The organism is Pseudomonas sp. MONT-RG-20F-20-E-7-02, assembly GCF_022662395.1.
GTDB lineage: Bacteria > Pseudomonadota > Gammaproteobacteria > Pseudomonadales > Pseudomonadaceae > Aquipseudomonas.
The window spans coordinates 1-112,297 of record NZ_JAKNQN010000004.1 but is presented as its reverse complement, the minus strand read 5'-3'; the positions used below and the strand labels follow the sequence as shown (position 1 = coordinate 112,297).

General features: G+C 60.7%; 111 protein-coding genes (1 of these 111 cut by a window edge). 55 read left to right on the top strand and 56 right to left on the bottom strand.

Annotation, left to right across the window (positions count from 1 at the left end; translation table 11 throughout):
- Together L8I05_RS13495 and L8I05_RS13490 are read left to right on the top strand one after the other, a co-directional pair.
- Positions 1-73 carry the final stretch of a FecR domain-containing protein gene (locus tag L8I05_RS13495; RefSeq protein ID WP_242169506.1) on the top strand. It extends 839 nt beyond the left edge of the window, so the window shows 73 of its 912 coding nt (coding positions 840-912); its start codon lies beyond the left edge, outside the window; its stop codon occupies positions 71-73.
- 3 nt (positions 74-76) lie between these two features.
- Positions 77-2,359, top strand: a complete 2,283-nt coding sequence (locus L8I05_RS13490; RefSeq protein ID WP_242169505.1) for a CHASE2 and HATPase_c domain-containing protein — start codon at positions 77-79, stop codon at positions 2,357-2,359.
- Between the two features lie 180 nt (positions 2,360-2,539).
- On the opposite strand, the gene L8I05_RS13485 is transcribed toward L8I05_RS13490, so the two are convergent.
- The 4 genes from L8I05_RS13485 to glyQ all read right to left on the bottom strand — a co-directional run bounded on the left by L8I05_RS13485 (position 2,540) and on the right by glyQ (position 6,936).
- Positions 2,540-3,310, bottom strand: coding sequence for a lysophospholipid acyltransferase family protein (locus tag L8I05_RS13485; RefSeq protein ID WP_159953450.1), 771 nt, complete (start codon positions 3,308-3,310; stop codon positions 2,540-2,542).
- An 82-nt stretch (positions 3,311-3,392) separates the two neighbouring features.
- Positions 3,393-3,932 carry a D-glycero-beta-D-manno-heptose 1,7-bisphosphate 7-phosphatase gene (gene gmhB, locus L8I05_RS13480; RefSeq protein WP_174245652.1) on the bottom strand — a complete coding sequence of 180 codons (540 nt, stop codon included), beginning with the start codon at positions 3,930-3,932 and terminating at the stop codon, positions 3,393-3,395.
- Entirely contained in the window at positions 3,932-5,986 is a 2,055-nt protein-coding gene (gene glyS, locus L8I05_RS13475; protein WP_242169503.1) for a glycine--tRNA ligase subunit beta, read from the bottom strand. Before glyS ends, gmhB begins: the two co-directional genes overlap by 1 nt.
- Positions 5,983-6,936: a glycine--tRNA ligase subunit alpha gene (gene glyQ, locus L8I05_RS13470; protein WP_003187265.1), complete on the bottom strand. Its 954-nt coding sequence runs from the start codon at positions 6,934-6,936 to the stop codon at positions 5,983-5,985. Before glyQ ends, glyS begins: the two co-directional genes overlap by 4 nt.
- Positions 6,937-7,017: 81 nt before the next feature.
- On the opposite strand from glyQ, the gene tag reads away from it, so the two are divergent.
- Together tag and L8I05_RS13460 are read left to right on the top strand one after the other, a co-directional pair.
- Positions 7,018-7,575, top strand: coding sequence for a DNA-3-methyladenine glycosylase I (tag, locus tag L8I05_RS13465; RefSeq protein WP_242169501.1), 558 nt, complete (start codon positions 7,018-7,020; stop codon positions 7,573-7,575).
- Positions 7,576-7,615: 40 nt separating this feature from the next.
- The gene (locus tag L8I05_RS13460; protein WP_242169499.1) at positions 7,616-8,503 is read left to right on the top strand and encodes a lysophospholipid acyltransferase; all 888 of its coding nucleotides are present in this window, start codon (positions 7,616-7,618) and stop codon (positions 8,501-8,503) included.
- Positions 8,504-8,652: 149 nt separating this feature from the next.
- Here L8I05_RS13460 and L8I05_RS13455 read toward each other — a convergent pair whose 3' ends face one another.
- The 5 genes from L8I05_RS13455 to def form a co-directional block, all read right to left on the bottom strand.
- Positions 8,653-8,964, bottom strand: coding sequence for a hypothetical protein (locus tag L8I05_RS13455; RefSeq protein ID WP_242169497.1), 312 nt, complete (start codon positions 8,962-8,964; stop codon positions 8,653-8,655).
- A gap of 105 nt (positions 8,965-9,069) precedes the next feature.
- A complete protein-coding gene (trkA, locus tag L8I05_RS13450; RefSeq protein WP_177016782.1) occupies positions 9,070-10,443 on the bottom strand; it encodes a Trk system potassium transporter TrkA in 1,374 nt (457 codons plus the stop codon).
- 22 nt (positions 10,444-10,465) lie between these two features.
- The gene (gene rsmB / locus L8I05_RS13445) at positions 10,466-11,776 is read right to left on the bottom strand and encodes a 16S rRNA (cytosine(967)-C(5))-methyltransferase RsmB (protein ID WP_242169495.1); all 1,311 of its coding nucleotides are present in this window, start codon (positions 11,774-11,776) and stop codon (positions 10,466-10,468) included.
- A complete protein-coding gene (gene fmt / locus L8I05_RS13440) occupies positions 11,773-12,726 on the bottom strand; it encodes a methionyl-tRNA formyltransferase (RefSeq protein WP_242169493.1) in 954 nt (317 codons plus the stop codon). Before fmt ends, rsmB begins: the two co-directional genes overlap by 4 nt.
- Before the next feature lie 69 nt (positions 12,727-12,795).
- Entirely contained in the window at positions 12,796-13,302 is a 507-nt protein-coding gene (gene def / locus L8I05_RS13435) for a peptide deformylase (RefSeq protein WP_034101640.1), read from the bottom strand.
- Positions 13,303-13,437: 135 nt separating this feature from the next.
- Between def and L8I05_RS13430 the strand changes: the two genes are divergently transcribed.
- The 3 genes from L8I05_RS13430 (at position 13,438) to L8I05_RS13420 (ending at position 15,975) form a co-directional block, all read left to right on the top strand.
- The gene (locus L8I05_RS13430) at positions 13,438-14,205 is read left to right on the top strand and encodes a peptidoglycan-binding protein (protein ID WP_242169492.1); all 768 of its coding nucleotides are present in this window, start codon (positions 13,438-13,440) and stop codon (positions 14,203-14,205) included.
- Positions 14,206-14,268: 63 nt separating this feature from the next.
- Complete coding sequence (dprA, locus tag L8I05_RS13425; protein ID WP_242169489.1) at positions 14,269-15,363, top strand: DNA-processing protein DprA; 1,095 nt, start codon at positions 14,269-14,271, stop codon at positions 15,361-15,363.
- 54 nt (positions 15,364-15,417) lie between these two features.
- Positions 15,418-15,975, top strand: a complete 558-nt coding sequence (locus tag L8I05_RS13420; RefSeq protein WP_242169487.1) for a Sua5/YciO/YrdC/YwlC family protein — start codon at positions 15,418-15,420, stop codon at positions 15,973-15,975.
- Between the two features lie 114 nt (positions 15,976-16,089).
- Here the strand turns inward: L8I05_RS13420 and L8I05_RS13415 are convergent, their stop codons facing one another.
- Entirely contained in the window at positions 16,090-17,067 is a 978-nt protein-coding gene (locus tag L8I05_RS13415) for an NADPH:quinone reductase (protein ID WP_242169484.1), read from the bottom strand.
- A gap of 160 nt (positions 17,068-17,227) precedes the next feature.
- Here L8I05_RS13415 and hemF point away from each other — a divergent pair, with 160 nt between their 5' ends.
- Together hemF and aroE are read left to right on the top strand one after the other, a co-directional pair.
- Entirely contained in the window at positions 17,228-18,160 is a 933-nt protein-coding gene (gene hemF, locus L8I05_RS13410) for an oxygen-dependent coproporphyrinogen oxidase (protein WP_177016788.1), read from the top strand.
- Positions 18,160-18,978, top strand: a complete 819-nt coding sequence (gene aroE, locus L8I05_RS13405) for a shikimate dehydrogenase (protein ID WP_242169483.1) — start codon at positions 18,160-18,162, stop codon at positions 18,976-18,978. Before hemF ends, aroE begins: the two co-directional genes overlap by 1 nt.
- 128 nt (positions 18,979-19,106) lie before the next feature.
- Here the strand turns inward: aroE and L8I05_RS13400 are convergent, their stop codons facing one another.
- The 3 genes from L8I05_RS13400 to betC form a co-directional block, all read right to left on the bottom strand.
- Positions 19,107-20,675, bottom strand: a complete 1,569-nt coding sequence (locus tag L8I05_RS13400; RefSeq protein ID WP_242169481.1) for a SulP family inorganic anion transporter — start codon at positions 20,673-20,675, stop codon at positions 19,107-19,109.
- Between the two features lie 172 nt (positions 20,676-20,847).
- Positions 20,848-21,777 (bottom strand): choline ABC transporter substrate-binding protein, encoded by a 930-nt coding sequence (choX, locus tag L8I05_RS13395; protein ID WP_242169478.1) that lies wholly within the window; start codon positions 21,775-21,777, stop codon positions 20,848-20,850.
- 18 nt (positions 21,778-21,795) lie between these two features.
- Positions 21,796-23,310 (bottom strand): choline-sulfatase, encoded by a 1,515-nt coding sequence (gene betC / locus L8I05_RS13390; RefSeq protein WP_242169477.1) that lies wholly within the window; start codon positions 23,308-23,310, stop codon positions 21,796-21,798.
- 103 nt (positions 23,311-23,413) lie between these two features.
- On the opposite strand from betC, the gene L8I05_RS13385 reads away from it, so the two are divergent.
- The 6 genes from L8I05_RS13385 (at position 23,414) to L8I05_RS13360 (ending at position 29,148) form a co-directional block, all read left to right on the top strand.
- Entirely contained in the window at positions 23,414-24,364 is a 951-nt protein-coding gene (locus tag L8I05_RS13385) for a LysR family transcriptional regulator (RefSeq protein WP_197626270.1), read from the top strand.
- A 30-nt stretch (positions 24,365-24,394) separates the two neighbouring features.
- Positions 24,395-24,721 (top strand): DOPA 4,5-dioxygenase family protein, encoded by a 327-nt coding sequence (locus tag L8I05_RS13380; RefSeq protein ID WP_106575995.1) that lies wholly within the window; start codon positions 24,395-24,397, stop codon positions 24,719-24,721.
- A gap of 161 nt (positions 24,722-24,882) precedes the next feature.
- The gene (locus tag L8I05_RS13375) at positions 24,883-25,842 is read left to right on the top strand and encodes a 2-dehydro-3-deoxygalactonokinase (protein WP_159953469.1); all 960 of its coding nucleotides are present in this window, start codon (positions 24,883-24,885) and stop codon (positions 25,840-25,842) included.
- A 1-nt stretch (position 25,843) separates the two neighbouring features.
- A complete protein-coding gene (locus L8I05_RS13370) occupies positions 25,844-26,464 on the top strand; it encodes a 2-dehydro-3-deoxy-6-phosphogalactonate aldolase (protein WP_197626267.1) in 621 nt (206 codons plus the stop codon).
- A 61-nt stretch (positions 26,465-26,525) separates the two neighbouring features.
- Positions 26,526-27,674 carry a galactonate dehydratase gene (dgoD, locus tag L8I05_RS13365; protein ID WP_017137927.1) on the top strand — a complete coding sequence of 383 codons (1,149 nt, stop codon included), beginning with the start codon at positions 26,526-26,528 and terminating at the stop codon, positions 27,672-27,674.
- 163 nt (positions 27,675-27,837) lie between these two features.
- Positions 27,838-29,148: an MFS transporter gene (locus L8I05_RS13360; RefSeq protein WP_242169475.1), complete on the top strand. Its 1,311-nt coding sequence runs from the start codon at positions 27,838-27,840 to the stop codon at positions 29,146-29,148.
- 255 nt (positions 29,149-29,403) lie between these two features.
- On the opposite strand, the gene L8I05_RS13355 is transcribed toward L8I05_RS13360, so the two are convergent.
- The 3 genes from L8I05_RS13355 to trpB all read right to left on the bottom strand — a co-directional run bounded on the left by L8I05_RS13355 (position 29,404) and on the right by trpB (position 32,028).
- Complete coding sequence (locus L8I05_RS13355) at positions 29,404-29,853, bottom strand: anti-virulence regulator CigR family protein (RefSeq protein ID WP_159953472.1); 450 nt, start codon at positions 29,851-29,853, stop codon at positions 29,404-29,406.
- Between the two features lie 139 nt (positions 29,854-29,992).
- Positions 29,993-30,802, bottom strand: a complete 810-nt coding sequence (trpA, locus tag L8I05_RS13350; protein WP_242169473.1) for a tryptophan synthase subunit alpha — start codon at positions 30,800-30,802, stop codon at positions 29,993-29,995.
- Positions 30,802-32,028: a tryptophan synthase subunit beta gene (trpB, locus tag L8I05_RS13345; protein ID WP_159953474.1), complete on the bottom strand. Its 1,227-nt coding sequence runs from the start codon at positions 32,026-32,028 to the stop codon at positions 30,802-30,804. Before trpB ends, trpA begins: the two co-directional genes overlap by 1 nt.
- A gap of 108 nt (positions 32,029-32,136) precedes the next feature.
- On the opposite strand from trpB, the gene L8I05_RS13340 reads away from it, so the two are divergent.
- The gene (locus tag L8I05_RS13340) at positions 32,137-33,033 is read left to right on the top strand and encodes a LysR family transcriptional regulator (RefSeq protein ID WP_242169471.1); all 897 of its coding nucleotides are present in this window, start codon (positions 32,137-32,139) and stop codon (positions 33,031-33,033) included.
- Positions 33,034-33,041: 8 nt separating this feature from the next.
- Here the strand turns inward: L8I05_RS13340 and L8I05_RS13335 are convergent, their stop codons facing one another.
- A complete protein-coding gene (locus L8I05_RS13335) occupies positions 33,042-33,368 on the bottom strand; it encodes a DUF883 family protein (protein WP_003170746.1) in 327 nt (108 codons plus the stop codon).
- Positions 33,369-33,523: 155 nt separating this feature from the next.
- On the opposite strand from L8I05_RS13335, the gene L8I05_RS13330 reads away from it, so the two are divergent.
- Both L8I05_RS13330 and L8I05_RS13325 read left to right on the top strand, forming a co-directional pair.
- Positions 33,524-33,739 carry a dodecin gene (locus L8I05_RS13330; RefSeq protein WP_016969657.1) on the top strand — a complete coding sequence of 72 codons (216 nt, stop codon included), beginning with the start codon at positions 33,524-33,526 and terminating at the stop codon, positions 33,737-33,739.
- A gap of 116 nt (positions 33,740-33,855) precedes the next feature.
- Positions 33,856-34,083, top strand: coding sequence for a DUF1161 domain-containing protein (locus tag L8I05_RS13325; RefSeq protein ID WP_242169469.1), 228 nt, complete (start codon positions 33,856-33,858; stop codon positions 34,081-34,083).
- Positions 34,084-34,145: 62 nt separating this feature from the next.
- On the opposite strand, the gene L8I05_RS13320 is transcribed toward L8I05_RS13325, so the two are convergent.
- A complete protein-coding gene (locus L8I05_RS13320) occupies positions 34,146-35,147 on the bottom strand; it encodes an LLM class flavin-dependent oxidoreductase (RefSeq protein WP_110623920.1) in 1,002 nt (333 codons plus the stop codon).
- Positions 35,148-35,364: 217 nt separating this feature from the next.
- Between L8I05_RS13320 and L8I05_RS13315 the strand changes: the two genes are divergently transcribed.
- The gene (locus L8I05_RS13315; protein WP_027608131.1) at positions 35,365-35,796 is read left to right on the top strand and encodes an OsmC family protein; all 432 of its coding nucleotides are present in this window, start codon (positions 35,365-35,367) and stop codon (positions 35,794-35,796) included.
- Between the two features lie 255 nt (positions 35,797-36,051).
- Complete coding sequence (locus L8I05_RS13310) at positions 36,052-36,291, top strand: DUF1161 domain-containing protein (RefSeq protein ID WP_064450020.1); 240 nt, start codon at positions 36,052-36,054, stop codon at positions 36,289-36,291.
- On the opposite strand, the gene L8I05_RS13305 is transcribed toward L8I05_RS13310, so the two are convergent.
- The gene (locus L8I05_RS13305) at positions 36,292-36,714 is read right to left on the bottom strand and encodes a hypothetical protein (protein WP_242169467.1); all 423 of its coding nucleotides are present in this window, start codon (positions 36,712-36,714) and stop codon (positions 36,292-36,294) included.
- Between the two features lie 141 nt (positions 36,715-36,855).
- Between L8I05_RS13305 and L8I05_RS13300 the strand changes: the two genes are divergently transcribed.
- Positions 36,856-37,899 (top strand): aminopeptidase, encoded by a 1,044-nt coding sequence (locus L8I05_RS13300; protein ID WP_242169465.1) that lies wholly within the window; start codon positions 36,856-36,858, stop codon positions 37,897-37,899.
- Positions 37,900-37,994: 95 nt separating this feature from the next.
- On the opposite strand, the gene L8I05_RS13295 is transcribed toward L8I05_RS13300, so the two are convergent.
- A complete protein-coding gene (locus L8I05_RS13295; RefSeq protein WP_242169463.1) occupies positions 37,995-38,654 on the bottom strand; it encodes an HAD family hydrolase in 660 nt (219 codons plus the stop codon).
- On the bottom strand, positions 38,651-39,193 hold the full coding sequence (locus L8I05_RS13290) for a gamma carbonic anhydrase family protein (protein ID WP_159953480.1): 543 nt from the start codon (positions 39,191-39,193) through the stop codon (positions 38,651-38,653). The genes L8I05_RS13295 and L8I05_RS13290 overlap by 4 nt, the downstream gene beginning before the upstream one ends.
- 102 nt (positions 39,194-39,295) lie before the next feature.
- Here L8I05_RS13290 and prlC point away from each other — a divergent pair, with 102 nt between their 5' ends.
- Together prlC and L8I05_RS13280 are read left to right on the top strand one after the other, a co-directional pair.
- Positions 39,296-41,347 carry an oligopeptidase A gene (gene prlC, locus L8I05_RS13285; RefSeq protein ID WP_242169462.1) on the top strand — a complete coding sequence of 684 codons (2,052 nt, stop codon included), beginning with the start codon at positions 39,296-39,298 and terminating at the stop codon, positions 41,345-41,347.
- Complete coding sequence (locus L8I05_RS13280) at positions 41,344-41,619, top strand: YheV family putative zinc ribbon protein (protein WP_017528719.1); 276 nt, start codon at positions 41,344-41,346, stop codon at positions 41,617-41,619. The genes prlC and L8I05_RS13280 overlap by 4 nt, the downstream gene beginning before the upstream one ends.
- A gap of 312 nt (positions 41,620-41,931) precedes the next feature.
- Here L8I05_RS13280 and L8I05_RS13275 read toward each other — a convergent pair whose 3' ends face one another.
- Positions 41,932-42,588 carry a dual specificity protein phosphatase family protein gene (locus L8I05_RS13275; RefSeq protein WP_242169459.1) on the bottom strand — a complete coding sequence of 219 codons (657 nt, stop codon included), beginning with the start codon at positions 42,586-42,588 and terminating at the stop codon, positions 41,932-41,934.
- 274 nt (positions 42,589-42,862) lie between these two features.
- Here L8I05_RS13275 and L8I05_RS13270 point away from each other — a divergent pair, with 274 nt between their 5' ends.
- From L8I05_RS13270 to L8I05_RS13245, 6 genes are all read left to right on the top strand, one after another.
- The gene (locus tag L8I05_RS13270) at positions 42,863-43,615 is read left to right on the top strand and encodes a gluconate 2-dehydrogenase subunit 3 family protein (protein WP_242169457.1); all 753 of its coding nucleotides are present in this window, start codon (positions 42,863-42,865) and stop codon (positions 43,613-43,615) included.
- 2 nt (positions 43,616-43,617) lie between these two features.
- Entirely contained in the window at positions 43,618-45,402 is a 1,785-nt protein-coding gene (locus L8I05_RS13265) for a GMC family oxidoreductase (RefSeq protein WP_242169455.1), read from the top strand.
- 12 nt (positions 45,403-45,414) lie between these two features.
- On the top strand, positions 45,415-46,713 hold the full coding sequence (locus L8I05_RS13260; RefSeq protein WP_242169453.1) for a cytochrome c: 1,299 nt from the start codon (positions 45,415-45,417) through the stop codon (positions 46,711-46,713).
- A gap of 81 nt (positions 46,714-46,794) precedes the next feature.
- Positions 46,795-47,853, top strand: a complete 1,059-nt coding sequence (locus L8I05_RS13255) for a PA0069 family radical SAM protein (protein WP_242169451.1) — start codon at positions 46,795-46,797, stop codon at positions 47,851-47,853.
- Between the two features lie 229 nt (positions 47,854-48,082).
- Complete coding sequence (locus L8I05_RS13250; protein WP_159953493.1) at positions 48,083-48,814, top strand: carbonic anhydrase; 732 nt, start codon at positions 48,083-48,085, stop codon at positions 48,812-48,814.
- Positions 48,815-48,900: 86 nt separating this feature from the next.
- Positions 48,901-50,442, top strand: a complete 1,542-nt coding sequence (locus L8I05_RS13245; protein WP_242169449.1) for a SulP family inorganic anion transporter — start codon at positions 48,901-48,903, stop codon at positions 50,440-50,442.
- Between the two features lie 128 nt (positions 50,443-50,570).
- On the opposite strand, the gene L8I05_RS13240 is transcribed toward L8I05_RS13245, so the two are convergent.
- Positions 50,571-51,218, bottom strand: coding sequence for a hypothetical protein (locus tag L8I05_RS13240; RefSeq protein ID WP_106576017.1), 648 nt, complete (start codon positions 51,216-51,218; stop codon positions 50,571-50,573).
- 369 nt (positions 51,219-51,587) lie between these two features.
- On the opposite strand from L8I05_RS13240, the gene coxB reads away from it, so the two are divergent.
- The 4 genes from coxB (at position 51,588) to L8I05_RS13220 (ending at position 55,976) form a co-directional block, all read left to right on the top strand.
- The gene (gene coxB / locus L8I05_RS13235) at positions 51,588-52,715 is read left to right on the top strand and encodes a cytochrome c oxidase subunit II (protein ID WP_177016810.1); all 1,128 of its coding nucleotides are present in this window, start codon (positions 51,588-51,590) and stop codon (positions 52,713-52,715) included.
- A 58-nt stretch (positions 52,716-52,773) separates the two neighbouring features.
- Positions 52,774-54,357 (top strand): cytochrome c oxidase subunit I, encoded by a 1,584-nt coding sequence (gene ctaD / locus L8I05_RS13230; RefSeq protein WP_017137901.1) that lies wholly within the window; start codon positions 52,774-52,776, stop codon positions 54,355-54,357.
- 144 nt (positions 54,358-54,501) lie between these two features.
- Positions 54,502-55,053 carry a cytochrome c oxidase assembly protein gene (locus L8I05_RS13225; RefSeq protein ID WP_242169447.1) on the top strand — a complete coding sequence of 184 codons (552 nt, stop codon included), beginning with the start codon at positions 54,502-54,504 and terminating at the stop codon, positions 55,051-55,053.
- Between the two features lie 35 nt (positions 55,054-55,088).
- Positions 55,089-55,976: a cytochrome c oxidase subunit 3 gene (locus tag L8I05_RS13220; protein WP_159953498.1), complete on the top strand. Its 888-nt coding sequence runs from the start codon at positions 55,089-55,091 to the stop codon at positions 55,974-55,976.
- A gap of 6 nt (positions 55,977-55,982) precedes the next feature.
- On the opposite strand, the gene L8I05_RS13215 is transcribed toward L8I05_RS13220, so the two are convergent.
- Complete coding sequence (locus tag L8I05_RS13215; RefSeq protein ID WP_242169445.1) at positions 55,983-56,186, bottom strand: twin transmembrane helix small protein; 204 nt, start codon at positions 56,184-56,186, stop codon at positions 55,983-55,985.
- 43 nt (positions 56,187-56,229) lie between these two features.
- Between L8I05_RS13215 and L8I05_RS13210 the strand changes: the two genes are divergently transcribed.
- The 6 genes from L8I05_RS13210 (at position 56,230) to L8I05_RS13185 (ending at position 60,936) form a co-directional block, all read left to right on the top strand.
- Positions 56,230-56,994 (top strand): SURF1 family protein, encoded by a 765-nt coding sequence (locus tag L8I05_RS13210; RefSeq protein WP_242169443.1) that lies wholly within the window; start codon positions 56,230-56,232, stop codon positions 56,992-56,994.
- The gene (locus tag L8I05_RS13205; RefSeq protein WP_242169441.1) at positions 56,960-57,544 is read left to right on the top strand and encodes a hypothetical protein; all 585 of its coding nucleotides are present in this window, start codon (positions 56,960-56,962) and stop codon (positions 57,542-57,544) included. Before L8I05_RS13210 ends, L8I05_RS13205 begins: the two co-directional genes overlap by 35 nt.
- Positions 57,545-57,554: 10 nt before the next feature.
- Entirely contained in the window at positions 57,555-58,634 is a 1,080-nt protein-coding gene (locus L8I05_RS13200) for a COX15/CtaA family protein (protein ID WP_159953501.1), read from the top strand.
- Complete coding sequence (gene cyoE, locus L8I05_RS13195; RefSeq protein WP_177016815.1) at positions 58,622-59,521, top strand: heme o synthase; 900 nt, start codon at positions 58,622-58,624, stop codon at positions 59,519-59,521. The genes L8I05_RS13200 and cyoE overlap by 13 nt, the downstream gene beginning before the upstream one ends.
- On the top strand, positions 59,518-60,153 hold the full coding sequence (locus L8I05_RS13190; RefSeq protein ID WP_159953503.1) for an SCO family protein: 636 nt from the start codon (positions 59,518-59,520) through the stop codon (positions 60,151-60,153). The genes cyoE and L8I05_RS13190 overlap by 4 nt, the downstream gene beginning before the upstream one ends.
- A 453-nt stretch (positions 60,154-60,606) precedes the next feature.
- Positions 60,607-60,936: a Bro-N domain-containing protein gene (locus L8I05_RS13185; protein WP_242169439.1), complete on the top strand. Its 330-nt coding sequence runs from the start codon at positions 60,607-60,609 to the stop codon at positions 60,934-60,936.
- Between the two features lie 308 nt (positions 60,937-61,244).
- Here the strand turns inward: L8I05_RS13185 and L8I05_RS13180 are convergent, their stop codons facing one another.
- Genes L8I05_RS13180 through L8I05_RS13170 form a run of 3 tightly spaced genes read right to left on the bottom strand, consistent with a single transcriptional unit; the run spans position 61,245 to position 63,750 of the window.
- Positions 61,245-62,018 (bottom strand): MetQ/NlpA family ABC transporter substrate-binding protein, encoded by a 774-nt coding sequence (locus L8I05_RS13180; protein WP_242169437.1) that lies wholly within the window; start codon positions 62,016-62,018, stop codon positions 61,245-61,247.
- A 50-nt stretch (positions 62,019-62,068) separates the two neighbouring features.
- Complete coding sequence (locus tag L8I05_RS13175; protein WP_159953507.1) at positions 62,069-62,743, bottom strand: methionine ABC transporter permease; 675 nt, start codon at positions 62,741-62,743, stop codon at positions 62,069-62,071.
- Positions 62,743-63,750: a methionine ABC transporter ATP-binding protein gene (locus tag L8I05_RS13170; protein WP_159953508.1), complete on the bottom strand. Its 1,008-nt coding sequence runs from the start codon at positions 63,748-63,750 to the stop codon at positions 62,743-62,745. Before L8I05_RS13170 ends, L8I05_RS13175 begins: the two co-directional genes overlap by 1 nt.
- Positions 63,751-63,898: 148 nt before the next feature.
- On the opposite strand from L8I05_RS13170, the gene katE reads away from it, so the two are divergent.
- On the top strand, positions 63,899-66,157 hold the full coding sequence (gene katE, locus L8I05_RS13165; protein WP_347341222.1) for a catalase HPII: 2,259 nt from the start codon (positions 63,899-63,901) through the stop codon (positions 66,155-66,157).
- A gap of 100 nt (positions 66,158-66,257) precedes the next feature.
- Here katE and L8I05_RS13160 read toward each other — a convergent pair whose 3' ends face one another.
- From L8I05_RS13160 to L8I05_RS13145, 4 genes are read right to left on the bottom strand one after another with little or no spacing between them, the layout of a single operon-like run.
- Positions 66,258-66,977 carry a PA5502 family lipoprotein gene (locus tag L8I05_RS13160; protein WP_242169433.1) on the bottom strand — a complete coding sequence of 240 codons (720 nt, stop codon included), beginning with the start codon at positions 66,975-66,977 and terminating at the stop codon, positions 66,258-66,260.
- A 37-nt stretch (positions 66,978-67,014) separates the two neighbouring features.
- A complete protein-coding gene (gene znuB / locus L8I05_RS13155; protein WP_159953511.1) occupies positions 67,015-67,803 on the bottom strand; it encodes a zinc ABC transporter permease subunit ZnuB in 789 nt (262 codons plus the stop codon).
- Positions 67,796-68,581: a zinc ABC transporter ATP-binding protein ZnuC gene (znuC, locus tag L8I05_RS13150; RefSeq protein WP_242169431.1), complete on the bottom strand. Its 786-nt coding sequence runs from the start codon at positions 68,579-68,581 to the stop codon at positions 67,796-67,798. Before znuC ends, znuB begins: the two co-directional genes overlap by 8 nt.
- Complete coding sequence (locus tag L8I05_RS13145) at positions 68,581-69,075, bottom strand: Fur family transcriptional regulator (RefSeq protein WP_242170028.1); 495 nt, start codon at positions 69,073-69,075, stop codon at positions 68,581-68,583. The genes znuC and L8I05_RS13145 overlap by 1 nt, the downstream gene beginning before the upstream one ends.
- Before the next feature lie 46 nt (positions 69,076-69,121).
- On the opposite strand from L8I05_RS13145, the gene L8I05_RS13140 reads away from it, so the two are divergent.
- A complete protein-coding gene (locus tag L8I05_RS13140) occupies positions 69,122-70,051 on the top strand; it encodes a zinc ABC transporter substrate-binding protein (protein WP_242169429.1) in 930 nt (309 codons plus the stop codon).
- Positions 70,052-70,157: 106 nt separating this feature from the next.
- Here the strand turns inward: L8I05_RS13140 and L8I05_RS13135 are convergent, their stop codons facing one another.
- Both L8I05_RS13135 and L8I05_RS13130 read right to left on the bottom strand, forming a co-directional pair.
- Positions 70,158-71,111, bottom strand: coding sequence for a homoserine kinase (locus L8I05_RS13135; RefSeq protein ID WP_159953515.1), 954 nt, complete (start codon positions 71,109-71,111; stop codon positions 70,158-70,160).
- A gap of 56 nt (positions 71,112-71,167) precedes the next feature.
- Entirely contained in the window at positions 71,168-71,458 is a 291-nt protein-coding gene (locus L8I05_RS13130; protein ID WP_083355922.1) for a DUF2782 domain-containing protein, read from the bottom strand.
- A 74-nt stretch (positions 71,459-71,532) separates the two neighbouring features.
- Here L8I05_RS13130 and polA point away from each other — a divergent pair, with 74 nt between their 5' ends.
- Positions 71,533-74,313: a DNA polymerase I gene (gene polA, locus L8I05_RS13125; RefSeq protein ID WP_242169427.1), complete on the top strand. Its 2,781-nt coding sequence runs from the start codon at positions 71,533-71,535 to the stop codon at positions 74,311-74,313.
- 268 nt (positions 74,314-74,581) lie between these two features.
- Here polA and yihA read toward each other — a convergent pair whose 3' ends face one another.
- Positions 74,582-75,223 carry a ribosome biogenesis GTP-binding protein YihA/YsxC gene (gene yihA / locus L8I05_RS13120; protein WP_042943980.1) on the bottom strand — a complete coding sequence of 214 codons (642 nt, stop codon included), beginning with the start codon at positions 75,221-75,223 and terminating at the stop codon, positions 74,582-74,584.
- A gap of 192 nt (positions 75,224-75,415) precedes the next feature.
- Between yihA and L8I05_RS13115 the strand changes: the two genes are divergently transcribed.
- The 6 genes from L8I05_RS13115 (at position 75,416) to L8I05_RS13090 (ending at position 80,925) form a co-directional block, all read left to right on the top strand.
- Positions 75,416-75,637 carry a c-type cytochrome gene (locus tag L8I05_RS13115; protein ID WP_159953517.1) on the top strand — a complete coding sequence of 74 codons (222 nt, stop codon included), beginning with the start codon at positions 75,416-75,418 and terminating at the stop codon, positions 75,635-75,637.
- Between the two features lie 33 nt (positions 75,638-75,670).
- Positions 75,671-76,297, top strand: coding sequence for a cytochrome c4 (locus L8I05_RS13110; RefSeq protein ID WP_159953518.1), 627 nt, complete (start codon positions 75,671-75,673; stop codon positions 76,295-76,297).
- Between the two features lie 169 nt (positions 76,298-76,466).
- Entirely contained in the window at positions 76,467-77,105 is a 639-nt protein-coding gene (dsbA, locus tag L8I05_RS13105; RefSeq protein ID WP_197626208.1) for a thiol:disulfide interchange protein DsbA/DsbL, read from the top strand.
- A gap of 10 nt (positions 77,106-77,115) precedes the next feature.
- Positions 77,116-77,994: an endonuclease/exonuclease/phosphatase family protein gene (locus L8I05_RS13100; RefSeq protein ID WP_242169425.1), complete on the top strand. Its 879-nt coding sequence runs from the start codon at positions 77,116-77,118 to the stop codon at positions 77,992-77,994.
- Complete coding sequence (locus L8I05_RS13095) at positions 77,991-80,060, top strand: diguanylate cyclase (protein ID WP_242169422.1); 2,070 nt, start codon at positions 77,991-77,993, stop codon at positions 80,058-80,060. The genes L8I05_RS13100 and L8I05_RS13095 overlap by 4 nt, the downstream gene beginning before the upstream one ends.
- 88 nt (positions 80,061-80,148) lie before the next feature.
- Positions 80,149-80,925: an N-acetylmuramoyl-L-alanine amidase gene (locus tag L8I05_RS13090; protein ID WP_242169420.1), complete on the top strand. Its 777-nt coding sequence runs from the start codon at positions 80,149-80,151 to the stop codon at positions 80,923-80,925.
- Between the two features lie 28 nt (positions 80,926-80,953).
- Here L8I05_RS13090 and L8I05_RS13085 read toward each other — a convergent pair whose 3' ends face one another.
- Positions 80,954-82,741, bottom strand: coding sequence for an ATP-binding protein (locus L8I05_RS13085; protein ID WP_242169418.1), 1,788 nt, complete (start codon positions 82,739-82,741; stop codon positions 80,954-80,956).
- A 10-nt stretch (positions 82,742-82,751) separates the two neighbouring features.
- Positions 82,752-84,098 (bottom strand): sigma-54-dependent response regulator transcription factor AlgB, encoded by a 1,347-nt coding sequence (gene algB, locus L8I05_RS13080; protein WP_094949662.1) that lies wholly within the window; start codon positions 84,096-84,098, stop codon positions 82,752-82,754.
- Between the two features lie 390 nt (positions 84,099-84,488).
- Here algB and L8I05_RS13075 point away from each other — a divergent pair, with 390 nt between their 5' ends.
- The 5 genes from L8I05_RS13075 (at position 84,489) to L8I05_RS13055 (ending at position 88,873) form a co-directional block, all read left to right on the top strand.
- A complete protein-coding gene (locus L8I05_RS13075; RefSeq protein ID WP_242169416.1) occupies positions 84,489-84,773 on the top strand; it encodes a hypothetical protein in 285 nt (94 codons plus the stop codon).
- Positions 84,774-84,850: 77 nt separating this feature from the next.
- Positions 84,851-85,015, top strand: a complete 165-nt coding sequence (locus tag L8I05_RS13070; RefSeq protein WP_003170804.1) for a DUF1328 domain-containing protein — start codon at positions 84,851-84,853, stop codon at positions 85,013-85,015.
- A 2-nt stretch (positions 85,016-85,017) separates the two neighbouring features.
- Complete coding sequence (locus L8I05_RS13065) at positions 85,018-85,485, top strand: inhibitor of vertebrate lysozyme family protein (RefSeq protein ID WP_159953525.1); 468 nt, start codon at positions 85,018-85,020, stop codon at positions 85,483-85,485.
- Between the two features lie 728 nt (positions 85,486-86,213).
- Positions 86,214-87,545 carry a glutamate/aspartate:proton symporter GltP gene (gene gltP, locus L8I05_RS13060; RefSeq protein WP_159953526.1) on the top strand — a complete coding sequence of 444 codons (1,332 nt, stop codon included), beginning with the start codon at positions 86,214-86,216 and terminating at the stop codon, positions 87,543-87,545.
- Positions 87,546-87,643: 98 nt separating this feature from the next.
- Positions 87,644-88,873 (top strand): spore maturation protein, encoded by a 1,230-nt coding sequence (locus tag L8I05_RS13055; protein ID WP_242169415.1) that lies wholly within the window; start codon positions 87,644-87,646, stop codon positions 88,871-88,873.
- Positions 88,874-88,967: 94 nt separating this feature from the next.
- On the opposite strand, the gene L8I05_RS13050 is transcribed toward L8I05_RS13055, so the two are convergent.
- The 20 genes from L8I05_RS13050 to L8I05_RS12955 form a co-directional block, all read right to left on the bottom strand.
- Positions 88,968-89,579, bottom strand: a complete 612-nt coding sequence (locus L8I05_RS13050; RefSeq protein WP_242169413.1) for an ABC-type transport auxiliary lipoprotein family protein — start codon at positions 89,577-89,579, stop codon at positions 88,968-88,970.
- Positions 89,576-90,514 carry an MlaD family protein gene (locus tag L8I05_RS13045; protein WP_197626181.1) on the bottom strand — a complete coding sequence of 313 codons (939 nt, stop codon included), beginning with the start codon at positions 90,512-90,514 and terminating at the stop codon, positions 89,576-89,578. The genes L8I05_RS13050 and L8I05_RS13045 overlap by 4 nt, the downstream gene beginning before the upstream one ends.
- Before the next feature lies 1 nt (position 90,515).
- Positions 90,516-91,319: an ABC transporter ATP-binding protein gene (locus L8I05_RS13040; protein WP_242169411.1), complete on the bottom strand. Its 804-nt coding sequence runs from the start codon at positions 91,317-91,319 to the stop codon at positions 90,516-90,518.
- Positions 91,316-92,464: an ABC transporter permease gene (locus L8I05_RS13035; protein ID WP_242169409.1), complete on the bottom strand. Its 1,149-nt coding sequence runs from the start codon at positions 92,462-92,464 to the stop codon at positions 91,316-91,318. Before L8I05_RS13035 ends, L8I05_RS13040 begins: the two co-directional genes overlap by 4 nt.
- Positions 92,465-92,518: 54 nt before the next feature.
- The gene (locus tag L8I05_RS13030; RefSeq protein ID WP_242169407.1) at positions 92,519-93,550 is read right to left on the bottom strand and encodes a DUF5924 family protein; all 1,032 of its coding nucleotides are present in this window, start codon (positions 93,548-93,550) and stop codon (positions 92,519-92,521) included.
- 67 nt (positions 93,551-93,617) lie between these two features.
- Positions 93,618-95,003, bottom strand: coding sequence for a pitrilysin family protein (locus L8I05_RS13025; RefSeq protein ID WP_242169405.1), 1,386 nt, complete (start codon positions 95,001-95,003; stop codon positions 93,618-93,620).
- A gap of 57 nt (positions 95,004-95,060) precedes the next feature.
- Complete coding sequence (locus tag L8I05_RS13020; protein ID WP_242169403.1) at positions 95,061-96,719, bottom strand: Na/Pi cotransporter family protein; 1,659 nt, start codon at positions 96,717-96,719, stop codon at positions 95,061-95,063.
- Positions 96,720-97,026: 307 nt separating this feature from the next.
- A complete protein-coding gene (locus tag L8I05_RS13015) occupies positions 97,027-97,794 on the bottom strand; it encodes a TerC family protein (RefSeq protein WP_017139071.1) in 768 nt (255 codons plus the stop codon).
- 65 nt (positions 97,795-97,859) lie between these two features.
- Positions 97,860-99,167: a CitMHS family transporter gene (locus L8I05_RS13010; protein ID WP_159953535.1), complete on the bottom strand. Its 1,308-nt coding sequence runs from the start codon at positions 99,165-99,167 to the stop codon at positions 97,860-97,862.
- 273 nt (positions 99,168-99,440) lie between these two features.
- Positions 99,441-101,402 (bottom strand): DUF4105 domain-containing protein, encoded by a 1,962-nt coding sequence (locus tag L8I05_RS13005; RefSeq protein ID WP_242169400.1) that lies wholly within the window; start codon positions 101,400-101,402, stop codon positions 99,441-99,443.
- Positions 101,399-101,719 (bottom strand): DUF2388 domain-containing protein, encoded by a 321-nt coding sequence (locus L8I05_RS13000; protein ID WP_197626175.1) that lies wholly within the window; start codon positions 101,717-101,719, stop codon positions 101,399-101,401. Before L8I05_RS13000 ends, L8I05_RS13005 begins: the two co-directional genes overlap by 4 nt.
- 37 nt (positions 101,720-101,756) lie before the next feature.
- A complete protein-coding gene (locus L8I05_RS12995) occupies positions 101,757-102,065 on the bottom strand; it encodes a DUF2388 domain-containing protein (protein WP_242169398.1) in 309 nt (102 codons plus the stop codon).
- Positions 102,066-102,172: 107 nt separating this feature from the next.
- The gene (locus tag L8I05_RS12990) at positions 102,173-102,493 is read right to left on the bottom strand and encodes a DUF2388 domain-containing protein (protein ID WP_159953539.1); all 321 of its coding nucleotides are present in this window, start codon (positions 102,491-102,493) and stop codon (positions 102,173-102,175) included.
- Between the two features lie 158 nt (positions 102,494-102,651).
- Positions 102,652-102,837, bottom strand: a complete 186-nt coding sequence (locus L8I05_RS12985) for a DUF1127 domain-containing protein (protein ID WP_242169396.1) — start codon at positions 102,835-102,837, stop codon at positions 102,652-102,654.
- A 261-nt stretch (positions 102,838-103,098) separates the two neighbouring features.
- Positions 103,099-103,314: a DUF1127 domain-containing protein gene (locus tag L8I05_RS12980; protein WP_003214752.1), complete on the bottom strand. Its 216-nt coding sequence runs from the start codon at positions 103,312-103,314 to the stop codon at positions 103,099-103,101.
- A 318-nt stretch (positions 103,315-103,632) separates the two neighbouring features.
- A complete protein-coding gene (locus L8I05_RS12975; RefSeq protein WP_242169394.1) occupies positions 103,633-105,126 on the bottom strand; it encodes an acetyl-CoA hydrolase/transferase family protein in 1,494 nt (497 codons plus the stop codon).
- A 253-nt stretch (positions 105,127-105,379) separates the two neighbouring features.
- Positions 105,380-106,816, bottom strand: coding sequence for an NAD(P)(+) transhydrogenase (Re/Si-specific) subunit beta (locus tag L8I05_RS12970; protein WP_242169392.1), 1,437 nt, complete (start codon positions 106,814-106,816; stop codon positions 105,380-105,382).
- Positions 106,813-107,136 carry an NAD(P) transhydrogenase subunit alpha gene (locus L8I05_RS12965; protein ID WP_003170836.1) on the bottom strand — a complete coding sequence of 108 codons (324 nt, stop codon included), beginning with the start codon at positions 107,134-107,136 and terminating at the stop codon, positions 106,813-106,815. Before L8I05_RS12965 ends, L8I05_RS12970 begins: the two co-directional genes overlap by 4 nt.
- Before the next feature lie 15 nt (positions 107,137-107,151).
- Positions 107,152-108,273, bottom strand: a complete 1,122-nt coding sequence (locus L8I05_RS12960) for a Re/Si-specific NAD(P)(+) transhydrogenase subunit alpha (protein ID WP_197626167.1) — start codon at positions 108,271-108,273, stop codon at positions 107,152-107,154.
- Between the two features lie 452 nt (positions 108,274-108,725).
- Entirely contained in the window at positions 108,726-109,625 is a 900-nt protein-coding gene (locus L8I05_RS12955) for a LysR family transcriptional regulator (protein WP_159953544.1), read from the bottom strand.
- Between the two features lie 157 nt (positions 109,626-109,782).
- Between L8I05_RS12955 and L8I05_RS12950 the strand changes: the two genes are divergently transcribed.
- Together L8I05_RS12950 and L8I05_RS12945 are read left to right on the top strand one after the other, a co-directional pair.
- Entirely contained in the window at positions 109,783-110,964 is a 1,182-nt protein-coding gene (locus tag L8I05_RS12950) for an acyl-CoA dehydrogenase (protein WP_159953545.1), read from the top strand.
- 12 nt (positions 110,965-110,976) lie between these two features.
- Positions 110,977-112,197 (top strand): CaiB/BaiF CoA-transferase family protein, encoded by a 1,221-nt coding sequence (locus tag L8I05_RS12945; RefSeq protein WP_242169390.1) that lies wholly within the window; start codon positions 110,977-110,979, stop codon positions 112,195-112,197.
- Positions 112,198-112,297 lie beyond the last annotated feature (100 nt).

The following is a 112,297-nucleotide window of genomic DNA, read 5'->3' as shown; positions in this document are numbered from 1 at the left end:
GGAAGGAGAAACCGGGATCTATGACATCTTCTACTACCCGCCTGCGACCCTGGCCAAGGCTTCCGGCGGCTGACCAATGAAGCTATGGGGCAAGGCCGAGAAACGCCAACCTACCCATGCCCAACGCTTGTTCCATGGCCTGGTACGCGAGTGGTTATGGATCGGTTTATTGCTGTTGCCGATCACGGCCTACCTGTCCTTGAGCCCGGGCCTTGCGCTCAATAGCCCTTTGTATGACAGCCTGCGCCGGCTTACGCCGTTGCCCGTAGATCCGCGCATCTTGCTGGTAACCATTGATGACTCCAGCTTGAAGAAGCTCGGCCGCTGGCCCTGGCCCCGCAGTTTGCATGCGGACCTGATTGATCGACTGAGTGCCGCGCAACCAGCGGGTATCCTGTTTGACGTGATCTTCAGTGAGCCCGGCATCCCTGCCAATGACAAACGCCTGGCCGATGCCGTGTGTAACGCGGGAAATGTATTGTTGCCATTGCTGCGTGAAGGAAGCGCCGGATACAGCCAACCCGATGAGCAGATGCAACCGTTGCTCAAATGTGCCAAGGGCGTTGGTCATATCAACGTTGAAGCAGACAGCGACGGTGTGGTGCGTAGCTTGTATCTGCGTGAAGGTCCTGTTGATGCAACGGCCCCCCAGCTCGCGTGGCTGGCGTACACAATGAGTGGCGCAGCAGACGCCATGCCTGGCGAGCCTCAGGAGCCGATCAGTCAACATTGGCATCGAGAGCACGCCATACGCATCCCTTTCATTGCCGCGCATACTCAATTTCCCAGTGTGTCCTACGCCAGCGTATTGAGCGGTGAGGTGCCACCCGAACAGCTGCGCAACCGCCTGATACTGGTCGGAGCCACCGCTTCGGGAATGGGTGATCGTTTTGTAACACCACTCTCCTCCACCGTTGGCACCACTGCCGGGTTAGAGATCCAGGCCAATGTGCTCAATGGCTTGCTGCAAGGGCGCAGTATTGTGGATATTCCCGCTTGGCTTGCGGCAGTGATGGCTACCTCTCTGGTAGCGTTGCTGCTTGGCTTGCTGCTGTACCGTCCGCGGTACGCGCTGTGGATGACGCTGGGCTGTATGGCCGCTGCGCTGCTGGGTGCATGGGCCCTATTGCGGTTGGGCCACTGGTGGTCGCCTGCCGCGTGCCTGATTGGACTGCTGCTTAGTTACCTGATCTGGAACTGGCGCCGTTTGAGCGTGGTGCTCGCCTATTTCGGCTGGGAGCTGGCGCGCCTGGATAACGAACCTAAAGTGCTCCCCGAACGGCGGCGCGCACCGGCCAGCAAGGGCGATGTGTTGCAGGGGAGGATCTTTGCCCTGGAGCAGGCCGTGAGTCGCACCCGGGATACTCGGCGCTTTATGGCCGATGGTCTCGAGTGCTTGCCGGTGGCGACGCTGATCACCGATCCCAAAGGCAACATCCTGTTGGCCAACCGAATTTCTCGCGAGATATTCGGCAATGAGCTGGTCGGCCAAAACCTGCAGGAGCAGTTGGCGGACCTGGGATACCCGCCCCTGCACAATGGCGTGCGCCCTGCTCTCTCGGCGCTGGAGCTGATCGAGTTCCGCGACATCCACCAACGCAGCCTGCGTATGGAGCTTGCGCCGTTGCTCCCGGCTGAAGGCGACGTCGCCCTGGGTTGGCTACTGAGCCTCACCGACCTGAGCAAGGAGCGCGACGCCCAGCAACACCGCGAAACCATGCTGCGCTTTCTCTCCCATGACCTGCGCGCGCCGCACTCGGCAATCCTTGCCATCCTGGATGTACACAATAGTGAGTCGCCGGTATTTGCCCAGATTGAACAGCAAGTACGACGCGCCTTGAACCTGACCGAATCCTTCGTGCAACTGGCAAAGGCCGAGGCGGACGGCTACCAGTTCCAGCCAACCCTGTTTGCCATGCTGGTGATGGATGCGTTCGACCAGGTGGCGGTGGTCGCTCAGCTCAAGGGGATCCACTTGGTCCATGACTTGGACGAAGCCGATGAGGGCATGGTCTCTGCGGATCAGTCGCTGCTGACGCGTGCCTTGTTCAATGTGCTGGAAAACGCGATCAAGTATTCACCGTCCGGTACCACGGTCAGGTTGCGGCACAGCAGCAGCCAGGGCTGGTTGGAATGTCGCATCAGCGACCAGGGCCCGGGGATCGCGGCGGCGGATTTGCCTGAGCTGTTCAGCCAGTACCGGCGCTTCGATTCTGCCCAGGGCAGCGAGGGATTGGGTTTGGGGTTGACCATGGTCAAGGCGGTTGTCGAACGCCACGGCGGGCGCATTTGCTGCGAAAGCGTGGTGGGCAAAGGCACCACGTTCAGCGTGCAATTGCCGCTGCTGGATGACTGCTGAAAACGTACTTTTCTGCTGTGCATAAAAAACCGGTCACAAGGACCGGTTTTTTAATGCTGAAAAAACTTATGCACGTTTTTCCAGATTTTATGAGCTCAAGAAATATGTAGGTAAATCAGTAATTTATGAATCAAAAAAGGCGATTCGCCAACAAACCGTACACAGGTTATCCACAGATGCTCAAATCACTGGCGTATCTACCACAACCGGCTCTGGCGGCAGCGAACCCATGGCCCGTTGCTGGGCTTCATTCCATGCCTGGGCGCGGTCATTCAGTGCGGCAATCGCTCGTGGCCCTTCGCCCTCGGCATACATCGGCTCGCCGATCACCACGGTGATAGTGCCTTCGCGTTTTGCCCATCCGGTCTTTGGCCAGAACTTGCCGGCGTTGTGGGCAATCGGCAGCACAGGCAGATGAGCGTTGACCGCCAAGGCCGTACCTCCCCGCGAGAATTTGCCGACAGTGCCGAACGGTACGCGAGTGCCTTCCGGGAAGATCAACACCCACACACCGTCCTTGAGCAGCTCATCACCTTTCTTGGCCACGTGCTTGAGCGCTGCCTTCGGGTTGTCACGGTCAATGGCGATCGGCCGCAGCATGGCCATTGCCCAGCCGAAGAACGGCACGTACAACAATTCACGCTTGAGAACTTGGCTCAGGGGCGAAAAATAGGCCGAGAGGAAAAACGTTTCCCAGGTGCTCTGGTGGTTCGACAGAATCACGCAGGGCTGGTCCGGGACGTTTTCAGCGCCCTTGATCTCGAAACGAATGTTCAGGAACACCTTGGTCAGCCACAACGCGCAGCGGCACCAATAGACGTTGATAAAGCGATAGCGCGCCTTGAACGGCAGGAACGGCGCAATAAAAAAGCTCAGGGTGCACCAGAGAAACGAACTGGTGCCCAGCAGCAGGTAAAAGAAAAAGGTTCTGATGGCCTGCAAGATCGACATGGCGGCATTTACCGTTGCGGGACACGGCCCGCCTGTTAAAAGCGCACTCCCGAGCAATCCTTGTTCAGGAAGTCGAGGGCGGCTAGTTGTTAATAAGTTCTGCGGCAACCGCCGCCAGATCGTCAAAAATCAAAGTGCCTACCGGCAGGTTCTTCGCCTGGGTCTTTTCGCCTTTCCCGGTCTTCACCAAAACTGGCTGAGAATCGACGGCTTTGGCCGCCTCCAAGTCACCGAGGCTGTCCCCGACGAACCATAGCCCAGCCAAGGGCACCTTGTAATGTTCTGCAATGGTTTTCAACATCCCCGGTTTGGGTTTGCGGCAATCGCAGCCCTCATCCGGCCCGTGGGGGCAGTACACCACCAGCCCCACCTCACCGCCCTGTTCCGCCACCAACGTGCGCAAGCGCGCGTGCATGGCGTCCAGGGTAGCGATGTCGTAGTAACCGCGGGCGATGCCGGACTGGTTGGTGGCGATGGCCACCGTCCAGCCGGCTTTGCTCAACTGCGCGATGGCCTCGATCGAGCCGGGCAGTGGAATCCACTCCGCCACCGACTTGATGTAAGCGTCGGAGTCGTAATTGATCACCCCGTCCCGATCGAGAATCAGCAGTTTCAACATGATCAGCCCAGTACGGAAATGTCAGCGATGTTGATGAACAAGCCGCGCAGACGCGCCAGCATCGCGTAGCGGTTTTTCCGCACGCCGGCATCTTCGGCATTGATCATTACCGCTTCGAAGAACGCATCCACCGGCTCACGCAAGGCGGCCAGGCGCGCCAGTGCTTCGGCGTAGTTGCGTTCGGCGAGCAGCGGCTTCACTGCGTTCTCTGCCTTGGCGATGGCCGAGTTCAGCGAGAACTCCTTGGCATCGGCAAACAGGCCTGGGTCGACTTCGGCATTGCCGAGGTTGTCGGCCTTGCTCAGCAGGTTCGACACGCGCTTGTTCACGGCGGCCAGGGCATCGGCTTCCGGCAGCTTGCGGAAGGCCTGTACGGCTTGCACACGCTGATCGAAGTCCAGCGCCGAACCCGGTTGCAGGGCACGTACCGACAGGTAGACGGAAACGTCCACGCCTTCGTCTTCATAACGCGCACGCAGGCGGTCGAACACGAACTCGAGTACTTGCTCGGCCAGGCCGGATTGCTTGACCTTGGCACCGAACTGGCCGACCGCAAACACCACGGCCTGGGTCAGGTCGAGGTCAAGCTTCTTGTCGATCAGGATGCGCAGCACGCCCAGGGCGGCACGGCGCAGGGCGTACGGGTCTTTGCTGCCGGTAGGCAACATGCCGATACCGAAGATACCCACAAGGGTGTCCAGCTTGTCGGCGATGGCCACGGCCGCACCGGTCAAGGTGGTTGGCAGTTCAGCGCCGGCACCGCGCGGCATGTACTGCTCGTTCAGCGCCAGGGCGACATCGTCCGGCTCGCCGTCGTTGAGGGCGTAGTAGTAACCGGCAACACCTTGCATCTCCGGGAACTCGCCGACCATCTCGGTGGCCAGGTCGCACTTGGACAGCAGGCCCGCGCGGGCAGCCCAGGCAGCGTCACCGCCAATGCGTGGCGCAATGTAGGCGGCCAGCTTGGAAACACGCACGGCCTTGTCGTAGACGCTGCCGAGTTTTTCCTGGAACACCACGTTTTGCAGGCGCAGGTTGAAGTCTTCGAGCTTCTGCTTCTTGTCTTGCTTGAAGAAGAACTCGGCGTCAGTCAGGCGCGGGCGAACGACTTTTTCGTTACCGGCGATGATCTGCTGCGGGTCCTTGCTTTCGATGTTGGCCACGGTGATGAAGCGCGGCAGCAACTTGCCGTCCACGTCCAGCAGGCAGAAATACTTCTGGTTGTCCTGCATGGTGGTGATCAGGGCTTCTTGCGGCACATCGAGGAAACGCTCTTCGAACGAGCACACCAGCGGCACCGGCCATTCAACCAGCGCGGTCACTTCGTCGAGCAGGCTTGCCGGCACGATGGCGGTGCCTTCCTGCAGGCGGGCCAGCTCTTCGGTGCGCTTGCTGATCAACTCGCGACGCTCATTGGCATCGGCCAACACGTAAGCGGCACGCAGGTCGGCGGCATAGTTGGCCGGCGAGGTGATGCGCACAGCTTGCGGGTGATGGAAGCGGTGACCACGGGAATCACGGCCAGCCTTCTGGGCGAGGATGGTGCAATCGATGACCTGGTCACCGAGCAGCATCACCAGCCATTGGGTTGGGCGGACGAATTCTTCTTTGCGAGCGCCCCAGCGCATGCGCTTGGGGATCGGCAGGTCGTTGAGGGAGTCTTCAACGATGGTCGGCAACAGGCTCGCTGTCGGCTTGCCGGTGATGACCTGGCTGAAACGCAGTTTCGGGCCGCTCTGGTCGATTTCGCTCAGCTCGACGCCGCACTTCTTGGCAAAGCCAAGGGCAGCTTGAGTCGGGTTGCCTTCTGCATCGAAAGCCGCCTGGCGCGGTGGGCCGTCGAGGTTGATGCTGCGGTCCGGCTGCTGGGTTTCCAGCGCGGTCAGCAACACGGCCAGGCGACGTGGCGCGGCATAGACTTTCTTTGCAGCGAACTTCAGGCCGGCTGTGTGCAGGCCTTTTTCGATACCGGCCAGGAATGCCTCGGCTAGGGTGTTGAGTGCCTTGGGTGGCAGCTCTTCGGTGCCCAGTTCAACCAAAAAATCTTGAGCACTCATTGTGCAGCCTCCAGCTTAGCCAACACTTCATCACGCAAATCCGGGGTTGCCATCGGGAAGCCCAGCTTGGCGCGAGCCAGCAGGTAGGCTTGGGCGACGGAACGCGCCAGGGTGCGTACACGCAGGATGTATTGCTGGCGCGCAGTCACCGAAATGGCACGGCGGGCGTCCAGCAGGTTGAAGGTGTGGGATGCCTTCAACACCATTTCATAGCTTGGCAACGGTAGCGGCTGATCCAGTTCGATCAGGCGCTTGGCTTCGCTTTCATAGAAGTCGAACAGTTCGAACAGCTTGTCGACGTTGGCGTGTTCGAAGTTGTAAGTGGACTGCTCCACTTCGTTCTGGTGGAACACATCGCCGTAGGTCACTTTGCCGAACGGGCCGTCAGCCCACACCAGGTCGTAGACCGAATCCACGCCTTGCAGGTACATGGCCAGGCGCTCGAGGCCGTAGGTGATCTCGCCGGTCACCGGGTAGCACTCAATGCCGCCCGCTTGCTGGAAGTAAGTGAACTGCGTCACTTCCATGCCGTTGAGCCAGACTTCCCAGCCCAGGCCCCAGGCGCCCAGGGTTGGCGATTCCCAGTTGTCTTCGACGAAACGGATGTCGTGAACCAGTGGGTCCAGGCCGACATGTTTCAGCGAGCCCAGGTACAGCTCCTGGAAGTTGTCCGGGTTGGGCTTCAATACCACCTGGAACTGGTAGTAGTGCTGCAGACGGTTCGGGTTTTCGCCGTAGCGGCCGTCAGTCGGGCGACGACTGGGCTGCACATAAGCGGCGTTCCAGGTTTCCGGGCCGATGGCCCGCAGGAATGTAGCGGTGTGGAAAGTGCCGGCGCCTACTTCCATATCGTAGGGCTGAAGTACCACACAACCTTGCTCGGCCCAGTATTGCTGGAGGGCGAGGATCAAGTCTTGGAAGGTACGCACGGCTGGCGTAGGCTGGCTCACGAAATTCACCTGTTACTTGGGCTGCGATTTAAAGAGCGGGAGTATACCCGATTCGGCCCCGCCACCACTCCCTGGAGCCTTATGCCACGCTGCTTTTGGTGTTCTGAAGATCCGCTGTACATGGCTTATCACGATCAGGAGTGGGGAACGCCGCTGCGCGATGCGCAGGGTCTGTTCGAGTTGCTTTTGCTCGAAGGGTTCCAGGCGGGCCTGTCCTGGATCACCGTTTTACGCAAACGCGAGCATTATCGAAAGGTCTTGTTCGGCTTTGACGCACAGCGTCTGGCACAACTGAGCGAGGCTGAAATCGAAGCGCTGATGCAGGACCCAGGCATCGTGCGCAATCGCTTGAAGCTCAACGCCACCCGCCGCAACGCCGCGGCCTGGCTGGCGCTGGAGGATCCGGTGGGCTTGCTCTGGTCGTTTGTTGGCGGCGTGCCCAAGGTCAACCACTTCAAGGATCGCAGCGAGGTTCCGGCGATTACGCCCGAGGCCGAAGCCATGAGCAAAGCCTTGAAAAAAGCCGGTTTTACCTTCGTCGGCCCAACCATTTGCTACGCGTTCATGCAGGCCAGCGGCATGGTCATGGACCACACCCAAGACTGCGACCGTTACGCGGACTTGGCCAACGCCGGTTAGAATGCCCGCTTTGCGCACCACACACGATCAGGAGTGACCTGTGGAAAAGTTTAAAGGCGCCTTGCTGGTAGGCGCTCTTCGGTTATTTGCCCTACTGCCCTGGCGCGCTGTCCAAGCCGTCGGCACGGCGATTGGCTGGATCATGTGGAAAACCCCCAACCGCTCCCGCGAGACGGTGCGGATCAACCTCTCCAAATGCTTCCCGGACATGGACCCCGCCGCGCGCGAGCGCCTGGTCGGCCAGAGCCTGATGGACATCGGCAAGTCCCTGACCGAAAGCGCCTGCGCGTGGATCTGGCCGGCCCAGCGCTCCATCGACCTGGTGCGCGAAGTCGAAGGCCTGGAAGTGCTGCACGAAGCCTTGGCCTCGGGCAAAGGCGTGGTCGGCATCACCAGCCACTTGGGCAACTGGGAAGTGCTCAATCACTTCTACTGCAACCAATGCAAACCGATCATTTTTTACCGTCCACCCAAGCTCAAGGCGGTGGATGAGTTGCTGCAAAAACAGCGTGTGCAACTGGGCAACCGCGTGGCGGCTTCCACCAAGGAAGGCATCCTCAGCGTGATCAAGGAAGTGCGCAAAGGTGGCCAGGTAGGCATTCCCGCGGACCCGGAGCCGGCGGAATCGGCAGGCATCTTCGTGCCGTTCTTCGCCACCCAGGCGCTGACCAGCAAGTTTGTGCCGAACATGCTCGCCGGCCACAAGGCGGTCGGTGTGTTCCTGCATGCGCTGCGGCTGCCTGACGGTTCAGGCTACAAAGTGATCTTGGAAGCGGCGCCGGAAGACATGTACAGCACCGACACCGCCACGTCCTGCGCGGCGATGAGCAAGGTGGTGGAGCGCTATGTCGGCGCCTACCCGAGCCAGTACATGTGGAGCATGAAACGCTTCAAGAAACGCCCGCCGGGTGAAGAGCGCTGGTACTGACCACGTGATCGTTCCCACGCTCCGCGTGGGAACGATCATAAATGCAGATCTAATGTGGGAGCTGGCTTGCCTGCGATAGCATCACCTGGGTATCACTGATACACCGAGGTGTCTGCATCGCAGGCAAGCCAGCTCCCACAGGGATTACTTTACCCCTGGCGGTCGAGCTTTTTCAGGAACACCGTCATCTCTTTTTCGGCCTGCTTGTCGCCATGGGCCAGGGCCGCTTCTATGCCCCTCTCCCACGCATGCCGCGCCGCAGCTTGATCACCCAACCCCAGCTGCGCCTTGCCCAACAACTTCCACGCCGCCGAATACTTCGGGTCGAACTCAACGCATCTGTGCAAATGCTCCGCCGCCTTGGCGTTGTCCTTCAGGTCCAGATAACCCTTGCCCAAGCCAAAGCGCAGCAATGAATTATCCACACCCTTGGCGAGCATTTTTTCCAGGGATTCGAGCATGGCTGTGAGTCCTTTATCTGTGCAGGGTTTCCACAGTAGAAACGCGATCACCTGTGGGAGCGGGCTTGCCCGCGATGACGGCGGCAGGCTCACCTGAATTTTTTATCAGAAGAAACTCAAGCCCACGTGGAACAGCTTCTCCACATCGCGGATATGTTTTTTATCCACCAGAAACAGAATCACATGGTCGCCCGTGGCGATCACCGTGTCGTCGTGGGCGATCAGCACTTCTTCATCACGAATGATCGCGCCGATGGTGGTGCCCGGCGGCAGGCCGATATCCCGGATCGCCTTGCCGATCACCTTGCTCGACTTCGAGTCACCATGGGCAATCGCCTCGATGGCTTCGGCCGCGCCACGGCGCAGTGAGTGCACGCTGACGATATCGCCACGGCGCACATGGGCGAGCAACGTGCCGATGGTCGCCAGCTGCGGGCTGATAGCAATGTCGATATCGCCGCCCTGGATCAGGTCGACGTAGGCCGGGTTGTTGATGATGGTCATCACCTTCTTTGCCCCCAGCCGCTTGGCCAGCAGCGAGGACATGATGTTGGCCTCGTCATCGTTGGTCAGCGCCAGGAAGATATCGGCGTCGGCAATGTTCTCTTCCATCAGCAGGTCGCGGTCAGACGCGCTGCCTTGCAGTACGACGGTGCTGTCGAGGGTGTCGGACAAATGCCGGCAGCGCGCCGGGCTCATCTCGATGATCTTCACCTGATAGCGGCTTTCGATGGCCTCGGCCAAGCGTTCGCCGATCTGCCCACCACCGGCGATGACGATGCGCTTGTAGGTCTCATCCAGCCGGCGCATTTCGCTCATCACTGCGCGAATATTCGCCTTTGCCGCGATGAAAAATACTTCGTCGTCGGCTTCGATCACGGTATCGCCCTGGGGCAGGATCGGCCGGTCGCGACGGAAAATCGCCGCCACGCGGGTTTCCACATTCGGCATGTGCTCGCGCAGCTGGCGCAGTTGCTGGCCGACCAGCGGGCCGCCGTAATAGGCCTTTACTGCCACCAATTGCGCTTTGCCCTCGGCAAAGTCGATCACCTGCAAGGCGCCGGGAATCTCGATCAGGCGCTTGATGTAGTGGGTCACCACTTGCTCGGGGCTGATCAACACGTCGACTGGAATCGCATCGTTGTCGAAAAGCCCGGCACGGGTCAGGTAAGCCGCCTCACGCACGCGGGCGATTTTGGTCGGGGTGTGGAACAGGGTGTGAGCGACCTGGCAGGCGACCATATTGGTCTCGTCACTGTTGGTGACGGCGACCAGCATGTCGGCGTCGTCGGCACCGGCCTGGCGCAGCACCGTCGGGAACGACGCGCGGCCTTGCACGGTGCGGATATCCAGGCGGTCGCCGAGGTTGCGCAGGCGTTCGGCATCGGTGTCGACCACGGTGATGTCGTTGGCTTCGCTGGCCAAATGCTCGGCCAGCGTACCGCCGACCTGCCCTGCCCCAAGGATGATGATTTTCATCCGGTCACTCCCTTAAACCCGTTCAGCCGCGTGCGGCGGCAATCTTGATCAGTTTGGCGTAGTAGAAGCCATCGTGTCCGCCTTCCTGTGCCAGCAGCTGGCGGCCATGGGGCTGCTTGATGCCGGCCGCCGTGGCCAGGTCCAGCTCTCGCGCGCCGCTGGTGCGGGCGAGGAAGGCTTCGATCACCTCGGTGTTCTCAGTAGGCAAGGTCGAGCAGGTGGCGTAAAGCAGGATGCCGCCGACTTCCAGGGTTGGCCACAAGGCGTCGAGCAGCTCGCCTTGCAGCACGGCCAGGGCGGCGATGTCGTCGGGTTGGCGGGTCAGCTTGATGTCCGGGTGGCGGCGAATCACACCCGTGGCGGAGCATGGCGCGTCGAGCAGAATGCGCTGGAAGGGTTTGCCGTCCCACCAGGTGGCGGTGTCGCGACCGTCGGCGGCGATCAGCTCGGCGCTCAGGCCCAGGCGGGCGAGGTTTTCGCGCACGCGCACCAGGCGCTTGGCTTCCAGGTCGACGGCGACTACCCCCGCGAGGTCTTTTTCGACTTCCAGAATGTGACAGGTCTTACCGCCCGGCGCGCAGCAGGCGTCAAGCACGCGCTGGCCGGGCGCCAGGTCGAGCAGGTCGGCGGCCAGTTGCGCGGCTTCGTCCTGCACGCTGATCCAACCTTCGGCAAAACCCGGCAAGGCGCGCACGTCGGTGGCCGCTTCGAGCACGATGCCGTCAACGCTGAACACGCACGGCGTGGCGTTGATGCCGGCCTCGGTGAGCAATTGCAGATAGGCGTCACGGCTGTGATGGCGACGGTTAACCCGCAGAATCATCGGCGGATGCGCATTGTTGGCGGCGCAAATGGCTTCCCATTGCTCAGGCCAGAAGGCTTTCAACGACTTTTGCAGCCAGCGCGGGTGGGCGGTGCGCACCACCGGGTCATGTTCCAGTTCCGCCAGCAGCGCTTCGCTCTCGCGCTGGGCACGACGCAGCACAGCGTTGAGCAGCGCCTTGGCCCAGGGCTTTTTCAGCTTGTCGGCGCAACCCACGGTTTCGCCGATAGCAGCGTGGGCCGGCACGCGGGTGTAGAGCAGTTGATAGAGGCCGACCAGCAGCAGCGCCTCCACATCGGCATCGGCCGCCTTGAACGGCTTTTGCAGCAACTTGGCCGCCAGGGCCGACAAGCGCGGCTGCCAGCGGGCGGTGCCAAAGGCCAAATCCTGGGTGAAACCGCGATCACGGTCTTCGACCTTATCCAGCTGGGTCGGCAGTGAACTGTTCAGCGAAGCCTTGCCGTTGAGGACGGCGGCGAGAGCCTTGGCGGCGGCCAGACGCGGGTTCATTGAGCGAGCGCCCCGAGAACCGTGCCCAGGGCAAATTTCTCACGGCGGCTGTTGAACAAATCGCTGAAATTCAGCGCTTTGCCGCCGGGCAATTGCAGACGCGTCAGGCACAGCGCCTGCTCACCGCAGGCGACCAACAAGCCTTCCTTGCTGGCGCCGATGATTTCACCGGGGGCGCCTTTGCCGTCGGCCAAGGTGGCGGCCAGCACTTTCAAGGCTTCGCCGCTGAGCGTGCTGTGGCAGATCGGCCACGGGTTGAAGGCACGTACCAGGCGCTCCAGCTCTACGGCCGGGCGGCTCCAGTCGATGCGCGCTTCGTCTTTGTTCAGTTTGTGAGCGTAAGTGGCCAGGCTGTCGTCCTGCACTTCGCCGTCCAGTGTGCCGGCAGCCAGGCCGGCGATGGCTTGCACCACGGCAGGCGGGCCCAGCTCGGCGAGGCGGTCGTGCAGGCTGCCGCCGGTGTCTTCGGCGGTGATCGGGGTGGTGACTTTAAGCAGCATCGGGCCGGTGTCCAGACCCGCCTCCATGCGCATCACGGTCACACCGCTTTCGCTGTCACCGGCTTCTACGGCGCGTTGGATCGGCGCCGCACCGCGCCAGCGTGGCAGCAGCGACGCGTGGCTGTTGATGCAGCCCAAACGTGGGATATCCAGCACCGCTTGCGGCAGGATCAAGCCATAAGCCACCACCACCAGCAGGTCCGGCTTCAACGCGGCCAGTTCGGCCTGGGCCTCGGCGTTGCGCAGGGTCGGTGGTTGCAGCACCTGAATGTTGTGTTCAAGCGCCAACTGCTTGACCGGGCTTGGCATCAGTTTTTGCCCGCGACCGGCCGGGCGGTCCGGCTGGGTGTACACCGCGACGATGTCATAAGGGCTGGCAAGCAGGGCCTTGAGGTGTTCGGCGGCAAATTCAGGCGTGCCGGCAAAAACAATGCGCAGTGGCTCGGTCATGGGAGTTCTCGGTTAAAAACAGTCACAAAAGAAAAAGGCTTGCCGCAGCAAGCCTTTGGAAGAAGGGCATCAAGCTTGCTGGCGATGCTTTTTTTCCAGCTTCTTCTTGATCCGGTCGCGTTTAAGCGTGGACAGGTAATCAACAAACAGCTTGCCGTTGAGGTGGTCGCACTCGTGCTGGATGCACACGGCGAGCAGGCCATCGGCGATCAGCTCGTACGGCTTGCCATCACGGTCCAGCGCCTTGATCTTCACGCGCAGCGGGCGCTCGACGTTCTCGTAGAACTCCGGCACCGACAGGCAGCCTTCCTGGTATTCGCCCATCTCGTCGGTCAGCGGTTCGAACTCGGGGTTGATAAACACCCGGGGTTCGCTGCGATCTTCCGACAGGTCCATGACCACGACGCGTTGATGCACGTTGACCTGGGTGGCGGCAAGGCCGATGCCCGGGGCTTCATACATTGTTTCAAACATGTCATCGACCAACTGACGAACCTTGTCGTCCACTACGGCCACCGGTTTGGCGATCGTGCGCAGGCGCGAGTCGGGAAATTCGAGGATGTTCAAAATAGCCATAAGCGTAATTGCTGCACATGTGAGGTAGAGGCAAATCGGCGGTGGGATGGACCCAGGCAGCCGGTGTGAAAGGTTCGAAAGCCGCGAAGGCTATGGCATTTCACGCGAACGCACATAATAAAGGAGATTCACCCCATGAGGAAATCGCTACTCGTCTTGCTGCTGTGGGCGCCGCTCACCCTGGCCATGATTGCGCCGCCCGGCCAGCGTCTGGAACACGCGACGCAACAGGCCATCCAGCACTTTTTACTGCACAACCGCATTCTCGATTCAGCCCAGGACCTGGATAACGCGCCTTACATTGTCGCGGCCGACGCGGGCCGAGTGTTGGGCGCCAACGGCGAGCGCGTGTATGCCAGGGGCATCTTGGATCCGACCCAGCCAAGCTACGGGATCTTTCGACGCGGTAAGGCCTACACCGACCCTCAAACCCAAGAGGTGCTGGGCATAAACGCCGACGACGTTGGCACTGCACGCTTTGTGATGGCGGGCGATGTTTCCACCCTTGCGGTGCAGCGGGTCACCCAGGAAATCCGGCCAGGTGACCGCCTGTTGCGTGCCGAACCACCCGTTGAACAGGCCAGCCTGAAGCCTGGGCCCTTCATAGAAGGGCACATCATCGATGTGCCCAAAGGCGTCACCCAGATCGGCGTATTGGACGCCGTGACCCTGAACAAGGGCCGTCGTGATGGCTTGGTCGAAGGCCAATTGCTCACGGTGATCAAGGCCGGCGCCACCGTACGCGACACCCTCACGGGTGCGCACACCACGCTCCCGGATGAGCGCGCCGGCACGCTGCTGGTGTTTCGCACCTATGAAAAGCTCAGTTATGGCCTGGTGCTCAGTGCCTCACGCGCACTCGCCGTTGAGGACCGATTCGAGACTGCCCGACAAACACAATAAATAGCCTGCTAAATAAGTTACCAACAGAGTTATCCACAGCTTGTTCCGGTCAAGGATGATCAAATGTATCCGATAAACAGCAGTGAAATTTCCCCGTCAGAACTGGAAGCTCGGCTACGCTTGCACAGGCTGCCGGAACTGGGTCCCAAGCGTTTTCGTGTATTGATCGACGCGTTCGGCTCGGCCTCAAAGGCCATCAGCGCCCCCGCCAGCGCCTGGCGTTCCCTCGGGTTGCCGGCCATCAGCGCCGATGCCCGGCGCAGCCCCGAAATACGTGACGCTGCCGGTGAAACATTGGCGTGGTTGGAGCAGCCGGCCCAGCATTTGCTGATGTGGGACCAACCTGAGTACCCGGCACTGCTCGCCCAGATCGACGACGCACCACCGTTATTGTTCGTCGCTGGCGACCCGAAAATCCTGGAAAAACCGCAGTTGGCCATGGTCGGCAGCCGCCGTGCATCCCGCCCTGGCATGGACACCGCCGCGGCCTTTTCCCGCGCTTTGGCGAGTGCCGGTTTCGTCATCACCAGTGGCCTCGCGTTGGGTATCGATGGCGCGGCGCACCAGGCAGCGCTGGATGTTGGCGGCCAGACAATCGGCGTGCTCGGCACCGGGCTGGAAAACTTTTATCCACAGCGGCACCGACGGCTCGCAGCGGCGATGATTGCCCAGGGCAGCGCGGTGGTTTCCGAGTTTCCGCTGAACGCCGCACCCCAGGCGGCTAACTTCCCCCGGCGCAACCGAATCATCAGTGGCCTCTCACTGGGCGTGCTGGTGGTGGAAGCCAGCATGGCCAGCGGTTCGCTGATCACCGCGCGGCTGGCGGCCGAGCAAGGGCGCGAGGTGTATGCGATTCCGGGCTCCATTCATCACCCAGGCGCCAAGGGTTGCCATCAGTTGATCCGCGATGGCGCGACGCTGGTGGAATCCATCGAGCATATTCTGGAAGGCTTGCGCGGCTGGCAGGCCCTGTCCCGCCCGACGCCGATGCCAGTGACTCACCCACTGGTGGCGCTGCTGCACGCGGCGCCGCATACCAGCGAGGCCTTGGCGATTGCCAGCGGTCGGCCTTTGTCCCACGTGCTGGCTACACTGACCGAGCTTGAGCTGGAAGGCCAAGTGATCTGCGAAAGCGGGCGCTGGCTCGCGCGCTGCTAGGTTTTGTAAAGAAGATCGGTAAACTGCGCAGAGCTTTAGTCCGGAGAGTGAGCAATGGTCAACAGGTGGCGTGTGCTGGAAACCGCACGAGAAATTCGCGCAGGCGCGGTGATCGCCTATCCGACCGAGGCGGTCTGGGGCCTGGGCTGCGACCCGTGGAACGAAGAAGCGGTGGACCGGCTGCTGGCGATCAAGAATCGGTCAGTGGACAAGGGCCTGATCCTGGTGGCGGATAACATTCGCCAGTTCGATTTTCTCTTTGAAGACTTCCCGGACGCCTGGATCGAGCGCATGGCCAGTACCTGGCCTGGGCCGAACACCTGGCTGGTGCCGCATCAGGACTTGCTGCCTGCATGGGTCACAGGTGTGCATGACACGGTGGCGTTGCGGGTGAGCGACCATCCGCTGGTGCGGGATTTGTGTTCGTTGGTGGGGCCGCTGATTTCCACCTCGGCCAACCCGCAGGGCCGCCCGGCTGCGCGTACGCGGCTTCGCGTGGAGCAGTATTTCCGCGGCCAGGTGGATCGGGTGCTGGGTGGTGCCCTGGGTGGGCGCAAGAACCCAAGCCTGATTCGCGATTTGGCGACGGGTGAGGTGGTGCGGCCGTCCTGAGACCGAGGTGCGGCCATCGCGGGCAAGCCCGGCTCCCACAGGGAAATGCGATCAAAATGTGGGAGCCGGGCCTGCCCGCGATGAGGCCCTTACAACCTCAAGAGATCTACCGCCTTATGGCAACAAAATAGTCGACCCCGTCGTCCGCCGCCCCGACAACTCAGTCTGCGCCTTCGCCGCGTCCGCCAGCGAAAACCGCTGGTTGATATCAATGCGCACCTTGCCGCTCTTGATCATCGAGAACAGGTCATCCGCCATCGCCTGCAAGTTTTTCGGGTTGCTGGCATAGGTCGCCAAGGTCGGCCGCGTGACATACAGCGAGCCCTTCGCCGCCAGAATCCCCAGGTTTACGCCATCCACCGCGCCCGACGCATTCCCGAAACTCACCACCAGCCCACGCGGCGCAACGCTGTCCAGCGAAGTCAGCCAGGTGTCTTTGCCGACGCCGTCGTACACCACCGGCACCTTTTTACCGTCGGTCAGTTCCAGTACGCGTTGTGCGACGTTTTCCTTGCTGTAATCGATGGTTTCCCAGGCGCCGAGGGATTTGGCCAGTGCTGCCTTTTCCGGCGAACTCACGGTGCCGATCAACTTCACGCCCAAGGCCTTGGCCCATTGGCAGGCCAGCGAACCCACGCCACCGGCAGCAGCGTGGAACAGAATGGTTTCGCCGCCCTTCAATTCGTAGGTCTGGCGCAGCAGGTACTGCACGGTCAGGCCCTTGAGCATGGCGCCAGCGGCTTGTTCGAAGCTGATGTCGTCCGGCAGATGCACCAGGTTGGCGGCGGGCAATGTGTGCAACTCGCTGTAGGCACCCAGCGGGCCGCTGCCGTAGGCCACACGGTCGCCCACTTTGAATTGCGTGACTTCGCTGCCCACCGCGTCGACCACACCCGCGCCCTCTGCGCCCAGGCCCGAAGGCAGCGCTGGCGGTGCATACAGACCGCTGCGGAAATAGGTGTCGATGAAGTTCAGGCCAATGGCCTCGTTACGCACGCGAACCTGCTGCGGGCCAGGCTCTGCCGGCGTGTAGTCCACATACTCAAGCACTTCGGGGCCGCCATGGGCGCTGAACTGGATACGTTTGGCCATCTGCACTTCTCCTGAGGTCGAATTCGCGTAGCCCTCTATCCCACTCCTATGCTTGATCTTCGTCAACTGCGGCAGCATGGAGTGCGGTGGTATCCTGTGCGCCCATTTGCCGCCGACGCCCAATGGCCTCGCGTAGCTTTGCCCGATTCAAGGTGATGCCATGACTACTCGCACCGAGGCTGTTAAAGCCTACCTGCTCGACCTGCAAGACCGCATTTGCAGCGCCCTGGAAACCTTCGAGACGGACACTCGCTTTATCGAAGACGCCTGGACCCGGCCTGCCGGCGGTGGCGGTCGCACCCGTGTAATTGAAAACGGCACGGTGATCGAAAAAGGCGGCGTTAACTTTTCCCACGTGTTCGGCAGCGGCCTGCCACCGTCGGCCAGTGCGCATCGCCCTGAGCTGGCCGGTCGCGGCTTTGAGGCCTTGGGCGTATCGCTGGTGATCCACCCGCACAACCCGCATGTGCCGACGTCCCACGCCAACGTGCGCTTTTTCATCGCCGAAAAAGAAGGCGAAGAACCGGTGTGGTGGTTCGGCGGCGGCTTCGACCTCACGCCCTACTACGGCAACGAAGAAGACTGCATCCACTGGCACCGCGTGGCCGAGCAGGCCTGTGCGCCGTTCGGGCCGGACGTGTACGCGCGCTACAAGGCGTGGTGCGACACCTACTTCCATATCAAGCACCGTAACGAACCTCGCGGCATCGGCGGCCTGTTCTTCGATGACTTGAACGAGTGGGGCTTCGACACCTGCTTCGCCTTCATCCGCGCCATCGGCGACGCCTACATCGACGCCTACCTGCCAATCGTGCAGCGCCGCAAGGCCATGGCGTACACCGAGCAGCAGCGTCAATTCCAGGAGTTCCGCCGTGGGCGCTATGTCGAGTTCAACCTCGTCTATGACCGTGGCACCCTGTTTGGCCTGCAGTCGGGCGGGCGCACCGAGTCGATCCTGATGTCGCTGCCGCCGCAAGTGCGCTGGAGCTACGACTGGAAAGCCGAGGCCGGCAGCGAAGAAGCGCGCCTCACCGATTACTTCCTGCAAGACCGCGACTGGCTCGGCATTGCCGCGCCCAAGGCGGCGGTCTGATGGATCGTTATGTCGTGTTCGGCAACCCCATCGGCCACAGCAAGTCGCCGTTGATCCACCGTATGTTTGCCGAGCAGACCGGCGAGCAACTGGACTACAGCACCTTGCTGGCGCCGCTGGAGGATTTCACCGGCTGTGCCCGTGAGTTTTTTCAGCAAGGCCGTGGCGCCAATGTCACCGTACCGTTCAAGGAAGACGCCTACCGCCTGGCCAACAGCCTGACCGAACGTGCCCAGCGGGCCGGGGCGGTGAACACCCTGAGCAAGCTGGTCGACGGCACGTTGCTGGGCGATAACACCGACGGCGCCGGCCTGGTGCGTGACCTGACGGTGAATGCCGGGTTAAGCCTGCAAGGCAAACGCATCCTGCTGCTCGGTGCCGGTGGCGCGGTACGCGGGGCGTTGGAGCCCTTGCTGGCCGAGCAACCAGCGTCGCTGATCATCGCCAACCGCACCGTGGAAAAAGCCGAATTGCTCGCCGAGCTGTTCGACGACCTGGGCCCGGTGTCTGCCAGCGGTTTCGACTGGCTGCGTGAGCCGGTGGACGTGATCATCAATGCCACGTCCGCCAGCCTGTCAGGCGATGTACCGCCGATTGCCGGCAGCCTGATCGAACCGGGTAAGACGTTCTGCTACGACATGATGTACGCCAAAGAACCCACCGCGTTTTGCCGTTGGGCTTCAGAGCAGGGCGCAGCGGTGGCGATGGATGGTTTGGGCATGCTCGTGGAGCAGGCGGCGGAAGCGTTCTTCCTGTGGCGCGGTGTGCGCCCGGACTCGGCGCCGGTGTTGGCTGAGCTACGGCGGCAGTTGGCTTAATACAAAGCAAATGTGGGCACAGTCAGTGTGGGAGCTGGCTTGCCTGCGATAGCGGTGTGTCAGATACAAATTTGTTGGCTGACCCACCGCTATCGCAGGCAAGCCAGCTCCCACAGGTTTAACCGCATTCAGTCTTCAAAATGGATAGGGCATTTGTCGGCCCCTTCCAATTTCTTTAATTCTTCCACGACCTGCGGTCTGGCCCCGCGCAACGTCAGGCTACGCCCCAACCCCTTCAACCGCCGCGCCTCCTGATGCAGCATCTCCACCCCCGAATAGTCGATAAAGTTGATCTGCTGCGCCTCGATCACCACCCGCTCGCCCTGCAAGCTCTGCAGCCGCACCTGCAGGTAATGGCTGGCGCCAAAAAAGATCGAGCCGCCGACCCGCAACACATCTTCGTCACCATCGCGCCACTGCTGCACGCGCGGTTGCGAGGTGCGCTTGAGGTAGAAAAACAACGAGGCCAGCACCCCGGCATAGATTGCCGTTTGCAGCTCCAGCAGCAAGGTGGCGACGCACGTCAGGCTCATCACCACAAACTCGGCGCGGCTGACGCGGAACAGTGCGCGAATACCGCGGTAATCCACCAGGCCCCAGCAGATCAGCAGGATGCTCGCGGCCATGCTCGGGATCGGGATATGCGCGATCAACGCCGCACCAAACAGTGCGAATAAAGCCACCCACAGCGCAGAAAACACCCCGGCCAAGGGTGAGCAGGCGCCCGCCTCGTAGCTTAAGCCCGAGCGGGTAAAGGATCCGGCTGACAAGTAGCCGGAAAAAAATCCGCCAACGATATTGGATAAACCCTGCGCGCGGACTTCCTGGTTGGCATCCAGCAATTGCTGCGAGCGCGCCGACAGCGAGCGCGCAATCGACAGGCTGGTGACCAGCCCCAGCATACCCACCGCCACCGCACTCGGCAGCAAACGCAGCAGCGTATCCAGGTCCATCGGCAACGGGCTGAACGGCGGCAGCTTGCCCACAAACGAACTGACCTGCGCCACGTGCCCGAACATCGCCGGCCACAGCCAGGCCACCAGGCTGCCCAGGGCCAGGGCGATCAACAGCGTCGGCCAGCGTGGCACCCAGTATTTGAGCAACGCGCCCATCAATAAGGTGCCCAGCCCCAAAGCGAGAGAGGCGTGGTCCCACTCGCCACTGTGGTTGATCAGCGCCAGCAGGCTGTTGATCGCCGTGGCCTGGCTGGGCAGATCCAGCCCGAGCAAGTTGGGCAACTGCCCCAAGGCAATCACCACGGCAGCACCCAGGGTGAACCCGAGCACCACCGAGTGCGAGACGAAATTCACCAGCGCGCCGAAGCGCAGCATGCCCAACAGCCACTGGAAAACCCCGGCGAGAAATGTCAGCAGCAGGATCAGCGTGATGTAGTCCTGTGACCCCGGCACGGCCAAGGGGCTGACGCTGGCGTAGAGCACGATGGAAATCGCGGCTGTCGGGCCGCAGATCAGGTGCCAGGAGGAACCCCAAAGGCAGGCGATCAGCACCGGGATGATGGCAGCGTACAGGCCGTATTCCGGTGGGAGACCGGCGATCAGCGCGTAGGCAATCGACTGCGGCAGCGCGAGCACGGCGCCACTGAGGCCGACCATCGCATCCCGGCCGACGCTGGCGCGGGTTTGGCGCGGTAGCCAGGCGAGGAAAGGAAAGAGTGTGTGGCGGTTGGGCCGGGGCATCGCAAACTCGGTCGAAAAGGTTAGCTCAGGGTATCAGCACATACCGGTACCTGTGGGAGCTGGCTTGCCTGCGATAGCATCACCTAGGTCTGACTGACAGACCACGTTGTCTGCATCGCAGGCAAGCCAGCTCCCACAAAAGCCAGTTCCCAAAAAGGATCGATTTCGGGGGTTAGAGTTTGGCTTTGACAGCCGCCAACGCATCCTGGCCATCCACAGTTTTTACCCCGTCGAGCCACTTATCCAACACCGCCGGATTGGCCTTGATCCACGCCTTGGCCGCCTCGGCATTCCTGACCTTCTTATTCACCACCTCAGCCATGATGCTGTTCTCCATTTCCTGGGTGAAAGTCAGGTTGGTCAGCAGCTTCCCGACATTCGGGCAGGCCTGTGCATAACCCTTGCGGGTCAGGGTGAACACGCTGCCTTTGTCACCGAAGTACTTCTCGCCGCCCTTGAGGTAATGCATTTTCAACTGCACGTTCATCGGGTGCGGCGTCCAGCCGAGGAAGGTGACGAATTTCTGTTTCTTCACCGCCCGCGACACTTCGGCGAGCATCGCCTGTTCACTCGACTCGATCAGCTTCCACTGGCCCAGGTCGAAGTCGTTCTTCTTGATGATCTCCTGCAGCGAAATATTCGCCGGCGCGCCGGAGCCGATGCCGTAAATCTTTTTGTCGAACTTGTCGGCAAACTTGTTCAAGTCGGCAAAGTCATGCACCCCGGCGTCCCACACGTAATCCGGCACGGCCAGGGTGAACTCGGTGCCTTCGAGGTTTTTCGCCAGTTGCACCACGTCGCCATTGGCGACGAACTTGTCATAGAAGCCCTGCTGCGCCGGCATCCAGTTGCCCATGAACACATCGACCTGGCCATCCTTGAGCCCGCCAAATGTAATCGGCACCGCCAGGGTGTCGACCTTGGCCTTATAGCCAATGCCATTCAGCAAAAAACCGGTGATGGCATTGGTGGCGGCGATATCGCTCCAGCCTGGATCGGCCATCTTCACCGTGTCACAGCTGGAGTCCGCGTACACATGGGCGCTGGTCAGCGCCAACATACCCACTGCCCCTGAAATAAGCACCGCAGTCAACTTTCGCATGGCCTTCCCTCTGTCTATTTATTGGTTTTGGCAGGGTTGTGGATAACGTGCCTTGCGCTCCAGGTCGTCGAGGTCGATATGGTTGCGCATGTATTGCTGACTGGCGTCCACCAGTGGCTGGTGATCCCAGCTCTTCAGCTTGCCTTGGGTCAGCGCCTCAAACACCAGGCGGCGACGGCGTTGGCTGGCGAGCACCTGTTGGTGGATCGCCGGGATGTCCCATTTGGCCCGCGCCTCACTCAAAAACGCCTCGAACAGTGGCCGGTGTTCCGGTGACTGGCTGAGGTTTTCCCGCTCGTGCGGGTCGTTGTGCACATCGAACAGTAGACAAGGGTCGTCTTCGCTGTAGATGAATTTGTAGGCGCCCCGGCGAATCATCATCAATGGGCTGATGGTGCCTTCAGCCATGTACTCGCCAAACACTTCGTCATGCCCGCCCTGCCCTCGCAAATGCGCGAGCAGCGAGCGCCCGTCCAGCGGCAAGCGCGGGTCCAGCTCGCCGCCGGCCAGTTCCACCAGGGTTGGCAACAGGTCGGCGGTGGACACGGCTTTGCTCACGCGGCCCGCCGCAAACTGCCCCGGCGCACTGACCAGCAGCGGCACGCGGGCGGCCATTTCGAACCAGTGCATTTTGTACCAGAGGCCGCGCTCACCGAGCATGTCGCCGTGGTCGCCGGAGAAGATGATGATGGTGTCATCGGCCAGGCCGGTGTCTTCCAGGGTTTGCAGGAGTTTGCCGACGTTGCTGTCGATGTAGCTGCACGCGCCGAAATACGCACGCCGCGCGTCGCGAATCTTGTCCAACGGCAGCGGCTTGTCCCACAGGTCGTAGACCTTGAGCAGGCGCTGGGAATGCGGGTCGAGGTCGGCCTGGGCGGGCGTCGCAGGCAACGGGATGTCGCTGTCGTCGTACAGGTCCCAGAACGGCTTGGGAATCGTGTACGGGTCGTGTGGGTGAGTCATCGACACGGTCAGGCAGAACGGCTGCTCGCCGTCTTCGCGGATATGGTCGAACAGGTACTGCTGGGCCTTGAACACCACCTCTTCATCGAAATCCAGCTGGTTGGTGCGTACACACGGGCCGGCTTGCAGCACCGATGACATGTTGTGATACCAGGTGGGGCGCACGTCCGGCTCATCCCAGTTCACTGCCCAGCCATAGTCGGCGGGGTAGATGTCGCTGGTCAGGCGCTCTTCGTAACCGTGCAACTGGTCAGGCCCGCAGAAGTGCATCTTGCCCGATAGCGCGGTGCGGTAGCCGAGGCGGCGCAGGTAGTGGGCATAGGTCGGCACATCGGCGGGGAAATCTGCTGCGTTGTCGTAGGCGCCAATCTTGCTCGGCAACTGGCCGCTGACCAGGGTGAAGCGCGACGGCGCGCACAGCGGGCTGTTGCAGTAGGCGGCGTCGAACACCACGCCCTGTTCGGCGAGGCGGCTCAGGTTCGGCAGTTTGATCGGGGAAGGTCCGTAGAACGGAAGCAGCGGTGCGGCCATTTGATCGGCCATGATGAAAAGAATGTTCTTGCGCTTCATGAGTCTTCGGCATTCCATAGGCAGTGTTTATGCGAATGAGCATGCGGCCCATGGAAAATGGGGTAAAGCCCATGAAAAGCAATGTCTAGGATAAGCACAGCTTATGTATGAAGCCCTTGGCGATGTATCCCTCGACCTGCTGCGCGCGTTCGAGGCGGCGGCGCGCCACCGCAGCTTTACCGCTGCGGCCATGGAGCTGGGCACTACCCAGCCGGCCATCAGCCAGCAGATCAAGCGCCTCGAAGAACAGCTGGCGATTCGCCTGTTTGATCGCATTTACCGTGGCATTGAACTGACCGATGCCGGCGCCCTGTTGTTCGAGCATGTGCAAGGCGGTTTGCAGACCATCAATCAAGGCCTGAGCGCGATCACCCAGCAGGATCAGCACGAAGTGCTGCAAGTGGCCACCGACTTCGCCTTCGCCGCCTACTGGCTGATGCCGCGCCTGCACCGCTTTCACCAGGCTAACCCGCAGGTCGACGTCAGCCTGGTGACCAGCGAACGCAACCACGCCACCTTGCGCAGCGATATCGACGTGGCGGTGTTGTTCGGCGACGGCCGTTTCAAACAGGGCGACAGCCTGTGGCTGTTCAACGAGGAAGTATTCCCGGTGTGCAGCCCGCAATGGCTCAAGGACCAAGCCCAGCCGCTGACGGTGCAGACGTTGCAGGACTATCCCCTGCTGCACCTGCGCCAGGAAAACAACAGCCAGTGGTTCGACTGGAGCGGCGTGTTTCGCGAACTGGGCATTACCACCGCGCCCACGCCCGGCCAACTGCGCTTCGACAATTACACGTTGTTGATTCAGGCGGCGATTGCCGGCCAGGGCGTGGCCATCGGCTGGCGCCATTTGGTGGATAACCTGCTGGAACAGAACTGGCTGTGCCGGCCGATCAGCGACACAGTGATTTCACGCTTCGGCTATTACGTGGTGCAACCGCAGCGCAAACGCCGCGGGCAATTGGTCGAGCGCTTTGTCGACTGGCTGGTGGCCGAGCAAGCCAGCAGCGCGCAATCGCTGACCGGGCTGGCCCTGCCGTCGATTGCGGTCTAGGATCGGCGCATATTGGATCCGGATTTCGCCATGCAACGTATCAAGGGTTACCACGCCCATATCTACTTCGACGCCAGCACCATCGACCAGGCGCGGCAGCTTTGCGAGGACGCGGCCAAGCTGTTCCCGCTGCGCATGGGCCGTGTGCATGAACGCCCGGTGGGCCCGCATCCGGACTGGAGCTGCCAACTGGCATTCGAGCCGGAGTACATCGGCGTAGTACTGCCGTGGTTGGCGTTGCACCGTGAGGGGTTGGTGGTGTTCCTGCACCCTGATACCGGCGATGACCTGAAGGATCACACCGATTACGCGATCTGGATGGGCGCCATGCGTGAGCTGGACCTGTCTATTTTTTGACCAGCTCTGATCAAAATCCCGTCGCCGCGTAAAAGCCGACGGGATTTTTTATGGATTAACCCAATATATGGGACTGTTATTTATATATTGAGATATCGCCAGTCATAGGTTTATATTCGCCCATCTGCTTTTTTCAGCACCCACTCATTTCAGGTGAAGCGATGCAGGCGCAATTGATCGCGCTCGACTGGGGGACCAGCTCCCTTCGTGCTTATAAACTCGGCCCGGCCGGCAAGGTGCTTGAACAACGCACACTGGCGTTCGGGATCATGCACCTGCCCAGCGAACCTCGGGAGATTGCCGGCGTACGTTGCAGCGATGGCTTCGAGTTGGCGTTCGATGCGGCCTGCGGTGATTGGCTGGAGGCCGAACCGAGCCTGCCGGTGATCGCGTGCGGCATGGTCGGCAGCGCCCAGGGCTGGAGCGAAGCGGCCTATCGCAACACGCCGGTCGATGTCGCCAGCCTGGGCCAGGCGCTGCATTCCGTGCGCAGCCTGCGCGGCGTCGAGGTGCACATCGTGCCCGGCGTGATCGAACAAGTGGGCTTGCCGAATGTGATGCGCGGCGAAGAAACCCAAGTGCTGGGCGTGCTGCAAGGCCTCGGTGCGCAGGTGTTGATCGGCCTGCCCGGCAGCCATTCCAAATGGGTCGAGGTGGTGGATGGCTGCATCACCCACTTCGACACCTTCATGACCGGCGAGCTGTTTGCGGTGCTGAGCCAGCACAGCATCCTCGGCCGTACGCAAAAGGCTGCCGACCACTTCCAGGCCGAGGCGTTTGATCGCGGCGTGCATGTGGCGCTGTCTGAAGACGGCCAGCGCGGCGTGCTTTCTACACTGTTCAGTGCCCGCACCCTGGGCCTCACCGCCGAGCTGGCACCTGACCAGCAGCCGGATTACCTCTCCGGCCTGCTGATCGGCCATGAACTGGCCGGCCTGCCGGCGCACGCAAAACACCAGCCTATCGTGCTGGTCGGCACCGCACCGCTCTGCGCCCGTTACCAACGCGCCCTCGCCCTTTGCGGCTTCGCCCACGTCAGCCTGGCGCAAGCGGCCACCGAGCGCGGCCTGTGGCAATTGGCCGTGGCCGCTGGGCTCACTCAACCTGTCCTGGAGGCCTGACATGCTCAAGCAAGCACTCGCACACAACGGTTTGATCGCAATCCTGCGCGGCGTACGACCGGACGAGGCCGAGGCGATTGGCCAGGTGCTCTATCAGGCCGGCTTTCGGGTGATCGAAGTGCCGCTGAATTCGCCGGACCCTTACACCAGCATCCGCACCCTGCGCGACAGCCTGCCCGCCGATTGCCTGATCGGCGCGGGCACCGTGTTGACGCCGGAGCAGGTCGAGCAGGTCAAAGCCGCGGGTGGCCAAGTGATCGTCATGCCCCACAGCGATGCCAAGGTGTTGCGCGCGGCGAAAGCGGCGGGCTTGTACCTGTCGCCGGGTGTGGCCACGCCCACCGAAGCCTTCGCTGCACTGGCCGAAGGCGCCGACGTGTTGAAGCTGTTCCCGGCCGAGCAAATGGGCCCGGCGGTGATCAAGGCGTGGCTGGCGGTATTGCCGACGGGCACCTTGTTGCTGCCGGTGGGCGGCGTGACCCCGGACAACATGCAGGTGTATTTCGACGCGGGCGCCAAGGGCTTCGGCCTGGGTTCGGGGTTGTTCAAGCCGGGCATGTCCGTGGACCAAGTCGCGAGCAGCGCCCAGGCGTATGTCGCCGCGTGGAACGCGTTGAATTGATGCCCTGAAAAGAAAACACGTTTTGCGCCCTCGGCGCTGCATCGACAAGAGAGATAAGAAGATGAAAATCACCAAATTGACCACCTTCATCGTCCCGCCGCGCTGGTGCTTCCTCAAGGTCGAAACCGACCAGGGCGTGACCGGCTGGGGTGAGCCTGTGGTCGAAGGCCGCGCGCACACCGTGGCGGCCGCCGTCGAAGAACTGTCCGACTACCTGATCGGCAAAGACCCACGCAATATCGAAGACATCTGGACCGTGCTCTATCGCGGCGGTTTCTACCGGGGCGGCGCTGTGCACATGAGCGCCCTCGCCGGTATCGACCAGGCGCTGTGGGACATCAAGGGCAAGGCACTGGGTGTGTCGGTCAGTGACCTGCTCGGCGGCCAGGTGCGCGACAAGATCCGCGTGTATTCGTGGATCGGCGGCGACCGCCCGGCTGACACTGCGCGTGCGGCCAAAGAGGCCGTGGCCCGTGGTTTTACCGCAGTGAAAATGAACGGCACCGAAGAGCTGCAATTCGTCGACAGCTTTGAAAAAGTCGACCTGGCCCTGGCCAACGTCGCCGCCGTGCGCGATGCGGTGGGCCCGAACGTCGGCATCGGCGTCGACTTCCATGGCCGCGTGCACAAGCCGATGGCCAAGGTGCTGATGAAAGAACTCGACCCCTACAAACTGATGTTTATCGAAGAGCCGGTGCTCAGCGAAAATTACGAAGCACTCAAGGAGTTGGCGCCGCTGACCAGCACGCCGATTGCCCTGGGCGAGCGCCTGTTCTCGCGTTGGGACTTCAAGCGTGTACTCAGCGAAGGCTACGTCGACATCATCCAGCCGGACGCCTCTCACGCCGGGGGTATCACCGAAACCCGCAAGATCGCCAACATGGCCGAAGCCTACGACGTGGCCCTGGCCCTGCACTGCCCGCTGGGCCCGATTGCCTTGGCGGCCTGCCTGCAATTGGACGCGGTTTGCTACAACGCGTTTATCCAGGAGCAAAGCCTGGGCATTCACTACAACGAGAGCAACGACTTGCTCGACTACGTGCGCGACCCGGGCGTGTTCGACTATGACAAAGGCTTTGTGAAGATCCCCAACGGGCCGGGCCTGGGCATCGAGATCAACGAGGAATACGTGATCGAACGCGCGGCCATCGGCCACCGCTGGCGCAACCCGATCTGGCGGCATGCCGACGGCAGCTTTGCCGAGTGGTAATACCTCCACGCTGATCATTCCCACGCTCCGCGTGGGAATGCCTCCTGTGACGCTCTGCGTCACGCTTTTAAAAGCGGACGCGGAGCGTCCCGAGTTGCATTCCCACGCGGAGCGTGGGAACGATCAATACAGACCTCAATAAACATAACAAGAGGCAACCTCCATGCACCCTGAATCCTTCACCGGGCAGGCTTCTTTAGTCACGCCCAGCAGAAAGCGCTTCTTTATCATGGTGCTGCTGTTTATCACCGTGGTGATCAACTACCTCGACCGCAGCAACCTGTCGATTGCCGCCCCGGCGTTGACCAGCGAGCTGGGGATCGACCCGGTGCACGTCGGGCTGATCTTCTCCGCCTTCGGCTGGACCTACGCGGCCATGCAGATCCCCGGCGGCTGGCTGGTGGACCGCGTGCCGCCGCGTATTCTCTACACCGTGGCCCTGCTGCTGTGGTCGATTGCCACCGTGATGCTGGGCTTTGCCGCCAGCTTTATCGCGCTGTTTGTGCTGCGCATGGCGGTTGGCGCATTGGAAGCACCGGCCTACCCGATCAACAGCCGCGTAGTCACCACCTGGTTCCCCGAGCGCGAGCGCGCCACGGCGATTGGTGTGTATACGTCGGGGCAATTTGTCGGGCTGGCGTTTCTCACGCCGGTGCTGGCCTGGCTGCAGCATGCGTTTGGCTGGCACATGGTGTTTGTCGCCACCGGTGGCGTGGGCATTTTGTGGGCGCTGATCTGGTACGCGGTGTACCGCGAGCCGAAGGATTTCAAAGGCGCCAACGCCGCTGAAATCGAGCTGATCCGCGAAGGTGGCGGGCTGGTGGACATGCAGGCGAAAGCGGTCAAGGCGCCCTTCAGTTGGGTCGACCTGGGCATCGTGCTGAGCAAGCGCAAGCTGTGGGGCATCTACCTGGGGCAGTTCTGCCTGAACTCCACGCTGCGGTTTTTCCTGACGTGGTTTCCGACCTACCTGGTGAAATATCGCGGCATGGACTTCATCAAGTCCGGCTTGCTGGCGTCGCTGCCGTTTCTGGCCGCGTTTATCGGCGTGCTGTGTTCGGGGATTTTTTCTGACTGGCTGATTCGCCGGGGCACGTCGGTGGGCTTTGCGCGCAAGTTGCCGATTATCGGCGGGCTGCTGATTTCCACGGCGATCATTGGCGCTAACTATGTGGACTCGACCGCATGGGTGATTGCGTTTCTGGCCGTGGCGTTCTTTGGCAATGGCCTGGCGTCGATCACCTGGTCATTGGTATCGACCTTGGCGCCGGCGCGGTTGCTGGGGCTGACGGGTGGGGTGTTTAACTTCATCGGTAACTTGTCGGCGATTACCACGCCGATTGTGATTGGCTTTCTGGCCAGCGGCGACTCGTTTGCGCCGGCGATTACCTACATTGCGGTGCTGGCGTTGCTGGGGGCGCTGTCTTACGTGTTGCTGGTAGGCAAGGTCGAACGTATTGAGCTGAATGAATAACCTGTGGCGATTGGGCTCCTGTGGTGAGCGGGCTTCCAGTGGCGAGCGGGCTTGTTGTGGCGAGCGGGCTTGCCCCGCGTTGGGGTGCGTAGCGCCCCCAAAACCGGACGACGCGGTTTCCCTGAAAAAACGCGGTGGCCTTGGTGGGGCTGCTTCGCACCCCAACGCGGGGCAAGCCCGCTCGCCACAACAAGCCCGCTCGCCACAACAGCCCCGCTCGCACAACAAGCCTGCCTCACCACAAGCGCATCGGCGTTAGTTGAGCACGCCGTCCAGAATCTCGTAGACGATGCCCGTGCCCACTGCAATCAACACCACATCTGGCCCGGACCGGCGCCATTCATAGCCTTGGTAAACCGGCAAGCGCGACAGGGCGCGGTTATCCAGGCGTTCGCCATAGTAGCCACGTGGCAATGGCTGGCCGCGTACCAGGCGTACATTCGGCGGTGGCGGTGCGCCGCGTGAGAACTGGCCGTGGTTGTCGTGGATGATCTGCCGCACCGGGCCGAAGTCCTGAGGCGGGCCGCGGCGGTTGTCCTGCGGGCCGCGATGGTCGTCGCCACGTTGCTCGTGCTGGCCTTGCGGGCCGCCACGGCCAGGGCCATCGCCATCACCGCGTTGGTCAGGCGGCGCGGCCTGCACCAAGGCACTCGCGCCGAGCATCAGCACGCCGAGACCAGCGATCAAGCGTTTAGGCATTTTCATGGGGGTGATTCCTCAGTACTGCACGAACAAAAAAGGGATTTCGAACCGGGTTCGAAATCCCTTGGTCTTGTCAGTTTAGGTACTGATTCGACAGTTTGATTCCTCTGTATCAGGAACTTTACCTACTGCTACACGGCGTTTACTTACGGGCGTTACGGACACCTTCCGACAGCGCCGCGCAAAGGCCCAAAACACCCTCAATGGCTTGCTGATCATTTTTGGCACTGGCGATGTGGTCGATCAGTGCCGAACCCACCACCACACCGTCTGCCAGGCGCGCGATGGCGGCGGCCTGTTCCGGCGTGCGAATACCAAAACCGATGCTGATCGGCAGGTCGGTGTGGCGACGCAGGCGGGTCACGGCTTCTTCGACGTGCTCCAGGGTGGCGGCACCGGCACCGGTCACACCGGCCACCGAAACGTAGTACACGAAGCCGGAGCTGCCGTTCAGCACGGTCGGCAGGCGCACGTCATCGGTGGTTGGCGTGGTCAGGCGGATAAAGTCGATGCCTGCGGCCTGGGCCGGGTCGCACAGTTCGCCGTTATGCTCGGGCGGCATGTCGACCACGATCAGGCCGTCAACGCCGGCTTCTTTCGCGTCAGCAATGAACTGCGGCACGCCGTATTTGTGGATCGGGTTGAAGTAGCCCATCAACACCAGCGGCGTATCGTGGTTGTCTTTGCGGAACTCGCGGACCATCTGCAGGGTTTTCGCCAGGTTCTGCTTGGCTTCCAGCGCACGGATGTTGGCCAGTTGAATCGCCGGGCCGTCGGCCATCGGGTCGGTGAAGGGCATGCCCAGCTCGATCACGTCGGCTCCCGCGGCAGGCAAGCCCTTGAGGATCGCCAGCGAAGTGTCATAACCCGGGTCGCCAGCGGTGACGAAGGTCACCAGGGCGGCGCGGTTTTGTTCTTTCAGCTGCGCAAAGCGGGTTTGCAGGCGGCTCATCAGTGTTTCTCCTGCTTCGACTGTTCCATATGGTGCATCACGGTCTGCATGTCTTTGTCGCCACGGCCGGAGAGGTTGACCACCATCAGGTGATCCTTCGGCAGATTCGGTGCGCGTTTGAACACTTCGGCCAAGGCGTGGGCGGTTTCCAGTGCCGGAATAATCCCTTCCAGACGGCAGCATTTGTGGAATGCGATCAGCGCCTCGTCGTCAGTCACCGAGGTGTATTGAGCACGGCCGATATCATGCAACCACGCGTGTTCAGGGCCGATGCCGGGGTAGTCGAGGCCGGCGGAAATCGAGTGGGCGTCGATGATCTGGCCGTCGTCGTCCTGCAGCAGGAAGGTGCGGTTGCCGTGCAGCACGCCCGGTACGCCGCCGTTGAGGCTGGCGGCATGCTTGCCGGTTTCGATGCCGTAGCCGGCCGCTTCAACGCCGATAATCTCGACGCTGGCGTCATCCAGGAACGGGTGGAACAGGCCCATGGCGTTGGAGCCACCGCCGATGCAGGCCACCAGGCTGTCCGGCAAGCGGCCTTCCTGGGCTTGCATCTGGTCGCGGGTTTCCTTGCCGATCACGGCCTGGAAGTCGCGCACCATCGCCGGGTACGGGTGTGGGCCGGCCACGGTGCCGATCAGGTAGAAGGTGCTGTCGACGTTGGTCACCCAGTCACGCAGGGCTTCGTTCATCGCGTCCTTGAGGGTGCCGGTGCCGGCGACTACCGGGATCACTTCGGCGCCGAGCAGCTTCATGCGGAACACGTTGGCTTGCTGGCGCTCGATGTCGGTGGTGCCCATGTAGATCACGCAATCGAGGCCAAAGCGCGCGGCCACGGTGGCGGTTGCCACGCCGTGCATGCCGGCGCCGGTCTCGGCGATGATGCGTTTTTTGCCCATGCGCCGCGCCAGCAGGATCTGGCCGATGCAGTTGTTGATCTTGTGTGCGCCGGTGTGGTTCAGCTCTTCGCGCTTGAGGTAGATCTTGGCACCGCCGCAGAACTCGGTCAGGCGCTCAGCGAAATACAGCGGGCTTGGGCGTCCGACGTAGTCGCGCTGGAAGTAGGCCAGTTCCTCGTTGAACGCCGGATCGATCTTGGCCGCTTCGTATTCGCGGGCCAGGTCGAGGATCAACGGCATCAGGGTTTCGGCGACGTAACGGCCGCCGAACGCGCCAAACAGGCCGTTGGCGTCAGGGCCGTTGCGAAGATCGGTCTGGGACTGAGTCATGGAGCGCTCCGTTAAAAAGGTGAGGAGAGGCAATGACGGCCACTCTACCCCTGACGCGCTACGCTGAAAACCGATAAGATCGCCGTAACCTGTCAGGAAAACTCACAGATGAACCGAGACCTTCCGCCCCTCAACGCCTTGCGCGCGTTTGAAGCCACTGCCCGGCTCAACAGCGTCAGCCAGGCGGCTGAGCAACTCCATGTAACCCACGGCGCCGTCAGCCGACAGTTGAAGGTGCTTGAAGAGCATTTAGGTGTCAGCTTGTTCGCCAAGGACGGTCGCGGCCTTAAACTCACAGATGCCGGGGTTCGGCTGCGCGATGCCAGCGCTGAAGCCTTCGAGCGTTTAAGGGACGTTTGCGCCGAACTGACCCAGGCCAGCGCCGACGCACCTTTTGTGCTCGGGTGTTCGGGCAGTTTGCTGGCGCGCTGGTTGATCCCGCGCCTGGGTCGCTTGAACGCCGACTTGCCGGATTTGCGCCTGCACCTGTCGGCGGGTGACGGTGACCTCGACCCGCGACGCCCCGGCCTCGATGCCCTGCTGGTGTTCGCCGAACCGCCGTGGCCCGCAGATATGCAGGTGTACGAGTTGGCCAGCGAACGTATCGGCCCGGTGATGAGCCCGCGCTTCGCCGGTTACGAGCGCCTGCGTCAGGCACCGCCGCAAGCCCTGTGCGACGAAGCCCTGTTGCACACCACTTCCCGCCCGCAAGCCTGGCCGAGTTGGGCGCAGCGACACGGCATCGCGCCCGACGCGTTGAAACACGGCCAGGGGTTTGAGCATTTGTATTATTTGCTGGAGGCTGCGGTGGCAGGTTTGGGGGTGGCAATTGCGCCAGAACCGCTGGTGGCAGAGGACCTGCGAGCGGGTCGCCTGGTGGCGCCGTGGGGTTTCAGCGAAACCCCGGCGCACCTGGCGTTGTGGCTACCCAAGCGCGCCGCAGATGGGCGCGCGGGTCAGTTGGCGCAGTGGCTCAAGGCTGAGTTGCTGCGCCAGCCGTTGTAGCCGGTCAATCAGTCGCCGCGTTTGCACAGCAGGTAAGCTGCCAGCAGGCCCAGCGCGCCAACGGCAACGCCGGCGGTAGTCCATGGGTGCTCTTGTGCGTAGTCACGGGTTGCAACACCGGTTTCGCGGATTTTGACTTTGCTTTCTTCGTAGGCGTCGCTGATCAGGTGACGGGAATGCTTGAGTGCATTCTCGGCATTGCTTTTCAGGGCCTTCAGCGTTTTGCGCGACTCATCGGACGCATCATCCTTGAGGCTCTCAAGTGACTTGAGCAGGCTCGAAATCTCGGCTTCCATGCTTTCCAGCGACGCTTTGCGTAAAGAAGTGTTGGCCATGTGGACTCTCCTGAAGTGATTGAGTGGCATGTGTAGATACCGACTACGGCGTTTTCAGAAAGTGCAGTAAATCTGAACTTTCAGGTAGGAACAGTCGCCAGAAGCAGTACGAACATTGACTGCTACGCTGACTATAGACCTCAGGAGAAAACGCTATGTCTGATCATCACACGTACAAGAAAGTCGAACTGGTCGGTTCTTCGACCACCAGCATCGAAGACGCCATCAACAACGCAATCGCCGAGGCGCACAAGAGCATCAAGCACTTGGAGTGGTTTGAAGTGACCGAAACCCGTGGTCACATCAAGGACGGCAAGGCCGCGCACTTCCAGGTCACGCTGAAGGTGGGGTTCCGAATTGCCAGTAGTTGATCCGGTGAGTTGAACTTTGCTGACTGGCCGATTGCCATAACCTGCGCTACAAACAATGGGTGCCGATGCGATATGCGTCGGCACGCTCTTTTCGATCAGCGCAAGGAAAGTATCGGATGAAGAAGTTCCTGTTAGCGGTAGGTTTGTTGAGCATTGCGGGCACAGCCCTGGCGGCGGGCAAGCCTTGTGAAGAGCTTAAAAGTGAAATTGCAGCGAAAATCGACGCCAAGGGCGCTTCGGGTTATTCGCTGGAAGTGGTAGATAAAGGCGCAGCACCCAGCGACCACCAAGTCGTCGGCAGCTGCGAAGGCGGCACCAAGGAAATCGCCTACAAGCGCGGTTAATCCCGTGTTGCAGACATAAAAAACCGACGCGAGTGCGTCGGTTTTTTTTTGCCTTTGGGTTATCAGCCCTTCATCACCTGCGCCAGCAGCTCGTAGGAATGAATCCGGTCGGCATGTTCGTACAGGTCGCTGGTGAAGATCAGCTCATCGGCGCCGGTCTGTTCGATCAGCACCTCCAGTTTGGCACGGATCTTCGCCGGGCTGCCGACCATGGCCAGGCCGAGGAAACTGCCGACGGCGTCTTTTTCATGGGGCAGCCACAGGCCGTCCATGGTTTTTACCGGCGGGCGCTGCACCAGGCTCTGCCCGCGCATCAGCGCGAGGATGCGCTGGTACACCGAAGTGGCCAAGTAATCGGCTTGCTCGTCGGTGTCGGCGGCCACCAGCGGAATGCCGAGCATCACGTAGGGCTTGTCCAACACGGCGGAAGGCTTGAAGTGATTGCGATACACGCGAATCGCTTCGTGCATCAAACGCGGTGCGAAATGTGAGGCGAAGGCGTAGGGCAAACCGCGCTCACCGGCCAGCTGTGCGCTGAACAGGCTGGAACCGAGCAGCCACACCGGCACATTGGTGCCGGTGCCCGGAACGGCGATGATCCGTTGGTCGGGCGTGCGTGGGCCCAGGTAGGCCACCAGTTCGGCGACGTCATCCGGGAAGTCGTCCGCGCTGCCTGAGCGCTCACGGCGCAGGGCGCGCGCGGTCATCTGGTCGGAACCGGGGGCGCGGCCCAAACCCAGGTCGATACGGCCGGGATACAGGCTTTCCAGGGTGCCGAACTGTTCGGCAATCACCAACGGCGCGTGGTTGGGCAGCATGACGCCGCCGGAGCCGACGCGAATCGTCGAGGTGCCACCGGCCAAATAACCCAGCAATACCGAGGTAGCCGAACTGGCGATGCCGTCCATGTTGTGGTGCTCAGCCACCCAGAAACGGTTGTAGCCGAACTTTTCCACGTGTTGGGCCAAGTCCAGGGAGTTGCGCAACGATTGCGCGATGCTCCCGTTGGCGCGCACGGGCACGAGGTCGAGGGTCGAAAACTTCACGTCGGACAGCGATTTCATAAGCCTGCTTCTCCATTAGGTGCGCAGGCTTATAGACGAACCAAAACCTGCCGCTTCATGTGCATGGTCTATGCAATGAGGGCATATACCCGAGATTCAATAGCGGTCGGGTAAATTTCCTACTGAATTGCTAGGTTTCTCCGACAAGATGAACTTTGCCAGAGCTTCTATCCTCAGAACCCTTACTGAAGCAAAACCACCGTTCGAGGAGACCGCTATGAGTATCGTTAAAAAAGCATCCGCGCATTGGGAAGGTGATCTGAAGACAGGCCTGGGTTCCATTTCCACCGAAACCGGCGTGCTGCGCGAAGCGCCTTACGGCTTCAAGGCCCGTTTCGAAGGCGGCAAGGGCACAAACCCTGAAGAACTGATTGGCGCGGCGCACGCCGGCTGTTTCTCCATGGCGTTTTCCATGATTCTGGGTGATGCCGGCCTCAAGGCTGACAGCATTGATACCCAGGCTGAAGTGACCCTGGACCAGGTAGACGGTGGTTTTGCGATTACCGCTGTGCACTTGGTGCTCAAAGCCAAGATCCCGGGCGCAAGCCAGGCGCAGTTCGATGAGCTGAGCAAAAAGGCCAAGGAAGGCTGCCCAGTCTCCAAGGTGCTGAATGCAAAAATCAGCCTGGATGCCACGCTCGTCAGCTAATGCGGTCTGCGTAACACCGTAGATCCAATCAATGTGGGAGCTGGTTTGTGTGGGAGCCGGGCTTGCCCGCGATAGGGACACCTCGGTTTTTCAGTTGCACCGAGGTGAGGCCATCGCAGGCAAGCCAGCTCCCACACAAGCCCGCTCCCACATTTAGTTATGCGCTAAATCAGAACTCGTGTTTCCCCGATGTGGTCCTATACGCTATGCAGCCTAGGCGCACACCCGTGCGCATGCATTCAGGGAGCTACACACATGAAACGTTTTGCCTTGGCGATCATCTGCGGTGTTTTGGCCACTTCGGCCGTGGCCGCGCCAAAAGATTGTGAAGAGCTCAGGAAAGAAATCGAGGTCAAGATCCAGGCTAACGCCGTGCCGTCCTACACCCTTGAGGTTGTCAGCAAGGAAGAAGCCGACAAGCACGACAGCGCCATGGTCGTCGGCAGCTGTGAGAACGGCACCAAAGCCATCGTCTACCAGAAGAACAACGACTGATCAGATGCAGTTAACGCTGCGTTCTTGCGCCAGCAACTGACGCGCTGAGTTGTACAGCCGAATGTTGGGCGTAAAGGCCAGCGAGCGCCCTTCCAGCACATAGTGCTGGCCTGCCTGGAAGTTGTCGTACTGCAAGGTCATGAAGCAGGTTCGGTCGTGCGTTTGGTCCAGCCCGCCAAAGCCTGCCCCTGTGTTCACCTCGAAATCAAAGCGCACCATTAATTCGTGGCTGCCCGGTGGCACCTGGAAAAAACGCCCGTCGTTGAGGTTCTTGCCATCCAGGCGCTGAGCCATGACCAACTTGGCGCCCGGCGTGGGGGTGATGAAATCGACCCAGGCCTGGTGCGGGTCTGCGGGCGGAATCGGCGTCGAAGCGCAGGCGCTGAGAAACAGGGCGGTGATGGGAAGCAAGAGCTGGCGCATGGCAGGCACTCAACGTAAGTAGGAGTTGAGCCTGGCACCGATGGCAGCAGACTCCTCATGAGTATAAACACGCTTGGGCATGGAAAAATTCCGCGTGGGCAGGATAGTCTGGCGAGCCAATCACCCAGGAGCAGTCGGAGCATGTTGAGGCGTTTTCTTCCAGGGTTAATGGTTGTGCTGCTCAGCGGCTGTTCCAGTGTCAGTTATTACAGCCAGTTGGCCAGCGGCCAGTGGCAATTGCTGCGGGCTCGCGAGCCGGTTGCCGAGGTCATCGCGGACCCTTCTCGCCCACAGGTATTGCGTGATCACCTGGTGCAATCGCAGAAGGCACGCGCCTTTGCCAGTGAACACCTGCACCTGCCCGACAACCAGAGTTACCGGTTGTACGCCGACATTGGCCGGCCTTATGTGGTCTGGAACGTCTTTGCCACGACGGAATTTTCCCTCTCCCCCCAAACCCATTGCTTCCCGATTGCCGGATGCGTCGCCTATCGCGGTTATTACAACCAAGGCGCGGCGCGCGGCGCGGCGGCGTTGTTGCGGCAACAAGGCATGGACGTGTCGATTGGCGGCGTCGAGGCCTACTCCACCCTGGGTTGGTTCAACGACCCGATCATGAGTTCGATGATGAACTGGGGTGACGAGCGCCTGGCCACGCTGATCTTCCATGAGCTGGCGCACCAGCGGTTTTATGTAAAGGACGACACCGAGTTCAACGAGTCATATGCCAACTTCGTCGAGCAGGAAGGCACGCGCCAGTGGCGTGCGGCGCGGGGCTTGGCGCCTCTGAGCAATGCGACGTTGCAGCAGCGTGATCAGTTTATCCGGCTGGTGCTTGATACCCGCAAACGCCTGGAAGCGCTCTACGCACAGCCGTTGGCAGCCGATGTGATGCGCCAGGCCAAGGCGGCGCAGTTCGAGCGTTTGCGCAGTGAGTATCGGCACATGCGCGATAGCCAATGGGGCGGCGACAAGCGTTATGACCTGTGGATCAACCAGCCGCTGAACAACGCGCGGCTGTTGCCATTTGGGCTGTATGACCAATGGGTGCCGGCGTTTGCGGCGTTGTTTGCGCAGGAAGGTGGGGATTGGGTGAAGTTCTATGCGGCGGTGGAGAAGCTGGGTGGGTTGCCGGTGGAGCAGCGTAAGGCGGCGTTGCGGCAGTTGGAGGGTGGTGGCCGTTAGGGCCTCATCGCAGGCAAGCCAGCTCCCACATTCGACCGCATTCTCATGTTGAAACTCGGTCAAGTGTGGGAGCGGGCTTGCTCGCGAAAGCGGCCTCAAGCGCGCTGCAAAAACGCCTGATGCATCTGCTCCAGCGTCTCAAAATGCCAGGTCGGCGCCTCGGCGTTCAGCTCTTCAAAACTGCCAAACCCATACCCCACCGCCGCCGAATCCAGCCCATTGCTGCGCGCGCCGATCAGGTCATGCTTGCGATCACCAATCATCAAGGTGGTCGCCGGGTCCAGGCGCTCTTCACTCATCAAGTGCGCAATCAACTCGACTTTGTTGGTGCACGTGCCGTCCAGTTCGCTGCCGTAGATCACTTTGAAGTGCTTGGCAAAATCGAAATGCCGGGCAATCTCGCGGGCGAACACCCACGGCTTGGACGTGGCCACATACAGCTGGCGGCCCTGGCCGTTCAGCTCTTCCAGCAGCGGCATCACGCCGTCGAACACGCGGTTTTCATACAGCCCGGTGACCTTGAAACGCTCGCGGTAGAAATTCACCGCTTCCCAGGCCTTGGCCTCATCAAAGCCGTAGAACTGCATGAAGGCTTGCAGCAGCGGCGGGCCGATAAAGTGTTCCAGCCTGGTCAGGTCCGGTTCATCGATGCCGAGCTTGGCGAGGGCGTACTGGATCGAACGGGTAATGCCCTCGCGCGGGTCGGTCAGGGTGCCATCCAGGTCGAACAGGACGGTTTGGTAACGCTGGGTCATCGGTCGAATCCTTCCGCCAGGTGCAGGTCTTTGAGCTTCACGTAGTTCGCCGCGCTGTAGGTGAAAAAGGCGCGTTCCTTGTCAGTCAGCGCGCGGACTTGTTTAACCGGGCTGCCCACGTACAAAAAACCGCTCTCGAGTTTTTTGCCCGGTGGCACCAGGCTGCCGGCGCCGATGATCACGTCGTCTTCCACCACCGCGCCGTCCATTACGATGCTGCCCATGCCGATCAGGATGCGGTTGCCGACGCTGCAGCCGTGCAGCATGACTTTGTGGGCGATGGTCACGTCATCACCGATCAGCAGTGGGAAGCCGTCAGGATTGAACGGCCCGGCGTGGGTAATGTGCAGCACGCAGCCGTCCTGCACGCTGGTGCGCGCACCGATGCGGATGCGGTGCATGTCGCCGCGAATCACGGTCAGCGGCCAAACCGAGCTGTCGGCGCCGATTTCGACATCGCCGATCACCACCGCCGAAATATCGACAAAAGCCCCGGCGCCCAGGGTTGGCGTGTGGTTCTGATAGGTGCGAAGGGTCACGATAGCCTCTCTCTTGTGTGCTGATAGCTGCGGTGGGTGTTGATTGTAATTAAGATGGCCCCATCTTTGTTCTTACATGTTTCTTCAGCCAAGGTGCCAACCGTGAGCGCGAACAACCCTCTTCTGCAGTCCTACGACCTGCCGCCGTTCTCGGCGATCCGTGCCGAGCACGTACAGCCGGCCATTGAACAGATCCTCGCCGACAACCGCGTCGCCATCGAAGGCATCCTGCAAAGCCAGGGTAAAAATCCGACATGGGCCGGGCTGGTGCTGGCGATGGACGAATTGAATGACCGACTGGGCGCGGCCTGGAGCCCGGTCAGCCACCTGAATGCCGTGTGCAACAGTGCCGAGTTGCGTGAAGCCTATGAGGCTTGCCTGCCGGCATTGAGCGCTTACTCCACCGAGATGGGCCAGAACCGCGCGCTGTTCCAGGCCTTTGAAGCCCTGGCCAACAGCCCGGAAGCCGCCGGTTTCGACGTGGCGCAAAAAACCATCCTCGAGCACTCGCTGCGCGACTTCCGCTTGTCGGGTATCGATTTGCCGCCTGAGCAGCAAAAGCGTTACGCCGAAGTGCAGAGCAAGCTCTCCGAGCTGTGCAGCAAATTTTCCAACCAACTGTTGGACGCCACCCAAGCCTGGACCAAACACGTCACCGATGAAGCCACCCTCGCCGGCCTGACCGACTCGGCCAAGGCGCAAATGGCCGCCGCCGCCCAGGCCAAAGGCCTCGACGGCTGGCTGATCACCCTGGAATTCCCCAGCTACTACGCGGTGATGACCTACGCCCACGACCGCGCCCTGCGCGAAGAGGTCTACGCGGCCTACTGCACTCGTGCGTCGGACCAAGGCCCGAATGCCGGTAAGAATGATAACGGCCCGGTGATGGAACAGATCCTCGACTTGCGTCAGGAGCTGGCCAAGCTGTTGGGCTACGCCTCGTTCTCCGAGCTAAGCCTGGCCACCAAGATGGCCGAGTCCAGCGACCAGGTGCTGAGCTTTCTGCGCGACCTGGCCAAGCGCAGCAAGCCGTTTGCCGCCCAGGACCTGCAACAGCTCAAGGCTTACGCTGCCGAACAAGGCTGCGCCGACCTGCAAAGTTGGGACAGCGGTTTCTACGGCGAAAAACTCCGTGAGCAACGTTACAGCGTGTCTCAGGAAGCCCTGCGCGCCTACTTCCCGATCGACAAAGTACTGGGCGGCCTGTTCGCCATCGTCCAACGCCTTTACGGCATCGAAATCGCCGAGCAAAAAGGCTTCGACACCTGGCATCCGGACGTTCGCCTGTTTGAAATCAAGGAAAACGGCCAACATGTCGGGCGTTTCTTCTTCGACCTGTACGCCCGCGCCAACAAGCGTGGCGGTGCCTGGATGGACGGCGCGCGCGACCGTCGCCGCACCGTCGACGGCGTGCTGCAAAGCCCGGTGGCCAACCTGGTGTGCAACTTCACCCCGGCCGACAGCGGCAAGCCTGCCCTGCTGACCCACGATGAAGTGACCACCCTGTTCCACGAATTCGGCCACGGCCTGCACCACCTGCTGACCCGCGTCGAACACGCCGGCGTGTCCGGCATCAACGGCGTGGCGTGGGATGCGGTGGAATTGCCAAGCCAGTTTATGGAGAACTGGTGCTGGGAGCCGGAAGGCCTGGCGCTGATCTCCGGCCACTATGAAACCGGCGAGCCGCTGCCTCAGGACCTGCTGGAAAAAATGCTCGCGGCGAAAAACTTCCAGTCCGGCCTGATGATGGTGCGCCAGCTGGAATTCTCGCTGTTCGACTTCGAGCTGCACGCCACCCATGGCGATGGCCGCAGCGTGGCGCAAGTGCTGGAAGGCGTGCGCGATGAAGTCTCGGTGATGCGCCCACCTGCGTACAACCGCTTCCCTAACAGCTTCGCGCACATCTTCGCCGGCGGTTACGCGGCGGGTTACTACAGCTACAAGTGGGCGGAAGTGTTGTCGGCGGATGCCTTCTCCAAGTTTGAAGAAGACGGCGTGCTCAATGCCGAAACCGGACGCGCGTTCCGCGAAGCCATTCTGGCTCGTGGCGGTTCCCAAGCGCCGATGGTGCTGTTCGTCGACTTCCGCGGACGGGCGCCGTCGATTGACGCACTCTTGCGCCACAGCGGCCTGAGTGAGGACGCGGCAGCATGAGTGAAGGGCCTGTGATCACCAAGAAGCAATTTATCGCCGGGGCGGTCTGCCCGGCGTGCAGCGAGCCGGACAAGTTGAAAATGTGGACCGAGGACAGCGTGCCACACCGTGAGTGTGTGGCCTGCGGTTATACCGACACGTTGAATGACCAAGGTCTGTCGGTGCCCAAGGAATTGGGCACGCGGGTCAATACATCGGCGTTGAAAGCGCCGGCGGACCCGAAAGTGCAGGCGGTGCAGTTTTTCCCCAACCCCAAGCTGAAAAAAGACTGACGCCCGCCCCCACTGGCTGTGGGGGCGCGACTTCTGTGGGATCTGGCTTGTTGTGGCGAGCGGGCTTGCCCCGCGTTGGGATGCGAAGCGGCCCCAAAACCTGACGACCGAGTTCTATTTGGATGAACTCGGCGCCTGTAATGGGGCTGCTACGCAGCCCAACGCGGGGCAAGCCCGCTCGCCACGGAGGATTGTTGTGTAGATACCTATGCTGCGATAGCCTCAACGCGGCGCAACTGATACACCTACACCGCGTTGCCTGCATCACGGGCAAGCCCGGCTTCCACAGCCCACAGCCCACAGAAAGACGCGCTACAATTTTTTCTCGTCTTTGCCCGTTGTAGTGATCCAATCTTCCATCGAGCACAGCGCAAACGCGCTGGTGCTGCAATCGCCATTCGCCAAGGCTGTGCGTAACTTGTCGACATCGGCCTTCATCATGTAGCGAACGCTGTCCTTGAAGCCACTGCTGCTACCGAAGCCGCCCAAGGTCATCTCGTTCAGCGCATCTTCCTTGCTCCAGCCCTGGATCACCACGCGATACATGGCCGCCATCAGGCCGGTGCGGTCGGAGCCATGTTTGCAGTGCATCAGCACCGGGCCATGGGTTTCGGCATCCTGGATCGCCCTTAGCGCAGCGAGTACGTCGGAATCGTCGACGTGGTTGGTGCGATAAGTCAGCTGCACCTGTTTGATATCAGATGTCTTCAGCCACGACGCATCAGATTCCGGCAAAAAATTGATTACCGTGCCGATCTTCAGATTTTTCAAAACCGGTAGCGCATCGCTGTTTGGCAATGCGCTGCGATACAGCGTGGGCGTCATTTGGTGCAGATTGAATTGGTCGCCCACCGGCTGCGCCCATTCCGCTGAACGCAGCGAGGAAGAGCCGTCGGCCTGGGCCTGGGCGGTGGCGAACAAGGCCAGGAACGCCATGCCGAGGGCAGGCAGCAATCGAATCTCGAACATGCGCGTTGTAACCGAGTAGGGAAATGGCTGATGGGCCACAGATTCGCCTGCGGGGGGTCAACGCGGCGTGAGGTTATCGTCAAAGAATCGTGAATACCCGGCCTGATCCGGTGTTTTTCTCGCTGAATCGATTCCTCTGAATGCTTAGCCTGCTATCATTTGTAACTATTGATTGCCGGTGTGTTCTATCCCTTTGGATCCCATTTCCTGGCAAGTCTTCACGCTGCTCCCAGAAGCGGCGGATAAACCCGTGACCACATGATGAGGTGCACCCATGTCTGATCAAGATCAAGACAACCCCCGGCGTGACTTTTTACGCAAATCCTTGACCTTGATCCCGGTGGTCACGGTTGCCAGCACCGGCTTTGGTGGCTCGATGTTGATGGCCACGCCGGAGCCGGCCCAGGCCGCCGAAGCTAAACCGCCGGTCAGCGACAAAGCCTATGAGCCGAGCTACTTCAGCGCCGAAGAGTGGGCGTTTATCAACGCCGCCGTTGCGCGTTTGATTCCTGCTGACGCCCAAGGCCCTGGCGCCCTGGAAGCCGGCGCGCCGGAATACATCGACCGCCAGATGAACACGCCGTATGCCGCCGGCGCGCTGTGGTTCATGCAAGGCCCGTTCAACGCCGACGCGGCGCCGGAGATGGGCTGGCAGAGCAAACTGGTGCCCAAGGACATCTATCGCCTGGGCATTGCCGCCACGGATGCATGGTCGAAGGCGTTCAATGGGAAAGCTTTTGCTGCTCAAGACAGCGCTACCCAGGACGACATGCTGCGGCGTATGGAGGCGGGCGGCGGCGAAATGAACGCGCATTTCGAGGCAGTGCCGGCGAAGATGTTTTTCAACCTGCTGCTGCAAAACACCAAGGAAGGCTTCTTCTGCGACCCGATCCACGGTGGCAACAAAGGCATGGTCGGCTGGACCATGATCGGCTTCCCCGGCGCCCGCGCCGATTTCATGGACTGGGTTGAACGCAACGAGCAATACCCCTTCCCGGCTGTTTCCATTCGCGGCGAGAGGGCATAAACGTGGCGACCATCATGAAGAAAGTGGATGCGGTGATCGTCGGTTTCGGTTGGACCGGCGCGATCATGGCCAAGGAGCTTACGGAGGCTGGCCTCAACGTGGTAGCGCTGGAGCGCGGCCCGATGCAGGACACTTACCCGGACGGCAACTATCCCCAGGTCATCGACGAACTGACCTACAGCGTGCGTAAAAAACTCTTCCAGGACATTTCCAAGGAGACGGTGACGATTCGCCATAGCGTGAAAGACGTCGCCCTGCCCAACCGTCAGTTGGGCGCGTTCCTGCCGGGCAATGGCGTGGGCGGTGCAGGCCTGCACTGGTCGGGCGTGCATTTTCGTGTCGACCCGATCGAGTTGCGCATGCGCAGCCACTACGAAGAGCGCTACGGCAAGAACTTCATTCCCAAGGATATGACCATCCAGGACTTCGGCGTGAGCTACGAAGAGCTGGAGCCGTTTTTCGACTACGCGGAAAAAGTCTTCGGCACCTCCGGCCAGGCCTGGACGGTGAAAGGCCAGTTGGTGGGCGAAGGCCGAGGCGGCAACCCGTATGCGCCGGATCGCTCCAACCCGTTCCCGTTGGAAGCGCAGAAAAACACCGTCTCCGCACAGCTGTTTCAGAAAGCGGCTGCCGAGGTCGGTTACAAACCCTACAACTTGCCGTCAGCCAACACCTCGGGGCCGTACACTAACCCTTACGGCGCGCAGATGGGCCCGTGCAACTTCTGCGGTTTCTGCAGCGGCTACGTGTGCTACATGTACTCCAAGGCTTCGCCGAACGTGAACATCCTGCCGGCGCTGCGTCAGGTGCCGAACTTTGAGCTGCGGGCCAATTCCCACGTGCTCAAGGTCAACCTCGACAGCACCAAGAGCAAGGCCACTGGCGTGACCTATATCGACGCCCAGGGGCGCGAATGCGAGCAGCCGGCAGACCTGGTGATCATCGGTTCTTTCCAGTTCAACAACGTGCGGCTGATGCTGCTGTCGGGCATCGGCAAGCCTTACGACCCGATTACCAATGAGGGCGTGGTCGGCAGGAACTTCGCCTACCAGAACATGGGCACCATCAAGGCCTTCTTCGACAAGGACACCCACACCAACAACTTCATCGGTGCGGGCGGCAATGGCGTGGCCATTGATGATTTCAACGCGGATAACTTCGACCACGGGCCGCACGGCTTTGTCGGCGGTTCGCCGATGTGGGTCAACCAGGCCGGTAGCCGGCCGATTGCCGGTACGTCCAACCCACCCGGCACCCCGGCCTGGGGCAGTGCCTGGAAGCGCGCGACCGCCGATTACTACACCCACCAGGTGTCGATGGACTCCCACGGTGCGCATCAATCCTACCGGGGCAACTATCTGGATCTGGACCCGGTGTATCGCGATGCCTACGGCCTGCCCTTGCTGCGGATGACGTTCGACTGGCAGGAAAACGACATCAAGATGAACCGCTTCATGATGGAGAAAATGGGCAAGGTCGCAGCTGCGATGAACCCGAAGGCCATCGCCGTGCTCGGCAAAAAAGTCGGTGAGCACTTCAACACCGCGTCCTACCAGACCACCCACCTCAACGGTGGCGCAATCATGGGCACCGACCCGAAAACCAGTGCGTTGAACCGCTACCTGCAATCCTGGGACGTACACAACGTGTTTGTCCCCGGCGCGTCGGCTTTCCCACAAGGCTTGGGCTACAACCCTACTGGGCTGGTGGCGGCGTTGACCTACTGGTCGGCGCGGGCGATCCGCGAGCAGTACCTGAAAAACCCCGGCCCACTGGTTCAGGCATAAGGAGCGATGACCATGAAAGCACTTGTTATCGCGAGTTTCGCCCTGTTCAGCAGCTGCTCGGTGAGCGCCGCCGAAACCGACTTGATCAAGCAAGGCGAATACCTGGCCCGCGCCGGTGACTGCGTGGCCTGCCACACCGCCAAGGGCGGCAAACCCTTTGCGGGCGGCCTGCCGATGGAAACCCCGATCGGCGTGATTTACTCCACCAACATCACCCCGGACAAGACTGGGCTGGGCGACTACAGCTTCGAGGACTTCGACAAGGCCGTGCGCCATGGCGTCGCCAAGAACGGCAGTACGCTTTACCCGGCGATGCCGTATCCGTCCTACGCGCGTGTCAGCGACAGCGACATGCAGGCGTTGTATGCGTACTTCATGAAGGGTGTTGAGCCGGTCGCCCAAGAAAACAAGGACAGCGATATTCCGTGGCCCTTGAGCATGCGCTGGCCATTGGCGGCCTGGCGCTGGATGTTTGCGCCGACGGTCGAGGAGCATCCGCCACAAGCGGCTGCCGACCCTGTAGTCAGCCGGGGCGCCTATCTGGTTGAAGGCCTCGGCCACTGTGGCGCCTGCCATACACCGCGTGCCCTGACCATGCAGGAAAAAGCCCTCAGTGCTACTGACGGCAACGCGTTCCTGTCCGGCAGCGCGCCGTTGGAGGGCTGGATTGCGAAAAGCCTGCGTGGCGATCACAAGGACGGCCTCGGCAGTTGGAGCGAGGAGCAACTGGTGCAATTCCTCAAGACCGGTCGCAGTGATCGCAGCGCAGTGTTTGGCGGCATGAGCGACGTTGTGGTCCACAGCATGCAATACATGTCCCAGGACGACCTGACCGCCATCGCCCGTTACCTCAAGAGCCTGCCGGCGGTCGATCCCAAGGACCAGCCGCACCAGTACGACAAACAGGTCGCCGAGGCGCTGTGGAAAGGTGACGACAGCAAGCCGGGCGCGTCGGTGTACATCGACAACTGCGCGGCCTGCCACCGTACCGACGGCCATGGCTATACGCGGGTGTTCCCGGCGCTGGCGGGTAACCCGGTGTTGCAGACGGCGGATGCCACGTCATTGATCAACATCGTGTTGAACGGCGGCACCCTGCCGGCTACGCACACGGCGCCTTCGACCTTTACCATGCCGGCGTTTGCCTGGCGGTTGTCGGACCAGGAAGTGGCGGATGTGGTCAGTTTCGTCCGTGGCAGCTGGGGCAATAAAGGCGCGCCGGTAAAAGCCAGCGATGTGGCGGACCTGCGCAAGAGTGATATGCGCACCACCTCGGGCGATGACCTGGGGCAGGTGACCCAAAAGCACTGAGCCCGTGCTGGCCGCTAAACGGCACTGGTCATAACGACGACGCTCCTATACTGTATATAAAAACAGTATAGGGGCGTTTTCATGTCTGCACCTCTGCCGCCCCGTGGCCGGGGCACGGCGACCAACCTGCACAACCGTTTTGCGCCGACTGTCAGTGTGGCCGAGGATGACGGCTGGTTTCAGGAAGTGCCGCCAACCCAGGGCACTGAAGTGCGTATCGAAACGGCCAAGAGCATCATCACCCGCAACAACTCGCCGGACCTGCCGTTCGATCGCTCGATCAACCCCTATCGCGGCTGTGAACATGGCTGCATCTACTGCTATGCGCGGCCCAGCCATGCTTATTGGGATATGTCGCCGGGGCTGGATTTCGAAACCAGGCTGATCGCCAAGACCAATGCCGCCGATGTGCTGGAACAACAGCTGTCCAAGCCGGGCTATGTGTGTGCGCCGATCAACCTGGGTTCCAATACCGACCCGTACCAGCCCATCGAGCGCGAATACAAGATCACGCGGCAAACCCTCGAAGTGCTGCTGCGCTACCGGCACCCGGTGACCATCATCACCAAGGGTTCGTTGATACTGCGCGATCTCGACCTGCTGAGCGAGCTGGCCCGGCAGCGGCTGGTGGCGGTGATGATCAGCCTCACCAGCCTGGACGACGAGCTCAAGCGCATCCTGGAGCCACGCACGGCGGCGCCCAAGGCGCGCTTGCGGGCGATACGGGTGATGCGTGACGCCGGCATCCCGGTGGGCGTGCTGTGCTCGCCGATGATTCCGATGATCAACGACAGCGAGCTCGAAAGCCTGCTGGCCGAAGCCCACGCGGCCGGCGCGCAAAGTGCGGCCTATATGATGCTGCGCCTGCCATTGGAGGTGGCGCCGCTGTTCGAGGAGTGGCTGGCGGCGCATTACCCGCAGCGTGCGGCCCATGTGATGAGCCTGGTTCGCCAGGTGCGCGGCGGTGAGGTATACGACAGCCGTTTCGGTGTGCGCATGCGTGGCGAGGGGCCGTTTGCCGATCTGCTGGCACAGCGTTTCAGCAAGGCGATCAAGCGCCTGGGGCTGAATCGTCGCGAAGGCTTCAACCTGGATTGCACGGCGTTCTGTCCACCGGGCAGACAGATGGCTTTGTTGTAAACTGAAGGGGATCAACCCAACGCTTGCGTAGGAATGGTCGCGTTTTGATATCACTGAAACCCGCGAGCTAGAGCGTTTCATTCAGTTTGAGTTAAGTTTCGGTGGTTACCTTGTTCAGCGAGTGACTGATCAGTCGGCGCGTTGGGTGTGTGGTGTTTACAACTATTGCACAGGCCAGGCGTCAGAACTGAGTTGAGCCACTCCCCTGCCTTAATCAAGAGGATGAATTATGAGTGACAAGGATAAACAGCCGTTGGCTGCGTCGGCTTCAGCCCCTCACGAGGCCGAGTCCGCCGATGCAGCGCTAAAGCACATCGTTGACGGCTTTTTGCATTTCCATCACGACGTCTTCCCGCAGCAGGAAGAACTCTTCAAGAAACTCGCCACGGCCCAGAGCCCACGGGCGATGTTCATTACCTGCGCCGATTCGCGCATCGTGCCTGAGCTGATCACCCAGAGCTCCCCCGGCGACCTGTTCGTGACGCGTAACGTCGGCAACGTGGTGCCGCCTTATGGCCAGATGAACGGCGGTGTTTCCACGGCCATCGAGTACGCGGTACTCGCCCTGGGCGTGCAGCACATCATCGTTTGCGGGCATTCCGACTGCGGCGCCATGCGCGCGGTACTCAACCCCCAGAGCCTGGAAAAGATGCCAACGGTGCGTGCCTGGTTGCGCCACGCCGAAGTCGCCAAGTCGATGGTTGAGGACAACTGCGACTGCGCCAATGAGCACGAAAGCATGAAGGTGCTGACGGAAGAAAACGTTATCGCCCAGTTGCAGCACCTGCGCACCCACCCTTCCGTGGCTTCGCGCATGGCCAATGGTCAGTTGTTTATCCATGGCTGGATCTACAACATCGAGACCAGTGAAATCCGTGCTTACGACGCGGATCAAGCGGCGTTCCGATCGCTGAGCGGCGACGGGCCGATCCCTTGCGCGACGCCTAAAGCGCGCTTCTAAAAACACTTCCCTGCCGGGTAAAGCGGTGGCTGCCATGGACGCAGCCAGGCTTTGCCGCGCCCGGCGAATGCCTCGGGAGAGTCATCATGCGTGCTGCTCAATTGAAAGCTGTATTGCCACGGGAGCTGCTCGCGTCTGTGGTTGTGTTTCTGGTCGCCCTGCCCTTGTGCATGGGCATCGCGATTGCGTCCGGCATGCCGCCGGCCAAAGGGCTGATCACCGGGATTATCGGTGGCCTGGTGGTGGGCTGGCTGGCGGGATCGCCGCTGCAAGTCAGCGGGCCTGCCGCAGGGTTGGCGGTGTTGGTGTTCGAGCTGGTCCGCCAGCACGGCATGATGATGCTGGGGCCGATCCTGTTGTTGGCGGGGTTCCTGCAACTGGTGGCCGGGCGTTTGCGCCTGGGCTGCTGGTTTCGTGTCACCGCGCCGGCCGTGGTGTACGGCATGCTGGCCGGTATCGGCGTGTTGATTGTGCTGTCGCAGGTGCATGTGATGCTCGACGGTGCGCCCAAGCCTTCGGGGCTGGATAACCTGGCGGGCTTCCCGGCCGCCTTGGTTGAGGCGATTCCGACCCTCGGTGGTGGCCTGGGTTGGCAGGCCGGTTTGCTCGGCTTATCGACAATGCTGGTGATGTACCTGTGGGATAAATTCCGCCCGCAAACACTGCGCTTCGTGCCGGGCGCCTTGCTGGGCGTGGGCTTGGCAACCGTCACCAGCCTGGTGCTGGCGTTGCAGGTCAAGCGCGTGGAAGTCCCGGAAAACCTGGCCGACGCCATCGACTGGCTACGCCCCAGCGACTTGCTGAACCTGGCCGATCCACAGTTGTTGATCGCCGCATTTGCCGTGGCCTTTATCGCCAGCGCCGAGACCCTGCTGTCTGCCGCAGCGGTTGACCGCATGCACAGTGGCCAGCGTTCCGACTTCGATAAGGAATTGTCTGCACAAGGCATGGGCAACATGCTGTGCGGGCTGGTCGGTGCCCTGCCGATGACCGGCGTGATCGTGCGCAGCTCGGCCAACGTGCAGGCGGGCGCCACCACGCGCTTGTCGGCGATGTTCCACGGTGTGTGGCTGCTGGGGTTCGTGTTGTTGCTGTCGAGCGTGCTGCAAAGCATTCCGGTCGCGAGCCTGGCGGGCGTGCTGGTGTACACCGGGATCAAGCTGGTGGACGTCAAGGCGTTCAAGGCATTGGGACGCTACGGGCGGATGCCGATGTTCACCTATGCCGCGACGGCGCTGGCGATCATCTTCACTGATCTGCTGACTGGCGTGTTGGTGGGCTTCGGGCTGACGCTATTGAAACTGGCGTTCAAGGCTTCGCGGCTGAAGGTCAGCCTGATCGACCTGCCTCAGGCCGGTGAGATGGAACTGCGTTTGACCGGCGCGGCGACATTCCTGAAAGTACCGGCGCTGACCCAAGTGCTGTCGACGGTGCCCGCAGGGACCACGTTGCATGTGCCGCTGAGCAACCTGAGCTACATCGACCACGCCTGCCTGGAGTTGCTGGAGGAATGGGGTCGGGCCAATGCGGCCAAGGGCTCTACGCTGGTGATCGAGGCGCGTGGGTTGAAGCGCCGGCTGGAAGGCCGGGTGCGCACGACGGTGGGGATAGGTTCGGCACCTGTCTGAACACCACAAAACACTGTGGGAGCGGGCTTGCCCGCGATGAGGGAGTGTCAGTCAACACATTGGCTGACTGACACACCGCCATCGCGGGCAAGCCCGCTCCCACATGTGATCTTTATCAGGTCGCAAGTTTAAGCAGGCTGATCCAACGCCAACTCAACCCCCAACTGCCGCGACAGGCACGGCCAGCGCTTCCACGCCGCTTCGGTGTTCGGGCTCTTGAGCGTCTCGCGGTACGCCTCGACCGATTCCAGCGCAAAGCTGTCTTCGTTGAGCATTTCATCCACCGCCAAGTGCACGGCTTCATCCAGTTGATTGGCAAACGCCTCGCCGATCAACTGATGAGCGATCAAATTGGCGACGGTGGTATCCGCCGGAATCAACGGCTGACCGAAATGCTTGATGTACAGGTCGTTGACCTCTTCCACCAACCGATGGGCCAGGTAGGCTTCGTCGAGCAGGCCGTCGAGGCCTTCGTGGCCGGCCAGGATCGCGGGCGGCTGCAGGAAGAAATGCTCGGCAATCTTCAGCACCGGTTTGATCTGGCTTTCGATACCGGCTTCGCGGGCCACGTCATTGGCGGCTTCGAGCAAATCCGGGACCAGCTCGATGTAGGCGGTAACAAAACGGGTCATGACAATGTTGCGATCACCGTCAGCCAGGGAGATGGCTGAATGCAGGTGCGGCAATTGTTTTTCCAGTTGCTGGGCAAGCTGGCCCGTGCTGGCTTCGTGTTGATGGGCACGGGAAATCTGCTCGCGCAATGCGGCGGTGTTCATGAATGCTCCAGTGAAACAGGCGTAGGAAAAGGGAAAGGACAAGGTAGCTCGTTTATACGAGAGCCTAAGACGCGTTTGTCATAATTATTTCATGGTTATGCGCATGCGTTATATCGAATTGCCATCGTTCGTCGGATAAACGTTTGCGGGCCCGTATCTATTAGGCCCGCCCGTCTGTTTTTGCTCATTTGCCCCTACACATTGCGGGGTTGCCGCGGCTGTCTATACTCGATTTTGTACGCAATTAGCTGATGACGCCCAACTGCATGAAGCAGGCAAGGCTTGGCGGTTGTAAGCAGTATGGAAGCCGCTCCCTTCGCCGCAGGTGCAAACCGGCGGGATAACAAGAAACATAAAGGGGAACCCGCAATGACGCGACATCCACACGTTTGGATGGGCCTACTGTTGTGGTCAGTATTCGGCCAGGCGCACGCCGCCTGGACAACGAATATGGCGCCAGGGGCGACTGAAGTCAGTCACGCCGTGTTTGACCTGCACATGACCATTTTCTGGATTTGTGTGGTGATCGGCATTGTCGTGTTTGGCGCGATGTTCTGGTCGATGATCCTGCACCGCCGGTCCACGGGCCAGGTGGCCGCCAAGTTTCACGAGAGCACGACCGTGGAAATCCTCTGGACCGTGGTGCCCTTGTTGATCCTGGTGGCAATGGCCATTCCAGCGACCAAAACCCTGATCAATATCTACGACAGCACTGAGTCGGATATCGATATCCAGGTCACCGGCTACCAATGGAAGTGGCACTACAAATACCTCGGCCAGGACGTGGAGTTCTTCAGCAACCTGGCCACGCCCGCCGAGCAAATCCATAACCAGGCCACCAAGGGCGAGCACTACTTGCTCGAAGTCGACCAGCCGCTGGTGCTGCCGGTGGGCGCCAAAGTGCGCTTCCTGGTGACCGCCGCCGACGTGATCCACTCGTGGTGGGTGCCGGCCTTTGCGGTCAAGCGCGACGCCATCCCCGGCTTCGTCAACGAGGCCTGGACCCGCGTCGAGAAGCCCGGCATCTACCGTGGCCAGTGCGCCGAGCTGTGCGGCAAGGACCACGGCTTTATGCCGATTGTGGTCGAGGTCAAATCCAAGGCCGACTACGACACCTGGCTCGGCGAGCGCAAGGCCGAAGCGGCCAAGCTCAAGGAGCTGACCTCCAAAGAGTGGACGCTGGACGAGCTGGTGGCGCGTGGCGACAAGGTCTACCACACCACCTGCGTCGCCTGTCACCAGGCCGAGGGCCAGGGCCTGCCGCCGATGTTCCCGGCGCTCAAGGGCTCACCGATTGCCACCGGGCCTAAGGAGGACCACCTGCACCGCGTGTACTTCGGCAAACCCGGCACCGCCATGGCGGCGTTCGGCAAACAGCTGTCGGAAGTGGATATCGCTGCCGTAGTGACTTACGAGCGCAACGCCTGGGGCAATAACAAAGGCGACATGGTCACGCCTAAAGACGTGCTGGCCATCAAGCAGGCGGAAAGCAAATGACAGCCCTTACTGCGTATGCCCCGAATCGTCCCGCCCACTCGCTTGCAGGAGAACGGCCATGAGCACTGTGATCGACCATGGGCATGCCGACCATGCCCACGGCCCCGCCAAAGGCCTGATGCGCTGGGTGCTGACCACCAACCACAAAGACATCGGCACGATGTACCTGTGGTTCGCCTTCACCATGTTCCTGCTCGGCGGCTCGTTCGCCATGGTGATCCGCGCCGAGCTGTTCCAGCCCGGCCTGCAGATCGTGCAGCCGGCGTTCTTCAACCAGATGACCACCATGCACGGCCTGATCATGGTGTTCGGCGCGGTGATGCCTGCCTTCGTCGGCCTGGCCAACTGGATGATTCCGCTGATGATCGGCGCGCCCGACATGGCCCTGCCGCGCATGAACAACTTCAGCTTCTGGCTGCTGCCGGCGGCGTTCCTGCTGCTGGTCTCGACCCTGTTCACCCCCGGCGGCGGGCCGAATTTCGGCTGGACCTTCTACGCCCCGCTCTCCACCACCTACGCGCCGGAAAGCGTGACGTTTTTCATCTTTGCCATTCACCTGATGGGTATCAGTTCGATCATGGGCGCGATCAACGTGGTCGCCACCATTCTCAACCTGCGCGCGCCGGGCATGACCCTGATGAAAATGCCGCTGTTCGTGTGGACCTGGCTGATCACCGCGTTCCTGCTGATCGCGGTGATGCCGGTGCTGGCCGGGTGCGTGACCATGATGCTGATGGACATCCACTTCGGCACCAGCTTCTTCAGTGCGGCCGGTGGCGGTGACCCGGTGCTGTTCCAGCACGTGTTCTGGTTCTTCGGCCACCCTGAGGTGTACATCATGATCCTGCCGGCCTTCGGCGCGGTCAGCTCGATCATCCCGACCTTCTCGCGCAAGCCGCTGTTCGGCTACACCTCGATGGTCTACGCCACGGCGAGTATCGCCTTCCTGTCGTTCATCGTGTGGGCGCACCACATGTTTGTGGTCGGCATTCCGTTGGTCGGCGAGCTGTTCTTCATGTACGCCACGCTGCTGATTGCGGTGCCGACGGGCGTGAAGGTGTTCAACTGGGTCAGCACCATGTGGCAAGGCTCGCTGACCTTCGAGACACCGATGCTGTTCGCTGTGGCCTTCGTGATCCTGTTCACCATCGGCGGCTTCTCCGGGCTGATGCTGGCGATTGCCCCGGCGGATTTCCAGTACCACGACACTTACTTCGTGGTGGCGCATTTCCATTACGTACTGGTGCCCGGCGCGATCTTCGGCATCTTCGCTTCGGCCTACTACTGGCTGCCGAAATGGACCGGCCACATGTACGACGAAACCCTGGGCAAGCTGCACTTCTGGCTGTCCTTTGTCGGCATGAACATGGCGTTCTTCCCGATGCACTTTGTGGGTCTGGCCGGCATGCCGCGTCGGGTGCCGGACTACAACCTGCAGTTCGCCGACTTCAACATGGTGTCGTCGATTGGCGCGTTCATGTTTGGCGCCACGCAGATCTTCTTCCTGTTCATCGTGATCAAGTGCATCCGTGGCGGCCCGCCAGCGCCGGCCAAGCCATGGGATGGTGCCGAAGGCCTGGAGTGGAGCATCCCTTCGCCCGCGCCGTACCACACTTTTACGACGCCGCCGGAGGTCAAGTGAATACCCTGGCGCAGGCTACCTCGGTTTCCTGTGGGAGCTGGCTTGCCTGCGATAGCGGTGTGTCAGTCGCCGAATCTATCAACTGCCAGACCCTCATCGCAGGCAAGCCAGCTCCCACAGAATGTCAAAAGCAGGGTGATCGCCATGCTTGAATCCATCCCCATCAAACGCCTCGTCACCCGCCTGCTGATCCTGGTGGTGGCGATGTTCGCCTTCGGCTTCGCCCTGGTGCCGATCTACGACGTGATGTGCAAGGCCTTCGGCATCAACGGCAAGACCGCCGGCCAGTACGAGGGCGAGCAAATCGTCGACCCTACGCGCCAGGTGCGCGTGCAGTTCCTGTCGACCAATGCCATCGACATGGTCTGGGAATTTCACTCCAAGGCTGACGAAGTGGTGGTCAACCCCGGCGCGGTCACCGAGATGCTGTTTGTGGCCTACAACCCCACCGACAAGGCCATGACCGCCCAGGCGGTGCCAAGTATTTCCCCGGCCGAGGCGGCGATGTACTTCCACAAGACCGAGTGTTTTTGCTTCACCCAGCAAGTGCTGCAGCCAGGTCAGCGCATCGAAATGCCGGTGCGTTTTATCGTCGACCGCGACATGCCCAAGGATGTGAAGCATTTGACCCTGGCGTACACGCTGTTTGATATCACTGCGCGCCAACCGCCGGTGGCCGTCCATACCGGCGGCTAGCTACTGTTTGCCCCCTCAATCAGGAGAGCGAATACATGTCGTCTCATGATACGTACTACGTACCAGCGCAAAGCAAATGGCCAATAATTGCGACCTTTGGCATGTTGATCACCGTGTACGGCCTCGCCGTGTGGTTCAACGATCTGAAGGCGGCGCGCCCGGAATCCCACGGCCCGTGGATCTTTTTCGTCGGCGGCCTGCTATTGGCCTACATGCTGTTCGGCTGGTTCGGCGCCGTAATCAAGGAAAGTCGCGCAGGTTTGTACAGCCCGCAGATGGACCGCTCGTTTCGCTGGGGCATGACCTGGTTCATTTTTTCCGAGGTGATGTTCTTCGTCGCATTCTTCGGCGCGCTGTTTTATGTGCGACACATGTCCGGCCCATGGCTGGGCGGTGAAGGGCACAAGGGCATCGCGCACATGCTGTGGCCGAACTTTCAGTTCACCTGGCCGCTGCTCAACAACCCCGACCCAAAAATGTACCCGCCGCCGGAAGGCACCATCAGCCCGTGGGGCTTGCCGCTGATCAACACGATCTTGCTGGTCAGCTCCAGCGTGACCATCACCATCGCCCACCACGCCTTGCGCAAAGGCCATCGCGGCGCGTTGAAAATCTGGCTGGCACTCACGGTGCTGCTGGGGTGGGCGTTCCTGGCCTTCCAGGCCGAGGAGTACATGCACGCTTACAAAGAGCTGGGCCTGACCCTCGGTTCGGGCGTGTACGGCGCGACGTTCTTCATGCTTACCGGTTTCCACGGCGCTCACGTGACCATCGGCACGATCATTCTGTTTGTGATGCTGATGCGCATCCTGCGCGGGCATTTCAATGCCGAGCACCAGTTCGGCTTCGAAGCCGCCAGTTGGTATTGGCACTTTGTGGATGTGGTGTGGATCGGCCTGTTTTTCTTCGTTTACGTACTGTGAGGTGCGTTACCACGGCGCATGAGACACCAGTTGGCCGCTGAAAAAGCCCCAGGCGATCAAGCCCACGGTGATTGCGGCCAGCACCACGCGCACGGTCAAGACAGTGACGAGGCGGTTGGAGTTGCCCTCGTCCTTGACCAGAAAGAACAAGCCACTGAACAGGCTCACGACAGTCGCGATCAGCATCAGGGCAATAGCAGCTTTGAGCATGGTCAGGTTCCATTCGGATGAGCGGGCAATGAAAAGGCGGGCAATGAAAACAAGTATAGCCAGCGCCATAAAAGACTTTCGCCCAGGGCTCGCACCTACGTTGGTGGTGCTGGTGCTGCTGCCGCTGATGGTCGGCCTGGGGTTCTGGCAGCTGTCGCGCGGCCATGAAAAACAGCTGCTGGTGGACAGCTACGCCGAGCGGCGGGTGGCCGAGCCCATCGACAGCGTGCAACTCAATGACATGGCCGACCCGGCGTTTCGCCGCGTGCGCCTGCGCGGCCAATTCGACGCCGAACACAGCGTGTTGCTCGACAACCGCATGCGTGACGGCAAGGCCGGTGTCGAGTTGCTGCAACCTTTCCATGACCAGGCCAGCGGCCAGTGGCTGTTGCTCAATCGCGGCTGGCTGCCGTGGCCGGACCGGCGCACGCCGCCGGTCTTCACCACACCCGATCAACCGTTGAACCTCGACGCCTGGGTGTACGTCGCCCCCGGCGAAACCTTCCAGCTGCACGCCGACCCGGCTACCACGCATTGGCCGCGCTTGCTCACCGCCCTGCACCCCGCCGCCCTCTGGACCGAATTGGGCCGCAGCGGTTCTGCCTATGAATTGCGCGCCGAGCCCGGCCCCGGCACGTACGACACCACCTGGCCGGTGGTCGCCATGGGCCCGGAAAAACACTTGGGCTACGCCGTGCAGTGGTTCGCCATGGCGTTGGCGCTACTGGCGCTTTACCTCTACCTCGGATGGCACAACAACAAGGAGAAACCCCATGGGAACGGCCATGAATCCACCCAGCACGTCTGAGGCGCCCGACCGGCGCAAAGGCCGCTGGCAGCTGATCCTGATCCTGATGATGGTGATCGGCCCGATGGCGTTGGCCACGTTCATGTACAAGCTGCAGTTCTGGGTGCCGGACAGCCGCAGCTACCACGGCGAACTGATCGGCAATGGCCAGACCCGCGCCGACATCGGCGTGCAGGCCGAGGAAGACCGCTGGCAGTTGCTGGTCACCGCGCCCACCGCCTGCGCCGCCGAGTGCCAGCAGTTGGTGTACCTGGCGCGCCAACTGCAAATCAGCCTGGGCCGCGATGCGTCCCGCGCCAGCCATGCCCTGGCCAGCGCGCAGCCGGTGAGCACTGAATACGACGCCAAGCTCAAAGCCGAATACCCGCAACTGCAACGCTACCCGCTGGACCTGTCGACCTTTACCAAAGACGCCGCCGTGCCCGGTGATGCGCAACTGTGGATCGTCGACCCGCACGGCAACCTGGTGCTGCGCTACGACGCCAAGGTCAAGGGCAAAGACTTGCTCAACGACCTGCGCCTGCTGCTGAAACTGTCGAACATCGGATAAGGGCATCGTCATGGCCAAACCTGGATTTCGCCTCGCGTTGTTTGCCACCTTGCTGGCGCTGATCGTCGTGCTGCTGGGCGCCTATACGCGCCTGACCCACGCGGGTCTGGGTTGCCCGGACTGGCCGGGCTGCTACGGATTTATCAGCGTGCCGCAAAGCGAAGCCCAGCTGGCCCACGCCGAGCTGCATTTTCCCGACACACCGGTGGAGGCTGACAAGGGTTGGGCCGAGATGACCCATCGCTATTTTGCCGGCACCTTGGGTTTGCTGATTGTGTTGCTGGCGGCGCGTTCGTGGAGCCATCGGCGGGATCCGGGCCAGCCGGTGAAACTGCCGCTGTTTGTGTTGGCGGTGGTGTTTGCCCAGGCAGCTTTCGGTATGTGGACGGTGACCTTGAAGCTGTGGCCGCAAGTGGTCACGGGCCATTTGCTCGGTGGTTTTGCCACCTTGAGCCTGCTGTTTCTGCTGACCTTGCGCCTGTCCGGCGTGCTGCCGGCGTTGATTGTGCCCAGGCGCCTGCAATATTGGGCGACGGCCGGGTTGGTGCTGGTGATCGGGCAAATTGCGTTGGGAGGCTGGGTCAGTTCCAACTATGCGGCGGTGGCCTGTGTCGACTTGCCTACTTGCCATGGCGAGTGGTGGCCGGCGGCCGACTTCGCCAACGGCTTTCACCTCACCCAGCATATCGGCCCCAATTACCTCGGCGGCCAGCTCGACAGTGAAGCGCGCACCGCCATACATCTCACCCACCGCATCGGCGCAGTATTGGTTACGCTGGTGCTGCTTGGTCTGGCCTGGCAATTGCGCGCAGTGGGCATGACCCGGCTGGCGGGGCTGTTGCTGATCGCCCTGGCGGCGCAAATCAGCCTGGGCGTGAGCAATGTGGCTTTCGGCCTGCCGCTGCCGGTGGCGGTCGGCCATAACGCAGGCGGCGCGGCGTTGTTGCTGACGCTGGTGCTGGTCAATTATCACGCGCGTACCAGCCTGGTCCGGGTGCGCAATCAGTTGCCGTTCGGCTGGCGCTTTATTCCACGCAAACACGTTTCGGGCCTCATCACCCTTAAAGGAGAGATGCCATGGCGACCTTGATCGGCGCGCGTCACGATCAAGCGATCTGGCGCGATTACCTGGAGCTGACCAAGCCGAAAGTGGTGGTGCTGATGCTCATCACATCCTTGGTGGGCATGTTCCTCGCGACTCGCGCCGGGGTGCCGTGGGCGGTGCTGATTTTCGGCAACCTGGGCATTGCGCTGTGCGCGGGTGGCGCAGCGGCGGTCAACCATGTGGTGGACCGGCGCATTGATGCGGTGATGGCGCGTACGCATAAACGGCCCATGGCAGAAGGGCGCGTATCGCCAGTGGCGGCGTTGGCCTTTGCTGTGTTTCTGGCTGTTGCGGGCTTGGCGTTGCTGCTGGCGTTCACTAACCCGTTGGCTGCGTGGCTGACATTGGCCTCGCTGCTCGGTTATGCGGTGATCTACACCGGCTTCCTCAAGCGCGCCACGCCGCAAAATATTGTCATCGGTGGCCTCGCCGGTGCCGCGCCGCCGCTGCTGGGTTGGGTCGCGGTTACCGGGCATGTCAGCGCCGAGCCGTTGCTGCTGGTGCTGATCATCTTCGCCTGGACCCCGCCACACTTTTGGGCGCTGGCCATTCATCGCAAGGAGGAATACGCCAAGGCCGACATCCCGATGCTGCCGGTCACCCATGGCGAGCACTACACCAAGGTGCATATCCTGCTCTACACCTTTGCCCTGCTGGCGGTGAGCCTGATGCCGTATGTGATCCACATGAGCGGCCTGCTGTACCTCGCCTGTGCGCTGGTATTGGGCGCACGCTTTCTGCAATGGGCCTGGGTGCTGTACCGTGGCAGCCAGCCGCACGCGGCGATCAACACGTTCAAGTATTCTATCTGGTACTTGTTGCTGCTGTTTATCGCCCTGCTCGTAGACCACTACTTACTGTTGAACCTATGACTCGAACTCAAAAAACCGTCTTTATCCTGGTGGCCATCGTCGCGTTGATCATGGGCCTGACCGTTAACAAAGTGCTCAGTGGCAAAGGCCAGGGCGACCCGACCGCGCTGATCGACGCGGGCATCATCCTGCTGCCGCAAAGCCGCCAGCTGCCGCCAGTGACCATGACTAACCAGGAAGGCCAGCCAGTGGTGGTCAACGAGTTGAAAGGCAAGTGGAGCCTGCTGTTCTTCGGCTACACCTTCTGCCCGGACATCTGCCCCACCACTCTCGCCCAGCTGCGCCAGATCAAGAGCGAACTGCCCAAAGAGGCGGTGGATAAGTTGCAGGTGATTCTGGTCAGCGTCGACCCGAACCGCGACACGCCTGCTCAACTCAAGCAATACCTAGGCTACTTCGACCCGCAATTCGAAGGCCTGACCGGCGCAAATGTGGACGATGTGCAGAAGGTCTCGAATGCGGTGAGCATTCCGTTTATTCCGGCGGATACCAGCAAGCCGAACTACACCGTCGATCACAGCGGCAACCTGGCGCTGATCGGCCCGGACGGGACGCAGCGTGGGTTTATTCGTGCGCCGTTGAATAATCAAAAGCTGGTGGCGCAGTTGCCAGGGTTGCTGCAGCGCAAGTAGACCCGTAAGCGCTGATCGTTCCCACGCTCTGCGTGGGAATGCCTCTTGTGACGCTCCGCGTCGCGACCTCAGAAGTGGGACGCAGAGCGTCCCGGGCTGCATTCCCACGCGGAGCGTGGGGACGATCAGTCGATCCGTCGTCGGACATTTCCTGCAAGTTGTCGCGCTGTGCGTGAACTTGTTGGGGGCTCTTGGGGTGGATAGGCTTTGCCCTGTCGCTGCAAATTCAGTGACAGGGCGTAGGAACCCTTTTATGTACCCTTGGCGTCATAGCGCCACCGTCTGATTGCGGCGTTTTTTTTGTGCCCGTACTATCAGTCGCGGCGGCTATGCGCGGGCACGTTTCGACGTGGCTGAGATCCCTGGGTACTCGGTTCCTACCCCGCGTATGGCTGCCACCCATGCCCGTAGGAAGGCTGTTGGCAGCTCCTGTTCATACCCGGAGTTGTCCCAATGCAATTACTTACCCCTGATCCACCGATCACACCCAAAGTCTTCACCCGCCACCATCACCAGCTGCACGCCGTGCTGGTCGACAGCCAACCCTGGTTCAGCGCCTCCGACATCGGCCACCTGATGGGCCTGCACCTAAACCCTGCGCTACTGCGCAAGCTCGATCCCGACCAACAACACACCTTGCCGCTGATCACTCATGGCCACTGTGCACCGACGTTGATGGTCAGTGAGTCTGGCGTCTACGCGCTGCTTATCTACCACTACTACCCGGAGAATCGGTGTTTGCGCCAATGGTTGACCCATGAGGTGGTGCCAGCCCTGCGCTGAGAACAAAAGCCGGTGGCACAGTTGCCGGGTTTGCTACAGCGCAAATGATCGTTCCCACGCTCTGCGTGGGAATGCCTCCTGTGACGCTCTGCGTCGCGACCTCAGAAGTGGGACGCAGAGCGTCCCGGGCTGCATTCCCGCGCGGAGCGTGGGAACGATCATGCTTCAGGCAACACAAAACAAAAGTGGGAGCGGGCTTGCCCGCGAAGGCGGAGTGTCAGTCGATTGATAAGTGACTGATCCACCGCCTTCGCGAGCAAGCCCGCTCCCACATTTTGTGATCTTCAGTGTGTGAGGATCGAGTTTGATCAAAACGCCGGCAGAATCGCGCCTTTGTACTTCTCAAGAATGAACGCTTTCACTTCAGGCGTGTGCAGGGCTGCAACCAGCTTCTTCACCGCGTCCGAGTCTTTGTTGTCTTCGCGGGTCACCAGGATGTTCACGTAAGGCGAGTCGTTGCCTTCGATCACCAGGGCGTCCTTGGACGGGTCCAGTTTGGCTTCCAGCGCATAGTTGGTGTTGATCAGCGCCAGGTCGACCTGGGTCAGCACGCGCGGCAGGGTCGCGGCTTCCAGTTCGCGGAATTTCAGGTTTTTCGGGTTGCCGGTGATGTCCTTGATGGTCGACAGGATGTTGGTCGGGTCCTTCAGGGTGATCAGGTTGTGCTTGGCCAGCAGCAGCAATGCGCGGCCGCCGTTGGTGGCGTCGTTCGGGATCACCACGTTGGCGCCATCCGACAGTTCTTCCAGCTTTTTGTACTTGCTGGAGTAGGCGCCCAGAGGTTCCAGGTGCACGGCGCCGACGCTCACCAGGTGAGTGCCTTTGGCCTTGTTGAACTCATCCAGGTACGGCTGGTGCTGGAAGAAGTTGGCGTCCAGGCGCTTTTCAGCCACCTGTACGTTTGGCTGCACGTAGTCGGTGAAGACTTTGACCTGCAGATCCACGCCTTCTTTGGCGAGCACAGGTTTCACGAATTCGAGGATTTCCGCGTGCGGCACCGGCGAGGCAGCGACGGTAATAGTCTCGGCGGCGTGGGCGGAAAACGCAGCAACGGCGGCGAAAGCAACCAGTAGTTTTTTCATCCAACAAGCTCCTTGTTCGGGCATGTGCCGGCGGGGGCCGGCAATGGCCGTTATTTTCGAGAAAAGTGCACCACCAGCTTATCGCCGACGGTTTGCAGAATTTGCACCAGAACCAGCAGCATCACCACGGTGACGACCATTACGTCGGTCTGGAAGCGCTGGTAACCGAAACGAATCGCCAGGTCACCCAAGCCACCGGCGCCGACTACACCGGCCATGGCCGTGTAGGAAACCAGTGTAATCGCCGTCACCGTAATCGCCGCGAAAATGCCGGGGCGTGCTTCTGGCAGCAGGGCGTTGACGATGATCTGACGCGTACTGGCGCCCATCGACTGGGTAGCTTCGATGATGCCGCGGTCCACTTCACGCAGAGCGGTTTCCACCAGGCGCGCGAAGAACGGCGTCGCGCCCACCACCAATGGCGGAATCGCACCGGCCACGCCCAGCGAAGTGCCGGTGATCAGCACCGTGAACGGGATCATCACGATCAGCAGGATGATGAACGGCAGCGAGCGCAGGATGTTCACGATCAGCGACAGCAGCGCGTACAAGCCTTTTTGTTCGAACAATTGGCGCGGGCTGCACAGGAACAGCAGCACGCCCAATGGCAAACCGAGCAGCACGGTAAAGAACAGCGAACCGAACAGCATGGTCATGGTGTCGCCGGTGGCCAGCCAGATCTCGGACCAGTCAATATTGGCGAAGAAACTCAACAGGACTTCCATTAGCGCAGAACCTCCATGTGGACGTCTGCCGCGGTAAAGCGGGCGAAAGCGGCTTCCATGTCCCCACCGGTGACGGCGAGGGTCAGTTGGCCGTAAGGAATATCTTTAATGCGGTCGATACGACCGGCGAGGATGCTGTAGTCCACACCCGTTTCGCGGGCGACGGTGCCCAGCAGCGGCGCGTAGGTCGCTTCGCCCTGGAACGTCAGGCGCACGATACGGCCAGGCACGTGAGCGAAGTCATCACGCTGCTCGCCTTCGTCGACCTGCTCGGCTTCCTGTACGAAGCGCTTGGTGGTCGGGTGCTTGGGGTGCAGGAACACATCGGCCACCGAGCCTTGCTCGACGATCACGCCGGCGTCCATCACGGCGACCTGGTCGCATACGCGGCGGATCACGTCCATTTCATGGGTGATCAGCACGATGGTCAGCTTCAGCTCGCGGTTGATCTCGGCCAGCAGTTGCAGAACCGAGGCGGTGGTTTGCGGGTCGAGGGCGCTGGTGGCTTCGTCGCACAGCAGGATTTTTGGCTTGGTCGCCAGGGCGCGGGCGATGCCGACGCGCTGCTTCTGGCCGCCGGACAACTGCGCCGGGTACTTCTTGGCGTGGTCCGACAGGCCGACGCGTGCCAGCAGTTCGGCCACACGCTGGTCGATGGCCTTGCGCGACAGTTCGCCGGCCAGGGTCAGCGGCAGCGCCACGTTGTCGGCAACGGTCTTGGAGGCCAGCAGGTTGAAGTGCTGGAAGATCATCCCGACTTGCTGGCGGAAACGGCGCAGGCCGTTGGCGTCCAGCGCGGTGACTTCTTCGCCGTCAACGTTGATCTGGCCACCGCTGGGTTGCTCCAGGCGGTTGATCAGACGCAGCAAGGTACTTTTTCCCGCACCGGAGTGGCCAATCAGGCCGAACACCTGGCCGTTTTCGACACGCAGGCTGGTGGGGTGCAGGGCGGGGATTTCCTTACCGGCGACGCGGTAGGTTTTATGGACGTTATGAAACTCGATCACGTAGCGAACCTTGTGGGGCGCATGGAAAAGGGATCAGCGGTTAGCCGGGCGCGCATTTTAGCCTGTCCGTATAGCGGTATTTAGCATTTATTTCTCATTCAACCAGCGATTTGGCAATAACGCGATCAAAGGTCATAAAAAAGGAACGGTGCAAAACCGTGTCAGTCACTACTTAAGCAACTCAATTTTCCAGGTGCCGTGCCTGGAGTTTTGCTCAAACGAGCCGGGGACCGCTCTGGCCACTTTGAATAAGGAGTTTTGTCTGATGAGTACCAAAAAGCCAGCTACCCCGCCGAAGAGTGAACTCGCGGGCACCGACACCCTGGACCGTGGCAACACCAACGCCAAGCTGCAGGCGCTGGAGGAGTTTCGTTCAGACGCCACCGGCCAGGCGCTGCGCACCAACCAGGGCGTGAAGATTTCCGACAACCAGAACACCCTGAAAGTCGGCGCCCGTGGCCCATCGCTGCTGGAAGACTTCATCATGCGTGAAAAAATCACGCACTTTGACCATGAGCGTATCCCGGAGCGCATCGTGCATGCCCGTGGCACTGGCGCCCATGGTTACTTCCAGACCTATCAGAACCATTCGGCGCTGAGCAAGGCCGGTTTCCTGCGTAACCCCGAGCATAAAACCCCGGTGTTCGTGCGCTTCTCCACCGTGCAAGGCCCGCGTGGGTCGGGCGATACGGTGCGTGACGTGCGTGGCTTTGCCGTGAAGTTCTTCACCGACGAAGGCAACTTCGACCTGGTGGGCAACAACATGCCGATTTTTTTCATTCAGGACGCGATCAAGTTTCCCGACTTCGTGCACGCAGTAAAACCTGAGCCGCATAACGAGATTCCTACGGGCGGCTCGGCCCATGACACGTTCTGGGATTTTGTTTCGCTGCAGCCGGAATCGGCGCACATGGTGCTGTGGGCCATGTCCGACCGTGCCATCCCCAAAAGCCTGCGCTCCATGCAGGGCTTTGGCATTCACACCTTCCGCTTGATCAATACCGAAGGTAAGTCGAGCTTCGTCAAATTCCACTGGCACCCTAAAGTCGGCACTTGCTCGCTGGTGTGGGACGAAGCGCAAAAGCTCGCCGGTAAAGATACCGATTACCACCGTCGCGACTTGTGGGAAGCGATTGAAAGCGGCGATTACCCTGAGTGGGAATTGGGCGTGCAAATCGTTGCGGAGGAAGACGAGCACAAATTCGACTTCGATCTGCTCGACCCGACCAAGATCATCCCCGAAGAATTGGTACCCATCACGCCGCTGGGCAAAATGGTGCTGAACCGCAACCCGGACAACTTCTTTGCCGAAGTCGAACAGGTCGCCTTCTGCCCAGGCCATATCGTGCCGGGTATCGATTTCACCAACGACCCACTGCTGCAAGGCCGTCTGTTTTCCTACACGGATACCCAGATCAGCCGTCTCGGTGGCCCGAACTTTCATGAGCTGCCGATCAACCGGCCGGTCACGCCGTTCCATAACGGCCAGCGCGACGCCCAGCATCGCACTGTGATCGACAAGGGGCGTGCGGCGTACGAGCCGAATTCGATTGATGGCGGTTGGCCGAAAGAAACTCCACCGGCTGCGCAGGATGGTGGTTTCGAGACTTACTACGAGCGCGTTGACGCCAACAAAGTGCGTGAGCGCAGCGAGTCGTTTGGCGATCACTTCTCCCAGGCCACGCTGTTTTTCCACAGCATGAGCCACCACGAGAAAGAGCACATCATCGCGGCCTACAGCTTCGAATTGGGCAAGGTGGAGCGTGAGTTTATTCGCGCCCGTCAGGTCAATGAGATTCTGGCCAATATCGACTTGGAGCTGGCCAAGCGCGTTGCGCAGAACCTCGGCCTGCCTGCACCGACCAAAGGTACGGTGCCGCCGCGTAAGACCTCGCTCAAAGAGTCGCCGGCATTGAGCCAGGTGAACCTGCTGTCGGGCGATATAAAAACGCGCAAAGTTGCGATTCTTGCAGCTAACGGCGTCGATGGTGCCGCGATTGCTGCGTTGAAGAAGGCGCTGGAAGCTGAGGGCGCACACGCCAAGCTGCTGGGGCCGACGTCGGCACCGGTGACCACGGCCGACGGCAAGAGCCTGAAGGTGGATGCGTCGATGGAAGGCATGCCGTCGATTGCGTTTGATGCGGTGTTCGTACCGGGCGGCGCCAAGTCGGTGCAGGCTTTGAGTGGCGACGGTGTGGCGTTGCACTTCCTGTTGGAGGCGTACAAGCACCTGAAGGCGATCACGGTTGCCAGTGATGCCAAGTCATTGTTGGATCTGCTGAAGCTTGAGGCAGATGCGGGGCTGATCGTGGGGTCGGATGCGAAGGCGTTTAAGGCGTTCTTTGCGGCGATTGCGCAGCATCGGGTTTGGGATCGGGAGCCGAAGGCTAAGGCGATTCCGGCTTAAACTTCTGGTTGACTGTTAGACCGCTATCTCGGGCAAGCCCGCTCCCACATTTGAATGTATTCACAGTTCAAAGTGTGGGAGCGGGCTTGCCCGCGATGCTTTATTGCGCCTTGCGCGGAATCAAAACAACCTGCGCCGGGATGCGTTTCACAATCTGCCGGTGAATCTTCAGGTCATACCCCGAATCAATTCGCTTCACCCGTTTGGTCAGCAATGTGGCCAGCCACGGGTAATCCTGCGTGCGCGGCGCCTGGATGGTCACATCGCACTGGTAATTCACCACATCGGTGGCGATCGCGTCCAGTTGATGACGAAGTTCTTCAATATCCGTGAGGTTCAGCGCCACTGTGGTGCTTTCGGCGGCGGGGTCGATGACCTTGGCGGCAGGCTTGGCTTCGGCGGCTTTCAAGGCGGCTTCGGCTTTGTCCAACTCGGCTTTACGCGCATGGCTGATGGCGCTGTTGACGCCGCCGGTCAGCGCGGGTGCCTTGGGCATGAGTGCGCGGGCACGGCTCAGTGCGGTGGCGGCGGCGTTGACGTCACCCTTTTGCAGCACGATCTGGCTGCGCTGCAAGTAGGCTTCGGCCAACTGGCGCTGGTAAGTTTCCAGGGCAGGGTCGTTGGGCGACTGGGCCTGCAAGGCGGCCAGTTCGTCTTCGGCGGTGGCCAGCTCACTGCTGGCCAGGTTTTGCTCCAGCTGCGCGATGGCCGCAGCGCGTGCGTCCGGGACCTCGGGGGCAGCGGGCGGTGTGCTTTGACAGGCGCCCAGCAGCAGTGAAAATGCGGCAAGGAGCAGATAACGGGCGTTGAACAGCTTCATTCCTGCGACTCTCTATTTGCGCAAAAAGCGAGCAAGTCTACACCCCTCGACGGGGCAGGACAAAACTCAGCAGAAAGAGGGCGGCCGCCGTGACTACAATCGACGGACCGGCCGGTGTGTCCTTGAACCACGACAGCGCCAGGCCCCCGCACACTGAAAGCATGCCCAACAGGCTGGCGCCGATCGCCATTTGCTCGGGTGACCGGGCGTGGCGCTGGGCGGCGGCTGCGGGAATGATCAGCAGTGACGTGATCAACAATACGCCGACAATCTTCATCGCGACAGCAATCACCACGGCGATCAACAGCATCAGGGTCATGCGCAGCGCCGGCACGGGCAGGCCTTCTACCGTGGCCAGCTCTTCGTGCACGGTGATTGCCAGCAGCGGACGCCACAGGGCCACCAGCAAGACCAGCACCGCGGCGCTGCCGCCGAGGATCCAGGCCAGGTCGGTAGGGCTGATCGCCAGCAAGTCGCCGAACAGGTAAGCCATCAGGTCGATGCGCACTTCATGCATGAAGCTCAGCACCACCAGCCCGAGGGACAAGGTGCTCGGCGCCAGAATGCCGAGTAATGTGTCGGACGCCAGCGGCTGGCGCTGTTGCAGGGTTACCAGCAGCACCGCGAGCAGCAGGCAGCCGACGGTGACGGCGATGGTCGGGCTGACATCGAGCAAAAAGCCCATGGCCACGCCCAACAGCGCAGCGTGCGACAACGTGTCGCCGAAATAGGCCATGCGCCGCCAGACCACGAACGAGCCCAACGGGCCCGCCACCAGTGCCAAAGCCAAGCCTGCCAGCAGGGCGTAGAGCAGAAAATCAGCCATGCTTGCAGCTATCTCCATGGACGTGGGCGTGAGGTGTGGTTGGATCGTCGACCACAGCGCCATGCAAATCATGGGCGTGGTCGTGATGGTGGTGATAGACCGCCAGGCTCTGGGCATTCTTGCCGAACAGCTCGACGAACGCCGGGTCGCCGCTGACCTGTTCCGGGTGGCCGGAGCAGCAGACGTGGCGGTTGAGGCACACCACTTGGTCGGTGGTGCTCATGACCAGGTGCAAGTCGTGGGAAACCATCAGCACGCCGCAGCCATGGCGGTCGCGCAGGCGGGTGATCAGGCTGTACAGCTCGGCCTGGCCGGCGACATCGACGCCTTGCACGGGCTCATCGAGTACCAGCAATTCAGGCTCGCGCAGCAAGGCGCGGGCCAGCAGCACGCGCTGCATTTCACCGCCGGAGATGCTCTGCACCGGGCTGTCGATCACCTGTTCGGCGCCGACTTCCTTGAGTGCGGCCTGGGCGCGGGCGCGGTCTACACCGGGCACCAGGCGCAAAAAACGCAGCACGGACAGTGGCAGCGTCGGGTCCACATGCAGCTTTTGCGGCATGTAGCCGACGCGCAGCCTGGGCTTGCGCCATACACTGCCGGTGTCGGGCTTGAGCAGGCCGAGCACGGCGCGCACCAAGGTGGTCTTGCCGGCGCCGTTGGGGCCGATCAGCGTGACGATCTGCCCAGGTTCCACGCTCAGTGCGATGTTATCCAGCACGTTTTGCCCGGCGAACGTGACCCCGACCTGCTCCAGGCGGATTAACGCGTTGCTCATCAAGCCCCCTGGCAACCCGAGCAGAGCCCGACCACTTCGACGGTTTGCCCTTCGACCCGGAAGCCGACCTCGGCGGAACTATTAATGATGGCGTCGCTGATGCTTTTTTGTTCAAGCTCGATGGCGGCGTGGCACTCGCGGCAGATCAGAAACTGGCCCTGGTGCGCGTGTTCCGGGTGGTTGCAGCCGACAAAGGCATTGAGTGAGGCGATGCGGTGCACCAGCCCGTTTTCCAACAGGAAATCCAGCGCGCGGTACACCGTGGGCGGCGCGGCGCGGCGGCCATCCTGCTCGCTGAGTACGCCGAGAATGTCGTAGGCGCCCAGTGGCTTGTGGCTCTGCCACACCAATTCCAGCACCCGGCGACGCAGCGCGGTCAGGCGCAGGCCTTGACGGGCGCACAGGGTGTCGGCCTCTGACAGCGCGGTATGCACGCAGTGAGAGTGGTCGTGGGGACGGCTGGCAAGCGGTGTTTTAGGCATGAGCGGCGACAGACATTTGATAGAGACGTTATTATGTTACCCGTTCCTACGCCATTGAGTGGTCATCGTGTCCCGACTTTTTCCCGTTTTTGTCGTATTTGTCACCAGTTTGTTCATCGCCGGGGCGGCTCAGGCCGAGGTCAAAGTGCTGACCAGCATCAAGCCGTTGCAGTTGATCGCCGCGGCGGTACAGGACGGCGTGGCCATTCCGGAGGTGTTGTTGCCGCCCGGCGCTTCGCCGCACAACTATGCCCTGCGCCCATCCGACGTACGGCGCGTGCAATCGGTGGACCTGCTGTATTGGATCGGCCCGGACATGGAAAGCTTCCTGCCGCGCGTGCTCAAGGGGCGTAGCCTGCCGACCGTGGCCGTACAAGACCTGCCGGGGATGAAGCTGCGTCGTTTCGCCGAAGATAGCCACTCGCACGCCGATGATGCCGACGAACATGACCACGATCATCGCCCAGGGAGCCTGGATGCGCACTTGTGGCTTTCGACGGTCAACGCGCGCGTGATCGCTGCGCGCATGGCGGCTGACCTCAGCGCTGCCGACCCGGCCAATGCGGCGCGGTATCAAAGCAACGTGAAGGCGTTCGATGAGCGCCTGGATGCGTTGGATGCCCGGTTGAAAGCGCGCCTGGCGACGGTGGGTGATAAGCCTTACTTCGTGTTCCACGAAGCCTTTGATTACTTCGAAGATGCTTACGGGCTCAAGCACACCGGCGTGTTCAGCGTCGCCGCAGAAGTGCAGCCAGGCGCCCAGCATGTGGCGGCGATGCGCACGCGGTTGCAGGAAGTAGGTAAGACCTGTGTGTTCAGCGAGCCGCCATTGCGCCCGCGTTTGGCCGAAACCCTGGTGGCCGGGTTGCCGGTGAAGCTGGCGGAGCTGGATGCGCTGGGTGGTTACACCCCGGCGACCGCGCAGGGTTATGAGCAGGTGCTGGAAAAGTTGGGGAACGACTTGGCCGGGTGCCTGGAGTCGCTCTAGCAGGAGACGCATAACTGATGTGGGAGCTGGCTTGCCTGCGATGGCGGTGTATCAGTCGACATCGCTATCGCAGGCAAGCCAGCTCCCACATTGACCGGGTCGGTCTTTAAAGTGCGAACGGCAGGTGGACAGTCACTTGCTGACGCTGCGCCAGCCGATGCTCGAACTCGGCCGGGTCATGAATCAGCACATCCTGCCCGGCAAACGATTCAGCGGCGATCAGCCGCGACAGCCAGAACCGCACGCACGCCACCCGCAACATAGTCGGCCACAGCTCGGCTTCCTTCGCCGTAAACGGTCGCAGACCCGCGTACGCACCCAGCAGTGCCCGAGCGCGTTGCCCATCGATCACGCCATCGGCGTCCGAACACCAGTCATTCAAAGCGATCGCCACGTCGTACAGCATCGGGCCCGAGCAGGCGTTGTAGAAGTCGATCAGCCCGGTCAGGTGCGTGCCTTCGAACATCGCGTTGTCGCGGAACAGGTCGGCGTGAACGTTGGCGCGCGGCAGTGCGAGGATCTCGGCTTTGTGGGCTTCGATCTCGGTCAGCGCGTCTTGCAGCAGGTGTTGCTGGGCGTCGTTGAGGTGCGAAATCAGCTGCGCACCTTCGGTGAGCATCCAGTCCAGCCCGCGATCCGTCTTGCGTTCCAGCACTTTCTCGCCTTGAGTGGCCAAGTGCAGATGGCCGAGCAGGTCGCCGACCTGGGCGCAATGCTGGGCGTTGGCGTCCTTGATGTGCTTGCCGGCCAGGCGTGGTTGCAGCAGCGCCGGTTTGCCCTTCAGCTCGCGAAGGGCTTCGCCGTCGGTGGTGCGCAAGGCGTAAGGCACCGGCAGGTCGGCGTCGTGGAGCACGTCGAGCAGCTCGATGAAGAACGGCATTTCTGCGACCGGGCCGCGCTCAACCAGGGTCAGGACGAATTCGCCCTGTTCCAGGCTGATAAAAAAATTGGTGTTTTCGCTACCGGCGGCAATCCCCTGGAAATCAAGCAGGCGGCCGAGCCCGTAAGGGGCGAGAAAGGTTTCCAGCTCGGGCCGAGCCAGCGGGGTGAACACAGACATGGTTAAAACTGCCAGTACGGGCGCCGCGATGGGCGGCGCCAATTTAAATTAAGAAATCATTTCCATTCGAAGATCTTCCATGACGGGATCAGCATATCCGGCTGGTCAGAACGGATGAAGTTCGCATCGGTTCCGTCCGCGCGCACCAGGAAATACGGTGGCGCGCCCTTTACGGTGACCTTGATTGCGTACAGGAAACCGTTTTGGCGGTACTCCTGGATGGTTCTGTCACCTTCGGTGCGGATCGTGACTTCCGGGTCTCCCGAGGGTGCGCTGTCAGCTGCCGTGGCGGCCAGCGGCAAGAACGCAATCAAGCCGGTCAACAACAGGCGATTTACTGTACGCATGATAACCTTGTCCCTTTGTCGTCATTGGTCCGGCTATTCTAGCGCCTGACCCGCCGAAAAGGTTGATCCTGCTCATGAGCCAAGCCCCCCTCGTCCTGGTGGACGGTTCTTCTTATCTGTACCGCGCCTTCCACGCGCTGCCACCGCTGACCACCTCCAAAGGCCTGCCGACCGGTGCGGTCAAGGGCGTGTTGAACATGCTCAAAAGCCTGCGCAAGCAGTATCCGAACAGCCCATTCGCCGTGGTGTTCGACGCCAAGGGTGGGACCTTTCGCGATGACATGTACGCCGAATACAAGGCCAACCGCCCGAGCATGCCCGATGACATGCGCCTGCAAATCGAGCCGCTGCACCAAAGCGTGATCGCCCTGGGCTTCCCGTTGCTGTGTGTCGAAGGCGTCGAGGCCGATGACGTAATCGGCACCCTGGCCCGCAGCAGTGCGGCGGCGGACCGCCCGGTGGTGATTTCCACGGGTGACAAGGACATGGCGCAGCTGGTCGACGGGCACATTACCTTGGTCAACACCATGACCGGTAGCGCGATGGACATCGAGGGCGTGAAGGAGAAATTCGGTGTCGCTCCCGAGCAGATCATCGATTACCTGGCACTGATGGGCGATTCGTCCGACAACATCCCAGGCGTTCCGGGCATTGGTCCGAAGACCGCTTCCGGCCTGCTGGTGGGCGTTAACGGCGGCCTCAAAGAGCTTTATGAGCAGTTGGATATCGTGCCGACCCTGCCGATCCGCGGGGCCAAGAACCTGCCGGCCAAGCTGGAAGAGCACAAGGAAATGGCGTTCCTGTCCTATCAGCTGGCGACGATCAAGATCGATGTGCCGCTGGACGTGGGGCTGGAAGATCTGCACTTGGTTGAGCCGAACCGCGAGAAGCTGCTGGAGCTGTATACGCTGCTTGAGTTCAAGAGCTGGATTGATGAAATTCAGCGCGATGCCAAGCGTGTTGAGCTCAAGGCCCCGGCCGCTGAAGCGGTCGTTGAGGTGGTTGAGGCTGCGCCTGTGGAGACGTCCTACACCACGATTCTTGACCAGGCGACATTCGATAGCTGGTTGAAGAAGCTCAACGAGGCCAAGTTGTTCGCATTCGATACCGAAACCACCGGGATCGACGCACAACAAGCGCAGTTGGTTGGGGTGTCTTTCGCCGTACAGCCTCACGAAGCGGCCTACATCCCGCTGACCCATTCCTACGTCGGCGCACCGCAGCAGTTGGATCGTGACACGGTTCTACTGGCGTTGAAGCCGCTGCTGGAAGACCCGAGCAAGCTCAAGGTCGGCCAGCACGCCAAATTCGACATGAACATCCTGGCCAATTGCGCCATCGGTGGCGACCCTGCGCACGGCATCACGGTGCGCGGTATCGCCTTCGACACGATGCTTGAATCCTACGTGTTGAATTCCACCGCGACCCGCCACGACATGGACAGCCTGGCCAAGAAGTACCTGGACTACGACACCGTCAGCTTCCAGGACATCGCCGGCAAAGGCGCCAAGCAGCTGACCTTCGACCAGATTGCACTTGAACAGGCCGGCCCGTATGCCGCCGAAGATGCCGACGTGACGCTGCGCCTGCATCAGGCCTTGCACGCACAACTGGCAGCCATACCGAGCCTGGCCAGTGTGCTGACCGATATCGAAATACCACTGGTGCCGGTGCTCGCGCGTATCGAACGCCAGGGCGCGCTGGTGGATAAGGCGCTGCTGGGCATCCAGAGCATCGAACTCGGTAACAAGATGGTTGAGCTGGAGCGCCAGGCGTTCGAGATTGCCGGTGAAGAGTTCAATCTGGGTTCGCCCAAGCAACTGGGGGCGATTCTCTACGAGAAACTCGGTTTGCCGGTGCTGAAAAAAACTGGCAAGGGCCAAGCGTCTACAGCTGAAGAAGTGTTGGCCAAGTTGGCTGAGGATGACTTCCTGCTGCCCAAGGTGCTGATGCAGTACCGCAGCATGAGCAAGCTGAAAAGCACGTATACCGACCGCCTGCCCGAACAGATCAACCCGCGTACCGGGCGTATTCACACGTCTTATCATCAGGCGGTGGCCGCGACCGGGCGCTTGTCTTCGAGCGATCCGAACCTGCAGAACATCCCGGTGCGCACTGCTGAAGGGCGGCGCATTCGCCAGGCATTTGTAGCACCCAAGGGCTACAAGCTGCTGGCGGCGGACTATTCGCAGATCGAGCTGCGGATCATGGCGCACTTGTCCAAGGACGAGGGCTTGATGAATGCGTTCCGCAACGACCTGGATGTGCATACCGCGACGGCGGCCGAGGTGTTCAAGGTTGAACTGGCTGAGGTGACGTCCAATCAGCGTCGCAGCGCGAAGGCGATTAACTTTGGCCTGATCTACGGGATGGGCGCGCAGAAGCTCGGCAAGGACATTGGCGTCGATACCAAGACCGCCAAGGCCTACATCGATGTGTACTTCGCGCGCTACCCAGGCGTTCGCGAGTACATGGAGCGCACGCGTGCTCAAGCTGCCGACCAAGGCTATGTGGAAACCTTCTTCGGGCGCCGGCTGTATTTGCCCGATATCAACTCCAACAAGCCACAGGAGCGCGCGGCCGCAGAACGCACGGCGATCAACGCGCCGATGCAGGGCACGGCGGCGGACATCATCAAGAAGGCCATGGTGCTGGTGGACAACTGGCTGACCGAGTCGGGCCTGGATGCCAAGGTCATCCTGCAAGTGCACGATGAACTGGTGCTTGAGGTGCGTGAGGACTTGGTGGCAGAGGTCAGCGAGAAGATTCGCGAGCACATGAGCGCGGCGGCCAAGCTGGATGTGCCGTTGGTGGTGGACGTGGGCGTAGGCGACAACTGGGACGAGGCGCACTGATTTCGCGGCTCTGCCATTGCTGAGGTGATGGCAGAGCGCTTTAGATCAGAAAGCGCTGCGAGTTATTTCCAATAGTTTTTTGAGCGTGCCGGAACTTAACCTGTGAACTGCTACTCAGAGTTACTGAATGGGTGGTGAAGCCCTTCAATGCTCCTATGTTGTGTTAAGTGTTGGCAGATATCTGGACCCCGCCCTAGCGGTCCGGAACTTGGACCCCGAACTTCCCCTCCCCATACGAAGTCCGGGGTTTTTTTTGCCTGCAGAAAAGTTACTCGGCGATTTCCGCGCCCTTGTCCGCCAATTCCATCCAGCCGGCCAATACAGTGTAGGCATCTTCCAGACCCATGCGCTTGGGGGCCGAGAACAGTTGGATGGTGATCGCATCGCCCCAACCCTTACGGATTTCGGACTGCACTTTGAGCAAGGTGTTCTTGGCGGCGCCGTAGGTGAGCTTGTCGGCCTTGGTCAGCAGGATGTGCATCGGCATGCCGCTGGCGACGGCCCAATCGAGCATCAGCAGGTCGAAGTCGGTCATTGGATGACGGATGTCCATCATCAGAATCAAACCCTTCAAACTCTCCCGACCACCCAGGTAAGCCTCGAGGTGACGCTGCCAGTGCAGCTTCAACGGGATAGGTACTTTTGCGTAACCGTAGCCCGGCAGGTCGACCAGACGCCGATCATCGTCTAGCTTGAAGAAATTGAGAAGTTGCGTGCGGCCCGGGGTTTTCGAGGTGCGCGCCAGGCTGGCGTGGGTCAGGGTGTTCAGCGCGCTGGATTTACCGGCGTTGGAACGGCCGGCAAAGGCAACTTCAAAGCCTTCGTCATCTGGGCATTGGTCAACTTTGGCGGCGCTGAGCATAAACGTGGACTGTTGGCACAGGCCGAGGATGGGATTCTTGAGTTGCATGAGATTTCCGATGTGGGCGGTGCCGAAAAAGGGTGCGGCAAGCGGTGTCGTTTCCGTTTCAGTAGCGCCAGTATATAATGCCGCAGATTTTGTGTGTGCTTTGTCCCAGCGAAGGATGAAGTTCACGGGAGCGAAAGACCTTCATTGCGCATTAGAACGCAAAACGCTCTCAAACCCTGAAAAGGTCGATGTATGACCCGTTGGTTGCTCGCTTTCGGTGTCCTGGTTCCGCTTTACGGCGCTCAGGCTACACAGGATCCCGAGGCGCTGTACAACCGAGTTTGCGTGGACACGCTGGTGCAACACGTGACCCAGGGTTTCAAGGCAATGCCGCCGCGTGGTTTGTGCATGGACTGCAGTACTGAGGATTACCAGGCCATCATTGAGTTGATGGTGAGTAAACCCGGTAGATAACTCTTAAACCCTTAGCCGTAGTTGGATTAGCTGATGAACAAACTGATCGTGAGTCTGCTGTTGACCTTGGGCATCACCGGTGTTGCCCATGCTGCAGGCGACGCTACAGCGGGTCAGGCGAAAGCCGCCGTGTGTGGTGCTTGCCATGGACCGGATGGCAATAGCCCGGCGCCGAACTTCCCCAAACTCGCAGGCCAAGGTGAGCGTTACCTGACCAAGCAGATGCACGACATCAAGGACGGCAAGCGCACGGTGCTGGAAATGACCGGCTTGCTGACCAACCTCAGCGATCAAGACCTGGCGGACATCGCGGCATATTTTGCCAGCCAGAAGGGCAGTGTGGGAGCTGCTGATCCGAAACTGGTCGAGAAAGGCCAGGCATTGTTCCGGGGCGGCAAGCTCGCTGATGAGCAGCCTATCGGCGGTATGCCGGCATGCAAGGCTTGCCATATTCCGGACGGTGGTGGTGTCGCAGCAGCAGGCTTCCCTCACTTGAGTGGGCAGCACGCTCAGTACACGGCCAAGCAATTGAAGGATTTCCGCGAGAAGGTTCGTTATATCGATGGCGATGCCGGTAACAAAATGATGACCGACATTGCGGCCAAACTCTCGGATAAGGACATTGAAGCGCTGTCCAGCTATATCCAGGGCCTGCATTGATCCAGGCAGTACGTTAACGCTCGATTAATCCATCGATGCAAGCATAAAAAGGGTGGCTTAGGCCGCCCTTTTTTGTGGCCGGTGCCGTTACACTAACGAACTCATGCCCGCGTAGACCTGTCACACCTAAAGGTCGCGTGAGGCGACTTTATTTGTCCAGGAGTAAAGCATGCGTAATCTGATCCTCAGCGCCGCTCTCGTCACTGCCAGCCTCTTCGGCATGACCGCACAAGCTGCCGATAATGTGCCGCTTGAAGCCGGTAAAACCTACGTTGAATTGGCCAACCCGGTCCCGGTTTCGGAGCCAGGCAAGATCGAAGTGGTGGAGCTGTTCTGGTATGGCTGCCCGCATTGCTACGCCTTTGAGCCGACCATCAATCCTTGGGTCGAAAAACTCCCGTCCGACGTGAATTTCAAACGCATCCCGGCCATGTTCGGCGGCCCATGGGATGCCCACGGCCAGCTGTTCCTGACCCTGGAAGCCATGGGTGTGGAGCACAAGGTCCACAACGCTGTATTTGAAGCCATCCAGAAACAAGGCAAGCGCCTGACCAAGCCAGAAGACATGGCTGACTTTGTCGCCACCCAAGGCGTCGATAAGGACAAGTTCCTGGCCACCTTCAACTCCTTCGCGATCCAGGGCCAGATCAAACAGGCCAAGGAACTCGCGCAGAAATACGGCGTGCAGGGCGTACCGACCATGATCGTCAACGGCAAATACCGTTTCGACCTGGGCACTACCGGTGGTCCTGAGCAAACCCTCAATGTTGCCGACCAACTGATCGCCAAAGAGCGCGCAGCCAAGTAAGGGGCCTACCATGCGCCGCTGGGGTACTGAACGTGTGGTTGGCCTGCATGATCCGCAGGTCAACGAGCACCACCTGGAGTCCACAGGCCTGCCGGCAGACAGCCGCCTGCGCCTGCTCAGCTTCAATATTCAGGTGGGTATCAGTACTGAAAAGTACCGGCACTACCTCACCCGTGGCTGGCAGCATTTGCTGCCGCACAACGGACGGGCCGGTAACCTGCAAAAGATCGGCAACCTGCTGAATGACTTCGACCTGGTCGCCCTGCAGGAAGCCGACGGCGGCAGCATACGCTCCGGCTACATCAACCAAGTGGAACACCTGGCTCAGCTTGGAGCGTTCCCGTATTGGTATCAACAACTCAACCGCAACCTCGGGCGCCTGGCGCAGCACAGCAATGGTGTGCTCAGCCGCTTGAAGCCGACCGCTATCGAAGATCATCCGTTGCCGGGTCCGAAGGGGCGCGGGGCGATCCTCGTGCGTTTCGGCGAAGGCCCGGAAGCCTTGGTGGTGGTGATGATGCACCTGGCGCTCGGGGGGCGTACGCGCAACCTGCAGCTTGCCTACATTCGTGAATTGATCGGCAACTATAAACATCAGGTGTTGATGGGTGACATGAACACCCATGCCAATGACCTGCTGCAGAATTCCCCGTTACGGGACCTCGGGTTACTGGCCCCGCAAGTCGAAGCCACGTTTCCCAGTTGGCGCCCGCAACGCTGTCTTGACCATATCCTGCTCAGCCCGACCCTCACGCTCGAAAGTGTGCAGGTACTGGCGCAGCCCATCTCCGATCACCTGCCGGTCGCGGTAGAGATTCGTCTGCCGGGTTCGCTCACGGCTGATGCATACCCCGCATTGAGCCCAGGCACCAGCGGACCCCTTGCATGAGCGACGACGCCCAGCGTTGGAAAGAGAAATACCTTAAAAGCATCGAGCAGCAAGACAAGCTCGAACGCCGCTGGGCTGCCCGCCTCGATCTGCTGCGTCGTGGGCTGGTGCGCAGCACCCTGGCGGCTGAAGGGACCGACCGTGCGGTGGACCAATGCATGAAGGAGATGCGCGACGTCGTGCGCACCGACGACATGGACGCCGCCCTCGCCGCCTTGCTGCCGCGCCTGGAAAAAGCCGTACTGGATTCTGAGCAACGCCGCGAAACCCGGGTCGACCAGATCAGCACCGCGCTCACCGCCCTGGTCGCCCAGTTGCAAAAGCTACCGCTGCCGCGCGAGGTGGCCCGCCCGCTGAAAACCTTCGCCAAGCAGCTGGATGGCCGAGTCGGGCAGGCGCGGGAGATCCCGCTGTTGCTCAGTGAATTGAGCAGCCTGCAGGGGCAGGCACTGAATAACCTGGAGCCGGAGGGTGAAACCCCGCGCGCCGGGCCGGGCCTGCTGCAACGCCTGTTTGGCACCAAAGAGGTTTCAAATGACGCGCCGGTAGTCGACGCCGCGCCACTGGCTGCCCCGGAGCCCGTTGCGCCAAAGCCCGCTGCACCCAAACTCGCCCCTGAGCCGCAGGAGCCGGTGCAATCGGAAGAGCTGACCCAAGCCTTGCGAGCTTTCGCGCCGCTGGCGCAAGCACAGGCGCCCGCGCCTGCTGAGCCGGCTGAACCCGTCAAAGTGGCAGAGTTGGCCGGCGAAACATTTGTGTTCGAGGCGCCCGCGCCGGTCGAGGCAACCGCCTTGTCTATCGAGGTACCTGCGCCCGAAGTGCAGGAGCCGCTGGTCGAGGAAGCCGCACCCGAAAGCGCCCTCGCCGCGTTTATTGAGGCACCGCAAGCTCAGGTCGATACGCCGGATGAAACGACCATTGGCAGTTTGTCCCTTCCGCCCGTGCTGGAAAGCCCCGAGCCCGACCCGGATGCGCTGCAAGCGGACGGCACCTACGCCCTGCCCGACTCGCCCGAGCCGTCCTATAGCTCGGTCGCCAAGCATATCGAAGACACCTTGCTCGGCCTGCTGGAGGACTTGTCGCTGCCCGAGCGCCACCGCCCCCAGGCCGAAGCCATGCGCGAGCGACTGGCCCACGGCTTGAACTGGTACGAACTGCTGCCGATCCTCGATGACCTGGCCGTGCTCATGCTGGCGATCACCGACAGCGGCCAGCATGAGTTCGAGGCTTATCTCAAGCAGCTCAATGAGCGCCTCGAAGCGTTCCAGGGTCATCTGCAAGTGGCCAGTGACGGTCACGCCGACAGCCGCTCCGCGGCGCGGGAGCTGGACACGCAGATTCGTGAACAAGTCGATGGCCTGCAAAGCAGTGTGCAGGACGCGGCCGACCTGGACAGCCTCAAGCATGTGCTCGAAAGCCACCTTGAAGGCCTGCTCGGCACCATGGACCAGCACCAGCAGCAACGTGACCAGCGCGAGCAGGAAGTGGCCGCACGCCTTAAAGGCCTGGCTGAGCGTGTGGCGAACATGGAGCAGGAAGCCCAAGGCTATCGCGAGCATCTGGAGGTACAACGCCAGAAGGCTTTGATCGATCCACTTACCGGTCTGCCCAATCGTGCGGCCTGGAGTGAACGCCTGGACCATGAAGTGAATGCCTGGCACCAGCGCGGTAACAGTCTGTCGCTGGCTATGCTGGACCTGGATCACTTCAAGCGTATCAACGACGGCTACGGCCACTTGGCCGGCGACAAGGTGCTGAAGATCATCGCCAATGTGCTGCGTAAGCGCCTGCGCCCCAGCGACTTTATTGCGCGGTTTGGCGGTGAAGAGTTTGTGTTGCTGATGCCCGACTCAGCCTTGGCGGATGCCCTGGACGTGGGTGAAGTGCTGCGCGCCGCGATCGAGGCGTGCCCGTTCCACTTCAAGGGCGAGCCGGTGACGATCACGGTGTCGATGGGCGTGGCGCAGTTGCAGCCGGGTGAGCGCAGCGAATTAGCGCTCAAGCGTGCCGACGAAGCGCTTTATCGGGCCAAGGCGGCGGGGCGTAACCAGGTGCAGGCGGCCTAAAAGATGTTCCATTTTGTAATTTGACCGCCCAGCAACAATCGGTACGTTACACTGTTGCATTATCGTCTTCAGCGTAACGTCTTCCGCCATGAAATCCATTTACTTCGCCTTCGTCTTTCTCCTGCTTGCCGGCTGCGCCAGCGGCCCACGGCTGGACACCAACCATCCTTCGGTCAACCACGACAACCGCGTGCAGTTCGTCGTTGTCCATTACACCTCAACCAACCTTGAACGCTCCCTGGCGCTGCTGACGCACGGCCAGGTCAGCAGCCATTACCTGATCGGCGACGACGCCTCCGGCACCATCTACAAGCTGGTGGATGAGAGCCAGCGCGCCTGGCACGCCGGCGAAAGCGAGTGGATGGGCCGCACCTGGCTCAACTCCAGCTCTATTGGCATCGAGATCGTCAACCCGGGTTATCGCGACACACCCACAGGCCGCGTCTGGTATCCGTATTCCGAGGCGCAGGTGCAGTCGCTGGTGGTGTTGCTCAAGGACATCAGCAAGCGCAATGGCATTGACCCCAAGAACATCATTGGCCATAGCGATATTGCACCGTTGCGCAAGCTCGACCCGGGCCCGTTGTTCCCGTGGAAGCGCCTGGCCGCCGAGGGCTTGGGGGCCTGGCCAGATGCTCAGGCCGTGGCGCGGTTCCAGATGCAGTACGCGGCGGACCTGCCGAGCGTTACCTGGTTCCAGGAAGAATTGGCGCGTTTGGGCTACCAGACGCCACAGACCGGTGAGCTGGATGTCGCCACGCGGCATGTGATCGCGGCGTTCCAGATGCACTTCCGGCCGTCGCTGTTTGATGGCACGCCGGATGCTGAAAGTGCCGCCATCCTGCGCGCGTTGAACCGTAGTTAAGCGTGTAACCCGATTCAAAGTTGCCAGATTACAGCGGCAACGCCATGTAGAACTGCGTCCCCTGCCCCGGCCGCGAATACACGCCCATGCGGCCGCCGTGCAGCTGCACAATCTCTTTGCACAGCGCCAGCCCGAGGCCGGCGCCGCCTTTCTTGCGGCCCACCTGCACGAAGGGTTCGAAGATCCGACCCTGCTGGCCATAGGCGATGCCTTCGCCGTTATCCTCGACGCTGATAATCACCCGCTCGCCATGGCGGCGCGCCTGCAGGCGAATCTGCCCGCCATCAGCGGTATGGCGTAACGCGTTGCCTAACAGGTTGTCGAGCACGCGCTCCAGCTGCGCTTGGTCGGCGTACAACCTGGGCAAGTCAGCCTGGGCTTCCACCAGTAATTCGATATTTTGCGCATTTGCCGGCTCTGCGAAGCGTGCGCGTGCGTGTTCCAGCAAATCGGTGACGTCGCACGGCCCCAACGTGAGTTTTTGCAGACCATTCTGGTAGCGCGAAAAGTTGAGCAAGTCGTTGATCAACTGCATCAAGCGCTGCATTTCTTCATTGACGGTGTCCAGCAGGTCCGCTTCGCGGGAGTCGGCGGGAAACTTCGCTCGCTCGCGAAACAGGCCGAAGGCCATGTGCATGCCGGTCACCGGCGTGCGCAGTTCGTGAGAGGCGCGCAATACGAATTCACTGCGCACCCGTTCGAAGGCGCGCTGCTCAGTGACGTCATGCAGCACCATCACGGCGCCGAGAATGTGCCCCTGTGTATGGCTGACTGGTGTCAGGCTATAAGTCAGCAGGCGCAGTTCGCCCTCGACTTCCACTTCCAGGTCTTCCGGTGCCCGTTCCAGGTTGCCGCCGCGCAGTACCAGTTGCAGCTGTTCATCCATTTCGGGGCGGCCCAGTGCCTCGCCCAAGCCCTGGCCCAAACGATCTTCGTCCCAGCCGAGCTGACGCTGCGCCACAGGGTTAAGGTGTTCCAGGCGCCCTTGGCGGTCGATCATCAACAAGCCATCGTCGATGCTGTCGAGCACCGCTTGCAAGCGCTGCTGGCCGGCCAGTAATTCATCGACATTGGTTGCCTGATGCTGGCGCAAGGCCTCGGCCATGATGCCGAAGCGTCGGGTCAGCTGGTTCATTTCCGCTGCCGACGAGATCGGCAGCGTCACCTCGAAATCGCCCTGCCCGATCTTGTCGGCGGCTTTGGCCAAGGCTTCGATCGGCCCACCGAAACGGCGGGCAATGCCGTGGGCGGTGACGAAGCCGATGATCAAAACCGCCAGCCCGACCAGCCCCAGAAGACCGGCAATCAATAGCGCCCGGTTGCGGGACTTGTGTTCGCTGGCGTTGATGTTTTCTAGGGCGTGCTTGTGCTCTGCGATCAAGCCGCTGCGCAATGCATTGAAGGTTTCGGTGAGTTTCTGGTTTTTATTGTTCGCCAGGGAGCTTTGCTGGGCCTCGTCAAACGCCTGGAGGAAGCTTAGATAATCCAGGCGTGCCTGGCTGAACCCACTGGTTTTGCCGTCTTGTTGTTCGTGGGCGATACCCTGATCCAGCAGCGCGAAATACTGCTGTTTTGAGGTCTGCAGCGCCACGGGGTCCGGTTGTTCCTCAAGCATCAGGATCAACTGGTCCCCCAGGGTCTGGCGCAGCTTGAGACCCAGGTCCAAGGTGATGAAGTTGCTGCGGATCAGCGACTCCTGGCTCTTGGCCATTTGCATAACACTGACCAGTCCCAGGACCAGTCCCAGCAGGGCGACGGTGATCAGCGCTGAGATACTCAGGAACAAACGAGTGCGCAGTTTCATCGCTAGCTTCATAGGGTACAGCTCACAGGTTGTACTGTTTACGTTTGCGGTACAGGGTCGACGCGTCAATGCCGAGAGTGCGGGCCGCCTGGTCCAAGGTATCGCTGGTGGCGAGCACCGCGCCGATATGGGCTTTTTCCAGCTCATCCAGGCTCAATGCCGCGCCGATACGCGGCGCATTGTTGGTCGGCTGCTCGGCCATCCCGAGGTGGCTGATTTCAACCTTTTCCTGCGGGCAAATGATGCTGGCTCTCTCAACAACGTTTCGCAGCTCACGGATATTCCCTGGCCAGCGGTAGTTGAGCAGCGCCTCACGCGCGTCGTCGCTGAACCCGCGAGCCGGCCGGGCATATTCCTTCACGAAGCGCGCGAGGAAGCGGTCGGCCAGTGTCAGGATGTCCTCACTGCGTTCACGCAATGGCGGAAGGTGCAACGTGATTACGTTGAGGCGATAGAGCAAATCCTCGCGGAAACGGCCATCGCGCACCATGTCCTCCAGGTTCAGGTTGGTCGCGGCCAGGATGCGCACATCGGCACGGCGGGTGACTGGGTCGCCCACGCGCTCATATTCCTTGTCCTGGATGAAACGCAGCAATTTTGGTTGCAGCGTGAGGGGAAAATCGCCGATCTCGTCGAGAAACAGCGTGCCGCCGTCCGCCTGATTGACGCGGCCCAACGTGCTTTCGCTGGCACCGGTAAAGGCGCCGCGACTGTGGCCGAACAATTCACTTTCCATCAACTCCGCCGTCAGCGACGGGCAGTTGATGGTCACGCAGGATTTCTTCGAGCGCTTGCTCCAGCCGTGAATGGCACGAGCCAGTTCGCCTTTACCCGTACCCGACTCGCCCAGGATCAAGATGTTGGCGTCGGTGCCCGCAACTTGGCGCGCGGTTTCCAGCACCACCATCATGGCCGGGCTGTGGGAGTCGAGGCCGTCTTTGGGTTGGCGGACTTCGCCTTCCAGCGCTTCCAGGCGCGCCGAGAGTTGGCGTACTTCCAACTGCTTGGCGGTGGCCAAACGCAATTGGTCAGGGCTGCAAGGCTTGACCAGGTAGTCGGCGGCGCCGGCCTGGATCGCGTCCACGGCGGTGTCCACGGCGGAATGCGCGGTAACGATCACCACACGCATCCAGGGCGCCTGGATACGCATCTGAGCCAGCACGTCCAAGCCATTGTCTTCACCCAGACGCAGGTCCAGGAAGCACAGGTCGAATACCTGGCGTTGCATCAGGGCATCCGCTTGGGCGGCGCTGTTGGCGGTGGCTACGGTGTAGCCTTCATCTTCCAGGCAGTAACGGAAGGTGCGAAGGATCGCGGATTCGTCATCCACTAAAAGAATGCGGCCTTGAAGTTCCTTGGCTGATTCCATCTGTCCCACGCTCCTTAACTATGAATGATGGTGATTAGTCCCGGAATAATCGGGCAAGTTGCATGGTTTATTCTGATTGATAAACGGCATCTTCGCGCAGGTATCTGCACATCTCCCTACAAACGCGCCGATTGATGGCGTTTTCATGCCTTCTTGCCTTTTCGGCAACGCGTTATTCGGTTTCGATCCCTTGATCCGACCATTGACCATCGTGCATTTCGCACGGCCTGGATAGGGGCATCGTGCAGGATGCTGGGCTCTATGCTTGAGCATCATTCATAAACTGCTGATTTTATTGAGTTTTATTTTGTAAAAAACCTGGCATGCACTCTGCAATAACCCTCTCAACAGCGTCATGACCGAATAATCAAAATGCGGGAGAAATGCAGCATGACTCGCCAAAGCCTCAGCCAATTGCGTGTATCGCCACTGCGCTTGCAGCAAGGTCTGTTCGCCAGCCTGGCCTTGATGGTCACGTTGATTGCCGGCCAGCAGATGCAGCATTGGCAGCAGAGTCAGCAGCAAGCCCCGCAATTCGAACGTCCAGTGATGACCCAATCCCATTTCCGTTCCGTTGGCAGTGCGACTTCCGACGTAACCGCCCCGCAACTGAGAGTGGCTGACCAGGATTCGACCCTGGGCGAATTGCCTGCTCAAGAACGCTGGGTGTTCTAGGCAACAAAAGGTCGCTTGTTTGAGCGGCTGCACGGCACTACCGCTGTTACCCCTAAAGAAGCATAAGGAGAATCACCATGTTGAGTTGGGCAATCACATTTCTGATCATCGCCATTGTGGCTGCAGTCCTGGGCTTCGGTGGTATCGCGGGCACCGCCACGGGTATCGCAAAAATTCTGTTTGTGGTCTTCCTGGTGATGTTCATCGCTTCGTTCTTCTTTGGTCGTCGCGGCCGAGGCTGAATATGACCAGTTTGTCTCTCAAAGCCATTGCTGCCGCCCTGCTCTTGGGCGGTAGCGGCCTGGTGATGGCCGCCAACGACGGTCAATCACGGGCCAACGAATTGCTCAGTGCGGACAAGCAGTACCGCGAAACCTGGCAAAGCGTGGTGAAGAAAGAAGAGCGCCTGCCGGAATGGGTGATGAACCTGTCCGGTACGGCCGAGCAAATGAATGCCGTAGAAGAAGATGGCGACAAGTATTTGGTCGGTCCGCTGTGCGAAACGGCTGATACGTGCCTGAACAAGCGCCTGATCGTTGCCTTCAGCTACGACAAGGAAGATGCCTACGCCATGTTGGTGGAAGTCCCGGCCGGTTTACCGGCAGACAAATCCCCGACGCGGCACGCCGATTACCGCTTTATCGGTAAGCCGGACGAAGGCATGAAAAAGCTGCTGATGGAGCAGCTTAAGAAAGATCCGAATTGGTACTAGGTTCCGTCTGACGCTTCTATCGTCAACGGAGCCGGCGTCCATAGAAAGAAGCCCTCGCTTCTTTCTGTCTGCACCGCTCGCCAAGGGCGGTGCATGACCAGGGGGCCGGGTTGCTCTGATCAATCAAGATCGGCGTGACCTACGGGTACAGGGAGTGCCTGCGCAAGGGCCGGGTCAGGTGAAAAGCTGCGACGCAAGTTCACAAGTCCTCAAGCTTGCTGAACTTGCGACGAGCTTATCGCTCTCATCACGGGTCTCGTATGTCGCCCATAGTCGCTATTTTCTTTTCCGCCTCCTGCTAACCATTACTGGGTATGTCGGAGCGACCTTCTATCTAGAAAATTTTGCGCGCGCCATAGGACTTTTCCGACGCTAAACTCATCAAATCCCAGGCATTTTTGGCAGTGACCCACAGTCGTCCAATATCTCTGAGCGAGCCGGTATTGGCCGGTTCACGGCATATTCACCTGCCTAAATGGCATATTTGAACTGACCGTTCGGACAGTTATTTTCAAAAAAAGCCATGCCGATTCGGCATAGGGTAGGCGTTTACGGCATTAGACGTCGCACTCTTGCATGGGAATAGTTGCGCCTTTTTTCGCCTGCCAGTAAGCCATTTCGGCCACGCTGCGGTGACCTTCTACGGAGGCAGATGCACACACTTTTTCGCTTCCGAGCGTTCCAGATGGCGCATTTGCCTTAAGTCCACTTGAAGTAAGGGTAATGACATGAAGAAGGCAAAGCTAAGCCTCGCCTGGCAGATCCTCATCGGTTTGGTGCTGGGGATCGCAATCGGTGCAGTGCTCAACCATTTCAGTGCTGAAAAGGCCTGGTGGATCGGCAATGTGTTGCAGCCAGCGGGCGATATCTTTATCCGCCTGATCAAGATGATCGTGATCCCGATTGTGATTTCCTCGCTGATCGTCGGCATCGCCGGTGTAGGTGACGCGAAGAAGCTCGGTCGAATCGGCGTCAAAACCATCCTTTACTTCGAAGTGGTCACCACCATCGCCATCGTGGTCGGCCTCTTGCTCGCCAACCTGTTCCACCCGGGCGCCGGCATCGACATGAGTACCCTGGGTACTGTCGACATCTCCAAGTACACCGCCACTGCCGCCGAAGTGCAGCATGAGCATGCGTTCATCGAAACCATCCTCAACCTGATCCCGTCGAACATCTTCGCTGCCGTCGCCCGTGGCGAAATGCTGCCGATCATCTTCTTCTCGGTGCTGTTCGGCCTGGGCTTGTCGAGCCTCAAGCCTGAACTGCGCGAGCCGCTGGTAACCATGTTCCAGGGCGTGTCCGAGAGCATGTTCAAAGTCACTCACATGATCATGAAGTACGCCCCCATCGGCGTATTTGCCCTGATCGCGGTGACCGTCGCCAACTTCGGCTTCGCCTCCTTGCTGCCGCTGGCCAAGCTGGTGATCCTGGTTTACGTGGCGATTCTGTTCTTCGCCTTTGCGGTATTGGGCTTGATCGCGCGCCTGTTTGGCTTCTCGATCCTCAAGCTGATGCGCATCTTCAAGGACGAACTGGTACTGGCCTACTCCACCGCCAGTTCCGAAACCGTGCTGCCACGTGTGATCGAGAAGATGGAAGCCTACGGCGCGCCGAAGGCCATCTGCAGCTTCGTGGTGCCGACCGGTTATTCGTTCAACCTCGATGGTTCGACCCTGTACCAGAGCATCGCGGCGATCTTTATTGCGCAGCTGTACGGCATCGACTTGTCGATTGGCCAGCAATTGATGCTGGTGCTGACCCTGATGGTCACTTCCAAAGGCATCGCCGGCGTACCTGGCGTGTCCTTCGTGGTGCTGCTGGCCACCTTGGGCAGCGTGGGCATCCCGCTGGAAGGCCTGGCGTTCATCGCCGGTGTCGACCGCATCATGGATATGGCGCGTACCGCCTTGAACGTAATCGGCAACGCCCTGGCAGTACTCGTCATCTCCCGTTGGGAAGGCATGTACGACGACGCCAAGGGCGAGCGTTACTGGAACTCCCTGCCGCACTGGCGCAGCAAGCAAGCGCTGCCGACCGGCGAAACCAGCCGCGGCTGATCGTTGCTGAGTGCCTACACAAACCCCGGAAAAATCCGGGGTTTGTCGTTTCTGCCAGCCCCGCTATCATTCGCCCCATCTTTCGGGGGATTCAACTGATGCTCAATGGCCTGTGGCTTGGCTTCTTTGTCGTGGCAATGGTGTCAGCACTGGCGCAATGGCTGGTTGGCGGTAATGCCGGGATTTTTGCGGCGATGGTGGAAAGCATTTTCGCCATGGCCAAACTGTCGGTGGAAGTGATGGTGCTGCTGTTCGGCACCCTGACCTTATGGCTGGGCTTTTTGCGCATCGCCGAAAAAGCCGGGATCGTCGACTGGTTGGCCAAGGCCCTCGGCCCACTGTTTCGCCGCCTGATGCCCGAAGTGCCGGCCGGCCACCCGGCCATCGGCTTGATCACCCTTAACTTCGCCGCCAACGGCCTGGGCCTGGACAACGCCGCCACGCCCATCGGCCTGAAAGCCATGAAGGCGCTGCAGGAACTCAACCCGATCCCCAACACCGCAAGTAACGCGCAGATTCTGTTCCTGGTGCTCAACGCGTCGTCGCTGACGCTGCTGCCGGTGACGATCTTCATGTACCGCGCCCAGCAAGGCGCCGCCGACCCGACGCTGGTATTCCTGCCGATCCTGTTGGCCACCAGCGCCTCGACCCTGGTGGGTTTGCTTTCGGTCGCGGTGATGCAGCGCCTGCGCCTGTGGGACCCGGTGGTACTGGCCTACTTGATTCCCGGCGCGCTGGTGCTGGGTGGTTTCATGGCCTTGTTGGCCACCTTGTCCGCCACGGCGTTGGCTGGCCTGTCTTCGATTCTCGGCAACCTGACGCTGTTCGGCTTGATCATGCTGTTCCTGGTGATCGGCACGCTGCGCAAGGTCAAGGTCTACGAGGCCTTTGTCGAAGGCGCCAAAGAGGGCTTTGACGTTGCCAGGAACCTGCTGCCGTATCTGGTGGCGATGCTCTGCGCGGTGGGTGTGTTGCGTGCTTCCGGGGCGCTGGACTTCGGCCTCGAAGGCATTCGCCACGTGGTGGCCTGGACCGGCATGGACACCCGGTTTGTCGACGCGCTGCCGACGGCGATGGTCAAGCCGTTCTCCGGCAGTGCCGCGCGGGCGCTGCTGATCGAGACCATGCAAACCAAGGGCGTGGACAGCTTCCCGGCGATGGTGGCGGCGACGATTCAGGGCAGTACGGAAACCACCTTTTATGTGTTGGCGGTGTACTTCGGGTCGGTGGGCATCCAGCGGGCCAGGCATGCAGTGGGGTGTGCGTTGCTGGCGGAGTTTGCCGGTGTCGTGGCGGCAATTGCTGTTTGCTACTGGTTCTTTGGTTAAGGCTGAAAAGGCTATCGCAGGCAAGCCAGCTCCCACACCTTGATGTGTCAATACATTCAAAAATGTGGGAGCTGGCTTGCCTGCGAAGAGGCCTTCAGTGTTTCGCAGCAGCATTGCCCTGCTGCACCACCCAATCCACCACCTGCCTGTTCAACTGATCCCCCGCCTGCCCAAACGCCGCCACCACCGACGGCACCTTGGTGCCACCGACGTGCTGCCGGACCTCAAACCGCCGGCTGGCGATGATCCGCTGATCACTCCCACGCACCAGTCGCGCATCCAATCGGACCACGACTTCAACGGCACTGCCGTGGTACTCGCTCTGAAACGCCTGCAACTGCCCGCCCAGCTCATAGTCGGCCTGCAAGTTGGTCTCGTCGGTGCTCAGCAACGTCACTCGCCCGTCGCGTTGGAAGCCGTCCATAAACCGATTGCGCAGCAACACCGGCGTCGGGTCGCTCCAGCGCGAGTTCGCATAGCTGCTGATCAGGTCGCCATTGGGCACCACGGCAATGCGTGGGCTGTCGAGAAATTCGCTGCTCTGAGGCTTGCTTACGCGCAACGACCAGCTTACCGGTGTGCCTTGGGTGGTCGTTTGCGCCGAAGCCAGGCGGTACACGTCCGACGGGTCGGGTTTGGGCAGGATCGAGCACGCGCTGATCAGCGCCAGCGCCACAGGGGCAATCAGTTGGTAAGCACGCTTCATGGCGTGAACTCCTTGTTCTTGTCGCTGCCCAGCAGGTAACCGCTGGGGTTGGCTTCCAGGCGGCGGGAGATGGCGCGCAGCGAACCCAGGGTTTCGCGCAGTTCGCGCACGGCCGGCGCCAGTTCGTTGAGGCCTTGCATGCCGCTGTTCACCGAGTCCTTGTTGTTGGTCAGCAAGGTGTTGATGGTCGCGGTGCTTTGCTCCAGTGATTTCATCGCCTGCTCAGCACTGCCGAAGGCCTGCTTGCCTTGGTCATTGAGCAAGCCATTGGCGTTGCGCATCAGTACGGTGGTTTGCTCCAGCGCCGCACTGGCCTGTTTGCTCACTTGCATCAACTGTTGCATCACCACTTTGATATCGCCGCGTTGGTCGGCGATGGCGCCGGTGGTTTGTTGCAGGTTGTCCAGGGTATTGCTCAGGCGTTCGACGTTCTCGCGGGAGAACATATGGTTGGCGTTGTGCAGCAGCAGGTTAATGCTGGTCATCAAGTCGTTGCTGTTATTCAGCAAGCGCGCGATGGGCGACGGCGAGGCAATGATTTCCGGCAGGTTGCCGTCCTTGCCCTTGAGCTCGGGGCTTTGCGGTGTGCCGCCGCTGAGCTGGATGATCGAGGTGCCGGTGATGCCGGTCAGTGCCAGCTTGGCCTGGGTGTCTTCCTTGATCGGCGTTTGCCCCGCCAGCCGGATGCGCGCGAGTACCCGGCGCGGGTCATTGGGGTCCAGGCGCAGGCTGATCACGTCGCCCACCTTGATCCCGCTGTACTGCACCGAGCTGCCTTGGGACAGGCCGCTGACCGCCTCGTTGAACACCACCTCGTAATCCTGGAAGGCGCTGTCGATGCTGGATTTGGCCAGCCACAGCCCAAACAGCATCGCGCCGACCACCACGATTACGCTGAACAGACCGATCATCACATGATGGGCTCGGGTTTCCATGTCATACCTCGTTGAGCGATTGAGCGGCATCCAATGCCGCGCGGCCGCGGGGGCCGTGGAAATATTCGTGAATCCAGGCGTCGTCCGTTTCCGAGACGACATCGATGGCATCGGCCACCAGCACTTTCTTCTGCGCCAGCACCGCCACGCGGTCGGTGATGGTGTAGAGCGTGTCGAGGTCGTGGGTGACCAGGAACACGCTCAGGCCCAGCGCATCGCGCAAGGTCAGGATCAGTTGGTCAAATTGCGCCGCGCCAATCGGGTCGAGGCCGGCGGTGGGTTCGTCGAGAAACAGGATGTCCGGGTCCAGCGCCAATGCCCGCGCCAGGGCGGCGCGCTTGATCATGCCGCCGGACAGCGACGCCGGGTATTTATCCGCCGCCGACAGGGGCAGCCCGGCCAGCGCCAGTTTGACTGCCGCCAGGTGCTCGGCATCGCGGCGGCTAAGGCCGGCGTGTTCGATCAATGGCAGGGCAACGTTTTCGGTGACGGTCAGCGAGGAAAACAGCGCGCCCTTCTGGAACAGCACACCAAAGCGGCGTTCCACCAGCGAGCGTTCATGTTCCGAGAGGTTCGGCAGGTTTTTGCCGAACACCCGCACTTCGCCTTCGCTGGGCCGGCGCAGGCCGACGATGCTGCGCAGCAGCACCGATTTGCCGCTGCCGGAGCCGCCGACCACCGCCAGGATCTCGCCTTTATACAAATCCAGGTCGAGGTTCTCGTGCACGCTCTGGTTGCCAAAGCGGTTGCACAGCCCGCGCACTTCGATCACCGCCTCAGTGGGCGCACGGTGTAGACGGCTCACCAGCCCATCTCCATAAAGAACAACGCCGCGACCGCATCCAGCACGATCACCACAAAGATCGATTGCACCACGCTGGAGGTGGTGTGGGCGCCGACCGACTCGGCGCTGCCGCTGACCTTGAAGCCTTCAAGGCAGCCAATCGCGGCAATCAGGAAGGCGAAGATCGGTGCTTTCACCATGCCCACCAGAAAATGTTGCACGCCGATGTCCGATTGCAGCAGCGAGAGAAACATCGCCGGCGAAATATCCAGCGCCACGGCGCACACCACGCCGCCGCCGACAATGCCCGAGAGCATCGCCAGGAAGGTCAGCATCGGCAGTGACACCAGCAGCGCCATCACGCGTGGCAGCACCAGCAGCTCCATCGGGTCCAGGCCCAGGGTGCGGATGGCGTCGATTTCTTCGTTGGCCTTCATTGAGCCGATTTGCGCGGTAAAGGCACTGGCGGTGCGGCCGGCGATCAAGATCGCGGTGAGCAATACACCAAATTCACGCAGGAAAGAGAACGCCACCAGGTCCACGGTGAAAATGGTCGCGCCGAAACTCTTGAGCACCGTGGCGCCGAGAAACGCTACCACGGCGCCGACCAGGAAGGTCAGCAGTGCCACGATGGGCGCAGCGTCGAGGCCGGTTTGTTCGATATGCGCGACCATCGGCGTGAGGCGCCAGCGCTTGGGGCGGAAAATGCCACGGGCGAAGGTTTCGAGGATCAGGCCAATAAAACCGAGCAGCTTCTTGCTGTCCTGCCAAACCGTGTCCACCGCGCGGCCGATACGCGCGAGCACCTGAATGCCCGCGGCTTCTTCCGGCGCTTTGTCCGGCACACAAAAGTCATTCAGGGAGCGGTAGACGGTCTTGAGCAGCGCGCGGTCGGCGGCGGACAGGCTGCAATCGGTCTGCTCGGCGGATTGCTCGATGCGCTCCGGGCCCAGCAGCTCAACCAGCAGCGAAGCACCGGCCGTGTCCAGGGCGCCGAGGCCGTTGAGGTCGATGCGGGCGCCGGCGTCGTACTGGCCGTCGAGCGTGTCCGACAGCTTTTTCAGGTTTGCGTAGTGGGCAAGCGTCCAGTCTCCCGTAATCCTCAGCAATGGGGGAACGGAAGCGGTATCGAGGTGGGCAGCGCCGGCCGTAGTACGGGTGGTCATAAGCTCCGAGCTTGTTTGGCTATCCAGAATTCCTACGTAATAGCACGATACGGCCTACTTTGGCGTGTCCGTTTGTGCTGTGTCAGTGACTTTGAAGCGCAGCACACCGATGACCTGGCCGTCCTCCGTCAGCACCTGCACTTGCCAGCGGCCGACCGCATCGGCCGGGAAGTTCTGCTTGTGGGTCCAGGCGCGGTAGCCTTCCTTGCGCCCGCCGTGGATATCCAGGGCGATGCGGTCGACTTCTTTGCCGTTGAATTTCCACACGTGGTAAATCCGCTCATCCAGCCCGCGCGGCGCGTTGATCGCGGTGTAGGCGTACAGCCCGCCGCTGCGCAGTTGGGCGGCAGTGACTTCCTTGAGGTCGTCGCCCGGCGTGCGGTCTTGCAACTGGGTACTGATCGCCACTTCGGTCATCCACAGCGTGGCGGGCGGCACCCAACTGCGCAGGAACCAGCCGGCGCAGCCAATCGCGGCGGTCACCCCCAGCAACATCGCCCAGCCCTTGATGCTGCGCAGCGGCAGGCTCACCGCCAGGCTCGGGATCGACAGCGCCATGGCCACGCCGAGGGCCAGTTTGTAACTCTCGGCGGTGGTCAGGTGCAGGATGATCGGCAGCGCAGTGAGCAGCGCGGCGAACAAGGTCAGGGTGTGCAGCGCCAGGAACAGCGAGCGTTTCGGCGCCAGCCACTTGTAGTACAGCGGGTCGGTGATCGACACCAGCGCCGCCGCGCCGAGTAAACCGGTGAACACCGATTGGCCGCTGTTCCAGGCAGTGGTGACAAAAAAGAACGGCAACACAAAGAACAGACTTTCCTGGTGGATCATCTGGGTGGCGTAGCGCAGCAGCGGCTCTGGGATTTCGCGGTTGAAGACTTTGGTGAATAGCCGGGTAAAGCTGTTTTCCAGCATCAGCCACAGCCAGCTCACCAGCATGATCACCGCGATCCAGCTGGCCATGCCTTGCTGGCGATCCACCAGGATGAAGCTGCACACACCCGAAATAAAACCGCCGAGCGCGATCACCCCAGGGTAGCGCTTGATCAGTACTAGAATGCGCTGGATGAGAGGCGGCAGGTTTGTCATGGGCGGTTCACAGTGTGTGTAGGAAAAAGCCGAGACAGAATAACGTCTTAGCCCTGTGTTCGGTGCGTCATTGCGTGATCCGTTTGCGATAAAGCTGCAGGCCGCCCAACACAATGGCAATCAGCCCGAGTAGGCCGGCACCGAGCCAGGTCAGGCTGTCGTAGCTCAGCAGCGGTTTTTCAATGCGCCAATAGCCCGGCTGGTCGAACACCTGGCGCATGGCCTGGTTGGCCTGTTTCAGGCTAACGGCCTTGATGCGTTTGACCGGGTCGCTGAAATGGCCATCGGCGTAATCGCCGGCGGCACTCCAGTAATAATCCGCCAGCGCGCTGTTACCTTGCACGGCCCAGGCTTGGCGGGCGATGGCGGCTTGTTGCAGGCGGGCGAAGGTGGCTGCGTCGAGGCCGTCCTTGAGCAGTTGCGCCTTGAGGTCCTGCAATACCTGTTCGGCTTCGGGCAGGTTGTCTCGCTCAAGGTCGGCATTCAGGCTCAGGAAACCGACGCCGCCGAGCACTTCGCGTTCGCTCCACGGGCCGTAGGACAAACCGTGCTTGAGGCGCAGTTGGCGATAGAGCGCCCAGTCGAGGTAGTCCTTGAGCAGGTCGTAGGTTTCATCATGCTGGTCGTCCAGCACCGGCTCGGGGAACAGCCAGTGCAGCTTGGCGCTGTCACCGACCCAGCCGTGAATCAGGTCGCGATGGCTGGCGGCGGCGTGCTGGATTTCCGGCAGCGGCAGATGCTCGCTCGGCTCGACCGGGTCGAGTTGGCCATAGGTGCGTTCCAGGTAAGCCGGCAGCAGCTTGTAGAGGTCGCCGACGATAATCAGGGTCATGTTGTTGGGCGCGTACCAGTTTTTGCGCAGCGTCTCCAACTGCTCGCGGGTCAGGTGGTCGGCCTCGGCGCGTTCGGCGCACTTGAGCCCCAGTTCTACGGCCAATTGGTTGCTGGCCGTGTGGCCCAAGTCTTGGCGGTCGAGCAGGCGTTGCAGGTGCGAGTAATGGCCGCCGTCTTCGCGTTCGACCACCTGTTTGGCGGCTTGGATGTTGGCGTCGGTCAGCTCGGTGCGGGTGATGATGGCCAGCAGCAGGTCGAGTACCTTGCGCTGGTTTTGCGCGGGCGCTTCGATCACAAAGGTGGTGTCGGCGTTGCTGGTGTAGGCGTTCCACTCGCCGCCCAGGGCTTGCATGCGGTCTTCGAGGTCGCCTTCACCGCCGCCGTCGATGCCACTGAACAGCAAGTGTTCGAGCAAGTGCGGCAGTTCTTTCTCTTCGCAAGGGAAGTCGTCCAGGCCGACGCCTACCACCAGGCGGATGGCCACATGCCCGCGCTCGGTGCCGGGTTTGAGCAGCAATTGCAGGCCGTTGGGCAGGGTGTAGCCCTCGACTTGCAGGCGGTCAAAGGCAAAGGCGTGTGCAGAGCCCATAAGCAGGCAGGCGAATAACAGGCGACGCATAACAGCTTCCTGGCGAGTGAGGTCCATTGTTAACTGACTTCACTCGCCGTCGTACGTTCAGGGTGAGTGGGTGATGTCGGCAATATCTTCGGCCGAGAGTGCGCCGGTGTCGGAGGTTTCCAACACCACATAGGCGCTGCTGCAGAACAGCGAGTTGAGGCGTTTCATGTCGGCAATCAGCTCCAGGTGCAGGGAGCTGGTTTCCAGGCTCTGCACGATCTTGCGCTGCAGACGGCTGACGTGGGCGTGGGCCAAGCGGCGCTCCTGGGCGCGGAAGCGACGCTTCTCGCGCAGCAGCTGGCGGGCGCTTTCCGGGTCGGCACTGAGGAACACCGACAGGCCCAGGCGCAGGTTGGCAATCAGCTGGGTATGCAGGCCGGCCAACTCTTCCAGGCCGACTTCGGAGAACTGGCGGCGCTGCGAGGTTTTCTGCTGCTGGACCTTGCGCAGCATGCGTTCGATCAAATCACCGGCCAGTTTCAAGTTGATCGACAACTCGATGATCTCGGCCCAGCGGCGGCTGTCCTGTTCACTGAGGTCTTCGCGCGGCATTTGCGCCAGGTAAAGTTTGATCGCGCTGTACAGGGCTTCGACGTCATCACTGAGGCTGCGCATTTCCTGGGTGATAGCGGTTTGCTTGCCGCACAGCACTTCGAGCATGGCGGTGAGCATGTTGTCGATCAGGTCACCCAGGCGCAGGGTTTCGCGCGCGGCGTTGGCCAAGGCCAGGCTTGGCGTGTCGAGGGCGGCGAGGTCGAGGTGGCGGGGTTTGGCTTTGCCGTTGGTCTCGGCCTGTTCCGGCAGCAACCAGGCGCACAGGCGTGCCATCGGGCCGATGGTTGGCAGCAGGATCAGGCAGCGGCTGACGTTGTAGAGCAGGTGGAAGGTAATCACCATGCCTTGGGCACTGTAGTCCAGGCCGTCCATCCAGCCGACCAGAGGGTCGAGCACCGGAATGATCAGCAGCAAGCCAATCAGCTTGTACAGCAAGCTGCCCAGCGCCACTTGCCGACCGGCGGCGTTCTGCATGCTGGTGCTGAGGAAGGCCAGCACGCCACTGCCGATGTTGGCGCCGATCACCAGGCCGATAGCCACGTGCAGGCCAATCACTCCGGCGCCGGCCAGGGTTGCGGTGAGCAGCACGGCGGCCAGGCTGGAATAGGAAATCATGGCGAAGAGTGCGCCGACCAAGGCATCCAGCAAGATGTCGCCGGTCAGCGAGGCGAACAGCACTTTGACGCCTTGGGCATGGGTAATCGGCCCGGCGGCTTCGACGATCAGTTGCAATGCCAGAATGATCAGGCCCAGGCCGATCCCGACGCGGCCCATCTGCCCTGCCCGCGTCTGTTTGCGCGACAGGAAGAAGATGACGCCGAGGAAGATCAGCAGTGGCGACAGCCAGGACAAGTCAAATGTCAGCACCCGCGCCATCAACGCCGTACCGACGTCGGCACCGAGCATGGTCGCCAGGGCGGGCATCAGCCCCATCAGGCCCTGGCCGACAAACGATGTAACCAGCATCGCCGTGGCGTTACTGCTCTGCACCATGGCCGTCACCAGGATACCGGCGACAAATGCCAGCCAGCGCTTGGACATGTTCTGCCCGATGACTTGGCGCAAGTTGGAACCGTAGACCCGCAAGATGCCGGTACGGACGATGTGCGTGCCCCAGATAAGCAGGGTCACGGCGGAAAGCAGATTGAGCAAGGTCAGCATGCTCGGCCCCCCGTGTGGGTTAGCTCAAAGAAGAGCAAATAAGAATTGCCGCGTGCCGCTCTACGTCTTGTACTTAAGCTGTAGTTGGCGATCGGGCTGCACGCCAGCATCGCATAGCTAAAGTCGGGTTTGAAATAAAACTGTCATGAAATCATGAAGATCGTTCCCACGCTCTGCGTGGAAATGAACCCCGTGACGCTCTGCGTTGCATTGAGGGCGGACGCTGAGCGTCCGTAGTCGACATTCCCACGCGAAGCGTAGGAACGATCAAGGGGCTCGCAAGCCCCTTGTCAGCAGCGGGTCAAGGTTATTGACCCGGAATGTCCTTGCGCAGTTTCACAGGATCCTGCTGTTTCTTCTTTTTCGCGATGGCGGTGCGCATCTTGATGTTGACCGCTTCCACTGCCAGCGAGAACGCCATGGCGAAGTAGACGTAGCCTTTTGGCACGTGCACATCGAAGGATTCGGCGATCAGCACCGTACCCACCACCAGCAGGAACGACAGCGCGAGCATTTTCAGCGACGGGTGCTTGTCGATGAATTCGCTGATGGTGCCGGCAGCCAGCATCATCACCAGTACCGCAACCACAATCGCCGCGACCATGACCGGTACGTGGGAGACCATACCGACCGCGGTGATCACCGAGTCCAGGGAGAACACGATGTCGATGATCGCGATCTGGATGATGGTGTAGATGAATTTGCCACCCTTGCCGCCGGGCTCGTCGTGGGTTTCGTCTTCACCTTCCAGCGCGTGGTACATCTCCTGGGAGCTTTTCCACAGCAGGAACAGGCCACCGAAGAACAGGATCAGGTCGCGACCGGAAATGCCTTGGCCGAAGACCACAAACAGGTCGGCGGTCAGTTGCATGACCCACGTGATCGACAGCAGCAACAGGATTCGCGTGACCATGGCCAGGGCCAGGCCGAAGATCCGGGTGCGCGCCTGCATATGCTTGGGCATGCGGCTGACCAGGATCGAAATCATGATGATGTTATCGATGCCCAGGACGATCTCGAGGGCCGTCAGGGTGAAGAAGGCAATCCAGATTTCCGGATTGGTCAGCCATTCCATGTGTATTCCTTTGAGCAAATGTTAAACCGCGCAAGCTGCAGCGCCGCGCGGTTGGGTGGATACGATTATAGAGTGCTGAACAGCGGAAAAATCCCCATCAGCAAAGCGGCAAACATTATGCACAGGCACACCAGCACTGCCCACTTGAGGGTAAAACGTTGGTGATCACCAAATTCGATACCGGCCAGGGCGACCAGCAGGTAGGTGGAGGGCACCAGCGGGCTGAGCAAGTGTACGGGCTGGCCGACGATGGACGCACGCGCCATTTCCACGGCGGTGATGCCGTAGTGGCTGGCCGCCTCGGCAAGTACGGGCAGTACGCCGTAGTAGAACGCATCGTTGGACATGAAGAAGGTAAACGGCATGCTCACCAGCGCGGTGATCACAGCCAGGTAAGGGCCGAGCGCATCCGGGATAACCGCCAGCAGGCTCTTGGACATGGCATCGACCATGCCGGTGCCCGAGAGGATGCCGGTGAAAATGCCCGCAGCGAAAATCAGGCCAGTCACCGCCAGTACGCTGCCGGCGTGGGCGGCGACGCGGTCTTTCTGCATTTGCAGGCATGGGTAGTTGACGATCATCGCGATACTGAACGCCACCATGAACAGCACCGGCAGCGGCAACAGGCCGGCGATCAGAGTGCACATCAGGGCGAAAGTCAGCGCGCCGTTGAACCAGATCAGCTTTGGACGGCGGGCGTCCGGGAATTGCGACACGCTGATCTCGCTGTGGTCGATTTCATCACCTTGCAGGTGCAGTTCACCGAGGCGCGCACGTTCACGTTTGCCGTACATGTAGGCGATCACCAGGATCGCCACCACGCCGACGGCCATGGCCGGGATCATCGGTACGAAAATGTCCGAGGGGTCCACATGCAATGCACTGGCGGCGCGGGCGGTCGGGCCGCCCCACGGGGTCATGTTCATCACACCACCGGCGAGGATGATCAGGCCGGCCATGATCCGTGGGCTCATACCAATGCGCTTGTACAGCGGCAGCATGGCGGCGACGCAGATCATGTAGGTGGTGGCTCCGTCACCGTCGAGGGACACAACCAGGGCCAGTACCGCGGTGCCCACCGACACTTTCAGCGGGTCGCCCTTGACCATCTTGAGGATCTTGCGCACGGCCGGGTCAAACAGGCCGGAGTCGATCATCAAGGCAAAATAGAGGATAGCGAACATCAGCATCACGCCGGTCGGCGCGAGCTTGGTGATGCCCTCGAGCATCATCGGGCCGATCTTCGGTGCGAAACCGCCGAACAACGCGAACAGGATAGGCACGATGATCAGGGCGATCAGCGCAGACAGGCGCTTGGTCATGATCAGGAACATGAACGTGATGACCATGGCAAAGCCAAGGAAAGTCAGCATAGGAATACTCCAGGCGTGGCGCGGCTAGGGAATGGCGAACCGGGTTGGGGTCAGCGCAGTACGAAAGGCACGTAGCGTACGGGTGGAGTTGGGGCGAAGAGGCAAGGACGAGCGGACATCAGGAATCACCATTGTTGTTGTTAACAGCCGGTCTGTTGCCGGCAGTGGGGCGATCCTAGACGGGGAAGCTTTCAGCCAGCTTTCGCTGTGTAAGCTGATGATGAGAGGTTTTTCCTCTTTTTTTGTAGGATTGGTCAGCGTGCGTGTGTCGAATCAGGGAATTTCCAAGCCGCCCGCGGCTTTATGCAGCGCTCTTAGATGCTCGCCGACCTGCTTGAGGTTGGCTTCGCAGGCGGCAATCTCGGCGGCGCGGGAAGGCTCCAGCAGTACCCTCACCTCTTTATCCAGATCGCCGGTCAAGGATTGCAACTGCTTCTGGCGTTCGGCGCTTTCCGATTCCAGGCGTTTGGACTCCGAGGGTTGCGGCAGGCCGTAGCCGCCACTGCCAAGCAGTTCCGCCGGGCGGCTGAGGAAGCCGCTGTTGGCGAGGATCTGTTGCAGCGTTTTATTGGCTTTTTCCATGCCGCCGTTTTTCAGCTCGCGGGCACCGAGGTAGCGTTGCTTGACTTCGTCCTGTGCCAGCATCAGCTGTCTGCGATAGCTCGCCTGTTCCAGCAGCAGCAGTGCGGCGCTGGTGCGCAGGTCGGCCTGGCTGAACCATTGGCGGCGTTCTTCTGCGCTGAGGGACAGCCAGTCTTCGACTTGGGTCTGTTTGATCGGCAAGTGTTTGCGCAGCACGTCGAACATCGCCTGGTAACGCTCGCGGAACGAGTCGAAGTGATAACCCAGGCGCAATGCCTCACGCTTGTCGTTGAGTACGCTGGTGTCGGCCAGGCCGCGGGCGCTGAGCACTTCCAGCAAGCCGTTGGGGGTGATGTTGTCCAGGCCGGTCAGTTGCGGGTTGGCGCTGCCACTGCGCAATAGCTTCAGGCTCTCGACCGCGCAGTTGTTGGAAATGAAGAAGTAGTTGCCGTCGTAGCTCCAGTGCATTTCGGCGGCATGCTCGACGGTGTCTTCGATTTCCTGGCGCGTCAGCTTCAGCGGAACGGATGCCAGCCCGCGCAGTTCGGTCTTGGTGTATTCGTCGATCACCTGGGCCAGTGGTAATACAAACAGCCGCGACGGGTATTTGCCGACCAGGCCATCCCAGCTCGACAACTGCACGTCACTGACGAAGGCGCGGTAGGACAGCACCAGGTGTTGGTCCAAATCCAACCGGCAATCCGGCCCGCGCGGGCGGCCGGGTGCACAGATCACCAGGCGCAACATGCTGTGGCCCCAGCGGCTGACCAGATTCTGGTTGGCTTCGGCCAGCAAGTAGTCGATTTCATAAACCCGCTCAGGGTCGACCTGGCCCAGCGGCGTCTTGGCGAAATCATTGCCGGCGTTCAGGAAGGCGTAGGTTTTGGCGCAGGTGTCTTGCTCGGGCGGCGCCCAGCCGAAGTGCTCCTTGTAATAGCGAAACAGCGCGGGGCGGCGGCAGGCGTAGCTCGGGTCGAGGAGAAAGTACTCCATGTTGACCGCCACGAATTCCAGCGGGCTGGTGGTTTCGTAGATGTCCGGGCTGCGGGCGACCTGATGGTTGTGCTGTTCACGTTCGCCGCGACGGCCGACGTATTGCGGCCAGCCGGCAAGGTCCAGCAGGCGCGGGTCGTCACTTAAGGTAAAGCGGCGGTCATTCTGGCCACGGCATTGGTCGGGCAGGCCGATCAGGCCGGTGATGTTGTTCTGGCGGCTGCACCGCTGGATCAGTGTGCGGTCTTCTTTGGACCACAGGCGCGCACGGTCATAAATGTGAGTCAGTTCATGCAGCACGGTGGCGAGCATTTCGCGGCGCACGGTGCCGTGGGGGCGGTTGGTTTTCTGGGTGGCGGCGCTGCCGTCGGTCAGGCTGTCGAGCAGGTTTTGGTTGAGGTCCAGTTCGGACACCAAGGAGGCCTGACCATAGGCATTTTCAGGCATTTTGTCGGTCCAGCCGACATCAATGCGCCGGTCCAGCTGCTCGATAAAGCGCGGCGTCAAGGCGCGCATCGCTTCATCAAGCAATGCCTGGCTGGCCTGCTGTTGGGCCGGGCTCAAGCCATCGGTCTTGAGCCGCAGTTGCAGGCTGGCCTGGGCTGCGCCTGCACAGAGCAGCACAGTCCCGGCCAATAGCCAGGCGACCAGGCGCCTCACAGAGCGAGAATAGCTTCGGCGAGGGTCTGGTCACTGGCATCGCGTGCTTCCGGCACGCGGGTTCGCAGGGTATTGAACGCTGCTTCCAACTGCGCACCGCGGATTTCGCCATTGGTGGCGACGAAGCTGGCGGCGTCATCGTGGGCTTCGCGCACGACTTTGGAATCGCGGATGGATGTGGTGGTGTCCGAGGTGAAATCAATGGTGCGGGCCGAGGCACGAACGATGATGTTACTGGTGGCCTTCAACGTTTGCGCGTGGGCGACATCGGCCAACAACAGCAGGCCGAGAGCGGCGGCGATCAGCGGGCTACGCATGGAATAACTCCAAAACAAAGATAGAAAACACAGATGATTATTGGACGAGAATTGCTTGCACCAGTTCAAGGTCGCTTGCATGAAGTTTTGGCTGGGTACGGCGCAGATAATCCAGCGCGGATTCCAGCCTGGCGCCCCGCCATTGGCCGTCAGTGGCGATAAAAGCGGCAGCGTCATCCTGGGCAGCCATTACCAACTTTCTGTCAAAGGGCGCAGAGGTCACCTTGCTGGTGGCGTACGCGCTTATCACAGTGCTCTGCGTGGTCACATCAAAGGCCGAAGCCATTGGCGACCAGCAAGCGGAAAACAACACGGGAACCATTAACAGGCGGTATGAAAAAGCCATGGGACTCGACAACTGAAAGCGAGCGCCAAGGCTAGCGCAATGCCCGGGCGAGAGCCAGCGCTGACATATTTGGTAGCGGCTGGCGTTCTCTACGGGCTACCTGCTTATCAGATGGCCAGAATCGCCTGGGCCAACTGTGCGTCAGTGGCGGTGTTCAGTTGCGGTGCCTGTTGACGGATCTGAGCCAAGGCGCTTTCCAGCTTCACCCCGCGGATAGCGCCTTCACTGGCAACAAAGCTGGCGGCATCGTCACGAGCTGCCCGCACGACTTTGTTGTCACGCAGCGAGGACGTGGCATCCGAAGTGGCATCGGAGGTGGCTTTCAGCGCGCCGACGATTGAGTCGGTGGTGACGATGAGGCTGCTCGCGTGGGCATTGGCGGCCACGGCCAACAGGGCGGCGGCACTCAGCAGGCGAAGACGGGACATGGGATCACTCCTGTAGATGAACGAATAAAGCGGCGCAAAGCGGCCACTGTGAAACCGACATTGTTGCGATTGAGCATCAGACGTCGGTTCTACAAGGTTCGCCACGTGATGACTGGATCTTAAGCTGCCGTTTGTCCGTTCGGAAGTCTCCTGGCGGTCTAATCACGCCAGAACGGTTTGCACAGCTCGGCCATTCGGTCGCCCTGGCTGATGCCGGCATCGGACAACTCACGCGGGTCGAGTTGAGCCAGTTGGTGCCGCTCGTGGGTTTGGCGCGCCCATCTGGCTAATGCGTGGGCAGTGCGAAGGATCAGTCGTTTAGCGGGCGAGGTTTGCGCGTTCATGGCAAGGGCCTTCCATAGGTGTGGAGCTCCATGTTGGGCGTCTCCCCGCTACCGATACAGATACACCAAAGCTAAATTGTACCGCTTAACTGTTGTATTTTATTAACTGTACTGGTCGCTGCGAACCGCTTCTGTTTACCCCTGGAAAAGACCAAATCCCGGAAACAACAAAGCCCGCCTCCGGTTTCCCGGGGCGGGCTTTGCTTTGACAAATCAGGGTGCTGGCTGTGGACCCGGCGGGTCAGGGCCAGCGGGCGCCAATTAGCGCCAGAACGGCTTGCTCAGCTCTTCATAGCGTTGAGCTTCGCTGATACCAGCGTCAGCCAGCAGACGCGAATCCAGACGAGCCAGTTGGTGGCGGCTGGAGATGCGGCGCTGCCACAACATCAGGTTGGCGAGAACGCGCAAAGGCAGGGAAGCCTGGGTGTTTACAGCTTTTTCTTCGAAGAACAGATCGGAACTGAGTGTACGTTCCATGATGACATCCTTCCGCTTGTGGCGGGATTAGGTAGTGGTTTAACTGATGCCAATGATCCTCCTCCGACGCAAGACTCTCTAGATACAGTTCACCTGTATTGTGAGGGGCCAGTTAACTGTTTATAGCGGCTGTACTGTACGGAAATGGGGCAACTGTACCTGTCTGCACTGAAACAGGGCGAAATAGGCAAATTCGCAGATCGATGTGGGATATTTCAGTAGGAAATCACCGGTACAGCAGTACAGTTTTTTGCAGAAATGCGATTGGTACTGCCGGGCTGATGCAACTGTGTTTGCATCAGCCCGAATCTGTATCAATCAAGCCTTGAGCATATGCCCGGTTTCTTCCAGGTTAATGTGCCAACTCAGTGCTTCGCGCAGGATATGCGGGGTGTGCCCGCCGATGGCGCAGGCAGCGTTGAAGTAACTGTTCAGAGCGTCGCGGTACGCCGGGTGAACACAGTTGTCGATGATCACCCGGGCGCGTTCCCGTGGCGCCAGGCCGCGCAGGTCGGCAAGGCCCACTTCGGTCACCAGGATGTCGACGTCGTGCTCTGTGTGGTCCACATGACTGACCATCGGCACTACGCTGGAAATCGCGCCGCCTTTGGCAATCGACTTGGTAACAAAGATCGCCAGGTGCGCGTTGCGCGCGAAATCCCCTGAGCCGCCAATGCCGTTCATCATCCGCGTGCCGCAGACGTGGGTGGAGTTGACGTTGCCGTAGATGTCGAATTCCAGCGCGGTATTGATGCCGATAATGCCCAGGCGCCGCACCACTTCAGGGTGGTTGGAGATTTCCTGCGGGCGCAGTACCAGTTTGTCCTTGTAGTGTTCCAAATTGCCGAACACGTCGGCATTGCGCCGTTCAGACAAGGTAATCGAGCTGCCCGAGGCGAAGCTCAGCTTGCCCGCGTCGATCAGGTCGAACGTCGAATCCTGCAACACTTCCGAATACATGGTCAGGTCTTCGAACGGCGATTCGATCAGGCCACACATCACCGCGTTGGCGATGTTGCCGATACCGGCCTGCAGCGGGCCGAGTTTGTTGGTCATGCGCCCGGCGTCCACTTCCTGCTTGAGGAAGTTGATCAGGTGGTTGGCGATGCCTTGGGTGTCGGCGTCCGGTGGCGTCACGGTCGAGGCGGAATCGGCCTGGTTGGTGATCACGATGGCGACGATCTTTTCCGGCGGGATCGGAATGGCGGTGCTGCCAATGCGGTCGTCGATTTTTACCAGCGGGATCGGTGTGCGAGTCGGCCGGTAGGTCGGGATATAGATGTCGTGCAGCCCTTCCAGGTTAGGGTTGTGCGCGAGGTTGATCTCGACGATCACTTGCTTGGCAAAAATCGCAAAGCTGGCCGAGTTGCCCACGGAGGTGGTCGGCACGATATGGCCTTGCTCGGTGATTGCGACGGCTTCGATTACCGCAATGTCCGGCAGCTTGAGCTGGTTGTTGCGCAGTTGCTCAACGGTTTCCGACAGATGCTGGTCGATAAACATCACTTCGCCGGCGTTGATTGCCTTGCGCAGGGTGCTGTCCACTTGGAAGGGCATGCGGCGGGACAGCACGCCGGCTTCGGTCAGTTGCTTGTCCAGGTCATTGCCCAGGCTGGCGCCTGTCATCAGGGTGATTTTCAGCGGGGATGTCTTGGCGCGTTCGGCCAGGGCGTGTGGGACGGCCTTGGCTTCACCGGCGCGGGTGAAGCCGCTCATGCCGACGGTCATGCCGTCCTCGATCAGTGCTGCGGCATCTGCCGCGCTCATGACCTTGTTCAACAACGAAGGCAAGCGGATACGATCACGGTACATGGATTGTTATCTCGGGCTACGGAAGCAAGGTGGGCAGTTTAGTGATTTCAAAAAATTTCGGCCCGCTACCATGGTCGAATGCCGGGCAGCGATTTAGAGCCTTTGGTCGGGTTTCACGAGTGTGCAAAGCGGGACGCAGAGCGTCCCGGGATGCTTTCCGACGCAGAGCATGGGAACGATCAGCATGGCAACGATCATAAAAAAACCCCAGCCTACGGGAGGCCAGGGTTTAGGGTATTGCGCTGGCGCAGTTTTATTCGACGGCTTTGACCATATCTTCGATGACCTTCTTGGCATCACCGAAGACCATCATGGTCTTGTCCAGGTAGAACAATTCGTTGTCCAGGCCCGCATAGCCGCTGGCCATTGAGCGCTTGTTGACGATGATGGTCTTGGCTTTGAATGCCTCCAGGATCGGCATGCCGGCAATCGGCGAGTTCGGGTCGTTCTTGGCGGCCGGGTTGACCACGTCGTTCGCGCCCAACACCAGCACCACGTCGGCCTGGCCGAACTCTGAGTTGATGTCTTCCATCTCGAACACCTGGTCGTAAGGCACTTCGGCCTCTGCCAGCAGCACGTTCATGTGGCCTGGCATACGCCCCGCTACCGGATGGATCGCATACTTCACGGTTACGCCACGGTGGGTCAGCTTTTCGGTCAGCTCTTTAAGCGCATGTTGCGCACGCGCCACTGCCAAGCCATAGCCCGGCACGATGATCACGGTGTCGGCGTTGGTCAGCAGGAAGGTGGCATCGTCGGCAGAGCCGGACTTCACCGGGCGTGCTTCTTTAGAGCCGGCCGGGCCGGCTGCGTCCGCCGTGTTACCGAAACCGCCGAGCAGCACATTAAAGAAGGAACGGTTCATCGCTTTGCACATGATGTACGAGAGGATCGCACCGCTGGAGCCCACCAGTGAGCCGGCGATGATCAGCATCGAGTTGTTGAGCGAGAAGCCGATGCCTGCTGCTGCCCAGCCGGAATAGCTGTTGAGCATCGACACGACGACCGGCATGTCCGCGCCGCCAATCGGGATGATGATCAGCACGCCCAGCACGAACGCCAGGGCCAGCATCAATGCGAAGGCACTGAGGTTGCCGGTGAACATGAACGTCAGGCCTAGACCTAGAGTGAGCAGGCCTAATATCAGGTTCAGTTTGTGCTGGCCGCCGAACTGTACCGGTGCGCCCTGGAACAGGCGGAACTTGTACTTGCCTGACAGCTTGCCGAAGGCAATCACCGAACCGGAGAAGGTAATAGCACCAATGGCGGCGCCGAGGAACAGCTCCAAACGGTTGCCGGCGGGGATCGAGTCGCCCAGGTGTTTGACGATGCCCAGGGATTGCGGCTCGACCACAGCGGCGATGGCAATAAATACTGCGGCCAGGCCGATCATGCTGTGCATGAACGCCACCAGCTCGGGCATTTTGGTCATTTCCACGCGCTTGGCCATGATCGAACCAGCAGTGCCGCCGATCAGCAGGCCAACAATCACGTAGCCAATACCGGCAGTCGCCAGTTCAGCGCCAAGCTTATAGATGAGGCCCACGGTGGTCAGCACCGCCAGCGCCATGCCGAGCATGCCGAACAGGTTGCCGCGTCGCGATGTAGTTGGGTGCGACAGGCCTTTGAGGGCCTGGATAAAGCAAATCGACGCGATCAGGTAGAGCGTCGTGACCAGATTCATGCTCATGACGATGGCGCCTCTTCTTTTACTTTCGGGGCTTTCTTCTTGAACATTTCGAGCATCCTGCGCGTGACCAGGAAGCCACCGAACACGTTAACTGCGGCGAGCGCTACAGCCAGGGTGCCCATGGTTTTACCCAGCGGTGTAACTGTGAGTGCGGCAGCCAGCATGGCGCCGACGATTACGATCGCCGAGATAGCGTTGGTCACCGCCATCAACGGCGTGTGCAGCGCGGGCGTTACGTTCCAGACCACGTGGTAACCGACATAAATCGCCAGCACAAAGATGATCAGGTTGTAGATACCGGGGGAGATAAGCTCTTCCATCGTCTGAATCCCTGCTTAGGCGTTTTTGCGGATGACTTGGCCGTCGCGGCACATCAGGCACGCGGCGACGATGTCGTCTTCGAGGTTGATTTCAAACTGCCCTTCCTTGGTGAAGACCAGCTTCAGGAAGTCCAGCAGGTTGCGCGCATATAAAGCCGAGGCATCGGCGGCTACGGCGCCGGCCAGGTTGGTCGGGCCGCAGATGGTCACGCCGTTTTCCACCACGACTTGGTCGGCGACGGTCAGCGGGCAGTTGCCACCTTGAGCGGCGGCGAGGTCAATGACCACCGAGCCTGGTTTCATTTGTGCGACGGTCTCGGCACTGAGCAGAGTCGGCGCCTTGCGGCCCGGGATCAGCGCGGTGGTGATGACGATGTCGGCTTGCTTGGCGCGTTCGTGTACGGCCAGGGCCTGGCGCTGCATCCAGCTTGAAGGCATGGGGCGAGCGTAACCGCCGACACCGACGGCGCATTCGCGCTCTTCATCGGTTTCGTAAGGCACATCGACGAACTTGGCACCGAGGGATTCGATCTGCTCTTTAACGGCAGGGCGCACGTCAGACGCTTCGATCACTGCACCCAGGCGTTTCGCCGTGGCGATGGCCTGCAAGCCGGCAACGCCTGCGCCGAGAATCAGCACGCGGGCGGCTTTTACAGTGCCTGCAGCGGTCATCAGCATCGGCATGAAGCGCGGGTAGTGATGAGCCGCCAGCAACACGGCTTTGTAACCCGCGATGTTGGCCTGCGACGACAGTACGTCGAGGCTTTGGGCCCGTGAAGTGCGCGGCGCCGCTTCGAGCGCGAAGGCAGTGATGCCACGCTCGGCCAGCTTGGCAATGGTTTCATTGCTGAACGGATTGAGCATGCCCACCAACACGGTGCCGCTGTTGATCAGCGCCAGTTCGCTGTCGCTGGGGGCAACCACCTTGAGAATCAGCTCGGCACCAAACGCATCGCTGGCGCTGCCAATGGTTGCGCCTGCCGTTTCATAGGCACTGTCGACGACGCTGGCGTTAATACCGGCGCCACTTTGAACAGTGACCTTATGGCCCTGGCCGATCAGCTTCTTGATGGTTTCCGGGGTGGCAGCCACCCGCGTTTCACCGGTCTGGGTTTCGAGAGGAACACCAATGTGCACGTCAAATCTCCTGCATGATCTTTTTGCTTTTGATCTTTTTGTAAAAAGGCCAGTGCACCGTGAGTGGCGCAGCTGGGGCGGCCGATCAGCACGATCCCGCTGAAATGACAGCGGGGCGCGGCATTTTGCAGGCGAACTTTACGGCCTTCAAGGGATTATGACGGGTGACGAAAAATTAACTACAAGTCACCCTGTGACTGATTGTCGCAATACCCTGAAATAACCTCTTTAAATACAGGTGTTTAAAGGGTTACAGGCGGTTTTCGTATTATTTCCAATCGTCGGTGTGAATAGTCGGCTATTGGCCGGTCATTGTCGCTACAAGCCCTATGAATCATGGCTTTAAGCCTTATTTTATGTGGATGGGTACAGTCTGCTTAAATGCGACATATACGTACATCTGTAGGATTCGTATTTAATTGACTACAAAGTCAGTAAGTGGGGTTTGGCCTTTAAACACTTGGGTTGTAGCGCTGTGACTGGTCAATCAACCAATCCCGGAATGCGTGCAGCGACGCAGATTCGACTTTTCGTTCGGGAATCATCAGGTAATAAGCCTTGGAGCTACTGAGTGCTTCGGGGCTCGCGATTACCAATTGGCGCTCTCCCAGCTCACGCTGGATGAGGAATGGCGGAATGAGCGCAACACCCATGTCATGCATGGCGGCCTGGGACAACATCGAGAATAGCTCGTAACGAGGGCCTGTCATGTCGCGAGGTATGTTCAGTTGTTGCGCGTTGAACCATTGGCGCCACGCGTAAGGCCGGGTGGTTTGCTGCAGCAGCGGTAGTTCCGCGATTTCCTGGGGGCTGAAGTGGGTGCGGTTGCCCAGTAACCGTGGGCTGCACACCGGGACCGGGTCTTCTCCCATCAGCCGATGGGATTCGGTGCCGGACCAGTCAGCATCGCCAAAGTAGATCGCGGCATCGAATTCGGTATCGGCGAACAGAAAGGGGCGCGTGCGGTTGGTGAGGTTGACGGTCACTTCCGGATGTTGGCGTTGGAAGTCCTTGAGGCGCGGGATCAGCCATTGGGTGCCGAAGGTTGGCACCACGGCGAGCTCGATGACGTTAGCGCCCTGCTGCCCCATAACTGACAGGGTGTCGCGCTCCACTGCGTCCAATTGCATGGCGACGCGACGGCTATAGGACAGCCCTGCTTCGGTCAGTTTTACCCCGCGTCGGGAGCGCCGAAACAGCTCGACACTTAAAAACTCCTCAAGGCTGGCGATCTGTCGACAGATGGCGCCCTGGGTGATGGAAAGCTCATGCGCGGCCTTGGTAAAGCTCTCGTGGCGGGCTGCGGCTTCAAAACTGACCAAGGCAGTCGTGCTGGGAATTTTTCTGCGCATGTACGTTGTACTCACTTATAAAGCGCATCTGCGCCCTTCTCAGTCATTTCGAAGTGAGAAATTAGCACAACCCTATGCGTAAACCTCGTTTGCCCTCTGCTCATGCCCGGCCTAGGCTGCATCCACGACTTCTGATTTTTTCCGCGAGGACTTATTCATGGCTGGCAAGGCAAGCTTCAACTGGATCGATCCACTGCTGCTGGATCAACAGCTCACCGAAGAAGAGCGCATGGTGCGCGACAGTGCTGAGCAATTCGCCCGGGACAAGCTGGCGCCGCGTGTGCTTGAGGCCTTCCGCCATGAAAAGACTGACCCGGCGATTTTCCGCGAGATGGGCGAAACCGGCCTGTTGGGCGCGATGATCCCCGAGGAGTACGGTGGCAGCGGTTTGAACTACGTCAGCTATGGGCTGATCGCCCGTGAGGTCGAGCGTGTCGACTCCGGCTATCGCTCGATGATGAGTGTGCAGTCATCTCTGGTCATGGTGCCTATCAATGAATTTGGCACCGAGGCGCAAAAGCAGAAGTACCTGCCAAAGTTGGCCTCTGGTGAATGGATCGGCTGCTTTGGCCTGACTGAGCCTAACCATGGCTCGGACCCGGGCGCGATGATTACGCGAGCACGTAAGGTGGAGGGTGGTTACAGCCTGACTGGGGCCAAGATGTGGATCACCAATAGCCCGATCGCGGATGTGTTTGTTGTTTGGGGCAAGGACGATGCGGGCGACATTCGTGGCTTTGTCCTGGAGAAAGGCTGGAAAGGCCTGAGTGCGCCGGCGATTCATGGCAAGGTCGGCCTGCGGGCGTCCATCACCGGTGAAATCGTTATGGATAACGTGTTCGTCCCGGAAGAAAACATCTTCCCGGACGTGCGTGGCTTGAAAGGGCCCTTCACCTGCCTTAACTCAGCGCGGTATGGCATCTCCTGGGGGGCGCTGGGTGCTGCGGAATTCTGCTGGCACACCGCTCGCCAGTACACGCTGGATCGTCATCAGTTCGGGCGTCCATTGGCAGCCACGCAGCTGATCCAGAAGAAACTTGCCGATATGCAGACCGAGATCACGATGGCCTTGCAAGGCTGCCTGCGCTTGGGGCGTATGAAAGATGAAGGCACGGCGGCGGTTGAGATTACTTCAATCATGAAGCGCAATTCGTGCGGCAAGTCCCTGGATATCGCACGTATGGCGCGGGACATGCTGGGTGGCAACGGTATTTCCGATGAGTTCGGGGTGGCGCGCCACTTGGTCAACCTGGAGGTGGTTAACACCTATGAAGGGACTCATGACGTGCACGCCTTGATTCTTGGGCGCGCGCAAACCGGTCTTCAGGCGTTCTATTAATAGGAGCACGGCATGGGTGCGCTTTCACATCTGCGGGTACTGGACTTATCCAGAGTGCTGGCGGGCCCTTGGTCCGGGCAGATCCTGGCGGACCTTGGGGCCGAGGTGATCAAGGTCGAACGGCCAGGTAATGGCGATGACACGCGTGCGTGGGGGCCGCCGTTCCTTAAGGACGCGTATGGCGAGAACACCAGTGAGGCGGCGTATTACCTGTCGGCCAACCGTAATAAGGAGTCGGTGACCATCGACTTCACGCGACCAGAGGGTCAGAAGCTGGTGCGTGACTTGGCGGCCAAGTCCGACATCCTGATCGAGAACTTCAAGGTGGGCGGTCTTGCGGCGTATGGGCTGGACTATGAGTCGCTGAAGGAGATCAATCCGGAGTTGATCTATTGCTCGATCACGGGCTTTGGCCAGACGGGGCCTTATGCGACACGCGCGGGCTATGACTTCATGATCCAGGGCTTGGGCGGTCTGATGAGCCTGACCGGTCGGCCAGAAGGTGATGACGGGGCCGGGCCGGTCAAGGTTGGTGTGGCGCTGACGGACATCCTTACGGGTCTGTACTCGACCGTGGCGATCCTGGCTGCGCTGGCTCACCGGGACCATGACGGTGGCGGGCAGCATATTGATATGGCGCTACTGGATGTGCAGGTAGCGTGCCTGGCTAATCAGGCGATGAATTACCTGACGACGGGTGTGGCGCCAAAGCGCCTCGGTAATGCTCACCCGAATATTGTGCCTTACCAGGATTTCCCTACTGCCGATGGCGACTTCATCCTGACTGTGGGCAATGACAGGCAGTTTCGTAAGTTCGCCGAGGTGGCTGGGCAGCCGCAGTGGGCGGATGATCCGCGCTTTGCCACTAATAAGGTGCGGGTGGCTAACCGTGCGCAATTGATTCCGCTGATTCGCCAGGCCACGGTTTTCAAGACGACGGCTGAGTGGGTTTCGCAACTGGAGCGAGTGGGTGTGCCTTGCGGGCCTATCAATGACCTGGCGCAGGTGTTTGCCGACCCGCAAGTCAAGGCGCGTGGGTTGGCTATGGCGCTGCCTCATGCGTTGGCGGGGATGGTGCCTCAGGTGGCCAGCCCCATACGGCTGTCCAAGACGCCTGTGGAATACCGTAGTGCGCCTCCTCTATTGGGTGAACACACGGTACAGGTGCTGCAGAGTGTGCTGGGGTTGGGGGCGGCGAACCTGGCGGCATTAAAGGACGCGGGCGTTATTTGATCCGGCCCTTCTATATAGAGTGTGTAAGCGCGTTATAGGTTGTTTTTTAATCAATCCTAACTAATTGATAGAAAAGCAAAATTAAGGGTTGACGGCAGAA

Excerpts from the sequence above, each read along its gene's own strand:
- L8I05_RS13065 (WP_159953525.1), top strand. The coding sequence starts at position 85,018 with ATGACCAGTTTGTCTCTCAAAGCCATTGCTGCCGCCCTGCTCTTGGGC.
- L8I05_RS13330 (WP_016969657.1), top strand. The coding sequence starts at position 33,524 with ATGTCTGATCATCACACGTACAAGAAAGTCGAACTGGTCGGTTCTTCG.
- L8I05_RS13415 (WP_242169484.1), bottom strand. The coding sequence starts at position 17,067 with ATGGCCAAACGTATCCAGTTCAGCGCCCATGGCGGCCCCGAAGTGCTT.
- L8I05_RS13135 (WP_159953515.1), bottom strand. The coding sequence starts at position 71,111 with ATGTCTGTGTTCACCCCGCTGGCTCGGCCCGAGCTGGAAACCTTTCTC.
- L8I05_RS12995 (WP_242169398.1), bottom strand. The coding sequence starts at position 102,065 with ATGGCTTTTTCATACCGCCTGTTAATGGTTCCCGTGTTGTTTTCCGCT.
- cyoE (WP_177016815.1), top strand. The coding sequence starts at position 58,622 with ATGGCGACCTTGATCGGCGCGCGTCACGATCAAGCGATCTGGCGCGAT.
- L8I05_RS13300 (WP_242169465.1), top strand. The coding sequence starts at position 36,856 with ATGTTGAGGCGTTTTCTTCCAGGGTTAATGGTTGTGCTGCTCAGCGGC.
- L8I05_RS13185 (WP_242169439.1), top strand. The coding sequence starts at position 60,607 with ATGCAATTACTTACCCCTGATCCACCGATCACACCCAAAGTCTTCACC.
- glyS (WP_242169503.1), bottom strand. The coding sequence starts at position 5,986 with ATGAGTGCTCAAGATTTTTTGGTTGAACTGGGCACCGAAGAGCTGCCA.
- L8I05_RS13045 (WP_197626181.1), bottom strand. The coding sequence starts at position 90,514 with ATGGAAACCCGAGCCCATCATGTGATGATCGGTCTGTTCAGCGTAATC.
- znuC (WP_242169431.1), bottom strand. The coding sequence starts at position 68,581 with ATGAGCAACGCGTTAATCCGCCTGGAGCAGGTCGGGGTCACGTTCGCC.
- L8I05_RS13430 (WP_242169492.1), top strand. The coding sequence starts at position 13,438 with ATGAGGAAATCGCTACTCGTCTTGCTGCTGTGGGCGCCGCTCACCCTG.
- L8I05_RS13340 (WP_242169471.1), top strand. The coding sequence starts at position 32,137 with ATGAACCGAGACCTTCCGCCCCTCAACGCCTTGCGCGCGTTTGAAGCC.
- znuB (WP_159953511.1), bottom strand. The coding sequence starts at position 67,803 with ATGGCTGATTTTCTGCTCTACGCCCTGCTGGCAGGCTTGGCTTTGGCA.
- L8I05_RS13175 (WP_159953507.1), bottom strand. The coding sequence starts at position 62,743 with ATGGAAGTCCTGTTGAGTTTCTTCGCCAATATTGACTGGTCCGAGATC.
- L8I05_RS13385 (WP_197626270.1), top strand. The coding sequence starts at position 23,414 with ATGTATGAAGCCCTTGGCGATGTATCCCTCGACCTGCTGCGCGCGTTC.
- L8I05_RS13115 (WP_159953517.1), top strand. The coding sequence starts at position 75,416 with ATGACCCGTTGGTTGCTCGCTTTCGGTGTCCTGGTTCCGCTTTACGGC.
- dgoD (WP_017137927.1), top strand. The coding sequence starts at position 26,526 with ATGAAAATCACCAAATTGACCACCTTCATCGTCCCGCCGCGCTGGTGC.
- L8I05_RS12955 (WP_159953544.1), bottom strand. The coding sequence starts at position 109,625 with ATGCGCAGAAAAATTCCCAGCACGACTGCCTTGGTCAGTTTTGAAGCC.
- L8I05_RS13110 (WP_159953518.1), top strand. The coding sequence starts at position 75,671 with ATGAACAAACTGATCGTGAGTCTGCTGTTGACCTTGGGCATCACCGGT.
- tag (WP_242169501.1), top strand. The coding sequence starts at position 7,018 with ATGCCACGCTGCTTTTGGTGTTCTGAAGATCCGCTGTACATGGCTTAT.
- betC (WP_242169477.1), bottom strand. The coding sequence starts at position 23,310 with ATGAAGCGCAAGAACATTCTTTTCATCATGGCCGATCAAATGGCCGCA.
- L8I05_RS13015 (WP_017139071.1), bottom strand. The coding sequence starts at position 97,794 with ATGGAATGGCTGACCAATCCGGAAATCTGGATTGCCTTCTTCACCCTG.
- L8I05_RS13205 (WP_242169441.1), top strand. The coding sequence starts at position 56,960 with ATGGGAACGGCCATGAATCCACCCAGCACGTCTGAGGCGCCCGACCGG.
- L8I05_RS12980 (WP_003214752.1), bottom strand. The coding sequence starts at position 103,314 with ATGGAACGTACACTCAGTTCCGATCTGTTCTTCGAAGAAAAAGCTGTA.
- dsbA (WP_197626208.1), top strand. The coding sequence starts at position 76,467 with ATGCGTAATCTGATCCTCAGCGCCGCTCTCGTCACTGCCAGCCTCTTC.
- L8I05_RS13275 (WP_242169459.1), bottom strand. The coding sequence starts at position 42,588 with ATGTTCGAGATTCGATTGCTGCCTGCCCTCGGCATGGCGTTCCTGGCC.
- L8I05_RS13200 (WP_159953501.1), top strand. The coding sequence starts at position 57,555 with ATGGCCAAACCTGGATTTCGCCTCGCGTTGTTTGCCACCTTGCTGGCG.
- L8I05_RS12985 (WP_242169396.1), bottom strand. The coding sequence starts at position 102,837 with ATGAACGCGCAAACCTCGCCCGCTAAACGACTGATCCTTCGCACTGCC.
- L8I05_RS12950 (WP_159953545.1), top strand. The coding sequence starts at position 109,783 with ATGGCTGGCAAGGCAAGCTTCAACTGGATCGATCCACTGCTGCTGGAT.
- L8I05_RS13050 (WP_242169413.1), bottom strand. The coding sequence starts at position 89,579 with ATGAAGCGTGCTTACCAACTGATTGCCCCTGTGGCGCTGGCGCTGATC.
- L8I05_RS13270 (WP_242169457.1), top strand. The coding sequence starts at position 42,863 with ATGTCTGATCAAGATCAAGACAACCCCCGGCGTGACTTTTTACGCAAA.
- L8I05_RS12975 (WP_242169394.1), bottom strand. The coding sequence starts at position 105,126 with ATGTACCGTGATCGTATCCGCTTGCCTTCGTTGTTGAACAAGGTCATG.
- L8I05_RS13220 (WP_159953498.1), top strand. The coding sequence starts at position 55,089 with ATGTCGTCTCATGATACGTACTACGTACCAGCGCAAAGCAAATGGCCA.
- rsmB (WP_242169495.1), bottom strand. The coding sequence starts at position 11,776 with ATGAACCCGCGTCTGGCCGCCGCCAAGGCTCTCGCCGCCGTCCTCAAC.
- dprA (WP_242169489.1), top strand. The coding sequence starts at position 14,269 with ATGTATCCGATAAACAGCAGTGAAATTTCCCCGTCAGAACTGGAAGCT.
- trkA (WP_177016782.1), bottom strand. The coding sequence starts at position 10,443 with ATGAAAATCATCATCCTTGGGGCAGGGCAGGTCGGCGGTACGCTGGCC.
- L8I05_RS13280 (WP_017528719.1), top strand. The coding sequence starts at position 41,344 with ATGAGTGAAGGGCCTGTGATCACCAAGAAGCAATTTATCGCCGGGGCG.
- L8I05_RS13380 (WP_106575995.1), top strand. The coding sequence starts at position 24,395 with ATGCAACGTATCAAGGGTTACCACGCCCATATCTACTTCGACGCCAGC.
- L8I05_RS13420 (WP_242169487.1), top strand. The coding sequence starts at position 15,418 with ATGGTCAACAGGTGGCGTGTGCTGGAAACCGCACGAGAAATTCGCGCA.
- algB (WP_094949662.1), bottom strand. The coding sequence starts at position 84,098 with ATGGAATCAGCCAAGGAACTTCAAGGCCGCATTCTTTTAGTGGATGAC.
- fmt (WP_242169493.1), bottom strand. The coding sequence starts at position 12,726 with ATGACCGAGCCACTGCGCATTGTTTTTGCCGGCACGCCTGAATTTGCC.
- coxB (WP_177016810.1), top strand. The coding sequence starts at position 51,588 with ATGACGCGACATCCACACGTTTGGATGGGCCTACTGTTGTGGTCAGTA.
- L8I05_RS13375 (WP_159953469.1), top strand. The coding sequence starts at position 24,883 with ATGCAGGCGCAATTGATCGCGCTCGACTGGGGGACCAGCTCCCTTCGT.
- gltP (WP_159953526.1), top strand. The coding sequence starts at position 86,214 with ATGAAGAAGGCAAAGCTAAGCCTCGCCTGGCAGATCCTCATCGGTTTG.
- L8I05_RS13295 (WP_242169463.1), bottom strand. The coding sequence starts at position 38,654 with ATGACCCAGCGTTACCAAACCGTCCTGTTCGACCTGGATGGCACCCTG.
- L8I05_RS12965 (WP_003170836.1), bottom strand. The coding sequence starts at position 107,136 with ATGGAAGAGCTTATCTCCCCCGGTATCTACAACCTGATCATCTTTGTG.
- L8I05_RS13490 (WP_242169505.1), top strand. The coding sequence starts at position 77 with ATGAAGCTATGGGGCAAGGCCGAGAAACGCCAACCTACCCATGCCCAA.
- choX (WP_242169478.1), bottom strand. The coding sequence starts at position 21,777 with ATGCGAAAGTTGACTGCGGTGCTTATTTCAGGGGCAGTGGGTATGTTG.
- L8I05_RS13455 (WP_242169497.1), bottom strand. The coding sequence starts at position 8,964 with ATGCTCGAATCCCTGGAAAAAATGCTCGCCAAGGGTGTGGATAATTCA.
- L8I05_RS13335 (WP_003170746.1), bottom strand. The coding sequence starts at position 33,368 with ATGGCCAACACTTCTTTACGCAAAGCGTCGCTGGAAAGCATGGAAGCC.
- L8I05_RS13030 (WP_242169407.1), bottom strand. The coding sequence starts at position 93,550 with ATGACAAACCTGCCGCCTCTCATCCAGCGCATTCTAGTACTGATCAAG.
- L8I05_RS13485 (WP_159953450.1), bottom strand. The coding sequence starts at position 3,310 with ATGTCGATCTTGCAGGCCATCAGAACCTTTTTCTTTTACCTGCTGCTG.
- L8I05_RS13320 (WP_110623920.1), bottom strand. The coding sequence starts at position 35,147 with ATGAAATCGCTGTCCGACGTGAAGTTTTCGACCCTCGACCTCGTGCCC.
- L8I05_RS13055 (WP_242169415.1), top strand. The coding sequence starts at position 87,644 with ATGCTCAATGGCCTGTGGCTTGGCTTCTTTGTCGTGGCAATGGTGTCA.
- L8I05_RS13400 (WP_242169481.1), bottom strand. The coding sequence starts at position 20,675 with ATGCCCCGGCCCAACCGCCACACACTCTTTCCTTTCCTCGCCTGGCTA.
- L8I05_RS12970 (WP_242169392.1), bottom strand. The coding sequence starts at position 106,816 with ATGAGCATGAATCTGGTCACGACGCTCTACCTGATCGCGTCGATTTGC.
- L8I05_RS13100 (WP_242169425.1), top strand. The coding sequence starts at position 77,116 with ATGCGCCGCTGGGGTACTGAACGTGTGGTTGGCCTGCATGATCCGCAG.
- L8I05_RS13260 (WP_242169453.1), top strand. The coding sequence starts at position 45,415 with ATGAAAGCACTTGTTATCGCGAGTTTCGCCCTGTTCAGCAGCTGCTCG.
- L8I05_RS12990 (WP_159953539.1), bottom strand. The coding sequence starts at position 102,493 with ATGTCCCGTCTTCGCCTGCTGAGTGCCGCCGCCCTGTTGGCCGTGGCC.
- L8I05_RS13325 (WP_242169469.1), top strand. The coding sequence starts at position 33,856 with ATGAAGAAGTTCCTGTTAGCGGTAGGTTTGTTGAGCATTGCGGGCACA.
- L8I05_RS13180 (WP_242169437.1), bottom strand. The coding sequence starts at position 62,018 with ATGAAAAAACTACTGGTTGCTTTCGCCGCCGTTGCTGCGTTTTCCGCC.
- L8I05_RS13310 (WP_064450020.1), top strand. The coding sequence starts at position 36,052 with ATGAAACGTTTTGCCTTGGCGATCATCTGCGGTGTTTTGGCCACTTCG.
- L8I05_RS13225 (WP_242169447.1), top strand. The coding sequence starts at position 54,502 with ATGCTTGAATCCATCCCCATCAAACGCCTCGTCACCCGCCTGCTGATC.
- L8I05_RS13250 (WP_159953493.1), top strand. The coding sequence starts at position 48,083 with ATGAGTGACAAGGATAAACAGCCGTTGGCTGCGTCGGCTTCAGCCCCT.
- L8I05_RS13010 (WP_159953535.1), bottom strand. The coding sequence starts at position 99,167 with ATGCTGACTTTCCTTGGCTTTGCCATGGTCATCACGTTCATGTTCCTG.
- def (WP_034101640.1), bottom strand. The coding sequence starts at position 13,302 with ATGGCTATTTTGAACATCCTCGAATTTCCCGACTCGCGCCTGCGCACG.
- hemF (WP_177016788.1), top strand. The coding sequence starts at position 17,228 with ATGACTACTCGCACCGAGGCTGTTAAAGCCTACCTGCTCGACCTGCAA.
- trpA (WP_242169473.1), bottom strand. The coding sequence starts at position 30,802 with ATGAGCCGCCTGCAAACCCGCTTTGCGCAGCTGAAAGAACAAAACCGC.
- L8I05_RS13305 (WP_242169467.1), bottom strand. The coding sequence starts at position 36,714 with ATGCGCCAGCTCTTGCTTCCCATCACCGCCCTGTTTCTCAGCGCCTGC.
- L8I05_RS13240 (WP_106576017.1), bottom strand. The coding sequence starts at position 51,218 with ATGAACACCGCCGCATTGCGCGAGCAGATTTCCCGTGCCCATCAACAC.
- L8I05_RS13210 (WP_242169443.1), top strand. The coding sequence starts at position 56,230 with ATGAAAACAAGTATAGCCAGCGCCATAAAAGACTTTCGCCCAGGGCTC.
- L8I05_RS13095 (WP_242169422.1), top strand. The coding sequence starts at position 77,991 with ATGAGCGACGACGCCCAGCGTTGGAAAGAGAAATACCTTAAAAGCATC.
- L8I05_RS13075 (WP_242169416.1), top strand. The coding sequence starts at position 84,489 with ATGACTCGCCAAAGCCTCAGCCAATTGCGTGTATCGCCACTGCGCTTG.
- L8I05_RS13090 (WP_242169420.1), top strand. The coding sequence starts at position 80,149 with ATGAAATCCATTTACTTCGCCTTCGTCTTTCTCCTGCTTGCCGGCTGC.
- L8I05_RS13360 (WP_242169475.1), top strand. The coding sequence starts at position 27,838 with ATGCACCCTGAATCCTTCACCGGGCAGGCTTCTTTAGTCACGCCCAGC.
- aroE (WP_242169483.1), top strand. The coding sequence starts at position 18,160 with ATGGATCGTTATGTCGTGTTCGGCAACCCCATCGGCCACAGCAAGTCG.
- L8I05_RS13020 (WP_242169403.1), bottom strand. The coding sequence starts at position 96,719 with ATGCTGACCTTGCTCAATCTGCTTTCCGCCGTGACCCTGCTTATCTGG.
- L8I05_RS13315 (WP_027608131.1), top strand. The coding sequence starts at position 35,365 with ATGAGTATCGTTAAAAAAGCATCCGCGCATTGGGAAGGTGATCTGAAG.
- L8I05_RS13130 (WP_083355922.1), bottom strand. The coding sequence starts at position 71,458 with ATGCGTACAGTAAATCGCCTGTTGTTGACCGGCTTGATTGCGTTCTTG.
- L8I05_RS13070 (WP_003170804.1), top strand. The coding sequence starts at position 84,851 with ATGTTGAGTTGGGCAATCACATTTCTGATCATCGCCATTGTGGCTGCA.
- L8I05_RS13190 (WP_159953503.1), top strand. The coding sequence starts at position 59,518 with ATGACTCGAACTCAAAAAACCGTCTTTATCCTGGTGGCCATCGTCGCG.
- L8I05_RS13215 (WP_242169445.1), bottom strand. The coding sequence starts at position 56,186 with ATGCTCAAAGCTGCTATTGCCCTGATGCTGATCGCGACTGTCGTGAGC.
- L8I05_RS12945 (WP_242169390.1), top strand. The coding sequence starts at position 110,977 with ATGGGTGCGCTTTCACATCTGCGGGTACTGGACTTATCCAGAGTGCTG.
- polA (WP_242169427.1), top strand. The coding sequence starts at position 71,533 with ATGAGCCAAGCCCCCCTCGTCCTGGTGGACGGTTCTTCTTATCTGTAC.
- trpB (WP_159953474.1), bottom strand. The coding sequence starts at position 32,028 with ATGACTCAGTCCCAGACCGATCTTCGCAACGGCCCTGACGCCAACGGC.
- L8I05_RS13370 (WP_197626267.1), top strand. The coding sequence starts at position 25,844 with ATGCTCAAGCAAGCACTCGCACACAACGGTTTGATCGCAATCCTGCGC.
- L8I05_RS13160 (WP_242169433.1), bottom strand. The coding sequence starts at position 66,977 with ATGAAGCTGTTCAACGCCCGTTATCTGCTCCTTGCCGCATTTTCACTG.
- L8I05_RS13000 (WP_197626175.1), bottom strand. The coding sequence starts at position 101,719 with ATGCGTAGCCCGCTGATCGCCGCCGCTCTCGGCCTGCTGTTGTTGGCC.
- L8I05_RS13025 (WP_242169405.1), bottom strand. The coding sequence starts at position 95,003 with ATGCGTCGCCTGTTATTCGCCTGCCTGCTTATGGGCTCTGCACACGCC.
- yihA (WP_042943980.1), bottom strand. The coding sequence starts at position 75,223 with ATGCAACTCAAGAATCCCATCCTCGGCCTGTGCCAACAGTCCACGTTT.
- ctaD (WP_017137901.1), top strand. The coding sequence starts at position 52,774 with ATGAGCACTGTGATCGACCATGGGCATGCCGACCATGCCCACGGCCCC.
- L8I05_RS13245 (WP_242169449.1), top strand. The coding sequence starts at position 48,901 with ATGCGTGCTGCTCAATTGAAAGCTGTATTGCCACGGGAGCTGCTCGCG.
- L8I05_RS13255 (WP_242169451.1), top strand. The coding sequence starts at position 46,795 with ATGTCTGCACCTCTGCCGCCCCGTGGCCGGGGCACGGCGACCAACCTG.
- L8I05_RS13085 (WP_242169418.1), bottom strand. The coding sequence starts at position 82,741 with ATGAAGCTAGCGATGAAACTGCGCACTCGTTTGTTCCTGAGTATCTCA.
- L8I05_RS13035 (WP_242169409.1), bottom strand. The coding sequence starts at position 92,464 with ATGACCACCCGTACTACGGCCGGCGCTGCCCACCTCGATACCGCTTCC.
- L8I05_RS13355 (WP_159953472.1), bottom strand. The coding sequence starts at position 29,853 with ATGAAAATGCCTAAACGCTTGATCGCTGGTCTCGGCGTGCTGATGCTC.